Annotated in this window: 86 protein-coding genes, 3 tRNA genes and 10 pseudogenes (2 of these 99 running past the window's edge); 37 read left to right on the top strand and 62 right to left on the bottom strand. The window is 61.2% G+C overall.

Features of this window, described 5'->3' with window-relative positions:
• The 5 genes and pseudogenes from PSH84_RS09170 to PSH84_RS09150 form a co-directional block, all read left to right on the top strand.
• A protein-coding gene (locus tag PSH84_RS09170) for an RNA polymerase factor sigma-54 (protein ID WP_122568875.1) crosses the window boundary here: on the top strand, positions 1 to 115 show its final stretch. The gene continues 1379 nt to the left of window position 1, outside the view; only the last 115 of its 1494 coding nucleotides appear in the window; its start codon lies beyond the left edge, outside the window; its stop codon occupies positions 113 to 115.
• Between the two features lie 76 nt (positions 116 to 191).
• Positions 192 to 500, top strand: a complete 309-nt coding sequence (gene hpf, locus PSH84_RS09165; RefSeq protein WP_003178005.1) for a ribosome hibernation-promoting factor, HPF/YfiA family — start codon at positions 192 to 194, stop codon at positions 498 to 500.
• A 12-nt stretch (positions 501 to 512) separates the two neighbouring features.
• Positions 513 to 977: pseudogene (ptsN, locus tag PSH84_RS09160) on the top strand (PTS IIA-like nitrogen regulatory protein PtsN).
• Positions 978 to 979: 2 nt separating this feature from the next.
• Positions 980 to 1837, top strand: coding sequence for an RNase adapter RapZ (gene rapZ / locus PSH84_RS09155; protein ID WP_018613998.1), 858 nt, complete (start codon positions 980 to 982; stop codon positions 1835 to 1837).
• Positions 1838 to 1852: 15 nt separating this feature from the next.
• Positions 1853 to 2128 carry an HPr family phosphocarrier protein gene (locus tag PSH84_RS09150; RefSeq protein WP_122568877.1) on the top strand — a complete coding sequence of 92 codons (276 nt, stop codon included), beginning with the start codon at positions 1853 to 1855 and terminating at the stop codon, positions 2126 to 2128.
• Positions 2129 to 2303: 175 nt separating this feature from the next.
• Here the strand turns inward: PSH84_RS09150 and PSH84_RS09145 are convergent, their stop codons facing one another.
• The 6 genes from PSH84_RS09145 to pmbA all read right to left on the bottom strand — a co-directional run bounded on the left by PSH84_RS09145 (position 2304) and on the right by pmbA (position 7575).
• Positions 2304 to 3194, bottom strand: coding sequence for a ZIP family metal transporter (locus PSH84_RS09145; protein WP_305482676.1), 891 nt, complete (start codon positions 3192 to 3194; stop codon positions 2304 to 2306).
• A gap of 19 nt (positions 3195 to 3213) precedes the next feature.
• Positions 3214 to 3837 carry a superoxide dismutase gene (locus PSH84_RS09140; protein WP_122568879.1) on the bottom strand — a complete coding sequence of 208 codons (624 nt, stop codon included), beginning with the start codon at positions 3835 to 3837 and terminating at the stop codon, positions 3214 to 3216.
• A 2-nt stretch (positions 3838 to 3839) separates the two neighbouring features.
• Positions 3840 to 4280, bottom strand: a complete 441-nt coding sequence (locus tag PSH84_RS09135; protein WP_305469747.1) for a DUF2753 family protein — start codon at positions 4278 to 4280, stop codon at positions 3840 to 3842.
• A gap of 27 nt (positions 4281 to 4307) precedes the next feature.
• On the bottom strand, positions 4308 to 5684 hold the full coding sequence (locus PSH84_RS09130; protein WP_305482674.1) for a class II fumarate hydratase: 1377 nt from the start codon (positions 5682 to 5684) through the stop codon (positions 4308 to 4310).
• Positions 5677 to 6072 (bottom strand): FagA protein, encoded by a 396-nt coding sequence (locus PSH84_RS09125; RefSeq protein WP_305482673.1) that lies wholly within the window; start codon positions 6070 to 6072, stop codon positions 5677 to 5679. Before PSH84_RS09125 ends, PSH84_RS09130 begins: the two co-directional genes overlap by 8 nt.
• A 156-nt stretch (positions 6073 to 6228) precedes the next feature.
• Positions 6229 to 7575, bottom strand: coding sequence for a metalloprotease PmbA (pmbA, locus tag PSH84_RS09120; protein ID WP_122568882.1), 1347 nt, complete (start codon positions 7573 to 7575; stop codon positions 6229 to 6231).
• A 107-nt stretch (positions 7576 to 7682) separates the two neighbouring features.
• Here pmbA and yjgA point away from each other — a divergent pair, with 107 nt between their 5' ends.
• On the top strand, positions 7683 to 8207 hold the full coding sequence (gene yjgA, locus PSH84_RS09115) for a ribosome biogenesis factor YjgA (protein ID WP_003197830.1): 525 nt from the start codon (positions 7683 to 7685) through the stop codon (positions 8205 to 8207).
• Between the two features lie 150 nt (positions 8208 to 8357).
• Here the strand turns inward: yjgA and tldD are convergent, their stop codons facing one another.
• The 8 genes and pseudogenes from tldD to mreB all read right to left on the bottom strand — a co-directional run bounded on the left by tldD (position 8358) and on the right by mreB (position 19793).
• Positions 8358 to 9800 carry a metalloprotease TldD gene (tldD, locus tag PSH84_RS09110; protein WP_072341241.1) on the bottom strand — a complete coding sequence of 481 codons (1443 nt, stop codon included), beginning with the start codon at positions 9798 to 9800 and terminating at the stop codon, positions 8358 to 8360.
• Between the two features lie 5 nt (positions 9801 to 9805).
• Positions 9806 to 10669, bottom strand: coding sequence for a carbon-nitrogen hydrolase family protein (locus PSH84_RS09105; protein ID WP_305482670.1), 864 nt, complete (start codon positions 10667 to 10669; stop codon positions 9806 to 9808).
• 162 nt (positions 10670 to 10831) lie between these two features.
• A pseudogene (locus PSH84_RS09100) lies at positions 10832 to 14635 on the bottom strand (YhdP family protein).
• A 60-nt stretch (positions 14636 to 14695) separates the two neighbouring features.
• Complete coding sequence (gene rng / locus PSH84_RS09095; RefSeq protein WP_053118461.1) at positions 14696 to 16153, bottom strand: ribonuclease G; 1458 nt, start codon at positions 16151 to 16153, stop codon at positions 14696 to 14698.
• 56 nt (positions 16154 to 16209) lie between these two features.
• Positions 16210 to 16806 (bottom strand): Maf family protein, encoded by a 597-nt coding sequence (locus PSH84_RS09090; protein ID WP_305482668.1) that lies wholly within the window; start codon positions 16804 to 16806, stop codon positions 16210 to 16212.
• 201 nt (positions 16807 to 17007) lie between these two features.
• Positions 17008 to 17496, bottom strand: a complete 489-nt coding sequence (gene mreD, locus PSH84_RS09085; RefSeq protein ID WP_003197820.1) for a rod shape-determining protein MreD — start codon at positions 17494 to 17496, stop codon at positions 17008 to 17010.
• Entirely contained in the window at positions 17493 to 18584 is a 1092-nt protein-coding gene (mreC, locus tag PSH84_RS09080; RefSeq protein ID WP_240998533.1) for a rod shape-determining protein MreC, read from the bottom strand. The genes mreD and mreC overlap by 4 nt, the downstream gene beginning before the upstream one ends.
• Positions 18585 to 18755: 171 nt before the next feature.
• Positions 18756 to 19793, bottom strand: a complete 1038-nt coding sequence (gene mreB / locus PSH84_RS09075) for a rod shape-determining protein MreB (RefSeq protein ID WP_002555108.1) — start codon at positions 19791 to 19793, stop codon at positions 18756 to 18758.
• A 214-nt stretch (positions 19794 to 20007) separates the two neighbouring features.
• Between mreB and gatC the strand changes: the two genes are divergently transcribed.
• From gatC to PSH84_RS09045, 6 genes are all read left to right on the top strand, one after another.
• The gene (gene gatC, locus PSH84_RS09070; RefSeq protein ID WP_003197816.1) at positions 20008 to 20295 is read left to right on the top strand and encodes an Asp-tRNA(Asn)/Glu-tRNA(Gln) amidotransferase subunit GatC; all 288 of its coding nucleotides are present in this window, start codon (positions 20008 to 20010) and stop codon (positions 20293 to 20295) included.
• A gap of 16 nt (positions 20296 to 20311) precedes the next feature.
• Positions 20312 to 21763: an Asp-tRNA(Asn)/Glu-tRNA(Gln) amidotransferase subunit GatA gene (gene gatA, locus PSH84_RS09065; RefSeq protein WP_122568887.1), complete on the top strand. Its 1452-nt coding sequence runs from the start codon at positions 20312 to 20314 to the stop codon at positions 21761 to 21763.
• Between the two features lie 10 nt (positions 21764 to 21773).
• Complete coding sequence (gene gatB / locus PSH84_RS09060; protein ID WP_122568888.1) at positions 21774 to 23219, top strand: Asp-tRNA(Asn)/Glu-tRNA(Gln) amidotransferase subunit GatB; 1446 nt, start codon at positions 21774 to 21776, stop codon at positions 23217 to 23219.
• Positions 23220 to 23428: 209 nt separating this feature from the next.
• Positions 23429 to 23806 (top strand): septal ring lytic transglycosylase RlpA family protein, encoded by a 378-nt coding sequence (locus tag PSH84_RS09055; protein ID WP_122568889.1) that lies wholly within the window; start codon positions 23429 to 23431, stop codon positions 23804 to 23806.
• Positions 23807 to 23855: 49 nt separating this feature from the next.
• Complete coding sequence (locus PSH84_RS09050) at positions 23856 to 24917, top strand: calcium/sodium antiporter (RefSeq protein WP_122568890.1); 1062 nt, start codon at positions 23856 to 23858, stop codon at positions 24915 to 24917.
• Complete coding sequence (locus tag PSH84_RS09045; RefSeq protein WP_122568891.1) at positions 24914 to 25294, top strand: carboxymuconolactone decarboxylase family protein; 381 nt, start codon at positions 24914 to 24916, stop codon at positions 25292 to 25294. The genes PSH84_RS09050 and PSH84_RS09045 overlap by 4 nt, the downstream gene beginning before the upstream one ends.
• Before the next feature lie 135 nt (positions 25295 to 25429).
• On the opposite strand, the gene PSH84_RS09040 is transcribed toward PSH84_RS09045, so the two are convergent.
• The 5 genes from PSH84_RS09040 to kdgD form a co-directional block, all read right to left on the bottom strand.
• Positions 25430 to 26371, bottom strand: a complete 942-nt coding sequence (locus PSH84_RS09040) for an AEC family transporter (protein ID WP_122568892.1) — start codon at positions 26369 to 26371, stop codon at positions 25430 to 25432.
• A 410-nt stretch (positions 26372 to 26781) separates the two neighbouring features.
• Positions 26782 to 28335: a galactarate dehydratase gene (gene garD / locus PSH84_RS09035; protein ID WP_122568893.1), complete on the bottom strand. Its 1554-nt coding sequence runs from the start codon at positions 28333 to 28335 to the stop codon at positions 26782 to 26784.
• 13 nt (positions 28336 to 28348) lie between these two features.
• On the bottom strand, positions 28349 to 29713 hold the full coding sequence (locus PSH84_RS09030; RefSeq protein WP_122568894.1) for an MFS transporter: 1365 nt from the start codon (positions 29711 to 29713) through the stop codon (positions 28349 to 28351).
• Between the two features lie 85 nt (positions 29714 to 29798).
• Positions 29799 to 31244 carry an aldehyde dehydrogenase family protein gene (locus PSH84_RS09025; protein WP_122568895.1) on the bottom strand — a complete coding sequence of 482 codons (1446 nt, stop codon included), beginning with the start codon at positions 31242 to 31244 and terminating at the stop codon, positions 29799 to 29801.
• 128 nt (positions 31245 to 31372) lie between these two features.
• Positions 31373 to 32284 (bottom strand): 5-dehydro-4-deoxyglucarate dehydratase, encoded by a 912-nt coding sequence (gene kdgD / locus PSH84_RS09020; protein ID WP_014336610.1) that lies wholly within the window; start codon positions 32282 to 32284, stop codon positions 31373 to 31375.
• 371 nt (positions 32285 to 32655) lie between these two features.
• On the opposite strand from kdgD, the gene PSH84_RS09015 reads away from it, so the two are divergent.
• The gene (locus tag PSH84_RS09015) at positions 32656 to 33036 is read left to right on the top strand and encodes a hypothetical protein (RefSeq protein WP_122568896.1); all 381 of its coding nucleotides are present in this window, start codon (positions 32656 to 32658) and stop codon (positions 33034 to 33036) included.
• A gap of 116 nt (positions 33037 to 33152) precedes the next feature.
• Here PSH84_RS09015 and PSH84_RS09010 read toward each other — a convergent pair.
• The 4 genes and pseudogenes from PSH84_RS09010 to PSH84_RS08995 form a co-directional block, all read right to left on the bottom strand.
• A pseudogene (locus PSH84_RS09010) lies at positions 33153 to 33901 on the bottom strand (FadR/GntR family transcriptional regulator).
• Positions 33902 to 34182: 281 nt separating this feature from the next.
• Positions 34183 to 35912: pseudogene (locus PSH84_RS09005) on the bottom strand (ABC transporter ATP-binding protein/permease).
• A gap of 92 nt (positions 35913 to 36004) precedes the next feature.
• Positions 36005 to 36565 carry a response regulator transcription factor gene (locus PSH84_RS09000; RefSeq protein WP_003177957.1) on the bottom strand — a complete coding sequence of 187 codons (561 nt, stop codon included), beginning with the start codon at positions 36563 to 36565 and terminating at the stop codon, positions 36005 to 36007.
• Positions 36562 to 37821, bottom strand: a complete 1260-nt coding sequence (locus tag PSH84_RS08995; protein ID WP_092171480.1) for an ATP-binding protein — start codon at positions 37819 to 37821, stop codon at positions 36562 to 36564. Before PSH84_RS08995 ends, PSH84_RS09000 begins: the two co-directional genes overlap by 4 nt.
• 377 nt (positions 37822 to 38198) lie before the next feature.
• Between PSH84_RS08995 and PSH84_RS08990 the strand changes: the two genes are divergently transcribed.
• On the top strand, positions 38199 to 38915 hold the full coding sequence (locus PSH84_RS08990) for an SIMPL domain-containing protein (RefSeq protein ID WP_122568898.1): 717 nt from the start codon (positions 38199 to 38201) through the stop codon (positions 38913 to 38915).
• 198 nt (positions 38916 to 39113) lie between these two features.
• Here PSH84_RS08990 and PSH84_RS08985 read toward each other — a convergent pair whose 3' ends face one another.
• The gene (locus PSH84_RS08985) at positions 39114 to 39497 is read right to left on the bottom strand and encodes a DUF6124 family protein (protein WP_122568899.1); all 384 of its coding nucleotides are present in this window, start codon (positions 39495 to 39497) and stop codon (positions 39114 to 39116) included.
• Between the two features lie 1041 nt (positions 39498 to 40538).
• Between PSH84_RS08985 and PSH84_RS08980 the strand changes: the two genes are divergently transcribed.
• From PSH84_RS08980 to PSH84_RS08935, 10 genes are all read left to right on the top strand, one after another.
• The gene (locus PSH84_RS08980; RefSeq protein WP_305471132.1) at positions 40539 to 41840 is read left to right on the top strand and encodes an IS4 family transposase; all 1302 of its coding nucleotides are present in this window, start codon (positions 40539 to 40541) and stop codon (positions 41838 to 41840) included.
• A 428-nt stretch (positions 41841 to 42268) separates the two neighbouring features.
• Entirely contained in the window at positions 42269 to 43870 is a 1602-nt protein-coding gene (locus PSH84_RS08975) for an ABC transporter substrate-binding protein (RefSeq protein WP_305469721.1), read from the top strand.
• A 255-nt stretch (positions 43871 to 44125) separates the two neighbouring features.
• Positions 44126 to 45751: an ABC transporter substrate-binding protein gene (locus tag PSH84_RS08970; protein ID WP_122569173.1), complete on the top strand. Its 1626-nt coding sequence runs from the start codon at positions 44126 to 44128 to the stop codon at positions 45749 to 45751.
• A 383-nt stretch (positions 45752 to 46134) separates the two neighbouring features.
• On the top strand, positions 46135 to 47736 hold the full coding sequence (locus PSH84_RS08965) for an ABC transporter substrate-binding protein (protein ID WP_305482665.1): 1602 nt from the start codon (positions 46135 to 46137) through the stop codon (positions 47734 to 47736).
• Between the two features lie 172 nt (positions 47737 to 47908).
• On the top strand, positions 47909 to 49330 hold the full coding sequence (locus PSH84_RS08960; RefSeq protein ID WP_122569171.1) for an OprD family porin: 1422 nt from the start codon (positions 47909 to 47911) through the stop codon (positions 49328 to 49330).
• A gap of 75 nt (positions 49331 to 49405) precedes the next feature.
• The gene (locus PSH84_RS08955) at positions 49406 to 51001 is read left to right on the top strand and encodes an ABC transporter substrate-binding protein (RefSeq protein WP_305469713.1); all 1596 of its coding nucleotides are present in this window, start codon (positions 49406 to 49408) and stop codon (positions 50999 to 51001) included.
• Between the two features lie 74 nt (positions 51002 to 51075).
• Positions 51076 to 52086 carry an ABC transporter permease subunit gene (locus PSH84_RS08950; protein ID WP_014336601.1) on the top strand — a complete coding sequence of 337 codons (1011 nt, stop codon included), beginning with the start codon at positions 51076 to 51078 and terminating at the stop codon, positions 52084 to 52086.
• A 10-nt stretch (positions 52087 to 52096) separates the two neighbouring features.
• On the top strand, positions 52097 to 53008 hold the full coding sequence (locus tag PSH84_RS08945; protein WP_053118415.1) for an ABC transporter permease subunit: 912 nt from the start codon (positions 52097 to 52099) through the stop codon (positions 53006 to 53008).
• A gap of 10 nt (positions 53009 to 53018) precedes the next feature.
• Positions 53019 to 53987 carry an ABC transporter ATP-binding protein gene (locus tag PSH84_RS08940; RefSeq protein WP_122569169.1) on the top strand — a complete coding sequence of 323 codons (969 nt, stop codon included), beginning with the start codon at positions 53019 to 53021 and terminating at the stop codon, positions 53985 to 53987.
• The gene (locus PSH84_RS08935; RefSeq protein WP_305469711.1) at positions 53987 to 54967 is read left to right on the top strand and encodes a peptide ABC transporter ATP-binding protein; all 981 of its coding nucleotides are present in this window, start codon (positions 53987 to 53989) and stop codon (positions 54965 to 54967) included. The genes PSH84_RS08940 and PSH84_RS08935 overlap by 1 nt, the downstream gene beginning before the upstream one ends.
• A 197-nt stretch (positions 54968 to 55164) precedes the next feature.
• Here the strand turns inward: PSH84_RS08935 and PSH84_RS08930 are convergent, their stop codons facing one another.
• Both PSH84_RS08930 and PSH84_RS08925 read right to left on the bottom strand, forming a co-directional pair.
• Positions 55165 to 55404, bottom strand: a complete 240-nt coding sequence (locus tag PSH84_RS08930) for a hypothetical protein (protein WP_122569166.1) — start codon at positions 55402 to 55404, stop codon at positions 55165 to 55167.
• A 1424-nt stretch (positions 55405 to 56828) separates the two neighbouring features.
• Positions 56829 to 58412 (bottom strand): peptide chain release factor 3, encoded by a 1584-nt coding sequence (locus PSH84_RS08925; RefSeq protein ID WP_122569164.1) that lies wholly within the window; start codon positions 58410 to 58412, stop codon positions 56829 to 56831.
• 334 nt (positions 58413 to 58746) lie between these two features.
• On the opposite strand from PSH84_RS08925, the gene PSH84_RS08920 reads away from it, so the two are divergent.
• From PSH84_RS08920 to PSH84_RS08895, 6 genes are all read left to right on the top strand, one after another.
• Positions 58747 to 59463 (top strand): ABC transporter permease, encoded by a 717-nt coding sequence (locus tag PSH84_RS08920; protein ID WP_305469707.1) that lies wholly within the window; start codon positions 58747 to 58749, stop codon positions 59461 to 59463.
• A 26-nt stretch (positions 59464 to 59489) separates the two neighbouring features.
• Positions 59490 to 60392, top strand: a complete 903-nt coding sequence (locus PSH84_RS08915; protein ID WP_122569162.1) for a glycine betaine ABC transporter substrate-binding protein — start codon at positions 59490 to 59492, stop codon at positions 60390 to 60392.
• 15 nt (positions 60393 to 60407) lie between these two features.
• Positions 60408 to 61061, top strand: a complete 654-nt coding sequence (locus tag PSH84_RS08910) for an ABC transporter permease (protein WP_305469705.1) — start codon at positions 60408 to 60410, stop codon at positions 61059 to 61061.
• The gene (locus PSH84_RS08905; RefSeq protein ID WP_122569160.1) at positions 61058 to 62215 is read left to right on the top strand and encodes an osmoprotectant ABC transporter ATP-binding protein OsmV; all 1158 of its coding nucleotides are present in this window, start codon (positions 61058 to 61060) and stop codon (positions 62213 to 62215) included. Before PSH84_RS08910 ends, PSH84_RS08905 begins: the two co-directional genes overlap by 4 nt.
• A 478-nt stretch (positions 62216 to 62693) precedes the next feature.
• Positions 62694 to 63857 carry a type III PLP-dependent enzyme gene (locus tag PSH84_RS08900; protein ID WP_122569159.1) on the top strand — a complete coding sequence of 388 codons (1164 nt, stop codon included), beginning with the start codon at positions 62694 to 62696 and terminating at the stop codon, positions 63855 to 63857.
• A gap of 874 nt (positions 63858 to 64731) precedes the next feature.
• The gene (locus PSH84_RS08895; RefSeq protein ID WP_305483163.1) at positions 64732 to 67257 is read left to right on the top strand and encodes a PepSY domain-containing protein; all 2526 of its coding nucleotides are present in this window, start codon (positions 64732 to 64734) and stop codon (positions 67255 to 67257) included.
• A gap of 153 nt (positions 67258 to 67410) precedes the next feature.
• Here PSH84_RS08895 and PSH84_RS08890 read toward each other — a convergent pair whose 3' ends face one another.
• The 4 genes and pseudogenes from PSH84_RS08890 to ptsP all read right to left on the bottom strand — a co-directional run bounded on the left by PSH84_RS08890 (position 67411) and on the right by ptsP (position 74714).
• Positions 67411 to 68952, bottom strand: coding sequence for an alkaline phosphatase D family protein (locus tag PSH84_RS08890; protein WP_305482663.1), 1542 nt, complete (start codon positions 68950 to 68952; stop codon positions 67411 to 67413).
• A 192-nt stretch (positions 68953 to 69144) separates the two neighbouring features.
• Positions 69145 to 70894: pseudogene (locus PSH84_RS08885) on the bottom strand (PTS fructose-like transporter subunit IIB).
• Positions 70895 to 70908: 14 nt separating this feature from the next.
• On the bottom strand, positions 70909 to 71850 hold the full coding sequence (pfkB, locus tag PSH84_RS08880; protein ID WP_122569154.1) for a 1-phosphofructokinase: 942 nt from the start codon (positions 71848 to 71850) through the stop codon (positions 70909 to 70911).
• On the bottom strand, positions 71850 to 74714 hold the full coding sequence (gene ptsP, locus PSH84_RS08875; protein ID WP_122569153.1) for a phosphoenolpyruvate--protein phosphotransferase: 2865 nt from the start codon (positions 74712 to 74714) through the stop codon (positions 71850 to 71852). Before ptsP ends, pfkB begins: the two co-directional genes overlap by 1 nt.
• A gap of 289 nt (positions 74715 to 75003) precedes the next feature.
• On the opposite strand from ptsP, the gene cra reads away from it, so the two are divergent.
• Positions 75004 to 75999 (top strand): catabolite repressor/activator, encoded by a 996-nt coding sequence (cra, locus tag PSH84_RS08870; protein WP_122569152.1) that lies wholly within the window; start codon positions 75004 to 75006, stop codon positions 75997 to 75999.
• 20 nt (positions 76000 to 76019) lie between these two features.
• Positions 76020 to 76796, top strand: a complete 777-nt coding sequence (locus PSH84_RS08865; RefSeq protein ID WP_305469696.1) for a TatD family hydrolase — start codon at positions 76020 to 76022, stop codon at positions 76794 to 76796.
• A 123-nt stretch (positions 76797 to 76919) separates the two neighbouring features.
• Here PSH84_RS08865 and PSH84_RS28975 read toward each other — a convergent pair whose 3' ends face one another.
• From PSH84_RS28975 to PSH84_RS08845, 4 genes and pseudogenes are all read right to left on the bottom strand, one after another.
• Positions 76920 to 77624: a methyl-accepting chemotaxis protein gene (locus PSH84_RS28975; RefSeq protein ID WP_404943347.1), complete on the bottom strand. Its 705-nt coding sequence runs from the start codon at positions 77622 to 77624 to the stop codon at positions 76920 to 76922.
• A 1610-nt stretch (positions 77625 to 79234) separates the two neighbouring features.
• A pseudogene (gene ampE / locus PSH84_RS08855) lies at positions 79235 to 80073 on the bottom strand (regulatory signaling modulator protein AmpE).
• Positions 80070 to 80630: a 1,6-anhydro-N-acetylmuramyl-L-alanine amidase AmpD gene (ampD, locus tag PSH84_RS08850; protein WP_122569148.1), complete on the bottom strand. Its 561-nt coding sequence runs from the start codon at positions 80628 to 80630 to the stop codon at positions 80070 to 80072. The pseudogene ampE and the gene ampD overlap by 4 nt, the downstream one beginning before the upstream one ends.
• A gap of 64 nt (positions 80631 to 80694) precedes the next feature.
• Positions 80695 to 82910: pseudogene (locus tag PSH84_RS08845) on the bottom strand (DUF1631 domain-containing protein).
• Between the two features lie 223 nt (positions 82911 to 83133).
• Here PSH84_RS08845 and nadC point away from each other — a divergent pair.
• Complete coding sequence (nadC, locus tag PSH84_RS08830; RefSeq protein WP_122569146.1) at positions 83134 to 83982, top strand: carboxylating nicotinate-nucleotide diphosphorylase; 849 nt, start codon at positions 83134 to 83136, stop codon at positions 83980 to 83982.
• A gap of 87 nt (positions 83983 to 84069) precedes the next feature.
• On the opposite strand, the gene PSH84_RS08825 is transcribed toward nadC, so the two are convergent.
• Positions 84070 to 84375 (bottom strand): DUF6388 family protein, encoded by a 306-nt coding sequence (locus tag PSH84_RS08825; protein WP_053213286.1) that lies wholly within the window; start codon positions 84373 to 84375, stop codon positions 84070 to 84072.
• Between the two features lie 305 nt (positions 84376 to 84680).
• On the opposite strand from PSH84_RS08825, the gene PSH84_RS08820 reads away from it, so the two are divergent.
• Positions 84681 to 85226 (top strand): hypothetical protein, encoded by a 546-nt coding sequence (locus PSH84_RS08820; RefSeq protein ID WP_305482655.1) that lies wholly within the window; start codon positions 84681 to 84683, stop codon positions 85224 to 85226.
• A 9-nt stretch (positions 85227 to 85235) separates the two neighbouring features.
• Here the strand turns inward: PSH84_RS08820 and PSH84_RS08815 are convergent.
• The 16 genes and pseudogenes from PSH84_RS08815 to rlmE form a co-directional block, all read right to left on the bottom strand.
• Positions 85236 to 85311, bottom strand: a tRNA-Thr gene (locus tag PSH84_RS08815).
• A 125-nt stretch (positions 85312 to 85436) separates the two neighbouring features.
• A complete protein-coding gene (gene pnp / locus PSH84_RS08810) occupies positions 85437 to 87542 on the bottom strand; it encodes a polyribonucleotide nucleotidyltransferase (RefSeq protein WP_003197725.1) in 2106 nt (701 codons plus the stop codon).
• A 194-nt stretch (positions 87543 to 87736) separates the two neighbouring features.
• Positions 87737 to 88006, bottom strand: a complete 270-nt coding sequence (gene rpsO, locus PSH84_RS08805; RefSeq protein ID WP_003197723.1) for a 30S ribosomal protein S15 — start codon at positions 88004 to 88006, stop codon at positions 87737 to 87739.
• A 143-nt stretch (positions 88007 to 88149) separates the two neighbouring features.
• Positions 88150 to 89067, bottom strand: a complete 918-nt coding sequence (gene truB / locus PSH84_RS08800; protein WP_060739216.1) for a tRNA pseudouridine(55) synthase TruB — start codon at positions 89065 to 89067, stop codon at positions 88150 to 88152.
• Between the two features lie 3 nt (positions 89068 to 89070).
• Positions 89071 to 89473 (bottom strand): annotated as a pseudogene (gene rbfA / locus PSH84_RS08795) (30S ribosome-binding factor RbfA).
• Between the two features lie 159 nt (positions 89474 to 89632).
• On the bottom strand, positions 89633 to 92152 hold the full coding sequence (gene infB, locus PSH84_RS08790; RefSeq protein ID WP_122569143.1) for a translation initiation factor IF-2: 2520 nt from the start codon (positions 92150 to 92152) through the stop codon (positions 89633 to 89635).
• A 27-nt stretch (positions 92153 to 92179) separates the two neighbouring features.
• Complete coding sequence (gene nusA, locus PSH84_RS08785) at positions 92180 to 93661, bottom strand: transcription termination factor NusA (protein WP_003177868.1); 1482 nt, start codon at positions 93659 to 93661, stop codon at positions 92180 to 92182.
• Positions 93662 to 93720: 59 nt separating this feature from the next.
• Positions 93721 to 94179 (bottom strand): ribosome maturation factor RimP, encoded by a 459-nt coding sequence (gene rimP, locus PSH84_RS08780; protein WP_013692254.1) that lies wholly within the window; start codon positions 94177 to 94179, stop codon positions 93721 to 93723.
• 140 nt (positions 94180 to 94319) lie between these two features.
• A tRNA-Met gene (locus PSH84_RS08775) sits at positions 94320 to 94396 on the bottom strand.
• A gap of 97 nt (positions 94397 to 94493) precedes the next feature.
• A tRNA-Leu gene (locus PSH84_RS08770) sits at positions 94494 to 94579 on the bottom strand.
• A 21-nt stretch (positions 94580 to 94600) separates the two neighbouring features.
• Positions 94601 to 94984 (bottom strand): preprotein translocase subunit SecG, encoded by a 384-nt coding sequence (gene secG / locus PSH84_RS08765; protein WP_025211789.1) that lies wholly within the window; start codon positions 94982 to 94984, stop codon positions 94601 to 94603.
• A 4-nt stretch (positions 94985 to 94988) separates the two neighbouring features.
• The gene (tpiA, locus tag PSH84_RS08760; RefSeq protein ID WP_122569142.1) at positions 94989 to 95744 is read right to left on the bottom strand and encodes a triose-phosphate isomerase; all 756 of its coding nucleotides are present in this window, start codon (positions 95742 to 95744) and stop codon (positions 94989 to 94991) included.
• 66 nt (positions 95745 to 95810) lie between these two features.
• Positions 95811 to 97149 (bottom strand): annotated as a pseudogene (glmM, locus tag PSH84_RS08755) (phosphoglucosamine mutase).
• Between the two features lie 16 nt (positions 97150 to 97165).
• Positions 97166 to 98017 (bottom strand): dihydropteroate synthase, encoded by an 852-nt coding sequence (gene folP, locus PSH84_RS08750; protein WP_305482653.1) that lies wholly within the window; start codon positions 98015 to 98017, stop codon positions 97166 to 97168.
• Between the two features lie 8 nt (positions 98018 to 98025).
• Positions 98026 to 99939, bottom strand: a complete 1914-nt coding sequence (ftsH, locus tag PSH84_RS08745; RefSeq protein WP_053118351.1) for an ATP-dependent zinc metalloprotease FtsH — start codon at positions 99937 to 99939, stop codon at positions 98026 to 98028.
• Between the two features lie 200 nt (positions 99940 to 100139).
• A complete protein-coding gene (rlmE, locus tag PSH84_RS08740; RefSeq protein WP_003177853.1) occupies positions 100140 to 100772 on the bottom strand; it encodes a 23S rRNA (uridine(2552)-2'-O)-methyltransferase RlmE in 633 nt (210 codons plus the stop codon).
• Positions 100773 to 100877: 105 nt separating this feature from the next.
• Between rlmE and PSH84_RS08735 the strand changes: the two genes are divergently transcribed.
• Positions 100878 to 101186: a YhbY family RNA-binding protein gene (locus tag PSH84_RS08735; RefSeq protein ID WP_305482652.1), complete on the top strand. Its 309-nt coding sequence runs from the start codon at positions 100878 to 100880 to the stop codon at positions 101184 to 101186.
• Positions 101187 to 101196: 10 nt separating this feature from the next.
• Here PSH84_RS08735 and PSH84_RS08730 read toward each other — a convergent pair whose 3' ends face one another.
• The 8 genes and pseudogenes from PSH84_RS08730 to grpE form a co-directional block, all read right to left on the bottom strand.
• Positions 101197 to 101601: an MFS transporter gene (locus PSH84_RS08730; RefSeq protein ID WP_092328556.1), complete on the bottom strand. Its 405-nt coding sequence runs from the start codon at positions 101599 to 101601 to the stop codon at positions 101197 to 101199.
• A 28-nt stretch (positions 101602 to 101629) separates the two neighbouring features.
• A complete protein-coding gene (gene greA, locus PSH84_RS08725; RefSeq protein ID WP_030139783.1) occupies positions 101630 to 102106 on the bottom strand; it encodes a transcription elongation factor GreA in 477 nt (158 codons plus the stop codon).
• Positions 102107 to 102108: 2 nt separating this feature from the next.
• Entirely contained in the window at positions 102109 to 105330 is a 3222-nt protein-coding gene (gene carB / locus PSH84_RS08720) for a carbamoyl-phosphate synthase large subunit (protein ID WP_122569139.1), read from the bottom strand.
• 105 nt (positions 105331 to 105435) lie between these two features.
• Positions 105436 to 106572, bottom strand: coding sequence for a glutamine-hydrolyzing carbamoyl-phosphate synthase small subunit (gene carA, locus PSH84_RS08715; RefSeq protein ID WP_122569138.1), 1137 nt, complete (start codon positions 106570 to 106572; stop codon positions 105436 to 105438).
• 255 nt (positions 106573 to 106827) lie between these two features.
• A complete protein-coding gene (gene dapB, locus PSH84_RS08710) occupies positions 106828 to 107634 on the bottom strand; it encodes a 4-hydroxy-tetrahydrodipicolinate reductase (protein WP_122569137.1) in 807 nt (268 codons plus the stop codon).
• A gap of 9 nt (positions 107635 to 107643) precedes the next feature.
• On the bottom strand, positions 107644 to 108768 hold the full coding sequence (dnaJ, locus tag PSH84_RS08705) for a molecular chaperone DnaJ (protein WP_030139779.1): 1125 nt from the start codon (positions 108766 to 108768) through the stop codon (positions 107644 to 107646).
• Positions 108769 to 109090: 322 nt separating this feature from the next.
• A pseudogene (gene dnaK / locus PSH84_RS08700) lies at positions 109091 to 111009 on the bottom strand (molecular chaperone DnaK).
• Between the two features lie 101 nt (positions 111010 to 111110).
• On the bottom strand, positions 111111 to 111677 hold the full coding sequence (gene grpE, locus PSH84_RS08695; RefSeq protein ID WP_305482651.1) for a nucleotide exchange factor GrpE: 567 nt from the start codon (positions 111675 to 111677) through the stop codon (positions 111111 to 111113).
• A gap of 243 nt (positions 111678 to 111920) precedes the next feature.
• Between grpE and recN the strand changes: the two genes are divergently transcribed.
• A complete protein-coding gene (gene recN / locus PSH84_RS08690) occupies positions 111921 to 113594 on the top strand; it encodes a DNA repair protein RecN (protein ID WP_305482650.1) in 1674 nt (557 codons plus the stop codon).
• 75 nt (positions 113595 to 113669) lie between these two features.
• On the opposite strand, the gene fur is transcribed toward recN, so the two are convergent.
• Complete coding sequence (gene fur, locus PSH84_RS08685; RefSeq protein WP_003197684.1) at positions 113670 to 114074, bottom strand: ferric iron uptake transcriptional regulator; 405 nt, start codon at positions 114072 to 114074, stop codon at positions 113670 to 113672.
• A gap of 97 nt (positions 114075 to 114171) precedes the next feature.
• On the opposite strand from fur, the gene PSH84_RS08680 reads away from it, so the two are divergent.
• Positions 114172 to 114699 carry an outer membrane protein assembly factor BamE gene (locus tag PSH84_RS08680; RefSeq protein ID WP_122569134.1) on the top strand — a complete coding sequence of 176 codons (528 nt, stop codon included), beginning with the start codon at positions 114172 to 114174 and terminating at the stop codon, positions 114697 to 114699.
• A gap of 59 nt (positions 114700 to 114758) precedes the next feature.
• On the opposite strand, the gene PSH84_RS08675 is transcribed toward PSH84_RS08680, so the two are convergent.
• Both PSH84_RS08675 and PSH84_RS08670 read right to left on the bottom strand, forming a co-directional pair.
• Positions 114759 to 115061, bottom strand: a complete 303-nt coding sequence (locus PSH84_RS08675; protein WP_122569133.1) for an RnfH family protein — start codon at positions 115059 to 115061, stop codon at positions 114759 to 114761.
• A protein-coding gene (locus PSH84_RS08670; RefSeq protein ID WP_122569132.1) for a type II toxin-antitoxin system RatA family toxin crosses the window boundary here: on the bottom strand, positions 115058 to 115343 show its 3' portion. 158 nt of this gene lie beyond the right edge of the window; 286 of the gene's 444 nt are visible here — the last part of the coding sequence; its start codon lies off the right edge, out of view — the gene reads right to left on this strand; the stop codon is at positions 115058 to 115060. The genes PSH84_RS08675 and PSH84_RS08670 overlap by 4 nt, the downstream gene beginning before the upstream one ends.

Genomic DNA, 115343 nt, shown 5'->3' with positions numbered 1-115343 from the left:
CAAGATCGCTGGTTTACTGGAGGCACAAGGCATTCAGGTGGCCCGCCGTACCGTCGCCAAGTACCGCGAATCCCTCGGGATCGCGCCTTCGAGCGAACGCAAGCGGCTGATGTAACAGGCCACGCCACAGCGTTCCAGTGGCAGGCATTTCTGCCTGCCGCTTTATGCACTGGCAACGAAGGAGAAGCTGTATGCAAGTCAACATCAGTGGACACCAACTGGAAGTGACCGAACCCCTGCGCACCTACATCGGCGAAAAACTCGACCGATTGGAGAGGCATTTCGACAAGATCACCAACGTGCAAGTCACGATGAACGTCGAGAAGCTGCTGCAGAAAATCGAAGCCACGCTGCATATCCCCGGCGGAGAAGTGGTTGCCAACGCAGAGCACACAGACATGTATGCCGCGATTGACCTGCTGACCGACAAGCTGGATCGCCAACTCAAAAAGCATAAGGAAAAGACCCAGAGCCTCCTCCAGGGCGCGACCGGTCGTTAACCCCCCCAATCCATGATCCGACTAGAAACCATCCTGACCCCCGGCCGTTCCCAAGTGAACGCGCCGGGCGGCAGTAAAAAAGAAAGCCCTCGAACAAATTGCCAACCTGATCCACCGCGAGGTGCCGGATCTGGGAATGCAAGACGTCTTCGAGGCCCTGGTTGCCCGTGAAAAACTCGGTTCCACCGGTTTTGGCAACGGCATCGCCATTCCTCACTGCCGTCTCAAGGGTTGTGCCGCGCCGATCAGCGCGTGTTGCACCTTGATACCCCCATAGATTTCGACGCCATCGACGGCGCTCCGGTCGACCTGCTGTTTGTATTGCTGGTTCCGGAAGCGGCGACCGATGCGCATCTTGAGCTGCTGCGCCAGATAGCCAGCATGCTGGACCGCAAGGAAGTGCGCGAAAAACTGCGCAGCGCGCCGAGTAACGAAGCTTTGTACCAGGTGGTCCTGGACGAGCAGAACGGTCATTAAACATGCGCATGATCATCGTCAGTGGCCGCTCCGGCTCCGGTAAAAGCACGGCCCTCAACGTGCTTGAGGACAGCGGCTACTATTGCATCGACAACCTGCCCGCCGGCCTGCTGCCGGAACTGGCCGAACGCGCCCTGATCCACACCGAGCTGGCGCAGCCGCTGGTGGCGGTGTCCATCGATGCGCGCAACCTGCCGAGCCACCTGTCGCGTTTTCCTGAACTGCTCGAAGAAGTGCGCAGCCGGCATATCCAGTGCGACGTGCTGTACCTGGATGCCGATGAGGAGACGCTGCTCAAGCGTTTTTCCGAAACCCGTCGGCGTCACCCCCTGAGCAACGCCAACCGCTCCCTGGCCGAAGCCATCGAGGATGAAAGCCAGCTGTTGGGGCCGATCGCCGACCTGGCGGACCTGAAGGTCAACACCACGCACCTGAACCTGTACCAGTTGCGTGACACGATCAAGCTGCGCCTGCTGAACCAACCGGAGCCGGGCACGGCGTTCCTGGTGGAATCGTTCGGCTTCAAGCGTGGCATGCCGGTAGACGCCGACCTGGTGTTCGATGTGCGTTGCCTGCCCAACCCGTATTGGAAACCGGAATTGCGTGAGCAGTCCGGGCTTGATCAACCGGTGATCGACTACCTGGCCGCACAGCCGGATGTCGAGGAAATGTACCAGGACATCTCCAGCTACCTGCTCAAATGGCTCCCCCGCTTTGCCGCGAGCAACCGCGCCTATGTCACGATCGCCATCGGCTGTACCGGCGGTCATCACCGCTCCGTCTACCTGACCGAACGCCTGGGTCAGCTCCTGCAACAATCCCTGAAGAATGTCCAGGTTCGCCACCGCGACCTCAGCTAAAGGATTCACATCGCGATGCCTGCTCAGGAAATTGAAATCATCAACAAGCTGGGTTTGCATGCCCGGGCGTCGGCAAAATTTGTAGGTGTGGCGGGGAGTTTTCCGGATACCACGATCAGGGTCGGGCGTACGCCAGAGTCCACGGTCGACGGTAAAAGCATCATGGCAATGATGATGCTCGCGGCCGGCAAGGGCACCAAGATTCACCTGAGCACTGAAGGGGAGAAAGCGCAGGAAGCGATGGAGGCCCTGGTTGACCTGATCAACAGATACTTCGACGAAGGCGAATAACGGCCCCAAGACTCGAGTCGAGCCAGTTGTGGCAAAGGGATTTTTTGTGGGAGCAAAGCTTGCTCGCGATGAACGATAACGCGGATAACCTGCACAATCGCGGCGCCTGCATCGCGGGCGAGCCTTGCTCCCACAGATAAATCTCACCACAGGTGTGGATTCGCGCCCTTCGCCGTCAGCCCAACGCCGTATCCAGCACCATCATCAGACAGAACCCCAACAACAACCCCAGGCTCGCCAGTTTCTCGTGACCATTGCGGCGGGATTCGGGAATGACCTCGTGGGTCACCACCAGCAACATCGCCCCGGCCGCCAACGCCAGGCCCAGGGGCAAGAGCATCTCGGCCAGGCTCACCAACCAGGCGCACAACAGCGCGAACACCGGCTCGACCAGCCCTGACGCCGCGCCAATCAGGAACGCCTTGACCCGCGACATGCCCGCCGCGGCCAGCACCAGCGCGATCACCAACCCTTCGGGGACATCCTGCAAAGCGATGCCCATCGCCAGGCTGTCGGCATCCGGCATGCCGCCACCCGCCGATACGCCCACCGCCATGCCTTCCGGAATGTTGTGGGCGATGATGGCAAACACGAACAACCAGATCCGCGGCGCAATAATCGGACGTCCTGGTGCCACCACCATCCTTTCGGGGCTGGCCGAGACCTTGCGGTCCACCAGATACAGCCCGAACGCCCCCGACATAATCCCGACACAGATAAGGCCGCTGGCGGCCCAAGGCGTGAGCCCCAACTGCTCGGCCGCGGCAATGCCCGGCACGATCAGCGAAAACGCCGTGGCGGCAAGCATCACCCCGGCACCGAAGCCCAGCAGCGAATCGCTCACGGCCTGGGGCATGCGCCGGATGACCAGCACCGGCACCGCCCCCAACGCGGTGCCCAAGGCACAAAGCCCGCCGCCCTGAAGGGCACGCAACAACCTGGGCTCCAGGTCCAGCCACGCCAGGCCCTGGGCCGCCAACAACGTCATCCCGGCCAACAGCAGCAACGACCCCAAGGCATAGCGGAACATCCGTCCGCTTCCAATCGCCAGTGTTTGAGTATCCATAGTCAGCCTTGGCGGGTGTTCATGAAGGACTCGAAGCCAGCGCCGCCTGATAGCGTCGGGCGACTTCAGGCCAATTGATCACGTTGTAGAACGCATTGATGTATTCCGGACGACGGTTCTGGTAGCGCAGGTAATAGGCGTGCTCCCAGACGTCCAGGCCAAGAATCGGCGTGTTGCCATTCATCAGCGGACTGTCCTGGTTGCCGCTGCTTTCCACCACCAGGGTCTTTTGCGGGGTCACACTCAACCAGGCCCAGCCGCTGCCGAAACGGGTCAGCGCCGCTTTGGTGAAAGCCTCCTTGAAACGCTCGATACCGCCCAGTTGCGCATCGATCGCCGCCGCCAGGGCGCCCTCGGGCAGGCCGCCGCCCTGGGGCGTCATCACCTCCCAGAACAACGAATGATTGGCATGGCCACCGCCCTGGTTGATCACCGCAGCCTTCAGGCTTGGCGGCAACTGCTCCACGCTGGACACCAGTTTTTCGACGGGCCACCCGGCGTATTCGGTGCCGTCCACCGCCGCGTTGAGGTTATTGATATAGGTCTGGTGGTGCTTGGTGTAGTGGATCTCCATGGTTTGCGCATCGATGTGCGGTTCCAGGGCATCGTAGGCGTAGGGCAATGCAGGCAAGGTAAAGGCCATGTTCAATGAACTCCATGATGAAGAGGAGCATTGCGCTGCCGGGACGTAGCGGCATTGCAATGCAGCAGGCGTTGGGTGCGGGGGTACTCACCGTGCTCGCTGATGAAATTCAGCAGTTCGACGTAGGTCTTGTGGCTCTGGCGCTGCGCGGCGGCGCGCAGGGCCGGTGTCAGGCGTTCGTCCTGCATCGTCTGCAACAACCGTTGGTGGATCGCACACAAGTATTCGGCGCTCTCCTCCGGCTGGTTCAAGCGCAAGTGCAGGTCCGCCAGGTTGTGATGGGAGACGACGCAAGCGGCGACCGCTTCGTCGGCATCCGCCCAGCGCTCGAATAACACCTGGGCCAGCGCCAGGGCTTGCAGGTAGGCTTCGCGGGCATCCACCAGCTCGCCCAGCATGAAACAGCGATTGGCTCGTTCGATCGTACGTTTCCAGTGTTCCATGATGAGTCCTCCACACAGGTGTCGGGGTTACACGCCGCCGGCGGTGAGCTTCTCCGGGTCCAGCAGGACTTCGAGCTCGCTGCGAGACAGGTCGGTGTGTTCCAGGGCGACATCGATGACCGGTCGGCCTTGCTGGTAAGCCTTCTTGGCGATTTCAGCGGCCTTCTGGTAACCGATGATCGGGTTCAGCGCGGTCACCAGGATCGGGTTGCGCGACAACGCTTCCTTGAGCCTGGCTTCGTTGACCTTGAACGTGGCGATGGCCTTGTCCGCAAGCAAGCGGCTGGCGGTGGACATCAGGGTGATGCTGCTGAGCAGGTTCTGGGCGATGATCGGGAGCATCACGTTCAATTCGAAGTTGCCCGATTGACCGGCGATGGTGATTACCGTGTCGTTGCCGATCACCTGGGTCGCTACCATCGCGGTGGCCTCGGGAATGACCGGATTGACCTTGCCGGGCATGATCGAGGAGCCCGGTTGCAAGCCCTCGAGTTCGATCTCTCCCAGGCCTGCCAGCGGACCGGAATTCATCCAGCGCAGGTCGTTGGCGATTTTCATCAGCGACACGGCCGTGGTCTTGAGCTGCCCGGAAACCGCCACGGCAGTGTCCTGGGAGCCAATCAGCGCGAACAGGTTCTTGCCCGGGGTGAATTGCACTTGGGTCAGTTGCGTCAGTTGCTGGCTGAACAGTTCGGCGAAACGTGGATGGGCATTGACCCCGGTGCCGACCGCCGTCCCCCCCTGGGCCAGGGATTGCAGGCTCGGCAACAGGTCCTGCAAGTGGCCGATATTGGCCTTGAGCTGTTGCGCCCAACCGTCGAGCACCTGGCTCAGGCGCACCGGCATGGCGTCCATCAGGTGGGTGCGGCCGGTTTTGATGAACGGGTGGACGTCTTCGGCCTTGCGCTCGATCACCTGCACCAGGTGCAACAACGCCGGCAGCAGTTGCTCATGCAAGGCCAGCGCGGCACTGACATGAATGCTGGTGGGGATGATGTCGTTGCTGCTCTGACCGCAGTTGACGTGGTCATTCGGGTTGACCGTCTCCCCCAGCAGGCCGCTGGCGAGGGTGGCGATCACTTCGTTGGCGTTCATGTTGGAGCTGGTGCCGGAGCCGGTCTGGAAGATATCCACCGGGAAATGGTCCATGAAACGGCCTTCGAGCAGTCCCATGGCGGCATCGACGATGGCCTTGCCCTGGGCCGCGCTGATTTGTTCCAGCTCTACGTTGGCCCGAGCGGCCGCGGCCTTGGCCAGGATCAGCGCGCGGATGAACGGCGCTGGCATGCGCTGGCCGCTGACCGGGAAGTTATCCACGGCACGCTGGGTCTGGGCGCCATAGAGGGCGTCCACTGGGACGTGCAGCTCGCCCATGCTGTCGCGTTCGATACGGGTATTACTCATCGGGAGATCCTTGCACCAGTTCAATAAGAGGAATCGATGGCGCCAGGGCGCAGGTCGCCAGCGCCCAGGCATGGCTCTGCCAGCGCTTGAGGCGGCAGCGGCACAATGATTGGCGTTCGAGGTCACGCAGGGGGCGCCAGGCCTGGTCGAGGCAGAGGCTGCGCCAATGCCAGGGCAGCGCGACGTCCGAAGCGGTGTCGAGCAGCAGGCGGAAGGCGGTTTCGGAGATCATCCACGGCGAGGTGGCCGTGCAACAAGCCAGGTAGCGGCCCTCGGCCAGGTAGCGCTCGATCAACCGCGGCTCGTCCGGATTCATCGCGCAACGGATCTGGCGGCTCATCCAGCGCCAGCTTTCAAGGTAGGGTTGTTCGTGCAGGGCAGAACTCATGACCGGGGCTCACTCGGCGAATGAGATTCATTATTAGATGATAATAAGAAGCAACACAACCATGGAACACCACAAAAGCGTCGTCGCCACAGGATTTCGGATACAAAAAAGGCGCGTCACCCAGCGGATGACGCGCCTTTTTTTACGCGATGAGTATCAGCTACCCGCCACCATCATCCGCTCGATCAGCACCGAGCCGGTGCGGATGTTACTGCGCAATTCCAGGTCGTTGCCCACGGCCACGATCTGCTTGAACATGTCGCGCATGTTACCGGCGATGGTCACTTCCTGGACCGGGAACTGGATCTCGCCGTTCTCGACCCAGAAACCCGCCGCACCACGGGAATAGTCGCCGGTGACCATGTTCAAGCCATGGCCCATCAGTTCGGTCACCAGCAGGCCCCGGCCCATGCGCCGCAGCAAGGCGGCCTGGTCTTCTTCGCCATGGGTCACGAACAGGTTATGCACGCCACCGGCATTGGCGGTGCTCGGCATGCCGAGTTTGCGGCCCGAATAGGTGCCGAGGATGTAGGACACCAGCTCGCCCTTTTCCACGAAGGGCTTGGCGTAGGTGGCCAGGCCATCGCCGTCGAACGCTGAGCTGCCCATGGCCTGCATCAGGTGCGGACGCTCGTCGATGGTCATCCATTCCGGGAACAGTTTCTGGCCCAGCGCGCCCTCGAGGAACGACGACTTGCGGTACAGGTTGCCGCCGGATACCGCAGACAGGAAGCTGCCGAACAGGCCACCGGCCAGCTCGGCAGAAAACAGTACCGGCACTTCGCAGGTCGGCACCGGCCGCGCGCCCAGGCGGCTGGCCGCCCGTTGCGCGGCTTTCTGGCCGATGCTCACCGGGTCCGCCAGCAAGGTGCCCTGGCGGCTCACGTCGTACCAGTAATCGCGCTGCATCTGGCCGTTGGCTTCGGCGATCATCACGCAGCTAAGGCTGTGGCGGGTCGATGCATAACCGCCGATGAAACCATGGCTGTTGCCGTAGACGCGGCAGCCCTGGTGGGTATTGAGCGTCGTACCGTCGGCATTCTTGATCCGCGAGTCGGCATCGAACGCCGCCGCTTCGCAACGCAGTGCCTGCTCGATGGCCTGCTCGGGGGTGATGTCCCAGGCGTGGAACAGGTCAAAGTCCCGCAACTCTTTGCACATCAGTGCGGCATCGGCCAGGCCCGAGGCTTCGTCTTCAGAGGTGTGCTGGGCAATCGCCAGTGCCGCAGCGACGGTTTCACGGATGGCGTCAGGGCCACTGGCCGACGTACTGGCCGAGCCCTTGCGCTGGCCCACGTACAAGGTGATGCCGAAGCCCTGGTCGCGATTGAATTCGACGGTTTCCACCTCGCGCTGGCGTACCGAGGTCGACAGGCCCTGTTCCAGGGACACCGCCACCTCACACGCACTGGCGCCCTGCCGCTTGGCCTCGGCGAGGATCTGCTCGACTTGTTCCTGCAGTGCCGGCAATGCTTGCGGGCCGACGCTCTGAACTGCACTCATGGTGTTCTCCACTCAAATTCTGTTTTCGGGATGGCCTTCGAGCGACCGGGCCGGACAAGCGGCCCCCGACTGGTTATCATGGCGGCGTTTCTTTGCGGACTGCCACCATGGTTGATTCTTACGACGACTCCCTCTACGAGGGTGAAAAAAGCAAATCCCAGGTCAAACGCGAGCTGCATGCTCTGGTTGACCTCGGCGAGCGCCTGACAACACTCAAGCCTGACTTGCTGGCCAAACTGCCTTTGACCGACGCCTTGCGCCGGGCCCTGGCCGATGCGCCCAAGCACACCGCGAATATCGCGCGTAAACGGCACCTGCAATTCATCGGCAAACTGATGCGCGATCAGGACACTGACGCCATCCTGGTGCTGCTCGATCAACTCGATGCCTCCACCCGGCAGTACAACGAACGCTTCCACAACCTGGAACGCTGGCGCGATCGCTTGATCGCAGGCGACGACGGCGTGCTGGAAAAATTCGTCATCGACTACCCGGAGGCTGATCGCCAGCAACTGCGCTCCTTGATCCGTCAAGCCCAGCACGAGTTGGCGCAAAACAAGCCACCGGCCTCGAGCCGTAAAATCTTCAAGTACATCCGTGAGCTGGACGAGACTCAACGCGGCTTGCGCTGATCGCTAACAGCTTTACCCTCCTGCAAGAGGTTTCCGTGGCGAGGGAGCTTGCTCCCGCTCGGTTGCGCAGCAACCGCATCGGGGCTACTGCGTAGCCCAGCGGGAGCAAGCTCCCTCGCCACGATGACTCATGCAAGCCCCAGAGCACTCTCATGCGCCCGTGCCACCCACGGTAATCGCATCGATCTTCAGGGTCGGTTGACCGACGCCTACCGGCACCGATTGCCCATCCTTGCCACACGTCCCCACGCCACTGTCCAGCGCCAGGTCGTTACCGACCATCGACACCTTGCTCATCGCCTCCGGCCCGTTGCCGATCAGGGTCGCGCCCTTGACCGGTGCGGTAATCTTGCCGTCTTCGATCAGGTAGGCCTCGCTGGTGGAGAACACGAACTTGCCGCTGGTGATGTCCACCTGGCCACCGCCGAGGTTGGCGCAATAGATGCCCTTTTTCACCGAGGCGATGATTTCCGCCGGATCGCTTTGGCCGCCGAGCATGTAGGTGTTGGTCATGCGCGGCATCGGCAGGTGCGCGTAGGACTCACGACGGCCGTTGCCGGTGCGGGCCACGCCCATCAGCCGGGCATTGAGCTTGTCCTGCATGTAGCCCTTGAGCACGCCGTTCTCGATCAGCGTGGTGCATTCGGTCGGTGTGCCTTCATCGTCGACGCTCAGGGAGCCGCGACGCCCGGCCAGGGTGCCGTCATCGACAATGGTGCAGAGTTTCGAAGCAACCATTTCCCCCATGCGTCCACTGTAGGCCGAACTGCCCTTGCGGTTGAAATCGCCTTCCAGGCCGTGGCCCACCGCTTCGTGCAATAGCACGCCGGACCAGCCGGAGCCCAGCACCACTGGCAACGTGCCGGCCGGGGCCGGGATCGCCTCAAGGTTGACCAGCGCCTGGCGCAACGCTTCGCGGGCGTAGCCCATGGCGCGGTCTTCGCTGAGGAAATAACGGTAGTCTGTGCGCCCGCCACCGCCATGGCCGCCACGCTCACGCCGACCGTTCTGCTCGACGATCACGCTGACATTGAACCGCACCAGCGGTCGAACGTCCGCCGCCAGGCCGCCGTCGGTGGAGGCCACCAGGATGCGCTCCCAGACCCCGGCCATGCTCACCGTCACTTGCTGGATGCGCGGGTCCAAGGCACGGGTGGCGACGTCGATGCGCTTGAGCAACTCGACTTTTTCGGCGCGGCTCATGACTTCCAGCGGATTGTCCGGCGCATACAGCTGCGCCACGTCCTGGCTGCTGAACGCCTGGACCGTGCCATTCTGCCCGGCGCGGGAAATCGAGCGGGCGGCACGGGCCGCAGCGCCGAGGGCTTCGAGGGTGATGGCGTTGCTGTAGGCAAAACCGGTCTTTTCCCCGGACTGGGCGCGCACGCCCACGCCCTGGTCGAGGTTGAAACTACCTTCCTTGACGATGCCGTCTTCCAGCGACCAGGACTCGGAGATCTGGCCCTGGAAATACAGGTCGGCCGCATCGATGCCCGGGCCGGCCAAGTCGCCCAGCACGCCTTGCAGGCTTTCGAGGGTCACGCCGCCGGGGGCTAAAAGGTGTTCACTGACTGAGGACAACAACCCGCTCATATGTTTTACGCCTTGAATTCGTCGTCTTGGACAGGCCGCTGTCGAGCGCCCTGCGAGAAAAAGCGCCGATGGCTGGCCACCGGCATGCGCGCCCGGATGGACGCTTGTTCGCTGCTGTCGCGCTCGGCCACCAGCACGGCCTCGCCTTGATCCTGTTGTGCCAGCACGCGACCCCACGGGTCGACAATCGCCGCATGGCCAAAGGTTTCCCGAGGCCCCGGATGCACGCCGCCCTGGGCGGCCGCCAGCACGTAGCACTGGGTCTCGATGGCCCGGGCGCGGATCAGCACATCCCAATGGGCCGCGCCGGTCACCGCGGTAAACGCCGACGGCGCCGTGATCAGTTCGGCCCCGGCCGCCCGCAGCTCGCTGTAGAGCTCCGGGAACCGCAAGTCATAACAAACCGTCAGGCCCACCCGGCCGACGGGAGTATCGGCAACCACCACGTTGGAACCATAAGCATAGTCATCCGACTCGCGATAGCGCCCGCGATTGTCCGCCACATCCACATCGAACAGGTGCAGCTTGTCGTAGCGCGCCACGATCTGACCCTGGTCGTCCACCAGCAACGAACAGGCATGGGACCTGGCCTCGGGCTGGTCCACCGGCGGCAACGGCAACGTGCCGGCCACAATCCATAACTTGAGGTCACGGGCGACCTGTTTCAACCACGGCAGGATCGGTCCCTGACCAAAGGCTTCGGCACGGCCGATATCGGCAACGTCCCGCCGCCCCATCGCCGCGAAATTCTCCGGCAGCACCGCCAGCCTCGCACCGCCGGCAGCAGCCTGCTCCAGCAGCACCCGGGCACGGGCCAGGTTGGCGAGCACATCGCTTTGGCTGACCATTTGAATCACGGCGACTGGCATGGTTTCTCCCTCATTTTCATCCTCGCCCAAGGTGGCTGTGGGAGCAAAGCTTGCTCGCGATGAGGCAAGTACATCCAACATATAGGCTGGTTGATACACCGCAATCGCGAGCAAGCTTTGCTCCCACAGGCCCGCTCCCACAAGGGGGTTGGCGTCGAACTGTCAAAACGGCTTGTCGAAGGTGATCTTCGGCTCTTTCCACGGCCCCTTGACGTCGTATCTTACGCTGGCAAAACGCGCCACGCGGTCGCCGATCAGTTTGTCGATCAGAAACAGCGCCCCACCCACCGCCGGTGCGCCAACGATCAGCGCGGCAATCGGCAGGTTGTTGGTCACCGGCAGCGTCACCAGCAGCTTGGCGTCGACCCGATCGGCCACCATGTCCAGCGTGCCGTTGAGTTCCAGGTTGCTCGACGGCCCGGTCAGGGTAATGGGTTCGCGGGTCACATACACCCCGTCGCTCGCCACCAACAGCCCTTTGACCCGGTCGTAGCTCAGGCCCTTGCTGAACAGGTCGGAGAAGTCCAGGCGCAAGCGTCGGCCGATGGAGTTGAAGTTCAGCAGGCCAAATACCCGCAACGCCTGGGCACTGCCTTCGACTTCAACGAACTGGCCCTTGCTCAGCGACGCGTCGAGGCTGCCGGAAAAGCGCTTAGTGGCGACCCACGCCGGCGAACCGGGCCAACGCCCATCGACATCCAGGCGGAATGTCTGGCTGGTCACGCTTGGCGCAAAGCCCCAGCCCTTGAGCACATCGCCCAGGTTCTTGCCGCCGATCCGGCCCTTGTACCAACTACTGGTGGCACCGGGCGCGCCTTCCCAGCCGCCGCTGCCGTTCAACACCATGCCCTTGAGGCCCATGTCCAGGTTGTTCAGCGCGATGCCCTTGGCGGTCGGTCGCACTTTCAACGACCACGCGCCGATGAGATCGGGGCCCTGGAACAATTGGTCGATGGCGATATCCATGGCCGGGATCTTGCCGGGATCGACCGACGCCAGCGGGTCCGGTGCGTTTTCATCCGCCTGGACGCTCGGGTCCGCGGCCGGCAGGCGAACATAGTCGAGCTTGATACCAATCGGGGCGGCCTTGGCGTCCGGCAGGTTGACATTGCCCTTGGCCTGCTGGCTGTCGAGCCTCAAGGCCCAGGCGTCCGGCTTGCGATCCAGTTGCACCGACGCCTGGTCCAGGGTGGTGCCCATGGCCGTAAGTTTGCCAACGTTCAGATCGACGCTGCTGAGCAGTTGCTTGGCACTGCCGCCCGGATCCTGGCCCGCGTATTTGTTCACCAGGTCCTGCCAAGGACTGACATCCAGTTCCGCCAACGTGCCGCGCAGTCGCAGCCCCTTGCCGCCAGGCAGCACCGCATCGCCGGCCCCCAGCAGCAATTCGCCGCGACCGTCAGCGACTTTCCCGCTCGGCGCGGCGTAAGTGAAGCTGGCCAGGTCGCCATAATCGACCCAATAACGCCGTTCCGCCCCTTGCAGGGTCATGCGAAACACCGTGTCGCGCCCGACGTCGGCGGCCATTCCGAAGGGAGCCGGCAGGTCGATGGCCACGCCCTTGAGGCTGGAACTGACCGACAACTGGCTGTCGGCGCCGTCGAGGATCACTTGCAACTGGTAGGGCACGACGCCCGATACCGGCAACGGTTGGGTGACATTCAGCCAACGGGTGAGCTTGTTGATTTCCACCTGCCCGGAGGCGGCGACCCGCGTGTTGAGGGCTCCGGCACGGCCCTCGGCGAAAATCTGCGCGGTTACGGGCCGGTCGAATGCCCGGGCACTGATGCCTTTGCCGCTCAAGCCCTTGTTGCTGTCAAAGCGGAAATCGCCCTTGAGCTGGGTCAGTTCCAGCGCCGGCTCGCTGAGTTTGAGACGAGCCTGGTCGGTGGCGAAGTCCACCAGGATCTTCGGTTGCTCGCCTTTGACCAGCGGGATATCCAGCTTCACGCTGCCTTTGAGGTCGCCCTCGCCTTCCCAGCCGGCGAACGTCTCGGCGGTCCCGATCGGCGCGGTCTGGAGAATTTTCAGACCGTCGCCCAGCCCACCGGCGAACCCGCCGTCCAGCAGCAGATGAGAGCTCTGGCCGGTCGGGACATGGGGAATGTTCACCGAAACATCCTTGACCTGGGTCTCGAGCAATTGCCCTTGGCTGGCATAGATGCGCACGCCGCTGTCTTCGACGAAGACATCGCCGCTGACCTTGCTGACCGAAGGCCAACCCGGCTGGAACGCCAATTCGGCGTCATGCACCTTGAAAAACAGGCTGATGCTGCGGTCCGCGTCCCCGGCGCCTTTATTCAGTGAGCCTTGGTACTGGAAAAAGCCCTCGTCCACCGCGCCCTTGACGATGGCCGTGCGCAGCCACTCATCCAGCGCTGGGCTGAGGACCGCCGGCAGGTACTTGGCGGTGTAGCGTCCATCACCGTCCACCAGGCCGACCCGCAGGTCCATGTAGTCTTCCTGGCTGTGGTCGAAGTGCAGGCGGATCAGGAAGTCGCCGGCAATCCGGCCCTCCTCGCCCAGCACCTTCAGGTACGGCGCGATCAGGGTGAAACCTTGCTTGTCGAGCTTCCAGGTCAGCCGGGCGTTGGCCTGCAGGTACTGCCAGGGCTTGGCGAAGATCGGGTCCAGGTGCAGGGAAAAGTCCTTGCTGTCCATGCGCAGCTCGCCGCCGCCCAGGTCGCCGCTCAGGCTCCCGGAGACATTGCGCGCCGCCGGGGCGCCGCGATAGGCATCAAAGCCCACGGTGTCCAGGTTGGTGGCGAAGCTGACTTTCTGGTCACCGGTGTTTTGCGGCCGGTAGTCCAGCAGCACGTTGCGCAGGGCTCCGGTCACCTTGAGCCGGTCAATCGTCGTGGCGAGGCCTTCGGGCAATGGCGCCAGGGCATTGAGCAAAGGCGTGAGCGGGGTCAGGTCGAGGCGGTCGGCCTGCAGGTGCCAGCGTTCCTCGGCCTGCTCGGTGGCGGCCGTTTGTTGCAGTTGCAGGTGCGATTCCCAGCGGGTCTCGCCCAGGTTCATCGCCAGGGAGTCGAAGGTCGCGGTGAAGCCTTGGCTACCACGCTGGAAATAAGCGTTGAGGGCCAGGTTGTGGATCTGTACCGGCTTGCGTTCGCCATAGGCGCCCTGGAGCTGCGGCGCGTTCAGGCGCATGGTCGCGCTTTGCAGCGTGCCCTCGGCCCAACTGAGCCAGAACTCACCGCCGGCCTTGATCTGGGAGAAATTCCATTGCTGGGTCAGGCGTTTCGGCAGCCATTTGGACCAGTCGCTTTGCGGCAGGCTCAAGTAGGCATCGGCCTGGCCGTTCTTCCAGTCGCTGGCGCGCAGGCGGGTGCGCAGGTTGATCGCCACCGGCTGCCCGTCAGGCAGGGTCAGGCGTGCGTCCAGGCGCTGGCGGGTGGCGCCGGTGCGCAGGCTCAAGCCGACGTAGGTGAGGGTCAGTGGCGGTTGTTCGATGGGCTGCAAGGTCACCTGGCTATTCGAGCACCGAGAGCTTGGAGACCATTTGCATGCGTTCGAGCAACTGCTGCGGATCGAGGGGCTGCTCGTCCTTCACCGGCAGGCCTTCCAAAGCCCACTTGCCGTCGGCGCCTTCCTTGAGGCTGATCTTCAGGCCACTGACTTCCAGGTGGGCGATACGCACCTGACGCGCCAGCAGGCTGTCCCACAGGTCAGGCACGGCCCGCACCTGATCCAGGTGCAAGGCATTGGGGCCCTCGCCGACCACCACGTCGCGCGCCGCCAGGATCGGCGCCAAGCCGCTCCAGCTGCCGTCGAGGCTGCCGATGTGCACGGGCATGCCCAGGGCGGCACCGGCGCGGGTCTCGACCTCGGCGCGGTATTCGGCCACCAGCGGGACCAACTCTCGACCGAGGCTGACGTACAACGCCAGCAACACCAACAGCAGGGCGAAAGCCCCAGCCCCCAACGGGTCAGCGTCGCGATCATGCGTGTCAGACGCTCCATGTCAGTGGGCTCCCCTGGCTAAGACAATCAAATCCGCGGGCCCGCCGCTTCCCAAGCTCTTCAGAGCAGCACCACGTCGTATTGTTCCTGGGAATACATGGTTTCAACCTGGAAGCGAATCGTGCGTCCGATAAACGCTTCCAACTCCGCGACATTGCCTGACTCTTCGTCGAGCAGGCGATCCACCACTTTCTGGTTCGCCAACACTCTATAACCGGTCGCCTGGTAGGCGCGCGCCTCCCGGAGGATTTCCCGGAAGATTTCGTAACACACGGTTTCCGGGGTCTTCAGCTTGCCACGCCCCTGGCAACTGCTGCATGGCTCGCACAGCACCTGCTCTAGGCTTTCGCGGGTGCGCTTGCGGGTCATCTGCACCAGGCCCAGTTCGGTGATACCAATGATGTTGGTCTTGGCGTGATCGCGTTCGAGTTGTTTTTCCAGCGTCCGCAGCACCTGGCGCTGGTGCTCCTCATCCTCCATGTCGATGAAGTCGATGATGATGATCCCGCCCAGGTTGCGCAGGCGCAGCTGCCGGGCAATCGCCGTGGCGGCCTCCAGGTTGGTCTTGAAGATGGTTTCTTCCAGGTTGCGATGGCCGACGAACGCTCCGGTGTTGACGTCGATGGTGCTCATGGCTTCGGCCGGATCGACCACCAGGTAACCGCCGGACTTGAGCGGTACCTTGCGTTCCAAGGCTTTCTGGATTTCGTCCTCGACCCCGTACAGATCGAAAATCGGCCGCTCGCCAGGGTAATGCTCCAGACGGTCGGCGATTTCCGGCATCAGCTCGGCGACGAACTGGGTGGTCTTCTGGAAGGTTTCCCGGGAGTCGATGCGAATCTTCTCGATCTTGGGGCTGACCAAGTCGCGCAAGGTCCGCAGCGCCAGGCCCAGGTCTTCATAGATCACGCTGGGGGTGGCGATGGTCTTGATCTGCGCGGCGATCTGATCCCAGAGGCGGCGCAGGTAGCGGATGTCCATGAGGATCTCATCGGCCCCGGCCCCTTCGGCGGCGGTGCGCAGGATGAACCCACCGGTTTCCTTGATGCCTTCTTTTTCCACGCAATCGCTGACCACCTGCTTGAGGCGCTCGCGCTCGGCTTCGTCTTCGATCTTCAGGGAAATGCCAACGTGGGCGGTACGCGGCATGTACACCAGGTAGCGCGACGGGATCGACAGTTGCGTGGTCAGGCGTGCGCCCTTGGAGCCGATGGGGTCCTTGGTGACCTGCACCACCAGGCTCTGGCCTTCATGCACCAGCGCGCTGATGCTCTCCACGGCCGGCCCTTCGCGCATGGAGATTTCCGACGCATGGATGAACGCCGCGCGGTCCAGGCCGATGTCGACGAAGGCCGCCTGCATGCCCGGCAGCACCCGTACCACCTTGCCTTTATAGATATTGCCGACGATGCCACGCTTTTGCGTACGCTCGACGTGGACCTCTTGCAGCACACCGTTTTCAACCACCGCCACGCGCGACTCCATCGGCGTGATGTTGATCAGGATCTCTTCACTCATGGCAGGGTCTCGCTCAGGCATGTTCACGATAATGGCCGCATCAAGTCAGACGGCGCTCAGCGCGCGTTCAAGGTTTGCCAACAGGGTATGCCGAAATGGCCCAGTAGTTCTGCGGTTTCGCACAGCGGCAGGCCGACAACGGCTGAGTAACTGCCTTCAAGCCCGGCGACGAACACCGCGCCCAGCCCTTGGATACCATAGCTGCCAGCCTTGTCCCGGGGTTCGCCGCTGGCCCAATAGGCCATTGCTTCCGGTTCGGTGATGGGGCGAAAACGCACCCGGCTGCGCACCACCCGTGATTCGCAGCGCGAGCCGTCCAGTACGGCGATGGCGGTCAACACCTCATGGTCGCGACCGGACAGGCTCAGGAGCATCGACAAGGCGTCAGCCTGGTCCACGGGTTTGCCAATAATCCGCCCCTCCAGCACCACGGCGGTGTCCGCCCCGAGCACGCAGCCCTCCACACCGGCGTCCAGGCCTCGTCGCCCAGCCTCGGCCTTGCCGCGCGCCAGGCGCTCGACATAAGCCGATGGGGTTTCATGATCCAGGGGCGTTTCGTCGATGTCCGCGCCGATGGCGGTAAAGGGCACGCCGATCTGCGTGAGCAGTTCACGCCGACGCGGCGAACCTGAGGCGAGGTAAAGCGGTTTCATCAAGACATCTCCCTAACGCGACCGGCTTTTGTGGCGAGGGGATTTATCCCCGTTGGGCTGCGCTGCAGCCCTAAAGCAGTGAACTCAATCTTCCTGGCACACCGAGTTGCCTGGCTTGGGGCTGCTGCGCAGCCCAGCGGGGATAAATCCCCTCGCCACTGGGATGTAAGTCATCAAAAAAGTGTAGATAGCCTGACCGAATCAGTTGATTTTGAAACGCAGGCGCAGGCCACGCAAACCGAAGCTGACCCATGGCCAGAGCAAGGCACTGACCAGGGCTGGCAAGACCAGCGCCAGGGTTGGCTGGCGATTGCCGGTCAGCGCGCTGAGCCACAGTTGCACCAGTTGCGCCAAGCCGAAGATCACCAGGATCACCAGGCACTGTTGCCACATGGGGAACATCCGCAGGCGTTGCTGCAGCGACAGCACCAGGAAAGTGATCAGGGTCAGGATCAACGCGTTCTGTCCCAACAGCGTGCCGTAAAGCACGTCCTCGGCCAGGCCCAGGCACCAGGCGGTGACCATGCCGACCTTGTGGGGCAAGGCCAGCGCCCAGAAGGCCAGCAACAGGGCCAGCCACAGGGGGCGCAGGATTTCCATGAACTGCGGCAGCGGCGAAACGCTGAGCAACAGGCCGATGGCGAAGGTCAGCCAGACCATCCAGCCGTTACCGGATTGGGTACTGCTCATTCTTCTCGTGCTCCCCTGGTCGCCGGTGTAGCGGCGGGTGTCGAGGCCGGTGGTCGAGCCGCCGGCCTCGCAGGCTGGGACGCCGGCGCATGGTTGGCCGGCCGGGCGGGTGCCGCGGCAGGCGTGGCGGGCGCGGTCGACGGCGTGGTGGCCGGGGCAGTCGCAGCGGGTGTTGCCGCTGGAGGCTTGGGCACCGTGGCCGGTGCTGCGGGTGCGGTCGGGGCAGCCGACTCACCGCCCTGGCGGTCCTGGGCTTCCTGGGCCACGGCGGCGTCGTTGGCACGCTCTTCCGGTGTGCGGTTGTCACTGAAGACCAGCAGCAGGTAGCGGCTGCGATTCAGCGCCGCCGTCGGCACCGCGCGGACAATGGCGAACGGCTGGCCGGAGTCATGGATGACTTCCTTGACCGTCGCCACCGGATACCCGGCCGGGAAGCGCTGGCCGAGGCCGGAGCTGACCAGCAAGTCGCCTTCCTTGATGTCGGCGGTATCGGCCACGTGCCGCAGTTCCAGGCGCTCCGGGTTGCCGGTGCCGCTGGCAATCGCCCGCAGGCCGTTGCGGTTGACCTGCACCGGAATGCTGTGGGTGGTATCGGTCAGCAACAGCACGCGGGAGGTATAGGGCATCAACTCCACCACCTGGCCCATCAGGCCCCGGGCATCGAGCACCGGCTGGCCGAGGACCACGCCATCGCGCTCGCCCTTGTTGATCAGGATGCGGTGGGTGAAGGGGTTGGGGTCCATGCCGATCAACTCGGCCACTTCGACCTTCTCGTTGACCAGTGCGGAGGAGTTGAGCAACTCGCGCAGCCGCACGTTCTGCTCGGTGAGGGCCGCCAACTTCTGCATGCGCCCCTGCAACAGCAGGTTTTCGGTCTTGAGTTTTTCGTTTTCGGCGACCAGTTCGGTCCGGCTGCCAAATTGGCTGGCGACACCTTGCCATAAGCGCTGCGGCAGGTCGGTGATCCAATAGGATTCCATCAACACCAGCGACATCTGGCTGCGTACAGGCTTGAGCAGCGTGAAGCGGGCATCGACCACCATCAGCGCGACCGATAGCACGGTCAGCACCAGCAGGCGCACGCCCAATGAGGGGCCTTTGGCGAAAAGCGGTTTAATAGGCCGCTCCTCCCAGGCAAATGTTTTCTTTATTCATACGGCATCAAACCGGCCTGGATACGAATGACAGAAGATAAACGCCAACGGGCAGCACTGCAAAGTGCTGCCCGGGAGCGAACAACATAGACCACTCAGCCAGACTTATTCGCTGGAGAGCAGGTCCATGGTGTGCTTGTCCATCATTTCCAATGCACGGCCACCGCCGCGGGCAACGCAGGTCAACGGGTCTTCGGCCACGATCACCGGCAGGCCGGTTTCCTGGGCCAGCAGCTTGTCGAGGTCACGCAACAGCGCACCACCACCGGTCAGCACCAGGCCGCGCTCGGCGATGTCCGAGGCCAGCTCCGGCGGCGACTGCTCCAGGGCGCTCTTGACGGCCTGGACGATGGTCGCCAGCGATTCCTGCAACGCTTCGAGCACTTCGTTGGAGTTGAGGGTAAAGGCCCGTGGAACGCCTTCGGCCAGGTTGCGACCGCGTACGTCGACTTCACGCACTTCACCGCCCGGATAGGCCGTGCCGATTTCCTGCTTGATGCGCTCGGCGGTGGATTCGCCGATCAGGCTGCCGTAGTTGCGACGCACATAAGTGATGATCGCTTCGTCGAAACGGTCGCCGCCCACACGTACGGATTCGGCGTAGACCACACCGTTGAGAGAGATCAGTGCGATTTCAGTGGTACCGCCACCGATGTCGACGACCATCGAGCCGCGGGCTTCTTCCACCGGCAGGCCGGCACCGATGGCAGCGGCCATGGGCTCTTCGATCAGGAACACTTCACGGGCACCGGCACCGAGGGCCGATTCACGGATGGCGCGACGCTCTACCTGGGTGGACTTGCATGGCACGCAGATCAGCACACGAGGGCTGGGCTGCAGGAAACTGTTTTCGTGAACCTTGTTGATGAAGTACTGCAGCATCTTCTCGCAGACGCTGAAGTCGGCGATCACGCCGTCCTTCATGGGGCGAATGGCCGCGATGTTGCCCGGTGTACGGCCCAGCATGCGCTTGGCTTCCGTACCGACAGCCACGACACTCTTCTGGTTACCATGGGTGCGGATGGCCACGACCGAGGGTTCATTCAGGACGATACCGCGCTCGCGCACGTAAATAAGGGTGTTGGCAGTGCCCAGGTCGATGGAAAGATCGCTGGAAAACATGCCACGCAGTTTCTTGAACATGGGAAAGGGACCCTAGGCAACGCGTGGGTAAAAAAGTGCGGCAAACTCTAACAACGACAGGGATTTTGGGCAAGGCGCCAATATGTTAAATTGGCCGCTTTTCTGTGCACCAAACCCCGAAATCGCGGCCGTAGGGCCGTAGAAATGCGGTAGTGTTCCGACAATCTAACACACGGACAGACTGCGTCCGTTTTGTTTTCCACTGGAGAATCCCATGGCGCTTGAACGCTCCGACGTGGAAAAAATCGCTCATCTGGCCTGTCTGGGCCTCAATGAAGCCGATCTTCCACACATTACTTCTGCCCTGAACAGCATTCTGGGGCTGGTCGACGAGATGCAGGCGGTCAACACCGACGGTATCGAACCCCTGGCCCACCCACTGGAAGCCAGCCAGCGCCTGCGCGCCGACGTCGTGACCGAGTCCAATCACCGCGAGGCCTACCAGTCCATCGCACCAGCGGTCGAAAACGGCCTGTACCTGGTTCCGAAAGTCATCGACTAAAGGGAAAGAGCCTCTCATGCATCACATGACCCTGGCCGAGATCGCCCGCGGACTCGCCGATAAAAAGTTTTCCTCCGAAGAACTGACCCAGGTCCTGCTGGCGCGCATCGCCCAGCTCGACCCGCAGCTCAACAGCTTCATCAGCCTCACCCAGGAGCTGGCCCTGAACCAGGCCAAGACCGCCGACGCCCGTCGCGCCAAGGGTGAGACCGGCGCCCTGCTCGGTGCGCCGATTGCCCACAAGGACCTGTTCTGCACCCAGGGCATCCGCACCAGTTGCGGCTCGAAGATGCTCGACAACTTCAAGGCCCCGTACGATGCCACCGTGGTCGCCAAGCTGGCCGCCGCTGGCACCGTGACCCTGGGCAAGACCAACATGGACGAATTCGCCATGGGCTCGGCCAACGAGTCGAGCTACTACGGCGCGGTGAAGAACCCGTGGAACCTGGAACACGTACCGGGCGGCTCGTCCGGCGGTTCCGCCGCCGCCGTGGCCGCGCGCCTGTTGCCGGCCGCCACCGCCACCGATACCGGTGGCTCGATTCGCCAGCCAGCAGCGTTCACCAACCTCACCGGCCTGAAGCCGACCTACGGTCGCGTTTCGCGCTGGGGCATGATCGCCTACGCCTCCAGCCTCGACCAGGGTGGCCCGTTGGCGCGCACCGCCGAAGACTGCGCGATCCTGCTGCAAGGCATGGCCGGCTTCGACCCGAACGACTCCACCAGCATCGATGAGCCCGTTCCGGACTACAGCGCCAGCCTCAACGGTTCGCTGCAAGGTTTGCGCATCGGCGTGCCGAAGGAATACTTCAGCGCCGGTCTCGACCCACGCATCGCCGAGCTGGTCCACAACAGCGTCAAGGAGCTGGAGAAGCTCGGCGCGGTCATCAAGGAAATCAGCCTGCCGAACATGCAGCACGCGATTCCTGCGTACTACGTGATCGCCCCGGCGGAAGCGTCCTCGAACCTGTCGCGCTTCGACGGCGTGCGCTTCGGCTATCGCTGCGAGAACCCGGAAAACCTGGTCGACCTGTACAAGCGCTCCCGTGGCGAAGGCTTCGGTGCCGAAGTGCAGCGCCGGATCATGGTCGGCGCCTATGCGCTGTCCGCCGGCTACTACGATGCCTACTACCTCAAGGCGCAGAAAATCCGCCGCCTGGTGAAGAACGACTTCATGGCCGCCTTCAACGAGGTCGACATCATCCTCGGCCCGACCACGCCGAACCCGGCCTGGAAACTCGGCGCCAAGAACAGCGACCCGGTCGCCGAGTACCTGGAAGACGTCTACACCATCACCGCCAACCTCGCCGGCTTGCCGGGCCTGTCCATGCCGGCCGGCTTCGTCGATGGCTTGCCGGTGGGCGTGCAATTGCTCGCGCCGTATTTCCAGGAAGGCCGCCTGTTGAACGTTGCCCATCAGTATCAGTTGAACACTGACTGGCACACCCGCACCCCAACCGGCTTCTGAGGAGAAACACATGCAATGGGAAGTCGTGATCGGGCTGGAGATTCATACCCAGCTCACCACCCGGTCGAAAATCTTTTCCGGTAGCTCCACCACATTCGGTTCCGAGCCCAACACCCAGGCCAGCCTGGTGGACCTGGGCATGCCCGGCGTCTTGCCGGTGCTGAACCAGGAAGCGGTGCGCATGGCGGTGATGTTCGGCCTGGCGATTGACGCCGAGATCGGCCAGCACAACGTGTTCGCCCGCAAGAACTACTTCTACCCGGACCTGCCCAAGGGCTACCAGATCAGCCAGATGGAATTGCCGATCGTCGGCAAGGGCCACCTGGACATCGCCCTGGAAGACGGCACGGTCAAGCGCGTCGGCATCACCCGGGCGCACCTGGAAGAAGACGCCGGCAAGAGCCTGCACGAAGAATTCAACGGTGCCACCGGCATCGACCTGAACCGTGCCGGCACGCCGCTGCTGGAAATCGTTTCCGAGCCAGATATGCGCAGCGCCAAGGAAGCCGTGGCCTACGTCAAGGCGATCCACGCGCTGGTGCGCTACCTGGGCATCTGCGACGGCAACATGGCCGAAGGTTCGCTGCGCTGCGACTGCAACGTGTCGATCCGGCCCAAGGGCCAGGTTGAATTCGGCACCCGCTGCGAGATCAAGAACGTCAACTCGTTCCGCTTCATCGAGAAGGCGATCAACAGCGAGATCCAGCGCCAGATCGAACTGATCGAGGACGGCGGCAAGGTTATCCAGCAGACCCGCCTGTACGACCCGAACAAGGACGAGACCCGTCCGATGCGCAGCAAGGAAGAAGCCAACGACTACCGTTACTTCCCCGACCCGGACCTGCTGCCGGTGGTCATCGAGGATTCGTTCCTCAATGACGTGCGCGCCACCCTGCCGGAACTGCCACCGCAGAAACGCGAGCGCTTCCAGGCACAGTTCGGCCTGTCGAGCTATGACGCCAACGTCCTGGCCACCAGCCGCGAACAGGCCGATTACTTCGAGAAAGTCGTGAGCATTGGCGGCGACGCCAAGCTGGCGGCCAACTGGGTGATGGTCGAGTTGGGCAGCCTGTTGAACAAACAGGGCCTGGAAATCGATGAGTCGCCGGTCTCGGCCGAGCAACTGGGCGGCATGCTGGTGCGGATCAAGGACAACACCATTTCCGGCAAGATCGCCAAGATGGTGTTCGAAGCCATGGCCAATGGTGAAGGCAGCGCCGACGAGATCATCGAGAAGCGCGGCTTGAAGCAGGTCACCGACACCGGGGCGATCAGCGCCGTGCTCGATGAAATGCTCGCGGCCAACGCCGAGCAGGTCGAACAGTACCGTGCGGCAGACGAAGCCAAGCGCGGCAAGATGTTCGGCTTCTTTGTCGGCCAGGCCATGAAGGCCTCCAAGGGCAAGGCCAACCCGCAACAGGTCAACGAACTGCTCAAAAGCAAGCTCGAGGGCTGATAGCCATGGAGCCAGATTTCAAGCCTGGCTCCCTTCGCCCTTACGGGAGCGAGCCCGTGGGAGCAAAGCTTGCTCGCGATGAAGACACGTCGATCCATCAGTGGACCGCGTTATCGTTCATCGCGAGCAAGCTTTGCTCCCACAGGCTTTACTCCCACAAGCTTTGCTCCCACAGGCCAGCTCCCCTATCTGTAGTTGGAAAACCCTACATGAAGCGTCTCCTCGGCGCCTGCGCCCTGCTGTCCCTGCTGGCCGGTTGCGCCAGCCAGAGCGGGACGGTCGATCCACACGGCTACGACCAGACCGGCGTCGCCTCTTATTACGGTGCCAGGCACCATGGCAAGCGCACCGCCAGCGGCGAGCGTTTCAATCAGCACGGCCTGACTGCCGCCCATCGCCAGTTGCCGTTTGGCACCCGGGTGAAAGTCACCAACCTGAAAAACAACGACAGCGTCGTGGTCCGCATCAACGACCGCGGCCCGTATACTCGTGGCCGTTTGATCGACGTATCCCGCGAAGCCGCCGAGCAACTGGGCATGTTGCGCAGCGGCACCGCGCGGGTGCGCGTGCAAGCCCTCGACGATTGATAGACGGAGCCCGACCATTTCCCTAATCACCGCCCTACCGCTGCTCAGCCTGATCGAATTGTTCGGCGCCCTGCTGTTGCTGATCGGCGGCGCCGAACTGCTGGTGCGCGCCGCCGTGGGCCTGGCGGCACGCTTGCAGGTACGGCCGCTGATCATCGGCCTGACCGTCGTCGCCTTCGGCAGCAGCGCGCCGCAAATGGCCGTCAGCCTGCAAGCGACCCTGGCGCAGAACGCCGACATCGCCGTGGGCAGCGTGATCGGCAGCGGCATCTTCAACATCCTCGTCACCCTCGGGCTGTCGGCGCTGATCATTCCGTTGCGCGTCTCGCGCCAACTGGTGCGCCTGGACATCCCGCTGATGATCGGTGCCAGCCTGCTGGTGTTCGTGCTGGCATTGAATGAAGAACTGACCCGATTGGACGGCGCCTGGCTGCTGCTGGCCCTGGCGGTGTACCTCGGGTTGTTGCTGCGCCAGTCGCGGCATTCGGCGCGTCCGCACCCGGTGGGGGGCGAGGTGGCCCACCTGTCCTGGTTCAAGAGTGTGCTGATGATTGCGTCGGGCCTGGCGATGCTGGTGTTCGCCGGGCACTTGTTGCTGGGTGCGGCAGTGGAAGTGGCGACGGACCTCGGGCTCTCGGAACGCATCATCGGCCTGACCATCGTCGCCGTCAGCACCTCGCTGCCTGAACTCGCCACTTCGCTGATCGCCGCCTTGCGGGGCCAGCGGGACATTGCCGTGGGCAACGTGATCGGCAGTAATCTGTTCAACCTGCTGGGCGTGCTGGGAGTCACCGCCCTCGCCGCACCCACGCCACTGTCGGTCTCGCCGAACGCCCTGGATTTCGACCTGCCGGTGATGCTCGGCGTGGCGGTGCTGTGCCTGCCGGTGTTCTATTCCGGTTATCGCGTCACCCGTGCCGAAGGCCTGCTGTTCCTGGGTTTGTACCTGGCCTATGGGCTGCACGTGGTGTCGTTCACCACCGGCATGCCCCTGGCCGGCCAACTGGAACGGCTGATGCTGTTCTATGTGCTGCCGGCCCTGCTCGCGTTTTTGCTGTTCACCTCCCTGCGCGCCTGGCGCCGCCAACACCACAAGAGGGATTTGCCATGACCGACACTCCAAAGACCGGCCTGGACATGCGTCGCCAGGTCATGGGCGACGCGTTCGTCGACCGCGCCCTGGGCAACGCCACCGACTTCACCCAGCCGTTGCAGGACTTCGTCAACGAACACGCCTGGGGCAGCGTCTGGAGCCGCGACGGCCTGCCGCTGAAGACTCGCAGCCTGATCACCCTCGCCGCCCTCACCGCCCTCAAGTGCCCGCAGGAGCTCAAGGGTCATGTGCGTGGTGCACTGAACAATGGTTGCACGGTGGAAGAGATTCGCGAGGCGTTGCTGCATTGCGCGGTGTACGCGGGCGTGCCGGCGGCGATTGATGCGTTTCGGGCGGCGCAGGAAGTGATCGATAGTTATCAGAAATCTGAGTGAGCGTTAGATCGCTATCGCGAGCAAGCTCGCTCCCACAGGTGATCGTGGGTGTATGGGGTATTTGAATGCACCTAAAAACCACTGTGGGAGCGAGCTTGCTCGCGATTGGCCCTCAAGAACACCGCAAGCCCAAGCCTAGATCCAGCCACCCCACTGCAACACAAAGATCCCCAGGTTGGTGGTAATCGCCGCCATCAAGGTGGTGATGACGATGATCGCCGCCGCCAGTTCATGGTTGCCATCGGCCGCCCGGGCCATGACATAGCTCGCGGCGGCGGTGGGGCTGCCGAAGTACAGGAACAGAATCCCCAGTTCCGCCCCGCGAAAGCCCCAGAGCCAGGCACCGAGGGTGGTCACCAGCGGCAGGCCGACCATTTTCACCAGGCTCGAACTCAAGGCCATTTTGCCGCTCTTGCGCAGGGCCGCCAGCGACAGCGTGCCGCCGATGCAGATCAGCGCCAGGGGCAAGGTCATTTGCGACAAGTATTTGGCCGAGGTCTCGAACCAGTTCGGCAGGCCGATCTGCCAATAGGCGAACGGCGCGGCGACGATCACGCTGATGATCAGCGGGTTGCTGATCACGCTTTTGCAGATGCTCCACGGATCGGACTTGATCACCGGGCTGTAGACCGCCAGCACGATGGTCGACAAGGTGTTGTAGAACAGGATCACCAACGCCGCGAGAATCGACCCCAGGGAAATCCCGTAGTCGCCATACATGCTCGCCGCCAGCGCCAGGCCGATCACCCCGTTGTTGCCGCGAAACGCACCCTGGGTGTAGATGCCGCGATCCTCCCGCGGGCAACGCCAGATCGCCCAACCCCAAGCCATCGCAAAGCTCACCAGGGTGGCGATAGAGAAATAGATCAACAGGTCAGGCTGCAAAGCCGAGTGCAGGTCGGCGTGCAGGATGCCGAGGAACAACAGCGCCGGCATGGTGACGTTGAACACCAGGGACGAGGCGATGTGGATGAAGTTGTCGTTGATCCAGTTGATGCGCTTGAGCAACACCCCCAGAAACAGCATGGCGAACACCGGCGCGGTGACGTTCAGGGTTTCGAGGAAAATTGCCAGCATGCCGGAGGACCTTGAGAGGGGTGTCGTTAGGTGGCTAATGATAAGCCACTCACGGCATTGGCGTCTGGTAGAGCTTTATCGCGAGCAAGCTCGCTCCCACATTTTTTTGGGGCGCTCACAGAAACTGAATTCACTCCATTCCCTGTGGGAGCGAGCTTGCTCGCGATGGAGGCGGCACATTCAAAATCAACTCAAGCTGAACCAGCGCTATCGCGAGCAAGCTCGCTCCCACACACTCCTTCTTGGGTGAACTCAGAATCTACATTCACCAAAAACCCCCTGTGGGAGCGAGCTTGCTCGCGATGGCGGCGGCACATTCAAAATCAACTCAAGCTGAACCAGCGCTATCGCGAGCAAGCTCGCTCCCACATTGGATCTCCCACACTGGATCTCCAGCGATCACAAGTACATCAGGTAATCGGCGCAGGGTTGAACAAGGTGATGTCGTTGTACAGCTTGTGCCGCTCGGCCCAGGTCTGTTTCTTGCCGCTGGCCACGTCCAGGTAGTAGTGGAACAGCTCCCAGCCCAACTCTTCGATGGTCGCCCGTCCGGTGGCGATCCGGCCGGCGTCGATGTCGATCAGGTCCGGCCAGCGCTGGGCCAGTTCGGTGCGGGTCGAGACCTTCACCACCGGGGCCATGGCCAAGCCGTACGGCGTGCCGCGGCCGGTGGTGAACACGTGCAGGTTCATCCCCGCCGCCAGTTGCAACGTGCCGCAGACAAAATCACTGGCCGGTGTGGCGCAGAAGATCAGGCCCTTTTGCTTGAAGCGCTCGCCCGGGCCGAGCACGCCGTTGATCGCGCTGCTGCCGGACTTGACGATCGAGCCCAAGGATTTTTCGACGATGTTCGACAGCCCGCCCTTCTTGTTGCCCGGCGTGGTGTTGGCACTGCGATCGGCTTCGCCCTTGGCCAGGTAGCGGTCGTACCAGTCCATTTCCCGCACCAGCTCCTGGGCGACTTCCTGGGTTTGCGCCCGGGAGGTCAGCAGGTAAATCGCATCGCGCACTTCGGTGACTTCAGAGAACATCACCGTCGCCCCCGCCCGCAGCAACAGATCCGAGGCATAGCCCAGAGCCGGGTTGGCGGTGATGCCGGAAAACGCATCGCTGCCGCCGCACTGCATGCCCAGGATCAGCTCCGAGGCCGGCACGGTTTCGCGACGGCGCTGGTCGAGTTTCTTCAGGCGCGTTTCAGCCAACTCCATGATCTGCTCGATCATTTCGGTAAAGCCGTGACTGGAATCCTGCAAGCGATACAACCACGGCTCGCTGAGGTCCACCGAACTGTCGCCTTCATGCATCACCTGCCCGGCCTGCAATTTCTCGCAGCCCAGGCTGATCACCAGTGCCTCGCCCCCCAGGTTCGGGTTGCGTGCCAGGTTGCGCACGGTGCGGATCGGGATGTAGGCGTCGGTGGCGGTGATCGCCACGCCACAGCCATAACTGTGGGTCAGCGCCACCACGTCATCGACGTTCGGGTACTTGGGCAACAGCTCGTCCTTGATGCGCTTGACCGCGTGGTCCAACACGCCAGTCACGCACTGCACCGTGGTGGTGATACCCAGAATGTTGCGCGTGCCGACAGTCCCGTCGGCGTTGCGATAGCCCTCGAAGGTGTAGCCCTCCAGCGGCGCATCGGCCAACGGCACGTCGGTGGACAACGGCAGGCTGTCCAACGGCGGCGCGGTGGGCATGCGCAGTTGGTCTTCCTTGACCCAGCTGCCACGAGGGATCGGTTGCAGCGCGTAGCCAATGACCTGGCCGTAGCGAATCACCTCGCCTCCCTCGGGAATGTCCACCAGGGTGACCTTGTGGCTCTGGGGTACGAAGTCGACGGTGACCAGCCCGTCCGGGAACTCGGTCCCGGCCGGCACGCCCTGGTCATTGACGACGATCACCACGTTGTCCCGCTCATGCAAGCGGATGTAACGGGGCGAATCGGCATGTTCAATCAGTTGCATCGATGCCGCTCCTTCAGGATTTAGCTTCAGACAGGCTGGAAAGGTCGGCATCCTTGGCCGTGGGTTCCTTGAGTACCACACGCTTGATCGGCCCTACGATGACCAGGTAGCTGAACACCGCCACCAGCGCGTTGCAACCGACGAACACCAGTGCCCACTTGAACGAACCCGTGGCGCTGATGATGTAGCCGATGACGATTGGCGTGGTAATCGATGCCAGGTTGCCGAAGGTGTTGAACAGGCCACCGCTCAAGCCGGCGATCTGTTTTGGCGACGTGTCGGACACCACGGCCCAGCCCAGTGCGCCGACGCCTTTACCGAAGAAGGCCAGGGCCATGAAGCCCACCACCATCCATTCGATGTCCACGTAGTTGCACGCCACGATGCTGCTGGACACCAGCAGGCCGGCGATGATCGGCGTCTTGCGGGCGAAGGTCAGCGAGTGGCCCTTGCGCAGCAGGTAATCGGAAATCACCCCGCCGAGCACGCCGCCGATGAAGCCGCAGATCGCCGGCAAGGACGCGATGAAACCAGCCTTGAGGATGGTCATTCCGCGTTCCTGCACCAGGTACACCGGGAACCAGGTCAGGAAGAAGTACGTGATGCCGTTGATGCAGTACTGGCCCAGGTATACGCCGAGCATCATGCGGTTGGTCAGCAGTTGGCGGATGTAATCCCACTTCGGACCGTCGGCTTTCTTTTCCTTGCCCTTGTCCTGGTCCATATCGACCATCGCGCCATTGGCGGCAATGTGATTGAACTCGGCCTCGTTGATCATCGGGTGCTGACGCGGGCTGTAGATCACTTTCAGCCAAACCAGCGAGAACACGATGCCGATCACGCCCATCACGATGAACACGTGCTGCCAACCGAAACGGTAGACGATCCAGCCCATCAGCGGTGCGAACAACACCGTGGCGAAATACTGCGCCGAATTGAAGATCGCCGAGGCGGTGCCACGTTCTGCGGTGGGGAACCAGGCGGCGACGATCCGTGCGTTGCCCGGGAAGGACGGCGCTTCGGCCAGCCCGACCAGGAAGCGCAGCATGAACAGCGCAACCACGGCCGTGGACATGCCGAATTCACCCACATAGCCTTGCAGCACGGTGAACAGCGACCAGGTAAAAATGCTCAACGCATAGATTTTTTTCGACCCGAAACGGTCGAGCAGCCAGCCGCCGGGAATCTGCCCGGCCACATAGGCCCAGCCGAAAGCGGAGAAGATATAACCGAGGGTGACGGCATCGATGCCGAGGTCTTTTTGCAGGCTGGAGCCTGCGATGGCGATGGTCGCGCGGTCGGCATAGTTGATCGTCGTCACCAAAAACAGCATGAGCAGGATCAAATAGCGGACGTGTGTCGGCTTGGTCTCTTGCATGTAATCTACTTCCACTATTTATTTTTATACGGGAAATCAATTTGTGCGGTCGGCGCCGGGACTCGGCGCCGACCGGTGTTGCGTATTACGAACCGATGTAGGAGGTCTTCACCACGGTGTAGAACTCTTGCGCGTAGCGACCTTGCTCACGCGACCCATAGGACGAACCTTTGCGTCCGCCGAACGGCACGTGGTAATCCACGCCGGCGGTCGGCAGGTTGACCATCACCATGCCCGCCTGGGAATGGCGCTTGAAGTGGTTGGCATACTTCAGCGAGGTGGTGGCGATACCGGCCGACAGACCGAACTCGGTGTCGTTGGCCATCGCCAGCGCCGCCTCGTAGTCGGCCACGCGCACGACGTTGGCCACCGGGCCGAAGATCTCTTCGCGGCTGATGCGCATCGACGCTTCGCTGTCGGCGAACAGGGTCGGCGCCAGGAAGTAACCTTCAGTGTCGCACGTCACCAGACCGCCACCGCTGACCAGCCGCGCGCCTTCGCTCTGGCCGATGTCGATGTACTTCAAGTCCTGGCTGAGCTGGGCTTCGGAAACCACCGGGCCGATGTCGGTGCCGGCCTTCAACGCATGACCGACCTTGATCGACTGCATGCGCTCGGCCATCGCCGCGACGAACTTATCGTGGATGCCGGCGGTGACGATCAGGCGGCTCGAGGCCGTGCAACGTTGACCAGTGGAGTAGAACGCGCTCTGCACCGCCAGTTCGACGGCCTGCTTGAGGTCGGCGTCGTCGAGGATGATCTGCGGGTTCTTGCCGCCCATCTCCAACTGCACCTTGGCCTGGCGCGACACGCAATTGACCGCGATCTGCCGGCCCACGCCCACGGAGCCTGTGAAACTGATACCGTCGACTTTCGGGCTGTTGACCAACACTTCGCCGACCACCCGGCCGCTGCCCATCACCAGGTTGAACGCACCGGCCGGGAAACCGGCGCGGGAGATAATTTCAGCCAGGGCCCAGGCGCAGCCCGGTACCAGCTCGGCGGGCTTGATCACCACACAGTTGCCGTAGGCCAGGGCCGGGGCGATTTTCCACGCGGGGATGGCGATCGGGAAGTTCCACGGGGTGATCAGGCCGACCACACCGAGGGCTTCACGGGTCACTTCGACGTTGACGCCTGGGCGCACCGACGGCACGTAATCGCCCGACAGGCGCAGGCATTCACCGGCGAAGAACTTGAAGATGTTACCGGCGCGGGTCACTTCGCCGATGGCTTCGGGCAGGGTCTTGCCCTCTTCCCGGGCCAGCAGTTGACCGAGTTCTTCACGGCGGGCGAGGATCTCGGTGCCGACTTTGTCCAGCGCATCGTGACGGGCCTGGATGCCCGAGGTCGACCAGGCCGGGAAGGCGGCGCGGGCGGCTTCGATGGCGGCATTGACTTGCGCTGCGTCAGCCTTGGCGTATTCACCGATGACATCGGACAAGTCAGACGGGTTGATGTTGGTGCAATAGTCGGCACCGGCCACCCACTGACCGTTGATGTAGTTATCGAAACGCTTTGAATCTGCCACGGAGCTACTCCTTCTACAAAAGCTGTCTAGGGACGCAAAGCGTCCCTGGTGGCATTCCCACGTGGAGCGTGGGAATGAACAAGCCTTACGCAAAAAGCCGCTGATTACTCAGCGGCTTCATCGGTCTGTTACTGCTTGCCTTGCTTGTCGATCAGCGCGGCCAGGGCTTCGTATTCTTCTGGCAGCAGGTCGGTCAGCGGCGTGCGCACAGGGCCTGCGTCATAGCCAACGATCTTCGCGCCAGCCTTGACGATGCTCACCGCGTAACCGGCCTTGCGGTTGCGGATGTCCAGGTAAGGCAGGAAGAAGTCGTCGATGATCTTGCCGACAGTCTCGTGATCGTCACGGGCAATGGCGTGGTAGAAGTCCATCGCGGTTTTCGGGATGAAGTTGAACACCGCCGAGGAGTAGACCGGCACGCCCAGGGCCTTGTAGGCCGCGGCGTAGACTTCAGCGGTCGGCAGGCCGCCCAGGTAGCTGAAACGATCGCCGAGGCGACGACGGATCGACACCATCAGTTCGATATCGCCCAAGCCATCCTTGTAGCCGATCAGGTTCGGGCAGCGCTCGGCCAGTTGTTCCAGCTGGGTGGCGTTCAGGCGGCAGACGTTGCGGTTGTACACCACCACGCCGATCTTCACCGATTTGCACACGGCTTCAACGTGGGCGGCAACGCCGTCCTGGCTGGCTTCGGTCAGGTAATGCGGCAACAGCAACAAGCCCTTGGCGCCCAGGCGCTCGGCTTCTTGAGCGTATTCGATGGCTTGGCGGGTGGCACCGCCGACACCGGCAAGGATTGGCACGCTGGTGGCGCAGGTATCGACGGCGGTCTTGATGACCTGGGAATACTCGCTGGCGGCCAGGGAGAAGAATTCACCGGTGCCGCCCGCTGCGAACAATGCAGAGGCGCCATACGGGGCCAGCCACTCGAGGCGCTTGATGTAGCTGTCGCGATTGAAATCGCCTTGGGCAGTGAAATCGGTGACCGGGAACGACAGCAGGCCAGACGAGAGGATGGACTTCAGTTCTTGTGGATTCATTATTCGAACACCCTGGACGCAAATGATGTGTTGTAGGAAACGGTTAGCTTCGCTGAGAAGTTGTAGGTCATCGTACAACTTAAAATATGAACGTCAACTGCATTTCGTCTTTTGTCGGGTGTTGGGTTGAGGTGTTTGGCGTGAAGCCTTGTAAATCGGGGCTTTGGGCGCGATGGGAAGACGGATGAAACTTGCCGGAAAAGCGCCCAGGACCGCTCGTCGCCACTGTCAACTCTGCCAGTAGGCGCCGTTACGGCGAGGGGGCATAACCCACGTATGGCCGTGCTGGGCACGGCCGTAGTCCCTTTCACAATCTTTTAAGTGAGTCGCCCGCGCGCAACGAGCAGGGCTGTCTCACTGGGAGTGACATCATGGCGAAGACGTATGTGAAACCGACGCTAAAGGGTTTTCAACCCTCTGAGGAAGTCGCGATCAGTTTGTCAAATACAGAGACGTTAACAGTGGAGATTCCGGATGCAGCTTTCGAAGCGTACTCGAACGCCCGCCTAACTCTGGGCGAGGGCTCGACGCGTCCAACTCCCGTAGGCGTGTTTACGCCTCTGAGCGAGGGCGAGGAAGGTACGCCACTCAAGGATGTGACAATGCCTCTAACCAATGCCGACTTGAAAAATTACATCGACAAATACTTGACAGATTACATCGACAAATTGGTTGAGCTTCGTTACGAGGTTAGTTACGAGAGCAGGGATCCCGATACATCCGAGCCGCAGATGTTGCGGATCAAGGCGTAGGACTACGCGCCTACGATTCGTCAGACGGGCATACGGATCTAAAGCCGGACACCGCTCCCCTGTGGCGAGGGGATTTATCCCCTCGCCACAGGATGCGTCCGACGTGTCCGCGCGTCTCAGCCCTGCGCCTGTGCCTCTTCATGGGCCTGGCGCAGCCTTTCGCGGCTGTTGGTCAGGTGCAAACGCATGGCCGCCCGGGCCGCGTCGGAGTCTTGGCGGGCGATGGCTTCGTAGATTTCCTCGTGCTCGCGGCTCAGGCGATCCATGTAGTGCTGGTGGTCGTCGTGGGCCAGGCGCGCCGAGTTCAGCAGCCGGGTGCGCGGGATGATGCTGGTGCCCAGGTGGGTCATGATGTCGGTGAAGTAGCGATTGCCGGTGGACAGGGCGATTTCCAGGTGGAAGGCGAAGTCCGAGGCCACCGCGTCACTGGCGTGGGCGGCGCTTTCCTTCAAGGCGTCGAGGGCGGCGCGCATCGTCGCCAGTTGCTCGTCGCTGCGGCGCTGCGCCGCCAGCCCGGCGGATTCCACTTCCAGGCTGATGCGCAACTCCAGGATCGCCAGCACGTCGCGCAAGGTGACCACCGTGGCCGGTCGATGCGGAAACCGCTCGGGCTGGGCGTGTCCAGCACGAAGGTGCCGATGCCATGGCGGGTTTCCACCTGGCCGGCGGCCTGCAAGCGGGAAATCGCCTCACGCACCACGGTGCGGCTGACGCCATGGGCTTCCATGATCGCCGACTCGGTGGGCAATTTATCACCGCGCTTGAGCAGGCCGTCGCGAATCTGCTCGGTCAGCACCGTCACCAGCTCCTGCGCCAGGCTGCGGCGCTTGCGGGGAAGGCGGGGTACGTCGATCGGGTTTTCCATTGTGTCTGTGTCTCGGCAAGCGGCTGAATGACAACATCATAGCGCAACGTGGTTGTACGATCACCGTGGGGCACTGATATCCGGGGCTGGCGGTTAAACCGAGTCGCCTTCATCGCGAGCAAGCTCGCTCCCACATTGGATCGGTTGTGCACCTAGATATCATGATCAACACAAACCCGTGTGGGAGCGAGCTTGCTCGCGATGGCGGCGGGTCAGCCACAGCGACATCAACTGATACATCGCTATCGCGAGCAAGCCCGCTCCCACAGGTTTGGGGGTGGTCAGGCGGTTACGGTGCGCTCCACCAGTTGGCCATTTTCGATACGTACATGTCGCGGATGGAACCGTTTCAAACTGCTTCGGTGGCCGACGCTGACGATGCTCAAGCCCGGCAACTGGTCGATCAGCGCCTGGTACAGCGTCGCCTCGTCTTCTTCGTCCATCGCCGACGTAGCTTCGTCCATGTACAAACCATTGCGGTGCATAAAGCAATGCACGGGCAAAGGCCAGGCGTTGTTGCTCGCCAGGCGAGAGCATGCGCTGCCAGTGGTTGCTTTCATCCAGCCGCGCAATCAGGTGCGGCAGGCGGCAGGTTTCCAGCACCTGTGCATAACGTTCGTTGGGGTACACGTCGCCAGCCTGTGGATAACTCAACACCTCCCGCAGGCTGCCAATGGGCAGATAGGGCTTCTGCGGCAGGAACAGGTAACGCGCCGCCGGAAGCCGGATCGTCCCCGTGCCCCGCAGGCCACAAATGCCCCATCGCGCGAAACAGAGTGGATTTACCACTGCCGGAACGACCGCTGAGCATGACCCGCTCGCCCGGCGCCACGCTCATATCGGCGTTGTCGAGCAGATGACGACCGTCGGCCAGATCCAACCCGAGGTTATGAACCGCCAACGCGCTGCCCTGGTTCTGCACATCGATGGCCGGCACGCGGTCTTCGTTGTCGCTCATGGCCTGGCGGAAGCTCAGCAGACGATCACAGGTGGCGCGCCAAGCGGCGAGGTCGGCATAGGCACTGATGAACCAACTGAAATTTTCCTGCACATTGCCGAAGGCCGAGTTGATCTGCATCAGCTCGCCCAGTTGGATCTTGCCGGCGAAGTAGCGCGGCGCGGCAACGATGAACGGGAAGATGATCGCGATCTGGCCGTAGCCGGAGGTGAAGAACGTCAGGCGCTTGGACACCCGCATGATGTCCCAGAAGTTATGCCAGACCAGACCGAAACGCCCGCTCAGGCGGCGGTTCTCGTTCGGTTCGCCGTTGTACAGCGCAATGCTCTCGGCGTTTTCACGCACCCGCACCATGGAGAAACGCAGGTCGGCTTCGAAGCGTTGCTGGTTGTTGTTCAGCCCGATCAGGCGTCGGCCGATCAGATGCGTCAACCAACTGCCCACTGCCGCATACACCAGGGCGCACCAGAACATGTAGCCGGGGATGGTGTAGCCGAACACCTCGATGCTGCCGGACACGCCCCACAAAATGATCGAGAACGACACCAGGCTGACGACGGTGCGCAGCAATCCCAGCCCCAGGCCCAAGGTGTTGGTGGTGAAACTGTTAAGGTCTTCGGAAATCCGCTGGTCCGGGTTATCGGTGTAGCCGCCCTGCTCCAGTCGGTAGTAATTCTTGTTGCCCAGCCAGCGGGCGAAGTGCTGCTCGGTGAGCCAGGCCCGCCAACGAATGGTGAGCATCTGGGTGAGGTACAAGCGATAGACGGCGCCGAGGATCGCCACCGCGGCGATGCCGCAGAAATACAGGATCAACTGCCAGAACGCCGCGCTGTCCTTCTCTTGCAGGGCGTTGTAGAAATCCTTGTACCAACTGTTGATCCACACCGAAATTGCCACGCTGAACAGCGACAACGCGATGACAGCGATCAACAACGTCCAGGCCTTGCCCTTCTCCTCACTGCGCCAGTACGGCGTGGTCATTTGCCAGACACGGCGGAAAAACTGCCCGCGCACCGCGTCATTGACCGCGGAATATTCAGCGTTCTGATTCATGGTTAAGGCTCAAATAAAGAAAAGACTCGGGCCGATCATAGAACAACGGCCCGATGTGTCGCGAGGGTGGACAGCATTCGTTCAGCGCAGGTTCAGCGACGCACGGGACGTTTCTGCAATTTGCGCTGCAAGGTCCGCCGGTGCATGCCCAGGGCGCGGGCGGTGGCGGAGATATTGCCTTCGTGCTCGGTCAGCACCCGCTGGATGTGTTCCCATTGCAAGCGATCCACCGACATGGGGTTTTCCGGCACCAGGGTGTCGAGGTCGGCGTGCTCGGACAACAGCGCCGCCAGTACGTCATCGGCATCCGCCGGTTTGCACAGGTAATTGCAGGCACCGCGCTTGATGGCCTCGACCGCGGTGGCGATGCTCGAATAACCGGTGAGGATCACCACGCGCATCTCCGGGTCCAGCTCCAGCAACTTGGGCAACAGCACCAGGCCCGAATCGCCGTCCATTTTCAGGTCCAGGGCGGCATAGTCCGGCAGGTCGGCCTGGGCGATGGTCAGGCCTTCCTCGGCGGAGCCTGCGGTACTCACGCGAAAGCCGCGGCGGGACATGGCCCGGGCCATGACGCGGGTGAAGGTGGCGTCGTCATCCACCAGCAACAGGTGCGGCAGTTCTTCGCCGTCGACTTGGATCTCGTCACTCATGTTTCGTCTCCTCGGTCGGCATGGGGCAGGCGCAGCTCGGTGAGCGTGCCGCCTTCCTCATGGGGGTAGAGTTTCACCGAGCCGCCGGCGCGTGTCACGCTGGCTTTGCTCAAGAACAGGCCCAGGCCGAAACCTTTGCCTTTGGTGGTATAGAACGGCTTGCCGATCTGCTCGGCAATCGCCAGGGGCACACCGGCGCCGTGGTCGCGAATGCAGATGGTCAGTTCATAGGCGTTCCAGTCCAACGCCACTTCCAAGTTGTCGGGACAGGCATCGGCGGCATTGTTCAGCAGGTTCAACAGGGCCTGGGTCAGGTCCGGCGGCGGCGCCATGCGCGGCACCACGCCCTTGCCCAGGCACTGGAAGCGATAACTGGCTTCCGGGCGCATCAGGTGCCAGCGGTTCAGGGCATCGTCGAGCCAAAAGGTGACCGCCTGCATGTCGATGTCCAGCCGGCGATTGGCCTCGGCGGCGCGCACCAGGTATTGCAGGGTTTCCTTGCAGAGCTTGACCTGGTCCTGGAGCACGCTGAGATCGTCCTGCAGCGCCGGGTCGTGATGGTCCTGGCGCATTTCCTTGAGCAGCACGCTCATGGTCGCCAGCGGTGTGCCCAGTTCATGGGCGGCGCCAGCGGCCTGGGTCGCTACGGCCAGCAATTGCTCGTCCCGCAGGCCTTCTTCACGACGGATCGCCCGCAGCTCTTCCTGGCGGCGCAGCTCCTCGGCCATGCGCGCGGCAAAAAACGTGATGACCGCCGCGGCCAGGGCGAAGCTCAGCCACATCCCATAGATCTGCAGGTTTTCCCGAGCGATGGGGAAGGTTTCCAGTGGGTAGAAGCGCGCCAGCAGCAAGGTGTACAGCGCCAGGGCGATGCCGGACAGGATCAGCGAATACCGCCACGGCAAGGTCACGGCGGCGATGGTCAGCGGCACCAGGTAATAGGAGACGAAGGGGTTGGTGGAACCGCCGGAGAAATACAGCAGCGCGCTGTGGATAAACAAGTCCCCGGCCAGCTGCACCGCATATTCCAGCTCGGTCACCGGCCACGAGGCACGCAGGCGAATCGCCGTCAGCGCGCAGAGCACGCTGGAACAGACCAGGGTGATCGCCAGTTGCAGCCAGGGCAGTGGCAGCAGGTCGAACCAATAGGCAAGCCCCACGGAACCGGCCTGGGCCGCGAGGACCAGGATACGGATGAATGTCAGGCGCCAGAGGTTCTGGCGAGAGGCGGAAGTCATTTGCAAAGGGGCGAGCATGAGCTCTCCTGATGAGCGCTCCAGGCGAATCGCACGGAGTATAACCAAGGCGCGGGTTGCCGCGGCAGATATGCGGCAAAGCGCCACAGCTTCCAGCCTCGCTGCATGACCTTGTGGCGAGGGGATACTGTGGGAGCAAGGCTTGCCCGCGATGAAGGCGCTGCGATCTTTCATAGATGGAGGTGCCTGTTTCGCGAGCAAGCTTTGCTCCCACAGCGGGGCGGGGCGACGTTTCGCTAAATCCCCTCGCCACAAAAAGCCTCTCACCCGCAATCTGTATAGAAGTTGTAACTGTGCGAACCCGCCCATAAAAGCTAGAGTCTTATCCTTCACGCAGGCCCGGACCTTACCCCTGCGCCTCATCCCAAGGAGCTTTCATGCACACGTTCAGTCGCCCCGCCGCCCTGCTCGCCCTCAGCCTCGGCACCGTCGCCAGCCTGCCGGCCCTGGCCGCCGACGAGCTTCACTACAACCAGATTTCCCTGCGCGCCGAAGTCAACAAGGACGTGGCGCGTGACCTGATGATCGTCACCCTCTACACGGAGGAGCAAAACACCGACCCGGCCAAACTCGCCGCGACCGTCAGCACTACGCTGAACAAAGCCATCGGCCAGGCCAAAGAGGTCAAGGACATCACCCTGCGCCAGGGCAGCCGCAGCAGCTACCCGATCTACGACAACAAAGGCCAGAAAATCACCGGCTGGCGCGAACGCGCCGAACTGCGCCTGGAAAGCGCCGACTTCGCCGCCCTGTCCAAACTCACCGGCGAACTGCTGGGCGACCTGAAGATGGGCGGCATGGACTTCGCCATCGCCACCGCCACCCGCCAGAGCAGCGAAGACGCCCTGCTCAAAGACGCCGTCAACGCCTTCAAGGCCCGCGCCCAACTCGCCACCGAAGCCTTGGGCGGCAAGGGCTACAAAATCGTCAACCTGAACTTCAACACCAACGGTTATCCACAACCGTACATGCGCCCGCAGATGATGATGAAAGCGGCGTCGATGGATGCTGAGTCGGTCACACCGGAAGTCGTACCTGGCACCAGCCAGGTGACGATGACGGCGGATGGGGTGGTTGAGGTGTTGATGCAGTAATGATCGGCGGTGGTTCAGCCAGTTTCACTGACTCAACCACCGAAGCCGAGCGACAACACTCCCGTGGCGAGGGAGCTTGCTCCCGCTGGGTTGGGCAGCAGACCCGAACCTGACATCTCGGTGTATCAGATGGATGCAGTCGCTGCTGTTGGGGCCGCTTCGCGCCCCAGCGGGAGCAAGCTCCCTCGCCACGGGGGATCACGGTACAGGGCTGGCCGGTGCCTCAAGCTGATCCAGCGCCTTGTCCACCAGCAACTGGCACAACTCCACCAACTGATGAATCCCCAGCGCCACACTGCGCCGCGTACCCTCCACTTCAAAGGCCAGGTCCTCGGCCATGGCTTTGATTGAGGCCAAGGTTTCGGAGGTGCTGGTCAATAGCGTGTCGGCGTCGGCTTTGGCGGTGACGGAAAACAGGCTGTCGATGCGCTGATCGGTGCTTGGCTCTGGAGGCTTTGGGTTGAGGTAGTGATTGAGGGCGCGCTCGGCGGCGGCGCGGTCTTTGAGTAGGTCTTCGATGGAATCGAAGCCGGAAAGAGGGTTGGTTTTGTTGAAGGGTGGATCGGGGACTGACTTATCCATTTATTTGTACCTATTGAGTGATGAGGACCATCACTTGCCGTTTCTCACTCGGCAAAGTGGTGGCAGCTATGTGCAGGGGTGAGAAATCCGAGAATAGGTACTCGGCCAGACCGAAGCCTGCCCGCACACAGCCGCCATAACGCATCTACTACAGGCAGCGGATAAGCTGGCGGCAATTATGCAGGTACAGAGGCTGGATGCCTATTATTCGGGTTTCTCACGCCCGGTCGCTGAATCGAAGCGACAAGAAAAAGGTTAGAGAGCCCACTTCCGAGGGACAACCCTAAAAAGCTGTGGGATGTTTCGTTTCGGGGCCGGTGATCCTTCCGACACAAATGAATGACTCATCACACTTCTCAGGCCGCTGCAAAACCCGTGGCGAGGGAGCTTGCTCCCGCTGGGCTGCGCAGCAGCCCCAAACCTGACACCTCGGCATGTCAGATGAATGGAGTCGCTGTTTTTAGGGCCGCTTCGCGCCCCAGCGGGAGCAAGCTCCCTCGCCACGATTTTGTGGTCGGCCAGCAATTCGAGGTTGGCCCTCAGGCCGCCATCGCGAGCAAGCTCGCTCCCACAAATGGATCAGGGTATGGCCGGAGAAACAGGTCGGCTGTTAGGCCGCCTTCGCGAGCAAGCCCGCTCCCACAGGGGAAACGCGATCCCACCAAGAACCAGGTCGGCTATCAGGCCGCCTCGTGACGGACGTTGATCTCGGGCGCCCCGTTAACCACGATGGCCGAACGCAGGCATTGTGGAGTGGGCATCCCGGCATGGATGCCGGGATAGCCGCGCTGGGCCATGGATGGCCCTTCGCGGCGGGCCCACGGAGCAATGCCGGAGTGAGGGCATGCCGAGCCTAAGCGAGGCACCGAGTGGTGGGGCAAAAGCGCTTTGCTTACTTTCGCGCTCTTCGAAAGTGAGTCGCCGTAAGGGCCATCCCTTTCAAGGTCTTAGGTAAAATCCCCTGAAGTTTCTATCAGGGATACCCGAACGATGTGGGCCGATGTTCTGGAGCGTTTCGAGAAAAAAGCACCTGCCAGCGTTATGGCCAAATTGGCGCTGGAGCACGCTATTGCTCCTGAGTGGGTCGATCAGGTTTTCGAAGAACATCGGCAACGGCAGTATTCTCGTGAGCTACTGTTCTCGACCATCATCAAGCTGATGTCCCTTGTTTCATTGGGTTTGAAGCCATCCCTGCACGCCGCGGCGCGGCAACTGGAAGATCTTCCTGTCAGCCTGGCGGCCCTCTACGACAAGATCAGTCGTACCGAGCCAGCTTTGTTGCGCGCCCTGGTCACGGGCTGTGCGCAGCGCCTGGCTCCAACCATCAAGGAGTTGGGTTGCACGACGATGTTGCCGGGTTGGCAGGTTCGGGTGGTGGACGGTAATCACTTGGCATCCACTGAGAAACGACTGGGGGCTTTACGCCACGAGCGCGGCGCCGCTCGGCCCGGGTTTTCGGTGGTTGTCTACGACCCCGACCTGGATCAAGTCATCGACCTGCAGGCATGTGAAGATGCCTACGCAAGCGAGCGTGTTTGCGTGCTGCCTCTCTTGGCGGATGCCGAGCCGGGCCAGGTGTGGCTGGCTGATCGACTCTATTGCACGCTCCCGGTCATGGAGGCTTGCGAACAGGTCAAAACCTCCTTTGTCATTCGTCAACAAGCCAAGCATCCACGCTTGATTCAAGAGGGGCATTGGCAAGAACCCGTGCCTGTGGACGCGGGCACTGTGCGTGAGCAGATCATTCAGGTCAGAGGCGGTTATCAGTGTCGGCGTGTCGAACTGACGCTTCATTCGCCAACAGACTCGGGTGACAGCAGCTTGATGTTCTGGAGCAACCTGCCTGAAAGCGTCAGCGCGCAGCAGATCGCGGAACTCTATCGCCGCCGCTGGAGCATTGAAGGCATGTTCCAGCGACTGGAAACAATCCTGGAGAGTGAAATCGAAACCCTTGGTAGCCCAAAGGCTGCGTTGCTCGGGTTCGCTACTGCGGTGTTGGCCTACAACGTCCTGGCCGTACTCAAACGAAGCGTCGAGCAAGCCCATCAGGCTTCCCAGCCTGACGGCTGGGAAGCCTCAACCTATCACTTGGCGGTTCAGGTCCGGAGTGGTTATGAAGGCCTGCAAATTGCGCTGCCCTCGGAATGTCTTCCCGTCATACCTCTGGAAAAACTGGCCCAGCGCTTGTTGGAACTGGCCAGAAACATCCAACCAAAACAAGTTGCGAAAAATCCCCGGGGCCCCAAGGTGCCTAAACCCAAAACATGGGTGCAAGGCACTGCGGTGCATGCACATGTTTCAACGGACCGGGTAATCAAGGCCGCCAAAACGAAAAGACCTTGAAAGGGATGGCCGTAAGGGCGAAACCCTAAGCCGCCGTTACCGCAGCAATGGATATGTACTCAGCCAACAACATTCTGGCCGGCTGTCAGGCCGCCATCGCGAGCAAGCTTTGCTCCCACAAACCTGACAGGTGTACACCCGGAGGAAACAGGTCGGCTGCAAGGCTGCCTCGCGAGCAAGCTTTGCTCCCACAAACCTGACAGGTGTACACCCGGAGGAAACAGGTCGGCTATAAGGCTGCCTCGCAAGCAAGCTTTGCTCCCACAAACCTGACAGGTGTACACCCGGAAGAAACAGGCCGGCTATAAGGCCGCCTCGTCCAAAGCGCTATGCCCAAACCCAACAGTCCCCCTCACTTTTCGATATTTCCAACACCCCCACCCACAACGCTACTCTCCTGAAAACCGTCGCCACCCCCAAGGGATTTCATGGACAGAACCACCTTCAAACCACTTCTACTCACCCTAGCCCTGATCAGCAGCGCCCCAATGGCCCAGGCCGCCACCACCCTGGTCTACTGCTCCGAAGCCAGCCCCGCCGGATTCGACCCCAGCCAATACACCAGCGGCACCGACTTCGACGCCTCGGCCGAAACCGTCTTCAACCGCCTCACCCAATTCAAACGCGGCGGCACCGAGGTCGAACCTGGATTAGCCACGAGCTGGGACGTGTCGCCCGATGGCCTGGCCTACACCTTCCACCTGCGCGACGGCGTGAAATTCCACACCACCGACTACTTCACCCCCTCCCGCGACTTCAACGCCGACGACGTGCTGTTCACCTTCCAGCGCCTGCTCGACCCACAACACCCGTTCCGCCAGGCCTACCCCACCGAATCGCCGTACTTCACCGACATGGGCCTTAACACCACGATCAAGAGCGTCGAGAAAGTCGACGAGCACACCGTGCGTTTCAACCTGAACAACGTCGATGCCGCCTTCGTGCAAAACCTGGCGATGAGTTTCGCCTCCGTGCAGTCCGCCGAATACGCAGCGCAGTTGTTGAAGGAAGGCCAGGCCGGCGACCTCAACCAGAAACCCGTCGGCACCGGGCCGTTCGTGTTCAAGCGCTACCAGAAGGACTCGCAGATCCGCTACGCCGCCAACACCGCGTACTGGAAACCCGAGGACGTGAAGCTCGACAACCTGATTTTCTCCATCACCCCGGACGCCGCCGTGCGCCTGCAAAAGCTCAAGCGCGGCGAATGCCAGGTCAGTGGCTACCCACGCCCGGCCGACATCGAAGTGATCGAACAGGATCCGAACCTGCAAGTGCTCAAGCAGCCCGGTTTCAACCTGGGCTTCCTCGCCTACAACGTCACCCACCCGCCCCTGGACCAGCTCAAGGTCCGCCAGGCGCTGGACATGGCCATCGACAAGCCGGCGATCATCAAGGCTGTGTACCAGAGCGCCGGGCAACTGGCGCAGAACGCCCTGCCACCGGCCCAGTGGTCGTTCGACCCGAGCATCCAGGACGCGCCCCACGACGTGACCAAGGCCAAGGCGCTACTGAAGGAGGCCGGGGTTGCGCCCGGTACAACCATCAATTTATGGGCGATGACGGTGCAGCGCGCCTCCAACCCCAATGCGCGAATGTCTGCGCAGATGATCCAGCAGGATTGGGCCAAGATCGGGATCAAGGCCAACATCGTCAGTTATGAATGGGGCGAGTACATCAAGCGTGCAAAAAATGGCGAGCATGATGCAATGATTTACGGCTGGACCGGTGACAACGGCGACCCCGACAACTGGCTGGGGGTGCTGTACAGCTGCGCGGCGGTCAAGGGCAGCAACTACGCCAAGTGGTGCGACCCGGCGTATGACCGCTTGATCCAGCAGGCCAAAGTCTCGACAGACCGCCAGAAACGGATCGATTTGTACCAACAAGCGCAGAAAATCCTCAAGCAACAGGTGCCGATCACCCCGATCGCCAACTCCACGGTATTTCAGCCGATAAACAGACAAGTGGTGGACTTCAAACTCAGCCCATTCGGCCTCACACCCTTCTACGGCGTGGGTTTGAAGAAGTAACACCCGCCCACTTCCGGTGCGTTACAACCACATAGCGCACCGGGAAAGGGCGCTATTTGCCCCGAAAAAACACGCGCAAACGATCAAATGCGCCGAAAGTTACACAGATGCGACATTAAGGTACGTTCGTGCCACTGTTTCGGACTTGTGACCGCTCTGGATCTTGCATTGGGTATGGGGCCTGCATAAGTATCCGCAGGACGACTCACGAGGTCGCCCTCAAATCCAAAAATGACAACAAATCATGAGGCCAACATGCTTAAACAAGCGGTCATTCCGTTTTTAGTCGGCGCAAGCTTATTAGCCAGCGCACCTTTCGCCCAAGCCGCGACTAACCTGGTGTTCTGCTCCGAAGGAAGCCCGGCCGGTTTTGACCCTGGTCAGTACACCACCGGAACCGACTTCGACGCCTCTGCAGAGACCATGTTCAACCGCCTGACCCAGTTCGAGCGTGGCGGCACCGCCGTGATTCCTGGCCTGGCGACCAAATGGGATATTTCCGAAGACGGCCTGACTTATACCTTCCACCTGCGTGAAGGCGTCAAGTTCCACACCACCCCGTACTTCAAGCCGACCCGCGAATTCAACGCCGACGATGTGTTGTTCACCTTCAATCGGATGATCAACAAGGACGACCCGTTCCGTAAGGCCTACCCGACCGAATTCCCGTACTTCACCGACATGGGGATGGACACCAACATCACCAAGATCGATAAAGTCGACGACCACACCGTCAAGTTCACCCTCAAGGATGTCGACGCTGCGTTCATCCAGAACATGGCCATGAGCTTCGCCTCGATCCAGTCCGCCGAATACGCCGCCCAGTTGCTCAAGGAAGGCAAGGCCTCCGACATCAACCAGAAGCCGGTCGGCACCGGCCCGTTCGTGTTCAAGAGCTACCAGAAAGACTCCAACATCCGCTACACCGGGAACAAGGACTACTGGAAGCCTGACGACGTGAAGATCGACAACCTGATCTTCGCCATCACCACCGACCCGTCGGTGCGCATGCAGAAGCTCAAGAAAAACGAATGCCAGATCACCCTCTTCCCACGCCCGGCCGACCTCAAGGCCCTGAAGGAAGACAAGGCACTGAAGATGCCTGACCAGGCGGGTTTCAACCTGGGCTACATCGCTTATAACGTGATGGACAAGATCAAGGGCAGCAACGAGCCGAACGTGCTGGCCGACCTGAAGGTCCGCCAGGCGCTGGACATGGCGGTCAACAAGCCGCAGATCATCGACTCGGTCTACCAGGGCGCCGGCCAACTGGCCGTCAACGCCATGCCGCCGACCCAATGGTCCTACGACACCACCATCAAGGACGCCAAGTACGACCCTGAGAAAGCCAAGGAGCTGCTCAAGGAAGCCGGCGTCAAGGAAGGCACCAACATCACCCTGTGGGCGATGCCGGTCCAGCGTCCGTACAACCCGAACGCCAAGCTGATGGCTGAAATGCTGCAGTCCGACTGGAAGAAGATCGGCCTGAACGTCAACATCGTCAGCTACGAATGGGGCGAGTACATCAAGCGTTCCAAAGGCGGCGAGAACCAGGCGATGATCATCGGCTGGAGCGGTGACAACGGTGACCCGGACAACTGGCTCAATGTGCTGTTCGGCTGCGACTCGCTGGCCGGCAACAACTTCTCCAAATGGTGCGACAAGAAATTCGATGGCCTGGTCAAGGAAGCCAAGCGCACCACCGACCAGTCCAAACGCACCGAACTGTACAAACAGGCACAACACGTCCTCAAGGATGCCGTGCCAATGACACCTATCGCTCACTCGACGGTGTATCAACCCATGCGCGCCAACGTGCAGGACTTCAAGATCAGCCCATTTGGCTTGAACTCCTTCTACGGCGTCAGCGTCAGCAAATAAGGTGACCTGTGGCGAGGGAGCTTGCTCCCGCTGGGCTGCGTAGCAGCCCCTCTTTTGAGCGCGATGGCGGTGTACCAACAACGCCATCGCGAGCAGGGCTCGCTCCCACGGCATGCCGTTGCTTTAAGCCAAGACCAAGGAAAACGCCTACATCCAAAAGCACTGCGTACCACAGCAGTTGGTTTGGGACGTATCGCCTTTTCCCACAAGTCTTTCAGGCATTACGCATTTACCGCCCGGCCTACGGCTCATACCGTCGGCACTTGGACGACTTGCCAGCCCTGCGGCATCGCTACGCAATGGAATGAGCTCAGTGCTCCGGACCTGTCCCCGGAAGAACACCGGTTCACTGTTAAAACACCCCGAACGAGAGAGGGAGCGTCATGCGCCATACCTTGGTTTTATCCGCATTGCTGGGCACCGGCCTGCTGGCCGCCACATCCGCAGCCCAAGCCGCCGGCGGCAGCCTGGTGTTCTGTTCCGAAGGCAGCCCCGCCGGTTTCGACACCGCGCAATACACCACGGCCACCGACAACGATGCCGCCGAACCGCTGTACAACCGCCTGGCCGAGTTCGAAAAAGGCGCGACCAACGTCGTCCCGGGCCTGGCCACCAGTTGGGACATTTCCGAAGACGGCTTGAAGTACACCTTCCACCTGCGCGAAGGGGTGAAATTTCACACCACCGACTACTTCAAGCCGACCCGGGATTTCAACGCCGACGATGTGTTGTTCACCTTCAACCGCATGCTTGATCCGCAGCATCCGTTCCGCAAGGCCTACCCCACTGAGTTCCCCTACTTCAACGGCATGAGCCTGAACAAGAACATCGCCAAGGTGGAGGCGACGGGGCCGTTGACCGTGGTCATGACCCTCAACAGCGTGGACGCCGCGTTCATCCAGAACATCGCCATGAGTTTCGCCGCGATCCTCTCGGCCGAATACGCCGACCAGTTGCTCAAGGGCGGCAAGCCGAGCGACATCAACCAGAAGCCGATCGGTACCGGGCCGTTCGAGTTCAAGAGCTACCAGAAAGACTCCAACATCCGCTACGTTGCCAACAAACAGTACTGGGCGCCGGAACGGGTCAAGTTGAACAACCTGATCTTCTCCATTAACACCGACGCCTCGGTGCGGGTACAGAAGCTCAAGGCCAACGAGTGCCAGATCACCCTGCATCCGCGTCCCGCCGACGTGCCGGCCTTGAAGAACGACCCCAAGCTGCAACTGATCGAGAAGCCCGGCTTCAACCTGGGCTACATCGCCTATAACACCCGCCACAAGCCGTTCGACCAGGTCGAAGTACGCCGGGCGCTGGACATGGCGGTGAACAAGCAAGGCATTCTCAATGCCGTGTACCAGGGCGCGGGGCAACTGGCGGTCAACGCCATGCCACCGACGCAGTGGTCCTACGACGACACCATCAAGGACGTGCCCTACAACCCGGAAAAAGCCAAGGAGTTGCTCAAGGCCGCCGGGGTCAAGGAAGGCACCGAAATCACCCTCTGGGCCATGCCCGTGCAACGTCCGTACAACCCTAACGCCAAGCTGATGGCCGAGATGCTCCAGGCCGACTGGGCGAAGATCGGCCTGAAAGTGAAGATCGTCAGCTACGAATGGGGCGAGTACATCAAGCGCACCAAGAACGGTGAGCACGACATCAGCCTGATCGGTTGGACCGGTGACAACGGGGACCCGGACAACTGGCTGGGCACGCTGTACAGCTGTGATGCCATTGGTGGCAACAACTACTCCATGTGGTGTGACCAGGACTACGACAAGCTGATCAAGCAGGCCAAGGTCGTCACCGACCGCGACCAGCGCACCGTGCTCTACAAACAGGCCCAGCAGTTGCTCAAGCAGCAAGTGCCGATCACCCCTGTTGCCCACTCGACGGTCAACCAGCCGCTGAGTGCCAAAGTCGAAGGGTTCAAAGTCAGCCCCTTCGGTCGCAACGTTTTCTCGGGCGTCAGCCTTACCCCATAACCGATAGCCATACAGTCTGGGGGCCCATTTGGGCCCTCACGCAGACGTCTTGCCTGAATTCGCCGATCAAGCGCCATGCAAACGTTTGCGATCTGTAAATGAGTTGTAAAAACCACTAGCCGTATCACCAAAAAAGACCGGCGTTAAAAAAGCAAGCAAAGGAGCGTTACCGATGAAACTGAGCAGCACCGCGATACTGGCCTTGGCCATCAGCAGCGTTACGGCCACGGCTTACGCTGAATCTGTCAGTCAGGAATTCGTTCCTACCGCGCTGGCCGACAGCAGCGCCCAGAGCGAAGCAAAAGGCTTCATCGATGGCCAGAGCCTGGGGGGCACGACTCGTAACTGGTACTCCAACGAGTTGAAACGTCGTGACGACCGATTCAGCTACAAGCCAAACAGCGTAAAAAATGACCCGTCCGTGCCGGCGACTCCCATCGCTCGTCGTATCAACTGGGTCCAAGGCACCATCGTCAACTACACGTCGGGCTTTACCCAAGGCACCGTCGGCGTCAGCACCGAAGTGGCCGCCTACAACGCTGTCGTTCTGGACCAGGACCGCAAGCACATTGCCGGTGGTTCCAACCGTACCCTGGCAGACTCCAACGGTGATGCCGTGGACCAATGGAGCAAACTGGGCCTGGCTAACGTAAAGTTCCGCGTATCGAACACGACGCTGACTGCGGGTCGCCAGAACTTCAGTACGCCAATCATTGATGTCATTGGTAACCGTGCGCTGCCTTCGAGCTTCGAGGGTGTCAGCCTGCACAGTGAAGAATTCAACAACCTCTCGTTCGATCTGGCCGGTTTCGATCGCGTTTCGCCACGGACCGAGCAGAGCCTGTCAAAATTCCGTACCGAGTATTCCGCCACTGGCGTGGAAACCGACAAGGTCTACACCGCCGGCGTGAACTACCAGCCGTTCAAGAGCCTGAAAACCAGCCTGTATGGCGCCAAGGTCGAAGACTTCTGGAACCAATACTACTTCGGCGCCACCCACGAGCTGGGCGATAGCCAGGTGCTCAGCCTGACCACCAGCCTGAACTATTACAAAACCGTCGACGAAGGCAAAAAGCTGATGGGGAATATCGACAACGATACCTACTCCCTGTCGCTCGGCCTTGCTCACCAGGCCCACAGCCTGACGTTCTCCTACCAGGAAGTGAACGGCGACGAGTACTTCGACTACCTGCACGAAACCAACGGCATCTACCTGGCCAACTCCCTGCTGTCGGACTTCAACAGCCCGAACGAGAAATCGTTCCAGATCGCCTACGGCCTCAACATGGCCGAGTACGGCGTACCAGGCCTTAAGTTCAACATCTACCAGGCACGCGGTTGGGGCATCGACGGCACGCATTACCGTGGCACGGCCTACACCGTTGCAGGCAACCAACGCGCCGACCTGAGCCTGATGGACGGCGAAACTCACTACGAATACGGTGTCGGCGCCTCCTACGCCGTGCAGAGCGGCCCGCTCAAGGCCACCGCGATTCGTGCCACCTACACCACTCACCGCGCCAGCGAAAACCAGGCTGATGGCAACATCAACGAGTTCCGCCTGGTCACCACCATCCCGTTCAACATTCTCTAAACTGCCACCGGGCGGTCGACTCACAAGGTCGCCCGCCCGGTCTTTTGCCATTGACCCGATTGCAGAGGATTGACGATGAACATGATTCCCCTACGCGCCGCCATCGCCGCCGCGCTGCTGAGCGTCGCCGTTGGCGCCACGGCCAAACCCCTGGTGGTTTGCACAGAAGCCAGCCCGGAAGGCTTCGACATGGTCCAGTACACGACTGCAGTCACCGCCGATGCCGTGGCGGAAACCATTTTCAATCGCCTGGCCGACTTCAAGCCCGGCACCACCGAGGTGATTCCGGCCCTGGCCGAATCCTGGGACATCAGTGACGATGGCCTGACCTATACCTTCCACCTGCGCAAGGGCGTCAAGTTCCACACCACCGAATACTTCAAGCCGACCCGCGACATGAACGCCGACGACGTGGTCTGGAGCTTCCAGCGCCAGCTGGACCCGAACCACCCGTGGCACAAACTGTCGAGCGTGGGCTTCCCCTACTTTGAAAGCATGGGCTTCAAGGAACTGCTCAAAAGCGTCGAGAAAGTCGACGAGCACACGGTCAAGTTCAGCCTGACCCGCCGCGAAGCGCCGTTCCTGGCCGACATCGCCATGGCCTTCTCCTCGATCTACCCGGCCGAATACGCCGACCAGTTGCTCAAGGCAGGCAAGGCTGGCGACCTCAACAGCAAGCCGGTCGGCACCGGGCCGTTCGTCTTCCAGCGCTACAACAAAGATGCCCAGGTGCGCTTCAAGGCCAACCCGGACTACTTCCGTGGCAAGCCGCCGGCCGATGCCCTGGTATTGGCCATCGCCACCGACAACAACGTGCGCATGCAGAAACTCAAGACCAACGAGTGCCAGATCGCGCTGTACCCCAAACCCGATGACATCCCCAGCATCAAGAAAGACCCGAACCTGAAGGTCACTGAACTGGACGCGATGACTGTCTCCTACACCGCCCTGAACACCAGTCACAAATACATGAGCGATGTGCGGGTGCGCAAAGCCATCGACCTGGCCTTCGACAAGGAAGCCTACGTCAACGCGCTGTTCGGCAAAGGCAACGCCACCGTGGCGGTCAACCCGTACCCGCCAACCCTGCTGGGTTTTAACCACGACCTGAAGAACCCGACCCGCGACCTGGACAAAGCCCGCCAGTTGCTCAAGGAAGCCGGCGTGCCGGAAGGCACCGTGTTCACCCTGTTCACCCGCAACGGCGGCGGCCCGACCAACCCCAACCCGATGCTCGGCGCGCAGATGATGCAGGCGGACCTGGCGAAGGTCGGGATCAAAGTCGACATCCGCGTGATGGAATGGGGCGAAATGCTCAAGCGCGCGAAAAACGGCGAACACGATATGGTGTCCGCCGGATGGGCGGGTGATAACGGCGACCCGGATAACTTCCTGACGCCTATGCTCAGTTGCGAGGCGGCCAAGAACGGCGAAAACTACGCGCGCTGGTGCAACGAGAAATTCCAGGCGCTGCTCGACCAGGCACGCGCCACAGTGAACCCCGAGGAGCGCGCCAAGCTCTATGAACAGGCCCAGGTGATTTTCAACCAGGACCAACCGTGGATCAGCATGGCCCACACCCGGATGTTCACTGCAATGCGCAACAACGTAGAGGGCTATGTGATCAGCCCGCTCACCACCAACAACTTCGCCACCACCCAGGTGAAGTAGATAAGAAAACGCCCGGTATCCCTTATCCGAGGGCTACCGGGCACGCCTAACCGGCTGATGAGGTACACCTGAAGATGTTTAGTTTTATTGCCCGCCGACTGGGATTACTGATCCCCACGTTCTTCGGCATCACCTTGCTGACCTTCGCGTTGATTCGCATGATCCCCGGCGACCCCGTGGAAGTGATGATGGGCGAACGTCGGGTCGATCCCGAAATGCATGCACAGGCAATGGAACGCCTTGGCCTCAATAAACCGCTGTATGCCCAGTACCTGGACTACATCGGCAAACTGGCCCACGGCGATCTCGGCGAATCGCTGCGTACCCGTGAAAGCGTATGGACCGAGTTCAGCTCCCTGTTTCCCGCGACCCTGGAACTGTCCATGGCCGCCCTGTTGTTCGCCGGTATCCTGGGCCTGCTGGCCGGGGTGATCGCGGCACTCAAGCGAGGATCCCTGTTCGACCATGGGGTGATGGGCATCTCCCTGGCGGGGTATTCGATGCCGATCTTCTGGTGGGGCCTGATCCTGATCATGTTCTTCTCGGTGTCCCTGGGCTGGACGCCGGTGTCGGGGCGGATCGACCTGCTCTACGACATCGAACCAAAAACCGGCTTCATGCTGATCGACACGCTGCTGGCCGACGAGCCGGGCGCGTTCCTCGATGCGCTGCATCACCTGATCCTGCCGGCCATCGTGCTGGGCACCATTCCGCTGGCGGTCATCGCCCGCATGACCCGCTCCTCGATGCTCGAAGTGCTGCGTGAAGACTACATCCGTACCGCCCGCGCCAAGGGCCTGTCGCCGTCGCGCGTGGTGTTCGTGCATGGCCTGCGCAACGCACTGATCCCGGTACTGACCGTGGTCGGCCTGCAAGTCGGCACGCTGCTGGCCGGTGCTGTCCTGACCGAAACGATCTTCTCCTGGCCGGGCATCGGCAAGTGGCTGATCGAAGCCATCGGCGCCCGGGACTACCCTGTGGTGCAGAACGGCATCCTGTTAATCGCCTGCCTGGTGATTCTGGTCAACTTCGTCGTGGACATCCTCTACGGCTTTGCCAACCCACGCATCCGTCACCAGCGCTGAGATCAAAACCATGAGTACTCCAACTACCGCGGTAGCAGTCGATCAAAGCCTGCTGTACCCGTCCCCGTACAAAGAATTCTGGCAGGCGTTTTCCCGCAACAAGGGCGCCGTGGCCGGGCTGCTGTTCATGATCCTGATCGTGTTCTGCGCGATCTTCGCGCCGTGGGTCGCGCCCCATGACCCGAGCGAGCAATACCGCGACTTCCTGCTGACGCCGCCGGCCTGGCTTGAAGGCGGGCAGATCCAGTTCCTGCTGGGCACCGACGAACTGGGCCGCGACTTGCTGTCGCGCCTGATCCAGGGTTCGCGGCTGTCGCTGCTGATCGGTCTGTCGTCGGTGGTGATGTCGCTGATCCCTGGCATCCTGCTGGGGCTGTTCGCCGGCTTCTTCCCGCGCTTGCTCGGCCCAACCATCATGCGTTTGATGGACATCATGCTCGCCCTGCCTTCGCTGCTGCTGGCCGTGGCGATCGTCGCCATCCTCGGCCCAGGCCTGATCAACACCGTGATCGCCATCGCCATCGTGTCGCTGCCGTCCTACGTGCGCCTGACCCGCGCCGCCGTGATGGGCGAACTGAACCGCGACTACGTGACTGCCGCGCGCCTGGCCGGTGCCGGCCTGCCGCGCCTGATGTTCATCACCGTGCTGCCCAACTGCATGGCACCGCTGATCGTCCAGGCGACCCTGAGCTTTTCCTCGGCCATCCTCGACGCCGCCGCCCTGGGCTTCCTCGGCCTTGGCGTGCAGCCGCCCACCCCAGAGTGGGGCACCATGCTGGCCTCGGCCCGCGACTACATCGAACGCGCCTGGTGGGTCGTGAGCCTGCCTGGCTTGACCATTTTGCTCAGCGTGCTGGCAATCAACCTGATGGGCGACGGGCTGCGCGATGCGCTGGACCCGAAACTCAAGAATGCCGCCTGAGGAGATTCCCATGTCACTGCTAGAAATCAAGAATCTCAATGTCCGCTTCGGCGACGCCACCGCCGTGCCGGTGGTCGACGGCCTGGACCTGAGCGTGGAAAAAGGCGAAGTCCTGGCGATCGTCGGCGAATCGGGGTCGGGTAAATCCGTGACCATGATGGCGCTGATGGGCCTGATCGAGCATCCCGGCATCGTCACCGCCGATGCGCTGAACTTCGACGGCAAGAACATGCTCAAGCTGAGCAACCGCCAGCGCCGGCAGATCGTCGGCAAGGACCTGGCGATGGTGTTCCAGGATCCGATGACCGCGCTCAACCCCAGCTACACCGTGGGCTTCCAGATCGAAGAAGTGCTGCGCCTGCACCTGAAGATGTCCGGCAAGGCCGCCCGAAAGCGCGCCATCGAGCTGCTGGAAAAAGTCGAGATCCCCGGCGCCGCCAGCCGCATGGACGCCTACCCGCATCAACTGTCCGGCGGCATGAGCCAGCGCGTGGCGATTGCCATGGCGATTGCCGGCGAGCCAAAGCTGCTGATCGCCGACGAACCGACCACCGCCCTCGACGTGACCATCCAGGCGCAGATCATGGACCTGCTGCTGGCCCTGCAAAAAGAGCAAAACATGGGCCTGGTGCTGATCACCCACGATTTGGCCGTGGTGGCTGAAACCGCCCAGCGCGTGTGCGTGATGTACGCCGGCCAAGCCGTGGAAGTGGGTCAGGTGCCGCAGCTGTTCGACATTCCGGCCCACCCCTACAGCGAAGCGCTGCTGGCGGCGATTCCAGAACACAGCATGGGCGCCGAACGCCTGGCGACCTTGCCCGGCATCGTCCCCGGTCGCTATGACCGTCCGCAAGGCTGCCTGCTGTCGCCGCGCTGCCCGTACGTGCAGGACAACTGCCGTCAACAACGCCCGGCCCTCGATCCGAAATCCAACAGCCTCGCCCGCTGCTTCTACCCGTTGAACCAGGAGGTGGCGTGATGGCCGTCGTACTTACCGCCCGTGACCTGACCCGTCATTACGAAGTGTCCCGTGGCATGTTCAAGGGCCATGCGACCGTGCGCGCCCTCAACGGTGTGTCGTTCGAACTCGAAGCCGGCAAGACCCTGGCCGTGGTCGGTGAATCCGGTTGCGGCAAATCCACCCTCGCCCGGGCCCTGACGCTGATCGAAGAACCGTCCGCCGGCTCCTTGAAAATCGCCGGCCAGGAAGTGGCCGGCGCCAACAAGGCCGAACGCAAGCAATTGCGCAAGGACGTGCAGATGGTGTTCCAGAGCCCCTATGCGTCCCTTAATCCGCGGCAGAAAATCGGTGATCAACTGGCCGAGCCGTTGCTGATCAACACCAACCTGTCGGCCACCGAGCGGCGGGAAAAAGTCCAGGCGATGATGAAGCAGGTGGGCTTGCGTCCCGAGCATTACCAGCGCTACCCGCACATGTTCTCTGGCGGCCAGCGCCAACGCATCGCCCTGGCCCGCGCCATGATGCTGCAACCCAAGGTGCTGGTGGCGGACGAACCGACGTCGGCGCTGGATGTGTCGATCCAGGCTCAGGTGCTGAACCTGTTCATGGACTTGCAGCAGGAATTCAACACCGCCTACGTGTTCATCTCCCACAACCTGGCGGTGGTGCAGCATGTGGCCGACGACGTGATGGTGATGTACCTCGGCCGCCCGGTGGAAATGGGCCCCAACGAGAACATCTACAGCCGCCCGCTGCACCCCTACACCCAGGCGCTGCTGTCGGCCACCCCGACCATCCACCCGGACCCGAACAAGCCGAAGATCAAAATCGTCGGCGAACTGCCCAACCCGCTCAACCCGCCGTCCGGCTGCGCCTTCCACAAGCGCTGCCCGTACGCCACCGAGCGCTGCAAAACCGAAGAACCGGCATTGCGCTTGCTCGATAACCGGCAGGTGGCGTGTCACTACGCGGAGCAATTCCTCGAAGGCGCGGCGTAACAGCCGGCACTTGCGATAAACCGTGGCGAGGGAGCTTGCTCCCGCTGGGCAGCGCAGCGGACCCTCTTTTTTGGGCCTGCTGCGCAGTCCAGCGGGAGCAAGCTCCCTCGCCACGAGTCATGCAACGAAGATGAAAAAAAACCCCTTCAGCCCGATCAAGCATCGATCAGGCGGAAGGGGTTTTCTTTTACCTGAATCTAAGTCTGGCTATCACCTTCATCGTCGGCATCGGGATCATCATCAATCGTCGAGTCGTCATTGTCTTGATCGCCAGGCTGCTGTTCTTCAGTCGCGGCCAGCATCAACTCACCCTGGGCCACCTGTCCGCTCGCCGCGTGCTTCTCATGCTCATCGCATTCCGCCCACACAGCCGTAGACCCCAGGGACAGCATCACCAACACCTTCAGTAAAAACATCATGCGTAGCAGCTTATTCATAGCCAATTCCTTCTTTTCCGGATAAAGCCGGGGCCTGACGGCGCTCAAGAAAATCTAGTTCTGAACAGGCCGGTTCACCAGATAGGACGCTGTCGAACCACCAGAAATGCCCCTGCCCGACAGATTGGTTTCGAATAAGTATTATCTCCAAATCTACTAACACCTGGAGCCCGTGTGGGAGCAAGGCTTGCCCGCGATGGCACCAGTACATTCAACGCTCCCCGCTATCGCGAGCAAGCTTTGCTCCCACAGAGATATCTGTGCCAAACACAAGTTTCTTGCCCGCTGAAGATCCAGTGTGGGAGCGAGCTTGCCCGCGATGGCGGTGGCACATCCAACATCCAGGCAAGCTGACCCGCCGCTATCGCGAGCAAGCTCGCTCCCACAGGGAATCTGTGCCAAACACAAATTTCTTGCCCACTGAAGATCCAGTGTGGGAGCGGGCTTGCCCGCGATGGCGGTGGCACATCCAACATCCAGGCAAGCTGACCCACCGCTATCGCGAGCAAGCTCGCTCCCACAGGGGATCTGTGCCGGACACAAATTTTTTGCCCGCTGAAGATCCAATGTGGGAGCGGGCTTGCCCGCGATGGCGGTGGCACATCCAACATCCAGGCAATCTGACCCACCGCTATCGCGAGCAAGCTCGCTCCCACAGGGGATCTGTGCCGAACACAAATTTCTTGCCCGCTGAAGATCCAGTGTGGGAGCGAGCTTGCTCGCGATGGCGGTGGCACATCCAACATCCAGGCAAGCTGACCCGCCGCTATCGCGAGCAAGCTTTGCTCCCACAGGGAATCTGTGCCGAACACAAATTTCTTGCCCGCTGAAGATCCAGTGTGGGAGCGAGCTTGCTCGCGATGGCGGTGGCACATTCAACATCCAGGCAAGCTGGCCCACCGCTATCGCGAGCAAGCTCGCTCCCACAGGGGATCTGTGCCGGACACAAATTTTTTGCCCGCTGAAGATCCAATGTGGGAGCGGGCTTGCCCGCGATGGCGGTGGCACATCCAACATCCAGGCAAGCTGACCCGCCGCTATCGCGAGCAAGCTTTGCTCCCACAGAGGGATCTGTGCCAAACACAAATTTCTTGCCCACTGAAGATCCAGTGTGGGAGCGAGCTTGCTCGCGATGGCGGTGGCACATCCAACATCCAGGCAAGCTGACCCGCCGCTATCGCGAGCAAGCTTTGCTCCCACAGAGGGGTCTGTGCCGGACACAAATTTTTTGCCCGCTGAAGATCCAGTGTGCGAGCGAGCTTGCTCGCGATGGCGGTGGCACATCCAACATCCAGGCAAGCTGACCCACCGCTATCGCGAGCAAGCTCGCTCCCACAGTGAGTTATCTATGTTCAGGGCACGGGACAAGCCATAAAAAACCCCCGCTGTTTTCGCAACGGGGGTTTTGATTTGCAGCTCAGCGTTTAGTGATGCTCACGCGTCGCGCGGAATTTCACATCCGGCCAGCGCTCTTCCATCAGCGCCAGGTTGACCCGGGTGGGCGCCAGGTAGGTCAGGTGACCGCCGCCATCCAGCGCGAGGTTTTCCACGGCCTTGTTGGAAAATTCCTCGAGCTTTTTCTTGTCGCCGCATTCGACCCAACGGGCGGAATACACGGTGATCGGCTCATAAGAGCACTCAACCTTGTATTCCTCTTTCAAACGGCTGGCGACGACGTCGAACTGCAGCACACCGACGGCACCGAGGATGATGTCGTTGCTGCGCTCCGGGAAGAACACCTGGGTGGCGCCCTCTTCGGCCAGTTGCTGGAGGCCCTGGCGCAGTTGCTTGGACTTGAGCGGGTCCTTCAGGCGGACGCGGCGGAACAGTTCCGGGGCGAAGTGCGGGATACCAGTGAAGCCCAAGGCTTCGCCTTCGGTGAAGGTGTCGCCGATCTGGATGGTGCCGTGGTTGTGCAGGCCGATGATGTCACCGGCGAAGGCTTCTTCCAGTTGTTCGCGTTCCGAGGAGAAGAAGGTCAAGGCGTCGCCGATGCGCACGTCCTTGCCGGTGCGCACGTGGCGCATCTTCATGCCTTTTTCGTATTTGCCGGAGCAGATGCGCATGAAGGCGATGCGGTCGCGGTGCTTGGGGTCCATGTTCGCCTGGATCTTGAACACGAAGCCTGCGAACTTCTCTTCCACCGGTTCCACGGTGCGCTCGTTGGCGACACGTGGCAGTGGGCGCGGGGCCCAATCGACCACGGCGTCGAGCACATGGTCGACACCGAAGTTGCCCAAGGCGGTCCCGAAGAACACCGGGGTCAGTTGGCCGTCGAGGAATTCCTGTTGGTTGAACTCGTGGCAGGCGCCCTGTACCAGTTCCAGTTGCTCGACAAAACGATCGTACTCGTCGCCCAGATGCGCGCGGGCCTCGTCGGAGTCGAGCTTCTCGATGATCTTGACTTCGGTGCGCTCGTGCCCGTGACCGGCGGTGTAGACGATGATGTAGTCGTCGGCCAGGTGGTACACGCCCTTGAAGTCGCGGTAGCAACCGATCGGCCAGGTGATCGGCGCCGCCTTGATCTTCAGGACCGCTTCGATCTCGTCGAGCAGTTCGATCGGGTCACGGATGTCGCGGTCGAGTTTGTTGATGAAGCTGACGATCGGCGTGTCCCGCAGACGGCAGACATCCATCAGCGCGATGGTCCGTGGCTCGACGCCTTTACCGCCGTCGAGGACCATCAAGGCCGAGTCCACCGCGGTCAGGGTGCGGTAGGTGTCTTCGGAGAAGTCTTCGTGGCCCGGGGTGTCGAGCAGGTTGATCATGTGATCGCGATACGGGAATTGCATGACCGACGTGGTAATGGAAATACCCCGTTGTTTTTCCATTTCCATCCAGTCGGAGGTGGCATGGCGGTCGGACTTGCGAGATTTCACCGTGCCAGCGACCGCAATCGCCTTGCCCATCAGCAAGAGCTTTTCGGTGATGGTGGTCTTACCGGCATCGGGGTGGGAAATAATGGCGAAAGTGCGGCGTTTCGCGACTTCGGCGGCCTGTTTGGTCATGGGAAATCGCCTGGCAGGTGATTCAAAAAAGGGCGGCGATTATAGCTCAACTTGAACCAGGAACCGAACCGTTGAGCACATCAAGGGTGGCCAGATATTGCCCAGCATGGGAACCTTTCGCCGCGTGGAGGCGTCCACCACCCTGTTACGGCTATTCGTCAGGGTCTGAAAAATCAGCAAGTTAGCCTGACGAGGCTGCGCTCATGGCTCGATTTATCTGCCGTTTTACCGGCATCGAAAAGAGCTGCTTCTCGCGAACGTCTTGTCCCGACAGCCAGCAATGGCCTGCCACACGGGACTGCGTGCGCCGACTGAAACAAAAAGGAGTCCGCCTGTGGCTATCCGCTATGGCAAAGGGCTTATCGGGGGTGCGGTCGTCGTCGCGCTCCTGGCCCTGTTGGTCCACTGGATCGGCATCGATACGATCCAACATTACCGCGACGATCTGTTGTTTTACCTGCAAGCGCACCTGATGCTTGTACTGGCCTCCATGCTGGCGGCCCTGATTGTCGGCATCCCCGCCGGCATCGCCCTCAGCCGCCCTGGCCTGGTCGGGCGCGCCGAACGCTTCATGCAAGTGTTCAACATCGGCAATACCGTGCCGCCCCTGGCCGTGCTGGCCATCGCCCTGGGTATCCTGGGCATCGGCAGCGGGCCGGCCATCTTCGCCCTGTTCCTCGCCTCGCTGCTGCCCATCGTGCGCAACACCTATGAAGGCCTGAAGAATGTACAGGGCTCCCTCAAGGAAGCCGCCGTCGGCATCGGCATGACCCCGCGCCAGGTGCTGTGGAAAGTCGAATTGCCCAACGCCGTGCCGATCATCGTCGGCGGCGTGCGCGTAGCCCTGGCGATCAACGTCGGCACCGCGCCCCTGGCGTTCCTGATTGGCGCCAACAGCCTCGGCAGCCTGATCTTCCCCGGCATCGCCTTGAACAACCAGCCGCAGCTGCTGCTCGGCGCGGCCTGCACCGCCCTCTTGGCACTGCTGCTCGACGGCCTGGTGACACTGGCCAGCCGTCTCTGGCTGGAACGCGGTCTGCGACCGTCATAAGCCCGGCTGGATAAAGGAAATCGTTTATGAAGAAGTTGAGCTTGATATTGGGCTGTGTCCTGCTGTTCGCAGGGTTCGCCCAAGCGGCTGAAAAACCGCTGATCCGCCTCGGCGCCCGAGTGTTCACCGAACAGACGCTGCTGGCGGAAATCACCGCGCAATACCTGCGCGATAAAGGTTATGACGCGCAAATCACCGGCGGCCTGGGCAGCACCCTGGCCCGCAGTGCCCATGAGACCGGGCAATTGGACATGCTGTGGGAATACACCGGCGTGTCGCTGGTGTCCTACAACCATGTCACGGAAAAACTCGACAGCGCCCAGTCCTACGCCCGGGTGAAAGAACTCGACGCCAAAAAAGGCCTGGTCTGGCTCGCACCGTCGAAATTCAGCAACACCTTCGCCCTGGCCCTGCCGGAAAAGGTTGCGCAGAAATATCCGCAAATCAACACCATCAGCCAATTGAACACGGTGTTGCAAGCCGAAGCCGATGACAATCATCTGGTGGCCCTGGACACCGAGTTCGCCAACCGTTCCGACGGCCTGGCGGGCATGGTCGAGCAGTACGGCATGAACCTCACCCGCAAGAATATCCGGCAGATGGACGCAGGCCTGGTCTACACCGCCCTGCGCAACAGTCAGGTGTTCGCCGGCCTGGTCTACACCACCGACGGCCGGCTCAACGCCTTCAAACTGAAGTTGCTGGAAGACGACAAGCATTACTTCCCCGATTACACCGCCGCGCCGGTAGTACGCCAGGTGTTCCTCGACGCGCACCCACAACTGGCTGCGCAGCTCAAGCCCCTGACCGAACTGTTCGACGACGCAACCATGCGCCAGCTCAACGCCCGCGTGGACGTCGATCATGAAAGCCCCTCCGCCGTTGCCGCCGATTTCCTGCGCCAACATTCGCTGCTCTCAACCCAATGACCTGGAGGAAAAGCCATGGATTTTCTTGACGCCTTTTCCCATCTGGACTGGCCGCTGGTGCTGCACCTGACCTGGCAGCACATCACCCTGGTGGGCATCGCCGTGACCCTGGCGATTATCGTCGGTGTGCCGCTGGGCATTTTCATGACCCGCTTCCCGGCGCTCGCCGGCCCCTTGCAGGCCAGCGCCACGGTGCTGCTGACAATTCCGTCGATTGCCCTGTTCGGCCTGCTGCTGCCGTTCTATTCCAAGTTCGGCCAGGGCCTGGGGCCAATGCCAGCGATCACCGCAGTGTTTCTCTATTCGCTGTTGCCGATCATGCGTAACACCTACCTGGCCCTGACCGGCGTAGAACCGGGCATCCGTGAAGCCGCCCGCGGCATCGGCATGACCTTCGTCCAGCGCCTGCGCATGGTCGAACTGCCCATCGCCGTGCCGGTGATCCTGGCCGGCGTACGCACCGCCGTGGTCATGAACATCGGCGTCATGACCATCGCCGCCACCATCGGCGCCGGTGGCCTGGGCGTGCTCATCCTCGCTTCCATCAGCCGCAGCGACATGTCGATGCTGATCGTCGGCGCCGTGCTGGTCAGTCTCCTGGCCATCTTCGCCGACCTGCTTCTGCAATGGCTGCAACGCTCGCTGACTCCTAAAGGACTTCTCAAATGATCGAACTTCAAAACCTCAGCAAAACCTTCAAGAGCAACGGCAAAGACGTCAAGGCCGTGGACTCGGTGAACCTGACCGTCAACGAAGGCGAGATCTGCGTGTTCCTCGGGCCGTCGGGCTGTGGCAAAAGCACCACGCTGAAGATGATCAACCGGCTGATCCCACCCACCTCGGGCAAGGTGTTGATCAACGGCGAAGACACCACCGGCCTGGACGAAGTGACCCTGCGCCGTAACATCGGCTACGTGATCCAGCAGATCGGCCTGTTCCCGAACATGACCATCGAGGAAAACATCACCGTCGTCCCGCGCCTGCTCGGCTGGGACAAGCAGAAATGCCACGACCGCGCCCGCGAATTGATGAGCATGATCAAGCTCGAACCCAAGCAGTACCTGCATCGCTACCCCCGTGAACTGTCCGGCGGCCAGCAGCAGCGGATCGGCGTGATCCGGGCCTTGGCGGCCGATGCACCGCTGTTGCTGATGGACGAACCTTTCGGCGCGGTCGACCCGATCAACCGCGAGATGATCCAGAACGAGTTCTTCGAAATGCAGCGGGCGCTGAACAAGACCGTGATCATGGTCAGCCACGACATCGACGAGGCCATCAAGCTGGGGGACAAGATCGCGATCTTCCGCGCCGGCAAGCTGGTCCAGTGCGATCACCCGGACACGTTGCTGGCGCATCCGGCCGACGAGTTCGTCAGCAACTTCGTCGGCCAGGACAGCACGCTCAAGCGCCTGTTGCTGGTCAAGGCCGAAGACGCCGCCGACAACGCCCCGTCGGTCAGCCCCGAAACGCCGGTGAGTGAGGCGCTGGAGTTGATGGACGAGCATGACCGGCGCTACGTGGTGGTCACCTGTGCCGAGAACAAGGCCCTGGGCTATGTACGCCGTCGCGACCTGCATCGCCAGACCGGCACGTGCGACCAATACCTGCGCGAATTCAACGCCACTGCCGCCTACGACGAACACCTGCGGATCCTGCTGTCGCGCATGTACGAGTTCAACCGTTCGTGGCTGCCGGTGCTGGATGCCGAACGGGTGTTCCTCGGTGAGGTGACCCAGGAGTCGATTGCCGAGTACCTGAGTTCCGGTAAGTCCCGTGGGGGCAAGACCAGCATTGTCTCGCCGGCCGAGACAGCGTTGGCCTGACTGACGCCTTCGCGAGCAAGCCCGCTCCCACATTAGATCTGCATCGACCGGCAATTTGTGCTTGAACACAGCCCAGTGTGGGAGCGGGCTTGCTCGCGAATGGGGCTGCACAAATACCCCTGAAACACCTCAAAAACAACTTCAACGGGAACATCAATCTGTCACGCAGGTCGGTTACATCATGAGCTGTCGCGGGCCGCACGACGGATGTGTGCAAAAACGCGACATTTTTAGTTGATCTCAGGCCCCTCACGCCCTAAAGTTCGCGCCGAACGTCCATGCTGGAAACGATCCATCCGGCTCAAGTACTGACGACGAGACAGCAAGGCCAAGGGAATCACGCATCCCATGGCCTTTTTGCTTTCGGCGACATGCCTTGGGAAGTAGGCGAACCAAAGTGGGGATACGGAGGACGTTCACGAAGGCTGCTAGCCTCCACACCCATTGATCCTGATGTTTGCCAGTAGGAGTCCCAAGTATGTCGATCCAGGTCGAAGATTATTTCGCGCGCGAAACCTTCCAGAAAATGAAAGCGTTCGCCGACAAGCAGGAAACCCCGTTCGTGGTGATCGACACCGCGATGATCTCCCAGGCCTATGACGACCTGCGCGCCGGTTTCGAATTCGCCAAGGTCTACTACGCCGTCAAGGCCAACCCGGCGGTGGAAATCATCGACCTGCTCAAGGAAAAAGGCTCGAACTTCGACATCGCCTCGATCTATGAGCTGGACAAGGTCATGAGCCGTGGCGTGGGCCCGGAGCAGATCAGCTACGGCAACACCATCAAGAAATCCCGTGACATCCGCTACTTCTACGAGAAGGGCGTGCGCCTGTATGCCACCGACTCCGAAGCCGACCTGCGCAACATCGCCAAGGCCGCGCCGGGCTCGAAAGTCTATGTGCGGATCCTCACCGAAGGCTCGACCACCGCTGACTGGCCGTTGTCGCGCAAGTTCGGCTGCCAGACCGACATGGCCATGGACCTGCTGATCCTGGCTCGCGACCTGGGCCTGGTGCCGTACGGCATTTCGTTCCACGTCGGCTCGCAACAGCGCGACATCAGCGTCTGGGACGCCGCCATCGCCAAGGTCAAGGTGATCTTCGAACGCCTGAAAGAAGAGGATGGCATCGTTCTGCAGTTGATCAACATGGGCGGTGGCTTCCCGGCCAACTACATCACCCGCACCAACAGCCTGGAGACCTACGCCGAGGAAATCATCCGTTTCCTCAAGGAAGACTTCGGTGACGACCTGCCGGAAATCATCCTGGAGCCGGGCCGTTCGTTGATCGCCAACGCCGGTATCCTGGTCAGCGAAGTGGTGTTGGTGGCGCGTAAGTCCCGTACCGCTGTCGAGCGTTGGGTGTACACGGATGTGGGCAAGTTTTCCGGCCTGATCGAAACCATGGACGAAGCCATCAAGTTTCCGATCTGGACCGAGAAGAAAGGTGAGATGGAAGAAGTGGTCATCGCCGGGCCGACCTGCGACAGCGCTGACATCATGTATGAGAACTACAAGTACGGCTTGCCGTTGAACCTGGCTATTGGGGATCGGCTGTACTGGTTGTCGACTGGGGCTTATACCACTAGCTATAGCGCGGTGGAGTTCAATGGCTTTCCGCCGCTGAAATCGTTTTACGTGTGATGCGCTTGGGGCTTGAACCTTTGTAGTTCTGTTGCGTAATAAAAACGGCGCTTTTTTCAGAAATGGAAAGCGCCGTTTTTTTTGGGGTTTTTGAGAGGGTTATTTTGCCGTGCGGTTGGTGTGTATATCCGTTATTTCGGTAACGGCGGCTTATGGTTCCGCCCTTACGGCGGGTCACTTTCGAAAAACGCGAAAGTAACCAAAGCGCTTCTGCCCCACCACTCGGCACCTCGCCTAGGCTCGGTGTGCCCTCACTCCGGCATTGCTCCGTGGGCCCGCCGCGAAGGGCCATCCATGGCCCAGCGCGGCTATCCCGGCATCCATGCCGGGATGCCCACTCCACAATGCCTGCGTTCGGCCAGCGTGGTTAACGGGGCGCCCGAGATCAACGTCCACCGCGAGGCGGCCTGATAGCCGACCTGGCTCTCCCGGTCGTACACCCATCAGATCTGTAGGAGCAAAGCTTGCTCGCGAGGCGGCCTGACAGCCGACCTGGCTCTCCCGGTCGTACACCCATCGGATCTGTGGGAGCAAAGCTTGCTCGCGATAGCGGTGGTTCAGTCAATGAAGATGTTGGATGTGCCGGCCTCATCGCGAGCAAGCTCGCTCCCACAAAGGGACTCTGGGTGCACATGGATATAGTGCCTGCTGAAGATCCAGTGTGGGAGCGAGCTTGCTCGCGATAGCGGAGTGTCAGTTGATAGACGTGTAACTGACATGACGCCTTCGCGAGCAAGCTCGCTCCCACAGGATTCGTCGCCTGCCCGTTCATGCAAATGATCGGGGCTTTTCGGTGTGTTTATGAATGCTTCTCGATAACACACGGCATAATGCGCACCGTGATGAACAGTATTAGATGAACAAGGCGGGCGACGTGTTGAAGAAAACCCTGTTCCAGTTGCACTGGTTTTTCGGCATCAGTGCCGGGCTGGTCCTGGCGTTGATGGGCGTTACCGGGGCGGTGGTGTCGTTTCAGGATGAAATTCTGCGGGCCTTGAACCCGCAGGTGCTGACGGTCGAGAAGCAACCGGCCGGCGTTTTGCCGCCCGCCGAGCTGGTGGAGCAGATCGAAGCCGCTTCCGGCAAGACCGTCGCCATGCTCTGGGTCGAGACCGACAGCGGCAACGCCGCGCGGGTGATTTTCGCGGCGCCTCCTGGGGAAAAACGTGGCGCCATGCGCTATTTCAACCCCTATACCGCACAGTTCATGGGTGAGGTGACCGGCCAGGACTTCTTTGCCCTGATGCTCAGGCTGCACCGCGTCCTGACCCTGGATGACGTGGGCCGGCAAATCACTGGGGCCTGTACGTTGATCCTGGTGTTCTTCTGCCTGTCCGGGCTGTACCTGCGTTGGCCGCGCCAATGGAAAAGCTGGCGCGCGTGGCTGACCCTCGACTGGCGGAAGAAAGGCCGCAGCTTCAATTGGGACCTGCACTCGGTGGCGGGCACCTGGTGCCTGGTGTTTTATCTGCTGGCGGCACTGACCGGGCTGACCTGGTCCTACGAGTGGTACAACAAAGGCGTGACCCGCCTGCTCTCCGATTCGCCGAAAGAGGAACGGGTGCGCAATCGCGGCCCGGCGCCGAGCGGCCCACTGCCCGTGGCCGATTACCGGGCCATGTGGAGCAGCATCTACAGCGCCGCCGGCCCGGGCCTGTCCGCCTATAACGTGCGCATGCCGCCCGTGGCCGGGCAGCCGGCGACCGTGTTTTACCTGCTGAACAATGCACCCCACGACCGGGCGCTGAACCAGCTCACTCTCGACCCGGCTACCGGCGTCATCAGTCGGCACAGCCGCTACAGCGACAAGAGCCTCAAGGCGCAGTTGCTGACCAGTGTCTATGCCCTGCATATCGGCAGTTACTTCGGCCTGGTCGGGCGGATCCTGGTGACCGTCGCCGCGCTGACCATGCCGCTGTTCTTCATCACCGGCTGGTTGCTGTACCTGGACCGTCGTCGCAAGAAACGCCACGCCAGAAACGCCCGCCAGGCCCTGAGTGCCAACCCGACCAATGCGCCGGCTTGGCTGATCGGCTTCGCCAGCCAAAGCGGTTTCGCCGAGCGACTGGCCTGGCAGACCGCCGGCCAACTCCAGGCCGCCGGCTTGCCCGTGAACGTCCAGCCATTGGCCGGTGTTCGCGAGCAAGACCTGAACAACGCCACCCACGCGCTGTTTGTCGTCAGCACCTTTGGCGACGGCGAAGGACCGGACAGTGCCCGTGGCTTCGAACGCAAGGTGCTGGGCCAGGCCTTGAGCCTGGAGCGCTTGCAGTATTCGGTGCTGGGCCTGGGCGATCGGCAATATGAACACTTCTGCGGCTTCGCCCGGCGTCTGCACGCCTGGCTGGCGGAACACGGCGGCAAGACCCTGTTCGCGCCGGTGGAAGTCGACAGCGGCGATCCTTACGCCTTGCGTCACTGGCAACAACAACTGGCCGAACTGACCGGCCAGGCGCCCGCAGAGACCTGGCAGGCGCCCCGTTTCGAAAACTGGACACTGAGCCAACGCACCCTGCTCAACCCCGACAGCAGCGGCTCGGGCGTGTACCTGCTCGGCCTCAGCGCCCCCGGGCCGAGCAGTTGGCTGGCCGGTGACCTGGTGGAAATCCTGCCGCGCAATGACCTGTGGGTCATCGAACATTTCCTCGATGGCCTCGGCCTCTCCGGCCAGGCGCGCGTGCAAGTCGACGGCCTGCCCCAGAGCCTCGACCAGGCCCTGGCGACCCGCCAGTTGCCGGAAAACCGCGCCCATCTGGTCGGCCTGCATGCCCAGGCACTGGTGGATGCGCTGGCACCGCTGGCGATCCGCGAATACTCCATCGCCTCGATCCCGGCCGACGGCGTGCTGGAGCTGATCGTGCGTCAGGAACGTCACGCCGACGGCAGCCTGGGCGTGGGTTCCGGCTGGCTGACCGAACACGCACCGCTGGGCAGCGCCATCAGCCTGCGGCTGCGCCGCAACAGCAGCTTCCACCTGCCGCCCCAGGGCGTGCCGATGATCCTGCTGGGCAATGGCACCGGCCTGGCGGGCCTGCGCAGCCTGCTCAAGGCGCGCGTCACCGAGGGTATGCAGCGCAACTGGCTGCTGTTTGGCGAACGCAACCGCGAACACGACTTCCACTGCCGCGATGAGCTGCAGGAATGGGTGACCTCCGGCGACCTGGAACGCCTGGACCTGGCTTTCTCTCGGGATCAGAAGCAGAAAGTCTACGTCCAGGACCGCCTGCTGGAATCGGCCGCGCTGCTCAAGCAATGGCTGGCCGACGGCGCGGTGATCTACGTCTGTGGCAGCCTGCAGGGCATGGCATCCGGGGTGGACCACGTGCTCAACAACGTGCTGGGGCGCGAAGAAGTGGAGCGACTGATCGAGCAGGGGCGGTATCGGCGGGATGTCTACTGACAGACACCCATTTTAAGTACCCCTTGTGGGAGCAAAGCTTGCTCGCGATAGCGGACTTTCAGTCAGCCATTTATTGACAGATATACCGTTATCGCGAGCAAGCTTTGCTCCCACAGAGGCTTTTCCCACAGAGGCTCCTGGCGCGACTGACAGTCAAACCGGCTGTAACTTCTTCTCGAACACCGCCACACCTTCCAGGTCCCGCAACACCACACTCATCTCCCCGCTCGGCCCATCGATGTTCACCTCGCCAAAAAACTGATACCCGGCAAACGGCGAGGTGTTCTGGGCCGGAGGAGCTTTCTGGAACACCACTTCCGGGCCGAAGGTCTTGTCCAGGGCATTGGGCCCGAAGCTGCCGGCGTTCAACGGCCCGGCGACGAACTCCCAGAACGGTTCGAAATCCTGGAAGGCGGCCTGTTCGGGGTGGTAGTGATGGGCGGCGCAATAGTGCACGTCCGCGGTGAGCCAGACGTAGTTGCGCACCTGATGTTTGCGCAGGTAACCCAGCAGTTCGGCGAGCTCCAGTTCACGCCCCTGGGCCGGGCCCGGGTCACCGTTGGCGACCGCTTCCCAACGCGGCACGCCGGGGCTGACCTCACCATCCGGCACACCGAGGCCAATGGGCATGTCGGCGGCAATGACTTTCCACTGGGCACGGGATTGCTTCAATTCGCGCTTGAGCCAATTCAATTGCTCACGCCCCAGGAACGGTTTGGCCACGCCGAGGTTGGCGTCGTTGGCTTCGCGGTAACTGCGCATGTCCAGTACGAACACATCCAGCAGCGGCCCGTAACCGAGCTTGCGGTAGATCCGTCCACCGCCGTCGGCCTTCTGCCGGCGCATCGGCGCGTATTCCAGCCAGGCCTGGCGCGCACGCCCCACCAGGCTGTGGATATACTTGGTCTGGTAACGCTCGTCCAGTTGCTTGCCCGGCGACCAGTTGTTGACCACCTCATGGTCGTCCCACTGCCAGATCTGCGGCACCTCGGCATTGAAACGGCGTACGTTTTCGTCCATCAGGTTGTAGCGATAGTTGCCGCGATACTCATCCAGCGTCTCGGCGACCTTGCTCTTGGCGTCGGTGGTGAGGTTGCGCCAGATGCGCCCACCCTCGGCGGTGATTTGCGCCGGCACCGGGCCGTCGGCGTAGATAGTGTCGCCGCTGTGGATAAAGAAATCCGGCAGGCGCAGGCGCATGGCTTCGTAGATGCGCATGCCGCCGATGTCCGGGTTGATCCCGAAGCCCTGGCCGACGGTGTCGCCACTCCAGACGAAACGGATGTTGCGCTTGAACTGCGGCACGCTGCGCAGGTGGCCGAGCCAGGGTTCGCTGGCGACACCACTCTGGGCATCTTCGAAATGCACACGGTAGAAAATCGCCTGGTCGCGGGGCAGCCCGGTGAGTTCGACCCGGGCGGTGAAATCACTGCGGGCGTCGGCCATGGGCGAAACGACACGCCGCGGATTGCTGAATTTGCTGCGGGTGTCCCACTCCACCACCATCCGCGCCGGACGGTCGCTGCGGCTCCAGATCATCGCCCGGTCGCCCTGCAAGTCGCCGGACTGCACACCGTCGGTGAGCAGCGGACGATCCTTGATCGAAGCGATCACCGCCGGCGCCAGCCCCGGCAACAACAACCCCGCCCCCACGGCTTGCATCACACGACGACGGCCCAGGTCGAATTCGCTCATGGTGTTCTCCCCAAATAGGGAAACTTAAGCATGGCTCTGTGAAGTGGCTGTGACAGAAATTTTATGACACCCCAAAACCACTGTGGGAGCGGGCTTGCTCGCGAAAGCGGTGTATCAGCCGACAAAAATGTGGTCTGACACTCCGCTATCGCGAGCAAGCTCGCTCCCACAGGTAGGGTGGTGTGACTTAAATCAGGCCTTCGCCGGCTCCAACGCCATCTCCACCACCTCAGGCCGCTTGAGCAGCGCATACGCCACCCCCGTCAGCAGGCTCCCCGCCACGATCGCCAGCAGGTACAACAACGCATGGTTGATGGCGTTGGGAATCAGCATCACGAACAGGCCGCCGTGGGGGGCCATGAGCTTGCAGCCGAAGTACATCGACAGCGCACCAGTCAGCGCGCCGCCGGCAATGCTGGCCGGGATCACCCGTAGCGGATCCTTGGCCGCGAACGGGATCGCGCCTTCGGAAATGAAGCACAGACCCAGCACCAGCGCCGCTTTACCGGCCTCGCGCTCGGTCTGGGCAAATTTGCGTCGGGCGATGAACGTGGCGATGCCCAGGCCAATGGGCGGCACCATGCCGGCGGCCATGGCCGCGGCCATCGGCGCATAACTCTGGGAAGCCAGCAGCCCCACCGAAAACGCGTAGGCAGCCTTGTTGATCGGTCCGCCGAGGTCGACGCACATCATCGCCCCCAGCAACACACCCAACAGAATCGCATTGGTGGTGCCCATGCTGTCGAGGAAGTGGGTCAGAGCGTCGAGCATGCCCGCCACCGGTTTGCCGACGATGTAGATCATCACTAGGCCGGTGAACAGGCTCGCCAGCAGCGGAATGATCAGGATCGGCTTGAGCGCTTCCAGGCTTTGGGGCAAACGCGCGTAGCGGTTGATCGCCTTGGCCGCGTAGCCGGCGAGAAAACCGGCGATGATCCCGCCAATGAAGCCAGCACCCAGAGTGCTCGCCAGCAACCCGCCGATCATGCCTGGCGCCAGGCCTGGCCGGTCGGCGATGGAATAGGCGATGTAGCCGGCCAGCAGCGGCACCATCAATTTGAACGCGGTTTCGCCGCCAATCTGCATCAGCGCGGCCGCCAGGGTTCCAGGCTCCTTGAAGGCCTCGATGCCGAACACAAACGACAAAGCGATCATCAAACCACCGGCCACCACCATCGGCAGCATGAACGACACGCCCGTCAGCAGGTGCTTGTAGGCACCGCTTTTTTCCGCTTTCGCCGGCCCCGAGGCGGCACCACTCGCCGCGCTTTCCTGCCGCCCTTCGGCCAAGGCTTTTTTCAGCGTGGCCTCGGCCTGTTTCAAGGCAATGCCGGTGCCACAACGATAAATTTTCTTGCCGGCAAAACGTTCGGTGGCGACTTCGATATCAGTCGCCAGCAGTACCACATCGGCCTCGGCGATTGCCTCGGGGCTCAACGGATTACGCGCGCCCACCGAGCCTTGGGTTTCGATCTTCAGGTCGTAACCCAAGCGCGCCGCCGCCTGCTGCAAGGCTTCGGCAGCCATGAAAGTGTGGGCGACGCCGGTCGGACAAGCCGTGATCGCAACCAGGCGTGGAGCGCGCTCGGTCGAAGTCGCCGGTTCTTGCGCGAATACGTCGGCCTCGCCCAGAACCTCAGCCTTTTCGGCGGCGCCGCGACGCAGCACCGCATCAACGTCCTGAAGAGCCAGGGCCGGTGTGCTGCGGAACACCCGCTTACCAACAAACCGCGACACGTCCACCGGGCCGCTGGCGACCAGCAACACCCACTCGGCCGCTTCGAGTGTCGCGGCCGACAACTGGCGTTCCGGATGGGCCGCGTCATGGACCTCGACACTGGTGCTCCAACCTTGGCGCTGCGCCGCGGCGTCCAGCAGGCGGGCGCACAAACACACTGGTAACCATGCCGTTCGGGCAGGCCGTCACAATGGCTAGTTTCATTCTTGCGAACCCTCTTATTGTTCTGTCAGGGGGCGCACGCGCACGCCCTGTTCAAGCGACGCCAGCAACGCGGTGTCGTGGATGCCAAAACCGATCTGCGTGACCGCCATGGCGGCGATGGCCGTGGCGGTGCGCAGCGTCTGCTCCGGCGTGTCGGCACTGAGCAGGCCGTGGAGCATGCCCGCCAGCAGCGAATCCCCGGCACCCACGGTACTGGCGACACTGACCTTGGGTGGCGAGGCATGCAGCGCCGCACCGACACTGAACCAGTTCACGCCATCGGCACCGTGGGAAATCACCACATGCTCGACACCCTGGGCATGCAGGCGCTGAGCCGCTTGTGCCTGGGCCACTTCGCTCACCACCTCGCAACCCAGCGCATCGGCCAGTTCCTCGGTGTTCGGCTTGATCAGCCACGGCCCCGCCGCCAGGGCAACGCGCAAGGCTTCGCCACTGGTGTCGAGGGCCACGTTCAGGCCGAGTGTCTTCAAGCGGGTGATCAATGCCTGCAACCACTGCGGGCTGACGCCCCGGGGCAAGCTGCCCGCCACCACGACCACGTCATGGCCGGGGGCGATTTGCTCCAGTCGCGCCAACAAGGCCTGCTGTGCGGCGGCGTCGACCACCGGGCCCGGCCCGTTGAGGTCAGTGATGCGCCCGTCCTGCTCGGCCAGCTTGATGTTGCTGCGGGTTTCGCCGGGGACGCGGATAAAGGCGTCGACAAAACCCCGCTGGGCGAACAGCGTCTCGAACACCTGGGCATTGTCTTCGCCCAGAAAGCCACTGACCGTCAGCGTATGGCCGAGATCGGCCAACACCTGGGCCACGTTCACGCCCTTGCCGGCGGCGTGGGCGTGCATGCCGTCGCTGCGGTTGACCTGGCCCGGCTCCAGGCGCGCCAACTCCACCGTGAGGTCGAGCGCCGGGTTGAGGGTCAGGGTAAGAATCTTCGCCATTACAGCGCCTCCACTAATGCGCGCACGTCATCGGCGCTGCCCACGGCCAAGGCCGCTTGGGCCAGGGTTTGTACTTGCGCCAGGCTCAACTCGCGGACCCGCGCCTTGACCTCGGCAATGCTGCGGGCCGAAACGCTCAGTTCGTCCACGCCCAGGCCTACCAGCACCGGCACCGCCAGCGGATCGGCCGCCAGTTCGCCACACACACCGACCCACTTGCCATGAGCATGGGCGGCACGCACGGTGATGTCGATCAGTTGCAGCACGGCCGGATGCAAGCCATCGGCCTGGGCCGAGAGGGTCGGGTGACCACGGTCGATGGCCAGGGTGTATTGCGTCAGGTCGTTGGTGCCGACGCTGAAGAAGTCGACTTCCTTGGCCAGCACCGGCGCCAGCAACGCGGCGGACGGGATTTCGATCATGATCCCCAGTTGCAGGTCCGCCACCGGGATTTCCAGGCGCAGGCGCTCGGTCATGGCCCGGGCCTGGCGCCACTCATCGACGCTGCCGACCATCGGGAACATGATTCGCAGCGGCCGGTTGTCAGCCGAGCGCAACAAGGCCCGCAGTTGCGCTTCCATCACCTGCGGACGTTGCAAGGTCAGGCGGATGCCACGTACGCCGAGGAACGGGTTTTCTTCTTTCGCGATCGGCCAGTACGGCAGCGGTTTGTCGCCGCCCACGTCCAGGGTTCGCACCACCAGCGGCCGACCGGCCAGGCCATCGAGCACCTTGCGGTATTCGGCTTCCTGGGTCGCTTCGTCCGGCGCTTGGTTGTGGGCCATGAAAATCAGTTCGGTGCGCAACAGGCCAATGCCTTCGGCGCCCTGCTCCACCGCACTGGCGACACCGGCGCTTTCGCCAATGTTGGCAAACACTTCCACGGCATGCCCGTCACGGGTCACTGCCGGTTCGTGACGTTGCTGCGCGGCGACCTTGAGGCGCTGTTCGCGGGTGTCGCGCTCTTCCTTGGCGCGCTGCAAAGTGGCGGCGTCAGGGTCTACGTGCAGGCGGCCGCGCTGGCCGTCCAGCAGCAACGAGGTGCCCGGTGCCAGCAGCAACACCGCCGCACCGGCGCCCACCAGCGCCGGAATGCCCAGGGCGCGGGCGACGATGGCGCTGTGGGCGGTGGCACCGCCACGGGCAGTGAGAATCCCTGCCACACGGGCCGGGTCCAGGCGAGCCACGTCGGACGGGCCGACTTCGTCCATCACCAGGATGTAGGGTTGCTCGGGTTCGTTCGGGGTTTCGACGCCACACAGTTGCGCCAGCACTCGACGGCCGACGTCTCGCAGATCGGCGGCGCGTTCGGCCAGCAAGGCATCCTGCAAGGCTTCCTGCTCTTTCGCGGCGGCTTCGATCACGCCCATCCACGCTGCCTGCGCGCTCTCGCCCAGCTTCAAGCGGGTGTCGACTTCGTCGCTCAGCTCCGGGTCGTCGAGCATTTCCTGATGGGTGATGAAGATCTCGCGGATGGCCTTGGCCTTGGCGCGCTCGATCAGGCCTTGGATGTCCTGGCGCACCTGGTTCAAGGCGTTCTGCAGGCGCTCGCGCTCGATGGCTGCCGACTCACCGCGCAGTGGATAGTCAATGGCCTGCAAGACCTGGATATGCGCCGGGCCGATGGCGATGCCCGGGGCGGCAGCGACGGCCTGGATCAGGCTGCCGGATTCGGGCGCCAGCATGACGGTCGCAACTTCCGCCATCACGGTTTCCCGTGGCGCACTCGGTGGCGGCAGTGGTTCAACTTCTTCGCCAAGGCCTTCTTCAATGGCCGCCAACAGTGCCGGCAACGCATCGGCGGCAATGCTCGGCTCAGCGATGAATTCCAGGACCTGGCCGCGACGGGCGCCCAGGCTCAACAGCTTGCTCAAGCTCTTGACCGACACGGCGCTGTCCTGGCCGTCGACGATGCGTACGCGGATTTCGCCTTCGAAACTTTTCGCCAACTGGGCGAGGATCTTCGCCGGACGTGCGTGCAGACCATGGGCATTGGCCAGGCCGATGCGCGCGCTGGGCCAGTCGGCGGGCAATTCGCCGCCGAGCACTTCCAGCACCTTGCGGCTGCTGGTGGCGCGGCCCAGTTCGTGGCCACGGCCTTCGATCAGCAAGGCGCAGAGCCGTTCCAGCAAGGCCTGGTGGGCCTCGCCGAGGCTGGCGAGGCAGAACAGACCGCTCAAGGGTTGGCCCAGGTAACGGATGGGTTTGTCCGGGGTGACGAACGCCAGGCCCGGGCGCTTGACGGTCTGCTCGCTGTGCAGCCACCACAAGCCATCGCCCAGGGGCAGCGCATCGACTTGCTGCAACACGCCGGCAAAGCCGTTGCTCACGCAATCGGCCTGGCGCAACAGGCGAGCGCCGCGCCATACCAGCTCTTCAAAATCGTCAGCCGACACACCGAGGCCGATCATCTGGGCATCCAGGGCCAGTTCCTGCGGCGCGCCTTGCAGCAGCTTCAGCAAGGCTTCGGCGGAGCCGGCACGGCGCAGGGCCTGGCCCAGGTCCGTCTCGCCGAGGGCGCGGGTCAGCAGTTGCAACAGGCGCAGGTGTTCGTCGGACTTGGCAGCAATGCCGATGGCCAGGTAGACAATCTGACCATCGCCCCAGTCCACGCCTTCGGGGAATTGCAGCAGGCGCACGCCGGTGGAATAGACCAGGTCGCGGGTCTGCGGGGTGCCGTGGGGGATAGCAATACCTTGGCCAAGAAAGGTCGAACCCTGGGCTTCGCGAGCCTGCAAGCCGGCGAGGTAACCCTCAGCCACCAGGCCATCGGCCACCAGTTTGTCGGCGAGCAGTTGCAGTGCAGCGTCTTTATCCACAGCCGTCTGCGCCATGGATATCTGCTCTAGAGTGAGCTCGAGCATGCTTTCTCCTTTTTGGCGACCGGGTTGGCGCCAGGTATTGTTTTGAATGAATCAGCTTAGCGTTACAGGACGGCTTTTGGCGGTATCGCGGCAGCACGGCCAAAAATCCTGCTAGCCTTGAAAATACGCTTGCTGAAACGTTTAATCTAGAAAGATTGGCACGTTACTCGATAATCTCTCATCGTTGAAGTGCAACTTGTCGTAAGCGCTTGGACGGTAACCGTCGGCTTGAATCGGGTAGGATGGCCCTTATCGTCGGGGCTAACTCGAAAAAACAAGGAAAACCGGGTTGAAACTCAGTGATATTGCCCAATTGGCCGGTGTGTCCGTGACCACCGCCAGCTATGTCATCAATGGCAAGGCCGAACAGCAACGCATCAGCAGCGCCACCGTCGAACGGGTGCGGGCGGTGGTCGAGGAACACGGCTTCACGCCCAACCCCCAGGCCGCCGGGCTGCGCAGCCGGCATACGCGGACCCTGGGCTTCATCCTGCCAGACCTGGAAAACCCCAGTTACGCCCGCATCGCCAAGTTGCTGGAACAAGGCGCACGGGCCAGGGGCTATCAGTTGCTGATCGCCAGTTCCGATGATGCGCCCGACAGTGAGCGGCAGCTATTGCAATTGTTCCGCGCCCGGCGCTGCGATGCGCTGATCGTCGCCAGTTGCCTGCCGGCCGGCGACGACAGCTACCTGCAATTGCAGGCCAAGGGCATTCCGATCATCGCCATCGACCGGGTGATGGAACCGGCGCGGTTCTGCTCGGTGATCAGCGACGACCGCCAGGCCAGCCTACACCTGACGCGCAGCCTGCTGGAAACCCACCCGCGGCAAATCGCCTTGATCAGCGCCCGCCCCGAATTGAGCATCAGTCAGGAACGGGCCGCCGGTTTTCGCGAAGCCCTGGCTGGGTTCGAGGGCCAGGTGCTGATCGAGCATGGCGAGTCGTTCAGCCGTGAATGCGGTCGTCAGTTGATGGATGAAATGCTCGCGCGCCTGGGGCACCTGCCCGATGCGCTGATCACGACATCTTACGTGCTGCTGCAAGGGGTGTTCGACGCCCTGCACGATTTCCCGCTCAAGACGCGTCCGCTGCGCCTGGGCACGTTTGGTGACACGCAATTGCTGGATTTCCTGCCGCTGCCGGTCAATGCCATGTCCCAACAACATCAGCTGATCGCCGCCAAAGCCCTGGAACTGGCCCTGGCGGCCATCGAAAACGATGACTACCAGCCTGGCGTGCAGGCCATCGCGCGGACGTTCAAGCAGCGGATCCACCAGGGCTGACGTTTCTTCAGGATTGATGCATGGAGTTGATCGACACCCACACCCACCTGGACTTTCCGGACTTTGACGCGGACCGCCCGGCGCTGCTGGCCGAAAGCCGCGCCTTGGGCGTGCGGCAAATGGTGGTCCTGGGGGTGTACCGGGACAATTGGCAGCGGGTCTGGGACCTGGTGCAGAGCGACCCGGACCTGCATGCCGCCCTGGGCCTGCACCCGGTGCACCTCGACCAGCATCAACCCGACGACGTGGCGCTGCTGCGCGACTGGCTGAGCCGTCTGGCCGGGCATCGGCAATTATGTGCGGTGGGGGAAATCGGCCTGGACTACTACATCGAGACCCTCGACCGCGAGCGCCAGCAAGCGCTGTTCGAAGCGCAACTGGAATTGGCCGTGGAGTTTGAACTGCCAGCGCTGATCCACGTGCGCCGCAGCCATGCCGCCGTGATCGCCACACTCAAGCGCATTCGCCCGGCGCGCGCGGGGATCATCCACGCCTTCGCCGGCAGTTTCGAAGAGGCCCGCGAATACATCAAGCTCGGCTTCAAGCTCGGCCTCGGCGGTGCCGCGACCTGGCCCCAGGCCCTGCGCATGCACCGGGTGCTGGCGAAGTTACCGCTGGAGGCGGTGGTGCTGGAAACCGACTCACCGGACATGGCCCCGGCGATGTTTCCCGGCCAACGCAACAGCCCGGCGCATTTGCCGGCGATTTGCGAGGCGCTGGCCGGGATCATGGCGGTGACGCCTGAGCGTCTGGCCGAGGCCAGCACGGCCAACGCCCGCCAACTGTTCAATTGGTGACAGCCTCCTGTGGGAGCGAGCTTGCTCGCGATAGCGGAGTGTCAGGCAACCTGTTTTTGACCGATACACCGCTATCGCGAGCAAGCTCGCTCCCACACTGGACCTGCGGTGAATCAGTGGCGATCACACCCTGAATGCATTGATCAACTGCTTGAGCTGCACCACCTGGGCGGACAGTTCGCGGCTGGCGTTTTCGGTCTGGTGCGCGCCTTCGGCCGTACGTTCGCCAGCTCGGTTGATCTCGACGATGTTCTGGTCGATGTCATGGGCCACGGCCGTCTGTTGCTCCACGGCGGCGGCGATCTGCTGGTTCTGGTCGACGATCATGCCGACCGCACCGAGGATATTTTCCAAGGCCTGTTGGACTTTTTCCGATTGGCCGACCGTGCCACTGGCCATCTCATGGCTGGTGCCCATCGCCTTGACGGCGGCGCCGACTCCGCCGTGCAGGCGGGTGATCATCGCTTCGATTTCTTCGGTCGATTGCTGAGTCCGCTTGGCCAGGGTCCGCACTTCATCGGCCACCACCGCAAAACCCCGACCCTGCTCACCGGCCCGGGCGGCTTCGATGGCGGCATTGAGGGCCAGCAGGTTGGTCTGCTCGGCGATGCTCTTGATCACATCCAGCACGCGGCTGATGGCCTGGCTGTCGGTCGCCAGTTGATTGATCACCTGCACCGACTGATCGATCTCGCTGGCCAAGCGGGCGATGCTGCCCTGCTGGGACTCCACCAGCCCGCGCCCGCTGAGGGTCTCGTCGTTCACGCTGTGGGCACTGCTCACGGCAGCGGCGGCACTGCGGGCCACTTCCTGGGCCGTGGCCGACATCTGGTTCATCGCCGTGGCCACCAGTTCGATCTGGCTGCGCTGGCCGGCGACCGCCTGGTTGCTCTGGGCCGATACCGTTTCCACCTGCCCGGCCTGGCGTTCGACTTCCGCGACGGTGCGGCCGACCTGTTCGATCAGGTCATGGATCTTCGCCACCGTACCGTTGAACACTTCACCCAATTCGCCCAGTTCGTCCTTGCTGCGCGCTACAAAATTGACCGTCATGTCCCCCGCCGCCACTTTGTCCATCATCTGGCCGAGGTGCTGGAGGGTGGTGCGGGTCGACGCGTAGAAGCCGGCATACAGGTAAAAAATCAACAGGAACACCGCCACCAGCGCCACGGCTTGCAGCACCATATGGCTGCGATTTTGCTCCAGACGTTGTTGCAACTGCACACCGAGAAAACCCTGGGTCGCTTCGTTCAACCGATAAGTCTGCTCCATCAGGCCGCTGACCTGGTCAAAGAATGCCGACCAGGGCGCATCGAGGGTGTCGGCCATCACCACCTGTTCCTCGATCAGTTCCGAAGCGTTCTTGAGGGTGCTCTTGCTGCTATCGGCCTGGGTGGCAAGGGCTTGTCCGGCCGCCTTGCTGGAGCCGAGGGCGTCCTGCAGTTTCAAGTCGTACTCGCCCTGGAGCTTTTCGATCTGCGCCAGCAACTCGTCGAAACGGGTGCTCGAGGCCGAATTGAGAAAGCCCAGCCCCAATGAAGAGGCGCCCAATGCCCGGCCTTCGCCGAGGATCTGGGTGACCTTGGGGGTGGTGCCGATGATCAATTCGCTGAGTTGACGGATGTCGCTCTGGTTGTCGCGGCTCAGTCCCGCCTGGCTGGCGATGATCTGGCTGAACATCTGGGCGCTGTTGAGCAACTTGCCGATCAGCGCACTTTTGCTCTGCAAGGAACTTTCGGCCTGCTGGGCCTTGAACGCGCCGATCATCTCGTCGCGCTTGGCCTCGAAGGCACTGACCTGCTCAGGCTCGATGGCCATGGCGGTCATGCCTTGCAGGCGCGTGAGGACCTGTTGCTCCAGGCTGCCGATCTTCGCTTCCACATCACCGGCCTTACCGGACTGGCCCAGGCTGGCGTTGATCTGCACCAGGTTGTTGAGGGTTTCCAGGTCTCGGCGCAGGGTCAGGCTGCTGCCCAACAAGTCGAGGCTTTGCAGCTCCACTTGGGTGCCCTGGAATTCCCGATAGGAATCACGCACCAGAAAGAAATTGGTCACCAGCATGGGCAGCAGGAACAGCACGCTGATCAGGCTGAACTTCATGCCGAAGCTCAGGCGGTTCATCAGCGCGACGGCGGGCCAGAGCAAACTCTTCACAAGGAAGTCTCCCGGTAGTGTTCTTATTGTTATGAGCTCGCGCACGGAGACAGCAGAAAGCCACTATTCGGGCGCTGTCCCTGTATAGCCTAAATCGGCGGGGAGATTTGTAACTTAAGGTTAACGAGGTACATCGCCCGTTCCCTGTGGCGAGGGGATTTATCTGTGGGAGCAAGGCTTGCCCGCGATGCAGACGCCGCGATTTCTGAAAGACCGCATCGCTTATCGCGGGCAAGCCTTGCTCCCACAGAATCCCCTCGCCACAAGGAAATGTGTTGGTGTTCTCAGGCCAACACCGTCCACAACGCAAACCCGGCATACCAGAGCACCGCCGCACGCAGCAGCAATTCCCAGAGGCGGTCCAAGCTATTGATGCCATCCGGCCCGGCGACAGGCCTGGGGATTTCGCCAGCCACCAGGCCGACCTTGTCGATGAGGTCGGCGGCGCTGATGTTCCAGTTCAACAGCTCATGCAACATGACCCGGCTGACCGCGACGAAATTGCCCACCAGGGCGAAGCTCGCCGCCAGCAACCGCACCGGCACCCAGTCGAAGGCATGACGCATTTGCGCGGCCCGCTCGGCCACGTCGGGGTTCTGGCTGTGCTCGGCGGCCAGCGCCAGCAGTCTATAGCTCAAGGGCCGCGACCGGGCCCAACACGAAGTACCAGAAAATTACCGCGAAAAAGCTCTGGTAGGCCTGCCACAACAAATGCCCCTGGACCCGCTCCAGCAACTGCTCACCGTCATCGGCCTCGATGTCCAGGTCGCGCTTGGCCACATGGGCCGCCGCTTGCAGGTCCTCCCGACGCCAGGCATCGCGAAACGGCCCGAGGGCGGCCAGCAGATCACCGCGCCCCAGGCTGTAAATCACCACCAGCAAGTGCACCGGCAGCGCCAGCAGACCATAGGCCACCGGCTCCAGCACCCACAAAAGCAATGCCAGCAGTGCCACGGGCAGCAGGACCATCACCGTCAGCACCAGCCAAGGTCGGTTGACCCACCGTGGGCTCGCCTCGAGCTTGTTCAGCTCGCGCAGCCAACCGCCGTCGCGCTGAACCCGCTGGCGCAAGGGCCGAGAACTTCTCGATCCAGACGGCCAGCAGCAACACCAGAAAACTCATTGTCCTTCCCCTTCTGTCAGGGCTGCGCGGTAGCGCACCCAGTCGAATGCCGGTCCCGGATCGGTCTTGCGCCCCGGCGCGATATCGCTGTGCCCGCAGATACGCTGCACAGTGATCGCCCTGAACGCCGCTTGCAACTGCCGGGTCAGGTCCACCAATGCCACATATTGCGCGTCGGTGAACGGCAGATCATCCGTGCCCTCAAGCTCGATGCCCAGGGAAAAATCGTTACAGGTCTCACGCCCCTCGAAGCACGAGACGCCCGCATGCCACGCGCGGTCCAGACAAGAGACAAACTGGGTCACGGCGCCGTCACGTTCGATCAGAAAATGCGCAGAAACCCGCAGATCGGCGATACCGACAAAGTAGGGATGTTCCGTGACATCCAGTCGATTCTGGAAGAATTCCTGCACCTTGCCCGTGGCGAATTGTGCCGGTGGCAGACTGATGTTGTGGATCACCAGCAGGGAGATTTCGCCTTCCGGGCGCGCATTGAAGTTGGGCGATGGGCAATGACGCACCCCTTCGCACCAACCGCTCGCGGAGTCCAACTGCATAGAGGTTCCTTCGATGACGACGGTGAATGCCGCCAGTATGCCGTGATCGGACCGGGCTGCGCGATCACTTGCCGCGATTGAGCTGGCGCAGATTGCCCAGCACCGACTCCAGCGCCCGGTCGAACAACAGGGTGTCGTCCAACAGTCGCGCCGCGCCCCGGCGAAACTCCAGGGCCAGGCTGGTGCGGCTGTGCTCCAGCACCTTGAGGCCGGTGCGATTGACGAAGACGTATTTGCCGGTGGCCTCGATGATCGCCGCCAGCTTGCAACGCAGGGTATTGTCATCGTCCTCCTGGAACTCGACCCAACTCCCCAGGTGCAACTGGTCGACCTGCAGCAGGCCGACATCATCCGCCGGCAAATGCACCGCCACGCTCTCTCCCGCCGTTTTTTGCGAGGGGCGCAGGACGATTCTTTCCAACACCTCGACCATCGCCGGCGAATCGAACGACTGGGCCTGTTCCGTTGCCTGGCCCGTGCGTTCGAGGGCCTGCACATGCAGGACTTCCAGCTCACTGAAAAACTCGCTGGTGGCGAATGGGTCGAACGCCGAACGACTCAGGCCTTCACGCAAGGCCTTGAGCAGCTCCGGCACCATCGCCAGTAAACGCAGGCCAGCGTCTGGCTCGTCGTGAGGCTGGACGCTCCAGATCAATTGCTCCAGGGTCAGGACGTCGGCCTGCCACTCGGCGGAATACTTACCGTGCTTGAAACAGGTCAGCAACAGCACCTGGCTCCAGGCCTGCTGCACGAACTCCACCACGGCTTGCGGCAAGACTTTGCCCAGCATCACCTGGTTCAACGCCCCTTCGACCCGATGACGCGCCAGCTCAGCCTTGGCCCGCCCCTCCTCGGCGTCGCGGATACGCTGTTCAAGCAACTCACTGCGGCGCCGCTCATCACTGGTGAAGGCCAGGAAATCGGCCAGCAGCTCGGAGAAAATCGCCGGGTCATCGACGAAATCATTCAGCAAGCGCTGCACGACTTGTTCGATGCGCAGGTACAGGCTGTCGCGCTGATGATCGTCGCAATCGCCCCAGCCCATGGCGGCGGCGGCGATTTCGTTCAGCAGCCGCCGGGCCGGATGATTGCCGCGGCTGAAGAAGCTCTTGTCCTGCACCGCGACCTTGAGCATCGGGATCTGCAGGCGGCCGATCAGGGCCTTGAAAGAGTCTGGGAGGTTATGATCATCGAGGATGAACTCGAACATCATCGAGATCAGGTTGATCACGTCTTCATCGGCGCCTTCAACCACCCGGGACTTGCCGCTCCTGACGCTGACCCGGGTCAACAATTGTTCAAGCTGACTACGCAAGTCGAACTCGTCCTGCACGGCAGGCGCAGGCACGTACTGCTGCAAATGCGAGAGCAGCCGCAGCAGGTCACGGGTAGAAATCGGCTGGGGTGGCACGCTGGCTTCCAGGGTCGGCGCCACGCTGCCACGCACGTGCATCAAGAGTTTCTGCAGGGCGGCGAACACTTCCTGCACGCTGTCGTCGACCTCGGCATCGCTGGGTTTGGCAGCGATCTCGGCATTGGGCCTGGGATTATCCTGGGGGACGATCCGATACCCGGCGCGCCGGCGTCACCTTGAGCTCCGGCAAGACACCCGTGGCGGCCAGCAATTGGTTGGCCTCGGTATAGAGTTGGTCGCACTCGCTGAGCACATAACGCTCGAAGAGCTTGAGCAGGATCAGCTTGACCTTGATGCCCACCCCCAGATTGCGCCCGGCCTGCAGGAACTTCTCGCACAGCAGTGCCGGGCTCAGGGGGTTGTGCTGGTTGGCCAGCGGTCGGTCCAGCAGCACACCGAGCCGGGCCGTCAGTTGCTCGAGCGCCACGCCATCGCGCCTGAGCACCCGAGTGACCATGGCCTCGACCGCCAGATGACGCTCCAGCTCATCGTGAGAGCGCTGGGTTTGGCCGTCCGGCGCCAGGGGGGGGCGCCAAGCTGGCGTGGGTCAGGTCGTACTGGGCCAGGCTGACGAAGGTCTCGAAAAACTGCTCGATGAACTCCCGCTCGATACTTTTACGCTTCAGACGCAGGTCTCGCATGGCCTCGAAATACAGGTTCTGCTCGACGTCGTCGCGCGCCCGGTCGGCCATTTCAAACAAGGTGTCGTCGGCGTTATCAAACAGCCCCTGCAAACCCAGGCGCAACTGTTGGGCGGCCTTGTCGCGAACCTGAAGCAGAATCACAGGCAGGCGGGCGAGCGGCGAGCGATTCGCCTGATCGGTAGGCACCTTGTGCAAAGGCACTACATTCCCGTCGTTGTGCATCCTGGCCTCCTGAAACGGTTTTCGGTTCGCAACGTCAAAGTCATGACGTCAATCGAAAGGCGGATTATCGGGTAAAACAACCCTGTCGTACCAGCAGACTCTGTGATCGAGCTCGAAATACGGCGCAATAAGTGACCGGGAAAATGAGGAAATGTTGCGAGGACGCGACCAAATGCAGGTTTCGACACCCTATAATCAAGCCACTTTGTTTGTGGAGCCCGTTATGCCGAATCTACGCCTCGCCGATCTGACCGCCGAAATCGAAGCCAACGTGCGCCGTGCGTTGCTCGAAGACATCGGCAGCGGCGACATCACCGCGCAACTGATCCCCGCCGAACGCCTGGCCAAGGCCACGATCATCACCCGCGATGCGGCGACCATCAGTGGCACGGCCTGGGTCGATGCCGTGTTCCGGCAACTGGACCCGCGTGTCGCGGTGCACTGGCAAGTGCGCGACGGCGACCGGGCCACCCCCGATCAGGCGCTGTTCCATCTGGAGGGCCCGGCCCGCTCGCTGCTGACCGGCGAACGCAGCGCGCTGAACTTCCTGCAAATGCTCTCGGGCGTCGCCACGCGGGCCCGTTACCTGGCCGATTTCGTCGCCGACACTCAGGTCAAGCTCCTGGACACCCGCAAGACCCTGCCCGGGCTGCGCCTGGCCCAGAAGTACGCGGTCACCTGCGGCGGCTGCCATAACCACCGCATCGGCCTCTACGATGCCTTCCTGATCAAGGAAAACCACATCGCCGCCTGCGGCGGAATCGCCCAGGCCATCGCGGCCGCCCACAAGATCGCACCGGGCAAACCGGTGGAAATCGAAGTGGAAAGCCTGGCAGAGTTGAAAGAAGCGCTGGCGGCCAATGCCGACATCATCATGCTCGACGAACTGAGCCTGGACGACATGCGTGAAGCCGTACGCCTCAATGGCGGCAAGGCGAAGCTGGAGGCCAGCGGCGGGATCAACGAAAGCACGTTGCGCCCGATTGCCGAGACCGGCGTGGACTACATCTCGATCGGCGCGATGACCAAGGATGTGAAGGCGGTGGATCTGTCGATGCGCTTGAGCCTCTGACAGGCTGACGCCAGGCGATCAGAAACGAAGAGGGTCCGTGACGAGGGAGCTTGCTCCCTCGCCACAGTTTTGTTCTGGTCGCGTTTTTCAGACCACCAGATTATTCATCTCGCAGTACTCATCCCATTCCACACCCAGCACCTCGGCCGCCTCCTTGTGCAACGCAAGGCGCTGCGCCTCGAACTCTTCAGGCGTGCTGGTGTACTTGAGCGTCAACTCCCAAGGCTGCAGCCCCTGGGCTTCGGCCTCATCCTCGAACGCCCACTGGATCTGGTCTTTTTGATCGTCGGCAGGCAAGTCCTTGATCTCTTCCAGCAGTTGGGGCGCATCCAACACGTACTTCTTCAGCGCTTCTTCGTGCCTGGCTTCCTGGGTCAATGCTTTAACGGTCATGGCGTTCTCGTTGATCTGGGGAATGGAAGATGGATCTGGATCATCAAGGATCTCTCTGACGCAAAAAAACCGTGTGAAGCCCGGTTTATCTGGCCTTCAGAACCATTCGGGGATCATCTGAAAACTGCTGGGCGATGCACATGCAGGCAACGAATATAGGACGTTTTGCCGACGATTTACACGGTTCTTTACATCTATCCCACAAAAAACCATGTGCATGGGAAACCAGGGGAGCTTTGGAACATCTGTCAAAAAAACCAGTCATAGCGATGTGCCACACAGGCACTTCACAAGGAACCCCAGTGATGCGCAGCTTTTCGAAACGTTCGTCGACCCGGCTTGCTACCGCGACCTTGCTGCTCTGCAGCCTGAGCTTTGCCGGCCTTGCTCAAGCGGCTGTCGAAGTTACCTCCGGTACACCTTTGCCTACCGACACAATCCCCGTGCTCCGCAACTCATTTGATAAAGATGTTCTCATCAAGACCAATATCAGCGTGGGTGACTTGGAAAACTTGCCAGAAGCAGTCAAGGATAACGCCGCCGAACTGGAAAACCAGAAGCGCATCCTCAGCGAACAGGCCCGCCAGATCGAAGAGTTCAAGCGCAACAGCGGCTCCGGCTCCACCTCCAGCAGCAAGGAGATTGACGAGCTCAAGCGCACGATCAAGGAACAGCAAGACGATCTGAAGGACCTTGGCAAACAAGTGGAAGAACTCAAGCGCAATAGCGGCTCCAGTTCGAGTTCGAGCAACAGCGAGATTTCGTCCCTGAAACGAGAGCTTAGCGATCAGGACAATGAAATGGACAAGCTCAAACGTACCGTCGAGGAACTGAGCAGGAAGGTGAAATAACGAGGGGGGTGGTGCCCGAGACAGGAATCGAACCTGCGACCTTCGCGTTACGAGTGCGCTGCTCTACCGACTGAGCTACACGGGCGGTGGCTAAAACTAGCACCGTCCCCGGTGGCCAGGCAACCTGCCTGGCGGGGATTTTCTTCACATAGCAAAACGCCCCGAACCAGTCGGGGCGTTTGCTTGTTCAGCGGTCAGGCGAAGGGCTGATTAAACGCCCGATGCCTTGGCTGCTGCGACGTCCTTGATGGACAGCTTGATACGGCCGCGGTTGTCCACGTCCAGTACCAGCACTTCCACTTCCTGGCCTTCTTTGAGGATGTCGGTCACTTTCTCGACGCGAGCATCGCTCAGCATGGAGATGTGAACCAGACCGTCCTTGCCCGGCAGGATGTTGACGAAGGCGCCGAAGTCGACGATGCGTTCAACCTTGCCGACGTAGATCTTGCCAATCTCGGCTTCTGCGGTGATACCCAGGACACGCTGGCGTGCTGCTTCTGCCGCTTCCTTGGTTTCGCCGAAGATCTTGATCGAACCGTCGTCTTCGATGTCGATCGAAGCCTTGGTTTCTTCGCAGATCGCACGGATGGTCGCGCCGCCTTTACCGATGACATCACGGATTTTGTCGGTGTCGATCTTCATCGCGATCATGGTCGGAGCATTTTCCGACAGCTCGGTACGGGACTGACCGATGATCTGGTTCATCTGGCCGAGGATGTTCAGGCGCGCTTCCAGGGCTTGGCCCAGGGCGATTTCCATGATCTCTTCGGTGATGCCCTTGATCTTGATGTCCATCTGCAGTGCGGTGACGCCTTTGGCGGTACCGGCCACTTTGAAGTCCATGTCGCCCAGGTGGTCTTCGTCACCCAGGATGTCGGTCAGGACGGCGAATTTCTCGCCCTCTTTAACCAGGCCCATGGCGATACCGGCAACCGGCGCCTTCATCGGCACACCAGCGTCCATCAGGGCCAGGGAAGCGCCGCAGACCGAAGCCATCGAGCTCGAACCGTTGGACTCGGTGATTTCCGATACCACGCGAATGGTGTACGGGAACACATCAGCGGCAGGCAGCATGGCCTGGACCGAACGACGGGCCAGACGGCCGTGACCGATTTCGCGGCGACCGGCGCCACCCATGCGACCACACTCGCCCACCGAGAACGGAGGGAAGTTGTAGTGCAGCATGAACGGGTCTTTCTTTTCGCCTTCCAGGGTGTCCAGCAGTTGTGCGTCACGGGCGGTGCCCAGTGTGGCAACGACCAGGGCCTGGGTCTCGCCACGGGTGAACAGTGCCGAACCGTGGGTCTTTGGCAGAACACCAACTTCGATGTTCAACGGACGTACGGTGCGGGTGTCGCGACCGTCGATACGCGGCTTGCCGTTGACGATGTTTTCGCGAACGGTGCGGTATTCGATTTCACCAAAAGCGGCTTTGACGTCGCTGGCCGATGGCTGGCCTTCTTCGCCGGACAGCTTGGCAACGACCTGGTCTTTCAGCTCGCCCAGGCGCGCATAACGGTCAGCCTTGACGGTGATGGTGTAGGCCTGGGAGATCGCTTCACCGAACTCGGCACGAATCGCGCCCAGCAGTTCAGTGGCTTCGGCTTGCGGAGCCCAGGTCCAGGTTGGCTTGGCGGCTTCGGCGGCCAGTTCCTTGACGGCGTTGATTACCACCTGGAACTCGTCGTGGGCGAACAGCACGGCGCCCAGCATCTGGTCTTCGGTCAGCTCTTTGGCTTCGGATTCAACCATCAGCACGGCTTCGGAAGTACCGGCCACGACCATGTCCAGGCTCGAAGCTTTCAGTTGCTCGTAGGTTGGGTTCAGCAGGTAGCCGGTGCTTTCGTGGAACGCGACGCGGGCAGCGCCGATCGGGCCGTCGAAAGGAATGCCGGAGATGGCCAGGGCAGCCGAGGTACCGATCATCGCAGCGATGTCCGGATCGGTTTTCTTGCTGGTGGACACGACGGTGCAGACAACCTGCACTTCGTTCATGAAGCCTTCTGGGAACAGCGGACGGATCGGACGGTCGATCAGTCGGGAAGTCAGGGTTTCTTTCTCGGAAGGACGGCCTTCGCGCTTGAAGAAACCGCCAGGGATCTTACCGGCAGCGTAAGTCTTTTCCTGGTAGTGGACAGACAGAGGGAAGAAGCCCTTGCCTGGATCGGCTTGCTTGGCACCGACAACGGTCACCAATACGCTGACGTCGTCGTCAACGGTGACCAGCACTGCGCCGGAGGCCTGACGGGCGATACGGCCAGTCTCGAGGGTAACGGTCGACTGACCGAATTGGAATTTTTTGATTACCGGGTTCACGGTGTCCTACCTTCTTTGTGGCTCTTGGGGAACTTGTCTTCTTGCGAAATTCTTGGGCAATGACGGGAATCGGCCCGACGCCTGTCCAGGGTAAAACGTGTATCCAGATAAAACTTGAGGCTGGGAGCCTGCCATGCGCCAGCGGGAAACCCACTGACGTACGACAGACCACCAACCTCTAGCGCAATCGCTGATTAGCGACGCAGACCCAGGCGAGCGATCAGAGCGCTGTAACGGCTCACGTCCTTGCCTTTCAGGTAGTCCAGCAGCTTACGACGCTGGTTTACCATGCGGATCAGACCACGACGGGAGTGGTGATCTTTACCGTTGGCCTTGAAGTGACCTTGCAGTTTGTTGATGTTGTGGGTCAGCAGTGCAACTTGCACTTCTGGCGAACCAGTGTCACCAACAGCTTGCTGGTAGTCAGCTACGATTTGAGCTTTTTCTTGAACGTCGAGAGCCATGAGGCAATCCTTTTAGTCAGGAAACTGTTCCGAGGAAACAGCTTCAACAGGCCAGGGACAAATCCCTGTATCTATAAATGAGTAGTGACCGTGCCTGTTAACAGCCACACTCGCCAACCTGCTGTTACGCAGGCTGGTTCCGGTCATTCCGACCGAATCAGTCGACGCGGCGCAATGCGCCCGTCTTCGCTCACTTCACCTATACCGATGAAGCGACCGTTGTGATCTTGTACCCGGACCATGCCGAATTTCGGCGCATCCGGGGCGCGTACCGGCTGGCCGTTGAGCCAGTAGAACGCGCTGTGTTCCGAGAACTGCAAGAGCGGCCAATCCAGCAAACCGCTGTCCGATGGCATCAGGAAGCGGTCGACCGCTTCGTTGCCGCCTTCGGCATGCACCGCTTCAAGCTCTTCCAGCGTGACCGTCTGGGCCAACGTGAAAGGCCCGGCCTGGGTCCGTCGCAATTCTGCCACGTACGCGCCACAGCCGAGTTGTTCACCAATATCCTCCACCAGGGTGCGGATATAGGTGCCCTTGCTGCAATCCACGGCCAGCCGCGCAGTATTACCGTCGAAGGCCAGCAATTCCAAGCGCGCAATAGTAACAGAACGCGGTTCGCGCTCCACTACTTCGCCTGCACGGGCCAGTTTATACAACGGCTGCCCATCGCGCTTCAAAGCGGAGTACATCGGCGGTATCTGACTGATTTGCCCGCGAAAACCCGGCAAAACCGCTTCGATATCCGCCTGACCAACGGTCACCGGGCGTTCCAGCAAAACCTCGCCTTCGGCATCCGCCGTGGTGGTGGTCTTACCCAGTTGCGCCAGGGTTTCATAACCCTTGTCGGAATCGAGCAGGTACTGGGAAAACTTGGTTGCCTCGCCAAAGCACAGCGGCAATACGCCGGTGGCCAGCGGATCGAGGCTACCGGTGTGCCCGGCCTTTTCAGCATTGAGCAGCCAGCGAACCTTCTGCAACGCCGCGTTGGACGTGAACCCCAGCGGCTTGTCGAGCAGGATGATACCGCTGACGTTACGACGGATACGTTTGACCTGAGCCACCGATTACTCCTTGGTGTCTTCGGGTTCAGCCGCAACCGGGTGCTGACTGTCTTCAGCCACGGCGCGTTCGATCAACGCCGACAGGTGAGCACCCCCGCACGACGCTTTCGTCGTAATGGAAGTGCAGCTGTGGGACGCTGCGCAGCTTCATCTCCCGGGCCAGCTGCATACGCAGGAAGCCGGCGGCCGAGTTGAGCACCTTGATGCTCTGGGCGATTTCTTCGGCGCTGTCCTGGCCCATCACGGTGATGAAAATCTTGGCGTGACCGACGTCACGGCTGACTTCCACTGCGGTAATGGTGACCAGGCCGACGCGCGGGTCTTTGACTTCGCGACGGATCAGCTGGGCCAGCTCGCGCTGCATCTGATCGCCGATTCGTTGGGTACGGCTGTATTCTTTTGCCATGTCTTGTTACCTGTTACTGCCCCACGGTGAAACCCGCGAGGTCTGAAAGCGGCAAACGCCCGGCCTGGCAAAAGCCAGACCGGGCGTTGCGTTTAGAGTCCGCCAGCCAGGCAGCGCATGTTCATGCGGCTGCCCGGTGCGGCTCTTGAAGTGCGCGAGTTAGAGGCTGCGAGCAACCTGGACCTTCTCGAAGACTTCGATCTTGTCGCCGACCTTGACGTCGTTGTAGCTCTTGACGCCAATACCGCATTCCATGCCGGCACGTACTTCGGAAGCGTCATCCTTGAAGCGACGCAGGGATTCCAGCTCGCCTTCGAAGATCACGATGTCTTCACGCAGTACACGGATCGGACGGTTACGGTGAACGACACCCTCGATCACCATGCAACCGGCGATGGCACCGAACTTCGGCGAACGGAACACGTCGCGAACTTCGGCCACGCCCAGGATGTTCTCCCGCACGTCGCTGCCCAGCATACCGGTCAACGCTTTCTTGACGTCTTCGATGATGTCGTAGATCACGTTGTAGTAACGCATATCCAGGCCTTCCTGCTCGACGATCTTGCGAGCGCCAGCATCGGCACGCACGTTGAAGCCGAACAGTACAGCATTGGAGGCCAGTGCCAGGTTGGCGTCGGACTCGGTGATACCACCGACACCGCCACCGACCACACGCACTTGCACTTCGTCGTTACCCAGGCCATTCAAGGCGCCGTTCAACGCTTCGAGCGAACCACGGACGTCGGATTTGAGGACGATGTTGAGCGTCTTCTTCTCTTCCTGGCCCATGTTCTCGAAGATGTTTTCCAGCTTGCCGGCGTGAGCACGAGCCAGTTTGACTTCGCGGAACTTGCCTTGACGGAACAGAGCCACTTCACGGGCTTTCTTCTCGTCAGCCACAACGCTCATCTCGTCGCCAGCGTCCGGGGTACCGTCCAGGCCGAGGATCTCGACCGGGATAGCCGGACCGGCTTCCTTGATGGGCTTGCCGTTCTCGTCGAGCATGGCGCGCACGCGGCCATAGTTCGAGCCGACCAGCACCATGTCGCCTTGACGCAACGTACCGTCCTGGACCAGGACAGTCGCTACCGGGCCACGGCCCTTGTCGAGGCGCGATTCAACAACCACACCACGACCAGGCGCCGAAGGCGTAGCGGTCAGTTCGAGAACCTCGGCTTGCAGCAGAACGGCTTCGAGCAGTTCGTCAACACCGGTACCCATCTTCGCCGAGACCGGAACGAATGGAGTGTCGCCACCCCACTCTTCGGAGGTCACGCCGTGGACCGACAGTTCGCTGCGGATGCGATCGAGATCGGCGCCCGGCTTGTCGATCTTGTTCACCGCAACCACCAGCGGCACGCCAGCTGCCTTGGCATGCTGAACGGCTTCGATGGTTTGCGGCATCACGCCGTCGTCCGCTGCAACCACCAGGATCACGATGTCGGTCGCCTTGGCACCACGGGCACGCATTGCGGTAAACGCAGCGTGACCCGGGGTGTCGAGGAACGTCACCATGCCGCGGTCGGTTTCAACGTGGTAGGCACCGATGTGCTGGGTAATACCACCCGCTTCACCGGCCGCCACCTTCGCACGACGAATGTAGTCGAGCAGGGACGTTTTACCGTGGTCGACGTGGCCCATGACGGTCACGACCGGAGCACGGGAAACCGCCTCACCTTCAAACTTCAGGGACTCGGCCAGGGAATCTTCCAGGGCGGTGTCGCTGACCAGGGTCACTTTGTGGCCCAGCTCTTCAGCAACCAGTTGGGCAGTTTCCTGATCCAGTACCTGGTTGATGGTGGCTGGTGTACCCAGCTTGAACATGAACTTGATGATTTCAGCAGCCTTGACCGACATCTGCTGGGCCAGATCGCCCACCGTGATGGTCTCGCCGATCTTCACTTCACGCACGACAGGGCCCGTAGGGCTCTGGAAACCGTGGGCGTTGCGTTTCTTCAGCTTGGCCTTGCCGCGACCGCCACGACGGAAACCGTCGCTTTCTTCGTCGGTAGTCCGTGGCGCAACACGAGGTGCCGGTGCCTTTTCCTTGACCGAAGCACGATGAGGCGCGTTTTTGCGCTCACCATCGCCACTGCCACGACGGTTGTCGTCGGCACGTGGTTTGTCCGGACGACGCTGTTCGTCGCGCTTGCGAGTGTCGGCTGGAGCCGGCGCTGCTGCCACGACTGGCGCCGCTTCACGCACAGGTTCGGCAACCGGGGCAACAGCCTCGACGGCGTCTACCGGCGCGGTTTGCGCAGCAGCAGGCTGGCGACGCGCTTCTTCTTCGGCGCGACGCTTGGCTTCTTCTTCAGCCTTCTGACGAGCAGCATTTTCTACTGCGCGACGTTCTTCCTGTTCGCGTTTGCGCTCGGCTTCGATTTCTTCCGGGCTGCGTTGTACGAAGACTTTCTTCTTGCGTACTTCAACGCTGATGCTTTTGCTACCGGCAACACGCAGGGTGCTGGTGGTTTTACGCTGCAGAGTGATCTTGCGCGGTTCTTCCACTTTCGCCTTGTGACTGCTCTTCAAGTGAGTCAGCAGAGACTGCTTCTCACTGTCGGTCACATGTTCCTCGGCGGCGGTGTGCGGCAGACCTGCCTCACGCATCTGCTGCAACAGGCGCTCTACCGGTGTTTTGACCTCATCGGCCAGTTGTTTCACCGTGACTTGCGTCATGCACTTCTCTCCTCAGGCCGCGCCTAATTACTCGAACCAGTGGGCTCGGGCGGCCATGATCAACTTGCCGGCACGATCATCGTCAATGCCGTCGATGTCGAGCAGATCGTCAATAGACTGCTCGGCCAGGTCTTCGCGGGTAATTACGCCGCGCACCGCCAGTTCCATCGCCAAATCCTTGTCCATGCCCTCAAGCGAGAGCAGGTCTTCGGCGGGATGGGCGTCTGCCAGCTTTTCCTCAGTAGCGATGGCTTTGGTCAACAAACGATCCTTGGCCCGAGCGCGAAGCTCGTTGACGATTTCCTCGTCAAAGCCGTCGATGTTGAGCATTTCCTCCACCGGTACGTAGGCAATCTCTTCCAGGCTGGTAAAGCCTTCATCCACCAGCACCTGCGCCAGCTCTTCATCGACTTCAAGCTCTTCGATGAAGTTGCGCAGGATGTCGCCAGTTTCAGCTTGCTGTTTAGCCTGGATGTCCGATTCGGTCATCACGTTCAGGGTCCAGCCAGTCAATTGGCTGGCCAGACGCACGTTCTGACCACCGCGACCGATGGCCTGAGCCAGATTGTCTGCGCCAACGGCGATGTCCATGGCGTGGGCATCTTCGTCGACGATAATTGCCGCCACTTCAGCAGGCGACATGGCATTGATCACGAACTGAGCCGGGTTGTCGTCCCACAGGACGATGTCCACGCGCTCGCCGCCCAACTCGCCGGATACGGCCTGGACACGCGAACCACGCATGCCGATGCAGGCACCTTGCGGGTCAATGCGCTTGTCCTTGGAGCGGACTGCGATCTTGGCACGCGAACCCGGATCACGGGAGGCGGCCATGACTTCGATCAGGCCTTCAGCAATTTCCGGCACTTCGATGCGGAACAACTCGATCAGCATTTCCGGCGCTGTACGCGACAGGATCAACTGCGGGCCGCGGTTCTCGGTGCGGATTTCCTTGAGCAGCGCACGCAAACGCACGCCGACCCGGAAAGTTTCGCGAGAGATGATGTCTTCGCGAGCCAGCAACGCTTCGGCGTTGTTGCCCAGGTCGACGATCACGTTGTCGCGGGTCACTTTTTTCACGGTGCCGGAGATAATTTCCCCCAGGCGCTCGCGATAAGCGTCGACGACTTGCGCGCGCTCGGCTTCGCGAACTTTCTGCACAATGACCTGCTTGGCAGTCTGTGCAGCGATGCGACCGAACTCAATGGACTCGATTTTTTCTTCTACTACGTCACCGACCTTGGCGCCCGGGTGCGTTTCTGCAACCTTGCTCGGCCAGGTTTCGATAGCCGGATCGTCCAGGTCGGCTTCCTCGACCACCGTCCAGCGACGGAAAGTCTCGTAGGCACCGGTGTGGCGATTGATTTCCACACGCAAATCAACTTCGTCTTCAAACCGCTTCTTGGTAGCAGTGGCCAGAGCCAGCTCCAGCGCTTCAAAAATAACGTTAGCCGGTACGCCCTTTTCATTGGATACCGACTCAACAACCAGCAGTACTTCTTTGCTCATCGTACGCCTCGCCTTTCGCAAGCCATTGGATCCGCGGGATCCGCAGTATCTGGCACGTATCAGTCAAAACTGGGAATAATGTTGGCCTTGTCGATCATATCGATCGGCAACAGGAACTCATGGTCATCTACCTGCACCACGACGTCCTGCTCTTCTACACCGCGCAGAAGGCCTTGGAAGTTGCGTCGTCCTTCGAAAGGCGAGCGCAGCTTGATCTTCACTTGTTCACCGGCAAACGAAGCGAACTGTTCAAGTGTGAACAGGGGGCGCTCCATGCCAGGCGAGGAAACTTCAAGGGTGTATTCGGAGGTGATTGGATCTTCAACATCCAGTACACCGCTGATCTGACGGCTGACGATGGCGCAATCATCCACCAACACGCCGCCTTCCTTATCGATATAAACGCGCAACAGTGAGTGGCGACCTTGAGCCGAGAACTCAATACCCCAGCATTCATAGCCAAGGGCCACGACCACCGGGGCCAACAAGGCCTGCAACTGTTCTAGCTTGCTCGACACCTGAACCCCCTCGTGCATGTTTGTGCATGCTGTGCAAATAAAAAAAAATGGGCGAATCGCCCATCCCTGAAACGCCGTCGAACAGCGGCGTTATAAAGTGTCCAGCTAACAAAAAGCCCCTTGGAAGGGGCCCCTGAAACTGGTTGCGGGAGCCGGATTTGAACCGACGACCTTCGGGTTATGAGCCCGACGAGCTACCAGACTGCTCCATCCCGCGACAAAGCTGGGGCGGAAGTATACGACCGATCCCTTACAGGGTCAATGTAACCCTTCCACCTACAAGAAAGCCCGCAATCGCGGGCTCTCCTGATAATTGGTACCGAGAAGGGGACTCGAACCCCTACACCCTATGGGCACAACCACCTCAAGGTTGCGTGTCTACCAATTCCACCACCTCGGCAATACAGCGTTTGAAACCTTCTTACTTCTGCTCTTGAGCTGGAGGCACGTCAGTCGCCGGGTTGGCCGACTTTTGCTCTTGAAGCACCGGGACATCATCAGAAGCCGGTTGTTGCTTTGGCGCTTCCAGTACCGCTGGGTTTGGCAAACCTACTTGAGTCAACTCGTGAGCTTTCTCTTTAGCAAAGTAACCTAACCCTAAGCTGGTTATGAAGAAACCGGCGGCAAGTATAGCAGTAAACTTACTAAGAAAGGTAGAGGAACCTTGGCTTCCGAACACAGTATTTGAAGCACCTGCACCGAAAGACGCACCAGCATCCGCACCTTTACCCTGCTGCAGCAATACGAGAGCAACTACGCCCAGTGCACCCAGCAGATGAAAAACGACTACGACTGTTTCCAGCATTTTTTCAGTTTCCCGCGGCGCGACAGATCGCACCGAACTCATCTGCATTCAGGGACGCTCCACCAATGAGCCCCCCATCGATATCCGGCATGCCGAACAGTTCGGCCGCATTGGCCGCCTTCACGCTGCCGCCGTATAGAAGTCGCACACCTCGTGCCACTTCAGAATTCTCTTCCGCCAACTGCGCGCGGATGGCTGCATGCACATCCTGCGCCTGTTGCGGCGAAGCCGTCAGCCCGGTACCAATGGCCCAGACCGGCTCGTAAGCAATGACGGCCTTTGCAAAAGCACCGACACCCAGGCCTTCGATGATGCAGCCCAGCTGACGCCCGACAACTTCAAGGGTCTTGCCGGCTTCACGCTGCTCAAGGGTTTCCCCTATGCACAACACCGGAATCAGACCACAGGCCTGGGCCGCAGCAAACTTGCGGATCAAGGTCTTGTCCTGCTCGCCCATGATCTGGCGACGCTCGGAATGTCCGACCAGGACCAGGGAGCAACCTGCATCCACCAACTGACTCGGCGCAATCTCACCGGTCATCGCACCTTGCATGGATTCCACCGCAGAGTTCTGCGCACCGACCGAAATCGACTTACCTTTCAAGCCATCAATCACTTGATTGATATACAAGCAAGGCGGGAATACCGCGACATCAACACCGCTTGGCAAGGCCAGATGACGAAGGCCATTGATCAGCTCAGCGACGCTGGCGCGGGTACCGTGCATCTTCCAGTTACCAGCTACCATAGGGCGACGCATGCTGTACCTCGTCGGTCAAAGTGGGCGCAGATGTTACCCAACCGATTCATGACTGGCAAGCCGAATTCAGGCAGAAACTTCAGTAACCAGTTTTGCCAGCTCTTCGGCATAACCGCGAACTTGCACTTCATCCTCGCCTTCAACCATGACACGCACCAAAGGCTCTGTGCCGGACTTGCGCAACAACACACGCCCACGCCCCCGCCATCGCCTCTGTCACGCGCTCACTGGCCTGCTTGACCTGCGCATGTTCGAGGGGGTTCACACCGCCACCGAAACGCACGTTGATCAACACTTGCGGGCATTTACGCAATGCCTGGCGCGACTGTGCGAGCCCTTCGTTGCGCGCCTTGAGGGCCATCAGCACCTGCAGTGCCGCAATGATCGCGTCACCGGTGGTGGTATGGTCGAAGCACACGATGTGGCCGGAGTTCTCGCCCCCGATCACCCAGTCGCGCTCCAGCAACTCCGAGATCACATAGCGGTCGCCCACATTGGCCCGTACGAAGGGGATATCCAAGTCAGCCAGGGCCAGCTCAAGCCCGAGGTTGCTCATCAACGTGCCGACCACGCCGCCCTTCAACTTGCCACGTCCATGCAGGTCGCGAGCGATGATGAACAACAGTTCGTCACCATCGACGACCGTACCGGTGTGATCGACCATCAAGACCCGATCACCGTCGCCATCGAAGGCGATGCCCAGATCGGCCTGCTCGGCCAGCACCGCAGCCTGCAACGCCTCGGTATGGGTTGAGCCACAGTTGTGGTTGATGTTCAGACCATTGGGCTGGGCGGAAAGCACCACCACGTCGGCGCCCAACTCACGAAAGACGCTCGGCGCGACTTTATAGGTGGCGCCGTGAGCACAATCGACGACAATTTTCAGGCCGGAGAAGCTGGTACCGGTCGGCACGCTGCCCTTGCAGAATTCGATGTAGCGACCCGACGCATCGTTGATCCGCGACACCTTGCCGATCTTGCTCGACTCGACCACCGTCATCGGCGTGTCCAGCAGTTCTTCGATCATCAGCTCGATATCATCCGGCAGCTTGGTACCCTGGCCGGAGAAGAACTTGATGCCGTTGTCATCATGCGGATTGTGCGAGGCACTGATCACGATGCCTGCCTGGGCCTGGAACGTACGCGTCAGGTAGGCAATGGCCGGCGTCGGCATCGGGCCGAGCAGCATCACATCGGCGCCCGCCGACGTCAGGCCGGCCTCGAGCGCCGATTCAAACATGTAGCCGGAAATTCGCGTGTCCTTGCCGACCAGCACTTTGCAGGCGCCCATCTTGCGGAACGCCATGCCGGCCGCCCAACCGAGCTTGAGCATGAAATCAGGGGTAATAGGGTATTCGCCGACCCGACCACGAATACCGTCGGTGCCAAAGTATTTCTTGCTCATAAGTGCTCCGTCATTCTTATTCGGCTGAATCCACAGCTGCGATCATCCGCACGACATCCATCGTTTCGGCTACATCGTGCACGCGCAATATGCGTGCACCTTTGGTAAGGGCCAGGGCCGCAAGGGCGAGACCGCCGTACAGGCGATCTCCCACCGGGCGACCCAGGGCGTTACCTATCATGCTCTTTCGCGAGACCCCAACCAACAGGGGCCGGCCCAGGGCGTGCAAGGCTTCCATATGTTTGAACAGGCTCAGGTTGTGAGCCAATGTCTTGGCAAAGCCGAACCCGGGATCAAGGATGATCCGCTCGGGGGGAATGCCCACGGCAGCGCACTGATCCAGACGCGCCGCCAGGAACTCACTTACCTCCCGGGTCACATCACCATAGTGCGGATCGTTCTGCATGGTTCCCGGCTCGCCAAGCATATGCATCAGGCATACCGGCAACCCGGTGGCTGCCGCGGCATCCAAGGCACCATCACGCTGCAGGGATCGAACATCATTGATCAGGCCCGCGCCCAGTCGCGCCGTCTCGCGCATGACCGCAGGCGTGGACGTATCGACCGAGATAATGACATCGAGTTCGCGGTGAATACGCTCGACAATCGGCGCCACCCGCTCCAGCTCTTCGGTGGGTGAGACCGCCCGCGCACCCGGCCGAGTCGATTCACCGCCCACATCAATCAACGTTGCGCCGGCGACCACCATGGCCTCGGCATGCCGCAAAGCAGCATCGAGCTGGCTGAATCGACCACCATCGGAAAAGGAATCTGGGGTGACATTGAGAATGCCCATGACATGCACATGGGCCAAATCAAGAACCCGGTTGCCGCAAGGCAACCGGGTCGAGGACTGAACAGAAGTCATTTCAAGCCTTAGACATCAGCGGCCGGGCCGCCAATCGGTGTTTCCGGACGCTCACCCTGTACCGCCGGAGGTGTACCGGAAGTACCGGTACCGCCACCCGACCAGTCGCGAGGCTCGCGAGGCTCACGACCCGCCATGATGTCGTCGATCTGCTCGGCATCGATGGTTTCGTACTTCATCAAGGCATCAGCCATGGCATCGAGCTTGTCACGGTTGTCCGTGAGGATCTGCCGGGCAGTGCCATAGCACTGGTCGATGATGCTGCGCACTTCGGAATCGATCAGCTTGGCCGTCTCGCCGGAGAAGCTTGCATGCTGGCCACCGCCACCACGACCGAGGAACACTTCCCCTTCTTCTTCGGCATACATCAGCGGCCCCAACTTCTCGGACAGGCCCCACTTGGTGACCATGTTCCGGGCGATCTGACTGGCGCGCATGATGTCGTTGGACGCCCCAGTGGTCACACCGTCGAAGCCTAATGTCATCTCTTCAGCGATACGGCCGCCGTACAACGAACAGATCTGGCTGATCAATGCACGCTTGGACAGGCTGTAGCGATCTTCTTCCGGCAGGAACATGGTCACGCCCAGGGCACGACCGCGGGGGATGATCGAAACCTTGTAGACCGGATCATGCTCGGGCACGACACGACCGACGATCGCGTGCCCGGCCTCGTGATACGCAGTGTTCTGCTTTTCCTTCTCCGACATGACCATGGATTTGCGCTCTGCGCCCATCATGATCTTGTCCTTGGCCAGCTCGAATTCCTTCATTTCCACAACACGCTTGCCGGTGCGAGCGGCGAACAGCGACGCTTCGTTGACCAGGTTCGCCAGGTCGGCACCGGAAAAGCCCGGCGTACCACGCGCGATGACGGCCGGAGCGACGTCGTCGCCCATTGGCACCTTGCGCATATGGACCTTGAGGATCTGCTCGCGACCACGAATGTCCGGCAGCCCCACCACGACCTGACGGTCGAAACGACCTGGACGCAACAGCGCAGGGTCGAGCACGTCAGGACGGTTGGTGGCGGCAATCACGATGATGCCGTCGTTCATTTCGAAACCGTCCATCTCGACCAGCAACTGGTTGAGAGTCTGTTCGCGCTCGTCGTGACCGCCACCCATGCCGGCACCACGATGGCGACCAACGGCGTCGATTTCGTCGATGAAGATGATGCACGGTGCGTGTTTCTTGGCCTGCTCGAACATGTCGCGGACACGACTGGCACCCACGCCGACGAACATTTCGACGAAGTCGGAACCGGAAATCGTGAAGAACGGCACCTTGGCTTCACCGGCAATCGCTTTGGCCAGCAAGGTTTTACCGGTACCTGGCGGGCCTACCATCAACACGCCACGTGGAATACGACCGCCCAGGCGCTGGAACTTGCCCGGATCGCGCAGGAACTCGACCAGCTCGCCCACTTCTTCCTTGGCTTCGTCGCAGCCTGCGACGTCGGCCAGGGTGGTTTTCACCTGATCTTCGGAAAGCAGTCGGGCCTTGCTCTTGCCAAAGCTCATCGGCCCGCCCTTGCCACCCCCACCGCCCTGCATCTGGCGCATGAAGAACATGAACACCGCGATGATCACCAGGATCGGGAAGCTGGCCACCAGGAGTTGGGTCCAGATGCTTTGCTGTTCAGGCTGCTTGCCTTCGACCACGACATGGTTATCCACCAGGTCGCCAATCAGGCCATTGTCCTGGATTGCCGGACGAATGGTCTTGAAGCTGTCACCATCGGTGCGCTTGCCGGTAATCACATAGCCATCAACGGCTACGCGCTCGACCTTGCCATCCTTGACCTGCTGGATGAAGTCGGAATAGTTGAGGGTCTGCGGCTCGTTAGGGCTGGAGAAGTTGTTCATCACGGTCACCAGGACAGCTGCGATGATCAACCACAGGATCAGATTCTTTGCCATATCGTTCAATTAACTACCCTCTGAAGCAAGCTCCGCTACTGGCGCGCGCTTCGCATGATATTCACCGGCCTAACTTACTACATTACCTACGACTCTGGCAGGCGCCGTCTGTAACCCTTTGTGAAACACTTTCTACACAATATTCGCTAAGGCTCACGGGACGAAATACGAAAAACCTATCGCCCCGGTCGAAAAACCTCTTACTCCTCACTGCGACCACGGAAACCACGGCCCAGCAGGTACTGCTCACGGGAGCGATCACGTGATGATTTCGGCTTGCGCGTCGTGACCTTCTCGAACTGCTTGCGCACGCTCTTGTGGTATTCGTCAAAGCCTTCACCCTGGAAGACCTTGATCAAAAAATCACCACCTGGCTTCAACACCCGAGTCGCAAGATCCAGTGCCAACTCGCACAGGAACATCGATCGCGGCATATCAACAGATGCCAATCCACTCATATTGGGGGCCATATCGGAAATCACAAGGTCCACCTCGTTTTTTCCAACCGCTTCAAGGATCTGCGCCAGCACGGCGTCCTCGGTAAAGTCGCCCTGAATGAAGGTCACATCCGGGATGCTGTCCATTTCCAGGATATCGGAAGCGATCAGTGTACCTTGCCCACCAATCAGACGACTGGTCACCTGGGACCAGCCACCCGGGGCAGCGCCCAAGTCGATCACGCTCATGCCCGGACGGATCAAACGGTCTCTTTCCTGAATCTCCAGCAGCTTGTAGCTGGCACGGGAACGATACCCGTCTTTTTGCGCCATTTTCACGAATGGGTCGTTGAAATGCTCTTGCAGCCATTTAAGACTTGTCTTGGAACGGGCCACGGGCCACCTCAAAAATAAAACGGGTCGTGATTAAGTGGGCGGTCCCGGACTTGCTCGGGTAAACTGGCCGCCGCTTTTTACAAGATCAGACGCAGGGGTCAGATTATGCCGCTCACTCAAGAGCAGAAGAAACAATACAAATCCATTGGCCACCATCTGAAACCGGTTTTGACTGTGGCTGACAACGGTTTGACTGAAGGTGTACTCGCCGAACTGGAACGCGCCTTGGGCGATCATGAGCTGATCAAGATCAAGCTCCACATCCTCGATCGCGAAGCCCGCCTGGCTGCCGTTGCCGAATTGTGCAAGACCGGCAAGGCAGACCTGGTGCAGGTCATCGGCAAGATGGCGCTGATTTATCGCAAGAATTTCAGCGTCAACAAGCAACTGTCGAACGTTCACCGCTTCAAGTGATGCCAAAGGGTCAAGGGTGTGCTTCGCACACCCTGCCGCTCCAGCCGGGAACCGGCTGCAACACCAGCACCAATCCGGAAAAACCCAGCACCAAGTAACTGAATACCTGCCACTGGCTCGCATCCGGCCAGCCGAGATGCACCGCAAAGAACATCCCACACGCGTACAACGACATGAGCAACAATTGCCCACGAATGTCGCGCCATAGACTGGCAAGGCCCTCGGCCTGAACCAGCACCAAAGCCTGAAACATTACGCACGCCGCGGAAAAACCCACCAGCAGCGCCGTCAACATGCCCGCGATTTCATCGATCAGCAGCGGTGCCAGGCCGACTCGACCCAGCACCGGCAGCAAACCGATATGCAGCAACCAGACGCCACCCACCCACAACATCTGGGTGAGTTGCCAGATCATGGCGCCCGCTCGTAGCGGGCGCCTTCGTTCAGATGTGACGGACTTCGACAATCTCATACTCGATGACACCACCCGGCGTCTTCACCGCCACCACATCGCCCTCTTCCTTGGCAATCAAGGCACGAGCAATGGGTGAACCGACGGAAATCTTGCCGAGCTTGATGTCTGCCTCGTCCTCGCCAACGATCTGATACGTCACGCTTTCATCGGTCTCGACGTTGGCGATTTCCACCGTAGTGCCAAAAATGACCTTGCCGGTGTGCGGAATCGTCGTGACATCGATGATCACCGCATTCTGCATGCGGCCTTCGATGTCACGAACACGCGCCTCGACCATCCCCTGCTCCTCTCGGGCAGCATGGTATTCGGCGTTTTCCTTCAGGTCGCCCAGCTCACGCGCTTCACCGATCGCCTGGCTCAAGCGCGGGCGCTCGACCTTGGTCAGGAAAGCGTGTTCTTCTTCCAGGGCCTTCGCGCCCTGAACTGTCATCGGGTACTTGGTTATGCTCATGCCTTCAATCCTGCATGTAGATCCTGCAAGCGACGTACGGTCTTCTCGGGACCGAACTTGAGCGCTTCGCAGATCGCTTCGCCTGCCGCAATGGTCGTGGTGCAGTAGATCTTGTGCTGCAGCGCATTGCGACGAATGGAGTAGGAATCAGCGATCGATTGACGACCTTCGGTGGTGTTGATGATCAGCGTGACTTCGTCATTCTTGATCATATCGACCACGTGCGGACGTCCCTCGGTCACCTTGTTCACGCGGCGCACTTTCAGGCCTGCGGCTTCGATCAACCTGGCAGTACCGGCAGTGGCGACCACTTCGAAGCCCAAGTTGATCAGATCACGGGCTACGCCTGCAACCAGTGGCTTGTCGTCATCACGCACGCTGATGAACGCCGTGCCACCAGTCGGCAACACTTCGCTGGCGCCCATCTGGGCCTTGGCGAACGCCTCACCGAAGGTATCGCCCACGCCCATCACTTCACCGGTGGATTTCATTTCCGGGCCGAGGATCGGGTCCACGCCAGGGAACTTGGCGAACGGGAACACCGCCTCTTTCACACTGTAGAAGTTCGGAATGATTTCCTTGGTGAAGTTCAGCTCTTTCAGGGTTTTACCAGCCATGACTCGTGCCGCGATCATCGCCAGGGAAACACCGATGCACTTGGAGACGAACGGCACGGTCCGGGAAGCGCGCGGGTTGACTTCGATGACGTAGATGTCTTCGCCCTGCAGGGCCAGCTGCACGTTCATCAGGCCGACGACGCCCAGTTCCAGGGCCATTTTCTTGACCTGCTCGCGCATCTCGTCCTGGATGTGCGCCGGCAGCGAGTAAGGCGGCAGCGAACAGGCGGAGTCACCGGAGTGAACACCGGCCTGCTCGATGTGCTGCATTATCGCGCCGATCACCACGTCCTTGCCGTCGCTGACTGCGTCCACGTCCATTTCGATGGCGCAGTTGAGGAAGTGGTCCAGCAGCACCGGGCTGTCGTTGGACACCTGGACCGCTTCGCGCAGGTAGCGCTTGAGTTCGTCTTCCTGATAGACGATTTCCATCGCACGACCGCCCAGTACATAGGACGGACGCACCACCAGCGGGTAACCGATCTTGGCGGCGGCACGAATCGCTTCGTCTTCACTGCGCACGGTGGCGTTTGGCGGCTGGCGCAGGTTCAGGCGCTCGACCATCTGCTGGAAGCGCTCACGGTCTTCGGCGCGGTCGATCGCATCCGGGCTGGTACCAATGATCGGCACGCCGGCGGCTTCAAGGGCACGGGCCAATTTCAGCGGGGTCTGGCCGCCGTACTGGACGATCACGCCTTTTGGCTTCTCGACGCGGACGATTTCCAGCACGTCTTCCAGGGTCACAGGCTCGAAGTACAGGCGATCGGAGGTGTCGTAGTCGGTGGACACGGTTTCCGGGTTGCAGTTGACCATGATGGTCTCGTAACCGTCGTCGCGCAGGGCCAGTGCCGCGTGTACGCAGCAGTAGTCGAACTCGATGCCCTGGCCGATCCGGTTAGGACCGCCACCCAGGATCATGATCTTGTCGCGAGTCGATGGCGCGGCTTCGCACTCTTCTTCGTACGTGGAATACAGGTAGGCGGTGTCGGTGGCGAACTCGGCCGCGCAGGTGTCGACGCGCTTGTAGACCGGGAACACTTCCAGCTTGTGACGATGAGCGCGCAGGCTCTTCTCGGTCACACCCAGCAGCTTGGCCAGGCGCATGTCGGAGAAACCCTTGCGCTTGAGGCGGAACATTGTGTCGCGATTGATGCTGGACATGCCCAGGGTCTTGACCTTCTCTTCTTCCTTGATCAGATCTTCGATCTGCACCAGGAACCAAGGGTCAATCATGTTCATGCCGAAAATCTGCTCGACGGTCATGCCGGCGCGGAAGGCATCGGCCACGTACCAGATGCGCTCGGCACCCGGCACGGTCAGCTCGCGCTTGAGCACGCTCATGCTTTCCGGGTCGTTCAGGTCCAGCTTCGGATCGAGGCCGCAGACGCCCACTTCCAGGCCGCGCAGGGCTTTCTGCAGGGATTCCTGGAAGGTCCGGCCGATGGCCATGACTTCACCGACCGACTTCATCTGAGTGGTCAGGCGGGCGTCGGCCTTGGCGAATTTTTCGAAGGCGAAACGTGGCAGCTTGGTCACGACGTAGTCGATGGACGGTTCGAAGGACGCCGGAGTCTTGCCGCCGGTGATGTCGTTCGACAGCTCGTCCAAGGTGTAGCCCACGGCCAGCTTGGCGGCGACCTTGGCAATCGGGAAACCGGTGGCCTTGGACGCCAGGGCCGACGAACGGGATACCCGCGGGTTCATCTCGATGACCACCATGCGACCGGTGTTCGGGCAGATGCCGAACTGGACGTTGGAGCCGCCGGTTTCCACTCCGATCTCGCGCAGCACCGCCAGGGAGGCGTTACGCAGGATCTGGTATTCCTTGTCGGTCAGGGTCTGGGCCGGTGCGACGGTGATCGAGTCGCCGGTGTGCACGCCCATCGGGTCGAAGTTTTCGATGGAGCAGACAATGATGCAGTTGTCCTTTTTGTCACGGACAACTTCCATCTCGTATTCTTTCCAGCCGATCAGGGATTCATCGATCAGCAGTTCCTTGGTCGGCGACAAGTCGAGACCACGGGCGCAGATTTCTTCGAATTCTTCACGGTTGTAGGCGATGCCGCCACCGGTGCCGCCCATGGTGAAGGACGGACGGATGATGCATGGGAAGCCGAGGCGTTCCAGGACGGCGTTGGCCTCTTCCATGCTGTGGGCGATGCCCGAGCGTGGGCAGTCCAGGCCGATGGATTTCATCGCCTTGTCGAAGCGCGAACGGTCTTCGGCCTTGTCGATGGTGTCGGCGTTGGCACCGATCATTTCCACACCGAACTTCTCCAGGACGCCTTCGCGCTCCAGGTCCAGGGCGCAGTTCAGCGCGGTCTGGCCACCCATGGTTGGCAGCAGTGCGTCCGGGCGCTCCTTCTCGATGATCTTGGCAACGGTCTGCCACTTGATCGGCTCGATGTAGGTGGCGTCGGCCATGGCCGGGTCGGTCATGATGGTGGCCGGGTTGGAGTTCACCAGGATGACGCGGTAACCCTCTTCGCGCAGGGCTTTACAGGCCTGGGCGCCGGAGTAGTCGAATTCGCAGGCCTGGCCGATCACGATCGGGCCAGCGCCGAGAATCAGGATGCTTTTTATGTCTGTACGTTTTGGCATGGGTTTGTCACTCAAATCCGCAGGTCAGTCGGCTAGGCCGTCGAACAATCTTTGAAGCGCCCGAAGGGGCCGCCGAACTCGGGGCCGCCCTCGGGCTTCACGCGGTCAGCGTCGCTTGGCCATCTCGTTGATGAAGCGATCGAACAGCGGCGCCACATCGTTCGGGCCCGGGCTTGCTTCAGGGTGGCCCTGGAAGCTGAACGCGCTCTTGTCGGTACGCTCGATACCTTGCAGCGTGCCGTCGAACAGCGACTTGTGAATCGCACGTACGTTGGCCGGCAGGGTCGCTTCATCCACCGCAAAACCGTGGTTCTGGCTGGTGATCATCACCACGCCGGTATCCAGGTCCTGCACCGGGTGGTTGGCACCGTGGTGGCCGTGGCCCATTTTCAAGGTCTTGGCGCCCGAAGCGAGGGCCAGCAGTTGGTGACCGAGGCAGATACCGAATACCGGGATCTCGGTTTCCAGCACGTCCTTGATCGCCTGAATGGCGTAGTCGCAAGGTTCCGGGTCACCCGGGCCGTTGGACAGGAACACGCCGTCGGGCTTGAGGGCCAGGACGTCGGCGGCCGGGGTTTGGGCCGGCACCACGGTGACGCGGCAACCACGCTCGACCAGCATGCGCAAGATGTTCAGCTTGACGCCGTAGTCGTACGCCACCACGTGGTACGGCAGCTCGGAAGCCTCGATCGTCGCGTGACTGTCGGTCTTCAGGTCCCAGACCGTGGAGCGCCATTCGTACTGTTGCTTGGTGCTGACGACTTTCGCCAGGTCCATGCCCTTGAGGCCAGGGAAGCCCTGGGCAGCGGCAATGGCGGCTTCTTCGGAAATGTTGTCGCCGGCCATGATGCAGCCATTCTGCGCGCCTTTTTCCCGGAGGATGCGGGTCAGGCGGCGGGTGTCGATACCGGCGATCGCCACGACATTGTTGGCTTTCAGGTAATCGGACAGGGACATCGTGTTACGCCAGTTGCTCGCGACCAGCGGCAAGTCACGGATGACCAGGCCGGCGGACCAGACACGATCGGACTCGGCGTCTTCCGGCGTGGTGCCGGTGTTGCCGATGTGCGGATAAGTCAGGGTAACGATTTGCTGGGCGTAGGAAGGATCGGTAAGAATTTCCTGATAGCCGGTCATTGCGGTGTTAAACACCACCTCACCAACGGTCTGACCGTCGGCTCCAATGGCTTCGCCGCGAAAAATGCTGCCATCAGCAAGGGCGAGTATGGCTGGCTTAGTCAAGAAGACCTCCCGTAAATAAAGCCTGAAAGGGCGATCGCAGGTTGTAAAAAAGCGGAGTGACGTATGGACACGTCACCCCGCTTGTTCACTGAATTATTCTGCGCGCTTTTAGTGGACACACTAAAGCTGTAGCTTACAGAAAAAGGCTTTTTTGGTCCACCGCTAATGAGCCTTAAAGGCAGGGGAATGCGACAGGTCGTCGCGAAGCGGTGTAAAACGGGGCGCAGTATAACCTGAACCCCGCCTTCAATGGCATCAACGCAGGTCGAGAACGTCCTGCATGTCGTACAAACCAGGCTCGCGGCCATCCAGCCACAGCGCGGCACGTACAGCGCCCTTGGCGAAGGTCATCCGACTGGATGCCTTGTGGGTGATCTCCAGGCGCTCGCCTTCAGTGGCGAACAACACGGTGTGATCACCTACCACATCACCGCCACGCACCGTGGCGAAACCGATGGTATCGCGCTCACGGGCACCGGTATGCCCTTCACGCCCGTACACGGCGACTTTCTGCAGATCACGCCCCAGTGCATCGGCAATCACTTCACCCATGCGCAAGGCCGTTCCCGAAGGTGCGTCGATCTTGTGCCGGTGATGAGCCTCGATGATTTCGATATCGGCATCGTCACCCAAGACCCGGGCCGCCATGTCCAGCAACTTCAGCGACAGGTTCACGCCCACACTGAAGTTCGCCGCGAACACGATCGGAATGTCTTTGCCTGCATCGGCCAGCAATTGCTTTTGCGCAGCGTCCAGCCCCGTCGTACCGATCACCATGGCCTTGCCGTGCTTGCGGCAGATCGTGAGGTTTTTCAGCATCACTTCCGGCAGGGTGAAATCGATCAGTACATCGAACTCATCAAGCACCTTCTCCAGGCCACCGGACATCGGCACGCCGATACGCCCCAGCGATGCCAGCTCGCCGGCATCGGCGCCCACCAGCGTACTGTCGGGCCGCACGATGGCCGCCGTCAGGCCGGAGAGCGGCGAGCGCTGCTGCACCGCCTCGACCAGCGCTTTGCCCATGCGCCCCGCAGCGCCCATCACAGCTATACGTCGCATGCGAACTCCTTACAGGTCGCCGAAGAAGCGCTTCACGCCTTCGAACCAACCGGTGGTTTTCGGGGAGTGACTGTTGTCATCCGCCAGCGAACTGCGGAACTCTTCCAACAGCTCCCGCTGGCGCCGACTCAGGTTGACCGGCGTCTCCACCGCCACACGGCACATCAGGTCACCCGCACCACCGCCACGCACTGGCGCGACGCCTTTGCCACGGATCCGGAACTGCTTGCCGGTTTGCGTGCCCTCGGGAATCTTCAGCTTGACGCGACCGTCGAGGGTCGGGATCTCAAGCTCGCCGCCCAAGGCTGCATCGACGAAGCTGATCGGCACTTCGCAGAACAGGTGCTTGCCGTCGCGCTGGAAAATCGCATGCTCGCGCACGTTGATGACCACATACAGGTCGCCAGTCGGGCCGCCCTGGGCACCCGCCTCGCCTTCGCCGGACAGGCGAATACGGTCGCCAGTATCGACACCGGCCGGCACTTTGACCGACAGCGTCTTGTACTCTTCGACACGTCCTTCGCCATGGCAGGAATCGCACGGGTCGGAAATGATCTTGCCTTGGCCATGGCAACGCGGGCAGGTCTGCTGGACCGAGAAAAAGCCCTGCTGCATGCGAACCTGGCCGATGCCGCCGCAAGTCGGGCAGGTCACAGGCGAGGAGCCCTTCTTGGCACCCGAGCCATCGCACGGCTTGCAGTTGACCAGTGTCGGCACACGGATATTGACGGTGGTACCGCGCACCGCCTCTTCCAGGTTCAACTCCAGCGTATAGCGCAGGTCACTGCCACGCTGAGCGCCACCACGGGCACCGCCACGACCGCCGCCGAAGAAATCGCTGAACACATCACCGAAAATATCGGAGAAGTTCTGGCCGCCGAAACCGGCACCGCCGCCGCCCATGCTTGGGTCGACACCGGCATGCCCGTACTGGTCGTAGGCCGCGCGCTTGCTGGAATCGGACAGAACTTCGTAAGCCTCGTTGGCTTCCTTGAACATCTCTTCCGACGCTTTATCGCCGGGATTACGGTCCGGGTGGTGCTTCATCGCCAGGCGACGATAAGCCTTTTTCAGCTCTGCCTCGCTGGCCCCCCGCTCGACACCCAATACTTCGTAAAAATCACGCTTCGCCATTAGTCTTTGCACTCTTATAGGACGTCCGGCAAACCTCTCCTGAACCTTGCCAAACTCGTTGAGCCCCAATGCAGGCCCGGACCCAACTCACGTCAATTCAACGATCCTGGTCTTTAAATATTTCAGCCAGGGCCCCGGCCAAAACGCAGTGCCCATCGCCGGAAAGCAGGAGCATTCCCGAACGCACCGCCAACATCCGAACACTGTCGCATGCTGTAAAAATTCATTAGCTCCAGACACGCCAACGCGGGAGCAAGCCCCCGCGCGGCGACATCCTACCAGCCACCGCACAAATGCAGTCAACCGGCCGACCAACAAGCGATTACTTGTGGTCTTTCACTTCTTCGAACTCAGCGTCGACAACGTCGTCAGCTTTCTCAGCCGACTCGCCCTGCGCAGCTGCACCTTCAGCAGGCTGAGCCTGTTCGGCGTACATCTTCTGAGCCACGGGTGCGGAGACCTTGGACAACTCTTCGATCTTCGCTTCGATGGCCGCCTTGTCGTCGCCTTTTACAGCGGCTTCCAGGGCAACCACGGCCGCTTCGATGGCAGTTTTCTCTTCCGCGGTCACTTTCTCGCCAGCATCAGCGATCATTTTGCGGGTCGAGTGCACCAAGGCGTCGCCCTGGTTGCGGGCGCTGGCCAGCTCTTCGAACTTGCGGTCTTCCTCGGCGTTGACTTCAGCGTCGCGAACCATCTGCTGAATTTCTCTTCTTCGGACAGACCGGAGTTGGCCTTGATCACGATCGACTGGGTCTTGCCGGTGGCCTTGTCTTTCGCGCCGACGTGCAGGATGCCGTTGGCGTCGATGTCGAAGGTCACTTCGATTTGTGGCACGCCACGTGGCGCTGGCGGAATCTCGGCCAGATCGAACTTGCCCAGGGACTTGTTCTGGGCAGCCTGCTTGCGCTCACCTTGCAGCACGTGGATGGTCACGGCGCCCTGGTTGTCGTCGGCCGTCGAGAACACCTGGGATTTCTTGGTAGGAATCGTGGTGTTTTTCTCGATCAGCGCGGTCATCACGCCGCCCATGGTTTCGATACCCAGGGTCAGCGGGCTGACGTCGAGCAGCAGAACGTCCTTCACGTCACCGGCCAGAACGGCGCCCTGGATGGCAGCACCCATGGCAACGGCTTCGTCCGGGTTCACGTCCTTACGCGCTTCTTTACCGAAGAAGTCGGTGACCAGCTTCTGGACCAGTGGCATACGGGTCTGACCGCCCACCAGGATCACGTCGTTGATCGAACCAACGTCGATACCGGCGTCTTTCATGGCGATGCGGCAAGGTTCGATGGTGCGCTGAACCAGGTCTTCCACCAGCGCTTCGAGCTTGGCTCGGGAGATTTTGACGTTCAGGTGCTTAGGACCGGTGGCGTCTGCGGTGATGTACGGCAGGTTCACATCGGTCGACTGGCTCGAGGACAGTTCGATCTTGGCTTTTTCAGCGGCTTCTTTCAGGCGCTGCATGGCCAGCGGGTCACCCTTGAGGTTCATGCCGCTTTCTTTCTTGAACTCGTCGACGAGGTAATCGATCAGGCGGATGTCGAAGTCTTCACCACCGAGGAACGTGTCACCGTTGGTTGCCAACACTTCGAACTGGTGCTCGCCGTCGACTTCAGCGATCTCGATCACGGAGACGTCGAAGGTACCGCCACCCAGGTCATAAACGATCACGGTGTGATCGCCCTTGGCCTTGTCCATACCGTAGGCCAGAGCGGCCGCAGTCGGTTCGTTGATGATACGTTTTACGTCCAGACCCGCGATGCGGCCAGCGTCTTTGGTCGCCTGGCGCTGGCTGTCATTGAAATAGGCAGGAACGGTGATGACCGCCTCGGTCACCGCTTCGCCGAGGTAGTCTTCGGCGGTTTTCTTCATTTTCTTGAGGATTTCAGCCGAGATCTGAGGTGGCGCCATTTTCTGGCCGTTCACTTCAACCCAAGCGTCGCCATTGTCAGCCTTGGCGATTTTGTAAGGCACCATCTTGATGTCTTTCTGGACGACTTCTTCGTCGAACTTGCGACCGATCAGACGCTTCACCGCGTACAGGGTGTTATGCGGATTGGTCACTGCCTGACGCTTGGCCGACTGGCCAACCAGAATCTCGCCATCATTGGCGTACGCGATGATCGACGGCGTGGTGCGCGCGCCTTCAGCGTTTTCAATAACCTTGGCCTTGCCGTTTTCCAGCACGGAGACGCACGAGTTGGTGGTCCCCAGGTCGATGCCGATAATCTTGCCCATGTTAACTCTCCCGGAACTTGGATTTTGTTGCCGCAGCAGTGGTGGCTAACTGCGGTAGCACTTAAACGCTTGACTTATAGATGGGGCCGCTGCGCCCGATTTCAAGCCTGCTCATCAATAGAAGGCGAAACCGGTGCCGGCGCCTTGCTGACCACGACCATGGCCGGGCGCAGCAGACGGCCGTTGAGCAGATAGCCCTTCTGGAAAACCTTCAAGACACTGTTCGGCTCGGCGTCAGTACTTTCCTGCATCGCCATGGCCTGGTGATGTTCGGCGTTGAAGGGTTCGCCATGCGGATCAAGGGCTTCGAGCTGATACCGCTTGAGGGTGTCCTGGAACATTTTCAGGGTCAGTTCGATGCCTTCACGCATCGGACGGATGTTCTCGTCGTCCGGGTTGGACAGCTCCAGGCCGCGCTCCAGGCTGTCGATGATCGGCAGCAGGTCGCCGGCAAAACGCTCCAGGGCGAATTTATGAGCCTTTTCCACATCTTGCTCGGCGCGACGGCGGACATTCTGCAGGTCGGCTGCTACACGCAACGCCTGATCCTGCGCACCGGCCAGTTGCTCCTCGAGCACTTGTACACGTGCCGTCAGGTCTTCACCGGAATCCTGGGAAGCCTGATTGGCGTCTAGATTTTGCGTGTCCTGCGTCTGTTCGTCAGCCATAGAGATTTCTCCTTTCAACTTCGTCCGCGAGCTCGACTCGCGCTTCTGCCCCGGTATATGGGGCCGGGTTTTCCAGCTTCAAGGGCCACCTGACGAATTAACCTTACAAAAAGCAGCTGCATAATCATTCCTCGCCGCGCTAAGAAAAACACTTTCCCAAGCAAATCGAGCTAAGCGTGGGCATTGTCAGGCCGAAACAAAACACTGTATAAATAACCAGACCTAAAGCCTGGGAGCGGCCTTATGCTGGTGCACCTGTCCGTACACAATTACGCCATCGTCGAACACCTCGACCTCGAACTCGATCGAGGCATGAGCGTGATCACCGGTGAAACCGGCGCGGGCAAGTCGATCATGCTCGACGCCCTGGGCCTGACGCTGGGCGACCGCGCCGACAGCGGCGTGGTGCGCCCCGGAGCGGACAAGGCCGACATCCTGGCGACGTTCGACCTGGTCGACATCCCCGAGGCCAGCGCCTGGCTGGCCGAACGCGACCTGGACACCGACGGCCTGTGCATCCTGCGCCGGGTCATCACCGCCGAAGGTCGCTCCCGAGGCTACATCAACGGCACGCCCTGCCCCCTGGGCGACCTCAAGGCCCTCGGCGAACTGTTGATCGACATCCACAGCCAGCATGAACACCAATCCCTGCTCAAGACCGATACCCATCGTCGCCTGCTGGATGAATACGCCGGCGCCACCGATCTGGCCCGGCAAGTCCAACTGGCCGCCCAACGCTGGCGCCAGACCCGGCAGGAACTGGATCGCCTCTCCAATTCCGGCGACGAACAGCGTGCCCGTCACCAGTTGTTGAGCTACCAGCTCGAAGAGCTGGAGAACCTGTCCCTGGGTGAAAATGAACTGGAAGAACTGGAGCAGGAACACAAGAACCTGACCAACGCCGAAACCCTGCTGGGTATCTGCCGCCAAGTGGACGAACAATGCAGCGAGAGCGATTCGGGCAATGTGCTCAACGCACTGACAGCGAGCCTGAACCGACTCTCCAGCGTGAACAACTCGGTGGGCGCCCTGAACGAAGCGACCAACCTGCTGACGAGCGCGCAGATCCAGGTCGAGGAAGCCGTTGGGGAACTGAACCGTTTCCTCGATCACTTCGACGCCGACCCGGCACGCCTGCAGTACCTGGAAGAGCGCCTGGACACCATCTATACACTGGCGCGCAAGCACCGCATCCAGCCAACCGACGTTGCCGAACTCCAGCAGCGCCTGCTGGAAGAACTGGAAACCCTGAACGCCAACGATGAATCCATCGAGCGCCTGGGAGACGAACTGGCTTCCTATGCCCGTCATTACCAGGAAAAGGCCAAGGAGCTCAGTGAACTTCGGCGCCAGGCCGCGACAGGGCTGGCCAGTGCCGTGGAGCAGGAGATCCAGCGCCTGGGCATGCCGGGCGGACGCTTCACCATCGAATTGCGCCCCAACGCCGGTGACGAGCTCCAACCCAATGGGCTGGAACAGGTTGAGTTGCTGGTCAGCGCCAACCCCGGGCAACCGCTCAAGGGCCTGGCCAAAGTCGCCTCCGGCGGTGAGTTGTCTCGGATCAGCCTGGCCATCCAGGTCATTACCGCGCAGACCTCTCGTGTGCCGACGCTGGTATTCGACGAAGTGGACGTGGGCATCGGTGGTCCAACCGCGGAAATTGTCGGCCAACTGCTGCGCCGACTGGGGGAACGCGGCCAGGTGCTGACCGTCACTCACCTGCCCCAGGTCGCTGCCCAGGGACACCAGCATTTATTTGTGCACAAGGTACGTGGCGAAGACGCCACTCGCACTGCCGTGTCCAAACTCAACAAAAACGAGCGGGTGGAAGAGGTGGCGCGCATGCTCGGGGGCATCGACCTCACCAAGGAATCCCTGGCCCACGCGAAAAAAATGGTCGTTACCGCGAAAATCTGAGAACGGCAGAAAGCACGAAGGCGACCCTGGGGTCGCCTTCGTTCGTTTCGCGAACCTTAAGTCCGCGCGACATGCTTACTTTTTCTTGCGTACGTACAGCACAAGATTGTGATCAACCATCTCGAAGCCATACTTGTCGACGATTGCTTTCTGCAGCCGCTCGATTTCTTCGTCGAAGAATTCGATGACTTCACTGGTCTCGACGTTGACCATATGGTCGTGATGCTTGCCGTCGTCCAGTTCGAAGACCGCATGGCCTCCGTCGAAGTTGTGTCGCACCACAAGGCCAGCTGCCTCGAACTGGGTCAGAACACGGTAAACCGTGGCCAGACCGACGTCCTCACCAGCCTCCATAAGCGCCTTGTAGACATCCTCGGCACTCATGTGGCGTTGCTCGGCGGAATCGAGCATTTGTAGAATCTTGACCCGTGGCAGGGTCACTTTGAGGCCGGCTTTGCGTAGTTCGCTATTTTCAACCATGGTCAGCTTTCTCGCGATGCTGCTTCGCAGCTTCTCTTAATGCGGGTATGATCGGCGTTTACGTTGTCCCAGCCAAGATAGTGGAAGTCGCCCACCGATGCAAAACACCAAGCTCTTGCTAACCAGTTTCACCTTTGTGGGACTGCTCGCACTCGCCGGTTGTTCATTCCCCGGGGTTTACAAAATCGACATCCAGCAGGGCAATGTCGTCACGCAGGACATGATAGACCAGTTACGCCCGGGAATGACCCGCCGGCAAGTACGGTTTATCATGGGTAACCCCCTGCTGACCGACACGTTCCATGCCGATCGCTGGGATTATCTGTACAGCTTGCAGCCAGGCGGCGGTGAGCGCCAACAGGAACGCATCAGCGTTATCTTCAGTCCTGACGACCAACTCGTCAGCTTGTCGGGCGATTTCATGCCTGGCGTGAGTCGCGACGAGGCCATCATGGGCAAGGACAGCGGCACCACCGTGACCGACCCAGCCCAGAATGCCGAACAGCCGAAACCGGAAAAACCGGTCAAGCCAGGTTCGTTGCTGGACCAGATCCAGAAGGATGTCGACAAAGTCGAGACCGTACCGGTCCCGACACCCGAGCCCCTGGACACCTCGCCGCAATAAATTGCGACATGAAAAAACCCGGCATGCCGGGTTTTTTATTGCCTGCGATTCAGACCAGGTTATTGCTCCGATTGTCGCGCCAGGGCAGCCTTGGCCGCACGCAGGCGACGAATTTCCTTCGGATCAGCCAACAAAGGTCGATAAATCTCCAATCGATCAGCCGCCTGCACCACCTGGTTATCCGGATCGGCAACCACCTTGCCAAAAATCCCCACCGGGCAAGTTGCCAGGTCCAGCTCCGGGAATGCATCTGCAATCCCCGAGCCCAGCAGCGCCGCACGAACACGGGTGCCTTCCTGGACCACGCAGGTGCGCAAGACCTGGCGATCCACCGCGGCATACACCACTTCTATCTCAATCAACGCTTGAGCTCTGCATTCTGCTTGGCCCGCTGGCAGAACGCGTCGACCAGGGTATTGGCGGCCTGATTGAACAGCGGCCCCAACGTCGCGCGTACCAGCGGGCCGGCGTAGTCGAACGACAGGTCCAGGCTGATCTTGCAGGCTTTTTCGCCCAGAGGCTTGAACACCCAGACGCCGTGGAGCTGATTGAAGGGCCCCTCTTCCAGGTTCATTTCGATGGATTGCCCCGGCACCAGCGTATTACGCGTGACGAAGCGCTGGCTCAAGCCGCCCTTGGCAATG

The sequence above is a fragment of the Pseudomonas beijingensis genome (assembly GCF_030687295.1).
GTDB classification, from domain to species: Bacteria; Pseudomonadota; Gammaproteobacteria; order Pseudomonadales; family Pseudomonadaceae; genus Aquipseudomonas; species Aquipseudomonas beijingensis.
Note: the sequence above shows the minus strand (reverse complement) of the source record. Positions and strands in the feature narration are given on the sequence as shown.

Coding starts and splice junctions, on each gene's coding strand:
- hpf (WP_003178005.1), top strand. CDS start 192: ATGCAAGTCAACATCAGTGGACACCAACTGGAAGTGACCGAACCCCTG.
- rapZ (WP_018613998.1), top strand. CDS start 980: ATGCGCATGATCATCGTCAGTGGCCGCTCCGGCTCCGGTAAAAGCACG.
- PSH84_RS09150 (WP_122568877.1), top strand. CDS start 1,853: ATGCCTGCTCAGGAAATTGAAATCATCAACAAGCTGGGTTTGCATGCC.
- PSH84_RS09145 (WP_305482676.1), bottom strand. CDS start 3,194: ATGGATACTCAAACACTGGCGATTGGAAGCGGACGGATGTTCCGCTAT.
- PSH84_RS09140 (WP_122568879.1), bottom strand. CDS start 3,837: ATGGCCTTTACCTTGCCTGCATTGCCCTACGCCTACGATGCCCTGGAA.
- PSH84_RS09135 (WP_305469747.1), bottom strand. CDS start 4,280: ATGGAACACTGGAAACGTACGATCGAACGAGCCAATCGCTGTTTCATG.
- PSH84_RS09130 (WP_305482674.1), bottom strand. CDS start 5,684: ATGAGTAATACCCGTATCGAACGCGACAGCATGGGCGAGCTGCACGTC.
- PSH84_RS09125 (WP_305482673.1), bottom strand. CDS start 6,072: ATGAGTTCTGCCCTGCACGAACAACCCTACCTTGAAAGCTGGCGCTGG.
- pmbA (WP_122568882.1), bottom strand. CDS start 7,575: ATGAGTGCAGTTCAGAGCGTCGGCCCGCAAGCATTGCCGGCACTGCAG.
- yjgA (WP_003197830.1), top strand. CDS start 7,683: ATGGTTGATTCTTACGACGACTCCCTCTACGAGGGTGAAAAAAGCAAA.
- tldD (WP_072341241.1), bottom strand. CDS start 9,800: ATGAGCGGGTTGTTGTCCTCAGTCAGTGAACACCTTTTAGCCCCCGGC.
- PSH84_RS09105 (WP_305482670.1), bottom strand. CDS start 10,669: ATGCCAGTCGCCGTGATTCAAATGGTCAGCCAAAGCGATGTGCTCGCC.
- rng (WP_053118461.1), bottom strand. CDS start 16,153: ATGAGTGAAGAGATCCTGATCAACATCACGCCGATGGAGTCGCGCGTG.
- PSH84_RS09090 (WP_305482668.1), bottom strand. CDS start 16,806: ATGAAACCGCTTTACCTCGCCTCAGGTTCGCCGCGTCGGCGTGAACTG.
- mreD (WP_003197820.1), bottom strand. CDS start 17,496: ATGAGCAGTACCCAATCCGGTAACGGCTGGATGGTCTGGCTGACCTTC.
- mreB (WP_002555108.1), bottom strand. CDS start 19,793: ATGTTCAAGAAACTGCGTGGCATGTTTTCCAGCGATCTTTCCATCGAC.
- gatC (WP_003197816.1), top strand. CDS start 20,008: ATGGCGCTTGAACGCTCCGACGTGGAAAAAATCGCTCATCTGGCCTGT.
- gatA (WP_122568887.1), top strand. CDS start 20,312: ATGCATCACATGACCCTGGCCGAGATCGCCCGCGGACTCGCCGATAAA.
- gatB (WP_122568888.1), top strand. CDS start 21,774: ATGCAATGGGAAGTCGTGATCGGGCTGGAGATTCATACCCAGCTCACC.
- PSH84_RS09055 (WP_122568889.1), top strand. CDS start 23,429: ATGAAGCGTCTCCTCGGCGCCTGCGCCCTGCTGTCCCTGCTGGCCGGT.
- PSH84_RS09045 (WP_122568891.1), top strand. CDS start 24,914: ATGACCGACACTCCAAAGACCGGCCTGGACATGCGTCGCCAGGTCATG.
- PSH84_RS09040 (WP_122568892.1), bottom strand. CDS start 26,371: ATGCTGGCAATTTTCCTCGAAACCCTGAACGTCACCGCGCCGGTGTTC.
- garD (WP_122568893.1), bottom strand. CDS start 28,335: ATGCAACTGATTGAACATGCCGATTCGCCCCGTTACATCCGCTTGCAT.
- PSH84_RS09030 (WP_122568894.1), bottom strand. CDS start 29,713: ATGCAAGAGACCAAGCCGACACACGTCCGCTATTTGATCCTGCTCATG.
- kdgD (WP_014336610.1), bottom strand. CDS start 32,284: ATGAATCCACAAGAACTGAAGTCCATCCTCTCGTCTGGCCTGCTGTCG.
- PSH84_RS09015 (WP_122568896.1), top strand. CDS start 32,656: ATGGCGAAGACGTATGTGAAACCGACGCTAAAGGGTTTTCAACCCTCT.
- PSH84_RS09000 (WP_003177957.1), bottom strand. CDS start 36,565: ATGAGTGACGAGATCCAAGTCGACGGCGAAGAACTGCCGCACCTGTTG.
- PSH84_RS08995 (WP_092171480.1), bottom strand. CDS start 37,821: ATGCTCGCCCCTTTGCAAATGACTTCCGCCTCTCGCCAGAACCTCTGG.
- PSH84_RS08990 (WP_122568898.1), top strand. CDS start 38,199: ATGCACACGTTCAGTCGCCCCGCCGCCCTGCTCGCCCTCAGCCTCGGC.
- PSH84_RS08985 (WP_122568899.1), bottom strand. CDS start 39,497: ATGGATAAGTCAGTCCCCGATCCACCCTTCAACAAAACCAACCCTCTT.
- PSH84_RS08980 (WP_305471132.1), top strand. CDS start 40,539: ATGGCCAAATTGGCGCTGGAGCACGCTATTGCTCCTGAGTGGGTCGAT.
- PSH84_RS08975 (WP_305469721.1), top strand. CDS start 42,269: ATGGACAGAACCACCTTCAAACCACTTCTACTCACCCTAGCCCTGATC.
- PSH84_RS08970 (WP_122569173.1), top strand. CDS start 44,126: ATGCTTAAACAAGCGGTCATTCCGTTTTTAGTCGGCGCAAGCTTATTA.
- PSH84_RS08965 (WP_305482665.1), top strand. CDS start 46,135: ATGCGCCATACCTTGGTTTTATCCGCATTGCTGGGCACCGGCCTGCTG.
- PSH84_RS08960 (WP_122569171.1), top strand. CDS start 47,909: ATGAAACTGAGCAGCACCGCGATACTGGCCTTGGCCATCAGCAGCGTT.
- PSH84_RS08955 (WP_305469713.1), top strand. CDS start 49,406: ATGAACATGATTCCCCTACGCGCCGCCATCGCCGCCGCGCTGCTGAGC.
- PSH84_RS08950 (WP_014336601.1), top strand. CDS start 51,076: ATGTTTAGTTTTATTGCCCGCCGACTGGGATTACTGATCCCCACGTTC.
- PSH84_RS08945 (WP_053118415.1), top strand. CDS start 52,097: ATGAGTACTCCAACTACCGCGGTAGCAGTCGATCAAAGCCTGCTGTAC.
- PSH84_RS08940 (WP_122569169.1), top strand. CDS start 53,019: ATGTCACTGCTAGAAATCAAGAATCTCAATGTCCGCTTCGGCGACGCC.
- PSH84_RS08935 (WP_305469711.1), top strand. CDS start 53,987: ATGGCCGTCGTACTTACCGCCCGTGACCTGACCCGTCATTACGAAGTG.
- PSH84_RS08930 (WP_122569166.1), bottom strand. CDS start 55,404: ATGAATAAGCTGCTACGCATGATGTTTTTACTGAAGGTGTTGGTGATG.
- PSH84_RS08925 (WP_122569164.1), bottom strand. CDS start 58,412: ATGACCAAACAGGCCGCCGAAGTCGCGAAACGCCGCACTTTCGCCATT.
- PSH84_RS08915 (WP_122569162.1), top strand. CDS start 59,490: ATGAAGAAGTTGAGCTTGATATTGGGCTGTGTCCTGCTGTTCGCAGGG.
- PSH84_RS08910 (WP_305469705.1), top strand. CDS start 60,408: ATGGATTTTCTTGACGCCTTTTCCCATCTGGACTGGCCGCTGGTGCTG.
- PSH84_RS08905 (WP_122569160.1), top strand. CDS start 61,058: ATGATCGAACTTCAAAACCTCAGCAAAACCTTCAAGAGCAACGGCAAA.
- PSH84_RS08900 (WP_122569159.1), top strand. CDS start 62,694: ATGTCGATCCAGGTCGAAGATTATTTCGCGCGCGAAACCTTCCAGAAA.
- PSH84_RS08890 (WP_305482663.1), bottom strand. CDS start 68,952: ATGAGCGAATTCGACCTGGGCCGTCGTCGTGTGATGCAAGCCGTGGGG.
- pfkB (WP_122569154.1), bottom strand. CDS start 71,850: ATGGCGAAGATTCTTACCCTGACCCTCAACCCGGCGCTCGACCTCACG.
- ptsP (WP_122569153.1), bottom strand. CDS start 74,714: ATGCTCGAGCTCACTCTAGAGCAGATATCCATGGCGCAGACGGCTGTG.
- PSH84_RS08865 (WP_305469696.1), top strand. CDS start 76,020: ATGGAGTTGATCGACACCCACACCCACCTGGACTTTCCGGACTTTGAC.
- PSH84_RS28975 (WP_404943347.1), bottom strand. CDS start 77,624: ATGTCGGCCACGGCCCAGGAAGTGGCCCGCAGTGCCGCCGCTGCCGTG.
- ampD (WP_122569148.1), bottom strand. CDS start 80,630: ATGCAGTTGGACTCCGCGAGCGGTTGGTGCGAAGGGGTGCGTCATTGC.
- nadC (WP_122569146.1), top strand. CDS start 83,134: ATGCCGAATCTACGCCTCGCCGATCTGACCGCCGAAATCGAAGCCAAC.
- PSH84_RS08825 (WP_053213286.1), bottom strand. CDS start 84,375: ATGACCGTTAAAGCATTGACCCAGGAAGCCAGGCACGAAGAAGCGCTG.
- PSH84_RS08820 (WP_305482655.1), top strand. CDS start 84,681: ATGCGCAGCTTTTCGAAACGTTCGTCGACCCGGCTTGCTACCGCGACC.
- rpsO (WP_003197723.1), bottom strand. CDS start 88,006: ATGGCTCTCGACGTTCAAGAAAAAGCTCAAATCGTAGCTGACTACCAG.
- infB (WP_122569143.1), bottom strand. CDS start 92,152: ATGACGCAAGTCACGGTGAAACAACTGGCCGATGAGGTCAAAACACCG.
- nusA (WP_003177868.1), bottom strand. CDS start 93,661: ATGAGCAAAGAAGTACTGCTGGTTGTTGAGTCGGTATCCAATGAAAAG.
- secG (WP_025211789.1), bottom strand. CDS start 94,984: ATGCTGGAAACAGTCGTAGTCGTTTTTCATCTGCTGGGTGCACTGGGC.
- tpiA (WP_122569142.1), bottom strand. CDS start 95,744: ATGCGTCGCCCTATGGTAGCTGGTAACTGGAAGATGCACGGTACCCGC.
- folP (WP_305482653.1), bottom strand. CDS start 98,017: ATGACTTCTGTTCAGTCCTCGACCCGGTTGCCTTGCGGCAACCGGGTT.
- ftsH (WP_053118351.1), bottom strand. CDS start 99,939: ATGGCAAAGAATCTGATCCTGTGGTTGATCATCGCAGCTGTCCTGGTG.
- PSH84_RS08735 (WP_305482652.1), top strand. CDS start 100,878: ATGCCGCTCACTCAAGAGCAGAAGAAACAATACAAATCCATTGGCCAC.
- PSH84_RS08730 (WP_092328556.1), bottom strand. CDS start 101,601: ATGATCTGGCAACTCACCCAGATGTTGTGGGTGGGTGGCGTCTGGTTG.
- carB (WP_122569139.1), bottom strand. CDS start 105,330: ATGCCAAAACGTACAGACATAAAAAGCATCCTGATTCTCGGCGCTGGC.
- dapB (WP_122569137.1), bottom strand. CDS start 107,634: ATGCGACGTATAGCTGTGATGGGCGCTGCGGGGCGCATGGGCAAAGCG.
- dnaJ (WP_030139779.1), bottom strand. CDS start 108,768: ATGGCGAAGCGTGATTTTTACGAAGTATTGGGTGTCGAGCGGGGGGCC.
- grpE (WP_305482651.1), bottom strand. CDS start 111,677: ATGGCTGACGAACAGACGCAGGACACGCAAAATCTAGACGCCAATCAG.
- recN (WP_305482650.1), top strand. CDS start 111,921: ATGCTGGTGCACCTGTCCGTACACAATTACGCCATCGTCGAACACCTC.
- fur (WP_003197684.1), bottom strand. CDS start 114,074: ATGGTTGAAAATAGCGAACTACGCAAAGCCGGCCTCAAAGTGACCCTG.
- PSH84_RS08680 (WP_122569134.1), top strand. CDS start 114,172: ATGCAAAACACCAAGCTCTTGCTAACCAGTTTCACCTTTGTGGGACTG.